Origin of the sequence: Fusicatenibacter faecihominis, assembly GCF_020686945.1 — a bacterium.
Lineage (GTDB): Bacteria > Bacillota > Clostridia > Lachnospirales > Lachnospiraceae > Limivivens > Limivivens faecihominis.
In genome coordinates, this window is the sequence record NZ_JAJEPR010000003.1 from 1 (window position 1) to 115343 (window position 115343).

A 115343-nucleotide genomic window follows, 5' to 3' on the forward strand; every position below is an offset into this window, starting at 1 on the left:
CCCACAGTTCTTTTTTCAGCTCCGGATGTACAAGGAACATCTGACGTGCAAGATTCCCTTTCATGATCTTGATCATATCTGAAATATAAAACTGCGGCCGGCAATCCACAAGCATATGGATATGATCCGGCATGACTTCCATTGCCAGGATCTGAAATTGATACTCCTCTGCCAGATCCTGCAGCATCTTTTTGCATTCCAGGTCAATCCCGTCTTTTAATACTTTCTTCCTGTATTTCGTACACCAGACCAGATGATACTGCAGAGAATATACATATCCTCTACCATATGAAAGTTGATTTTTATTTATATTAAATATCTCTTTTTCCATGTCTATATTATACCATATGTGCTTCTTTAAGTAAACATTTGTTCTGGATATTTTGTAACTATTCAGAGCCAGGCAGATTTTCAGCAAAAAGTGTGAGTCATGCTTGCATGAACGAACACTTTTGACTGGAAATCTATTTGACGAGAAGCCACAACGAGAGGAAGCACAGAGGAATCGAGGTGGCTCTGAATAGTTACGATATTTTTATAAAAAATTGCGCGTCTAACTCATCACTGAAGTAACGAGAATGCGACGCGCAGTTATTCAATAATGAAGAAAATTCTCTTCCGGTGCTTAAAATCATAACTTCTGATGATAATAAGGATTATAAAAATTCTGTAATTACCAGTTGGAAAATAACTGAAAAGAGGCTGAATAACTACTTGCATAATAAGGAGATTATTTACAAAAAAGCATAGTTGGGTTATACTATGTATAAGATAGTAAAGAGATTATTTGAGGTGGTAAATTTCGTTGCAACCACGCACCCTATGGGTTAAAAGAGATGCAGGAGCCGCGACGCCTGCCAAATAATCTCTTTCATCTATAAATCTTCTATTCCGAATGAATATCCAAATATTTGATTCAGAGTTCCTTTCCATTCAATCCTTTTCTATACCTACTCAAATTCTACCTGTATCCTCTACCTCACAGATCAAGAAAAACCGCAGATTTTTCCAGAGAACTGCCTTTTTGTGCAATAAGAAAAGAAAAAAGAGAATCAGTGCCAGATAAGCCAGATTGCTGATCAGGCTGCAGTCAAAACTATATTCTCCCCCGGTGAGTATGCGGTTTCTGCTGTCCAGCACAAAAATTACCGGCCAATCATTTGTAGCGCCGGTCTGAATCGGAATCAGACTTCCAAGTCCGTTGTAGAGAGCATGCTTGTCAAAGAGTTTTAACATTCTCTTTTTATCTCGCAGTAAACTATACTCTTTTCATTCATTACTTTCCGCATATCGTATTTCCCACGATGATAATCACCGCAACATCCGCCAAAATAATCCCCACCGCAATATAGACGAAAAATGCAGGCAGAACATCCTCAAACATCCCCATAACCAGTATGAGAACGGCAATAACCGCCATTCCGATCCCCATGGTTCTGCATAATTTCTTTTCATTATATTTTGCTTTTTCTTCTTTTGAGGCTGTATTATATCCGGAAATGAGCCAGCTTCCGTGGCCGGAAAGCAAAATGATGGAAAGTATGGTAAACAGGATAAAAACAATCCATATTACCCCGTCAGGTCCTGTTGATAAATCTGATAATTTCTTCATAGACACCTCCAAAATAATGATTCGGACAGGCACCAAAACCGCCTGTTTTTCATAGGATAGTTCCAGAAAACGTAACAGAAAAGATGTGTTGTTTTTGCGTAAGCAAACCCAATATCTCTGGCGCAATGATTTTTCTTCTGAGGATGAATTTGAAAAGGAACGCAAGAAATATGCGGATCAGGGCTTTCGGGTTGTCGCGTTTCTGGAAGGGGATTCAGGTGCTGATCTTTGCGACCGTATCCGGGCCCTGCTTGAAAAGCACCGGAATCCCAGCGCAGAATGCCCCTAAATGTCCATATCTTTTAAAATCATATCAAATTTCATACTTTTCCGCAATCAGGCGGAATGGCATCCGCATACAATTTAATAATTCCCTTCTGGAAAGGATTCTCCATGAATGCAGGCTATGTCCGTCTCTCCAGAGACGATGATAAGAGAAATTATGTTTCCATCGAAAATCAGAAGCTGATTATACGCCAGTACGCCGAGACACATGGCGCAGTCATCAACCGGTGGTATGAGGATGACGGCTTTTCCGGCTATATTTTTGACCGGCCGGGCTTTCAGCAGCTGATGACTGATCTCGACAACGGCATCGATACCGTGTATGTCAAAGATTTTTCGCGCCTTGGCCGGCATAACGCAAAGGTTCTTCTGCTGCTCGATGAATTTCAGGAGCGCGGCAAACACCTGATCGTCATCGATGACAATTACGATTCCATGGATTCCAGCGACGACATGATCGGGATCAAGACCTGGTTTAATGAACGATATGTAAAAGACACAAGCAAAAAGATCAAACGTGCCATCAACGCCCGTCAAAAAGAAGGAACGCTCCTCACGCGGCCTCCTTTCGGCTATCAGCGCAGTCCCGATGACAAAAAAATTCTGGAAATTATCCCCAAAGAGGCAGAAATCATCCGTGAAATCTACCGCCTTTACCTCTCCGGCCTAGGCTATCGGAGGATTGCCCTTTTTCTCACAGACCATAGCGTGCCCACGCCTTCCCAGGCGCTCCACGAACGGGAAATCAAGCTTGGAAAACTGTCCGGGCGCTCCGTTGCCTACCGCTGGTCCGATGGCATGGTAAAGGAAATCCTCGACAATGATTTTTACACGGGAGTTCTCCGCCTAAAAAAACGCTCCCGCTCCACGGTTCACGGAAAGGATAAGCGCGTGCCAAAAGACGAGCAGTATTTTTTCCCTGACCACCACCCGGCTATCATTGATCCCGCCAATTTTACCCGGGTCCAAAGAGAAAAAGCCAATCGCTCCAGAACCGCTTATCGCGGCGCTTCCCCCTCCCGCCCTTTCGTAAATCTCCTGTTCTGTCAGGACTGCGGCCATCGGCTCACGCCCATCCATCGAAAAACCTCCTCGGGAGAACGGAACTATTATATCTGCTCCACTTATAATTCCAAAGGAAAACGCTACTGCCCCAAAGCCCATCTCATCGAGGAAGAAGCTCTGATAACGGATGTTCTGACCTTCCTTCGCCACTACCGGGAAACTCTCACAAAAGATTCCATAAAACTTACCTCTTACGGAAATGGCGGTTCCCTTTCTATAGAAAAGGCCCGCCAGGCCCTCAACTACCAGAAAAAGCAATTACAGCTTCTTCTGAGTCAGAAAATAAGAGACCTTTCCCTCGCCCCCGAAAACGAAGTCCTGATTCAGGAAGCCTACGCTATTCTCCAAAAAGAACGCTCCGAAAAAATCCTGGCTCTGGAAAAGGAACTCCGGGAAACAGAAGCCTCCCTTTCCACGAAACCGCTTCCTTTCAAAGACCCGTTGACGCTTCTGGATCAGCTCATCGAAAACCGCTCTCTCACCCGGAAAGATCTGGCTCTTCTTATCGATCGCATCGAAGTGAGTGAAACCGGCGATGCCAATTTTCATTTACATGGAGCCCTGGCAGCCAGGCGGCATGCCGGAGATGGTGTTTGAGTATATCCTGAAGCAGAAAGGGCTCGACCCGGCCGCAGATCTTTCCATCGACCAGAGCATCGACTTTGGCTCCACGGCCGCTGCTTTTTCCGGCGGAACCGGAGATTTCACGGTGGAGTTTGAGCCTGGGGCCACCTCCCTGGAAAAAGAAGGAAAAGGCTATGTGGTGGACTCCCTCGGCGTGGAATCCGGCTATGTCCCCTACACCGCCTACTGTGCCCGCGGCAGTTATCTCAAAGAAAATGAAAAAACCGTTCAGAACTTCGTCAATGCCCTGAAAAAAGGCATGGAATATGTCAGCTCCCACACGCCGGAGGAGATCGCCAAAACCATCCAACCTCAGTTTAAGGAGACCGATCTTGATGTCATCACCCGCATTGTCCGCCGTTACGCCGAACAGGACACCTGGAAGACCGATCTGAATTTTGAAAAAGAAAGCTTCGAGCTTCTCCAGGATATCCTCACCGACGCCGGTGAACTGAAAGAGCGGGTCCCCTATGAAAAACTGGTAACGGTCAAATACACAGAAAACCGGAAATAGTCACAGAGGGAAGGCTTTACTTTTTCTCCCTTTTTGTCTATAATGACCTTAGAGAACAAAAAGAGAAGGTACAAAATATGAAAGACATTTTGGATTCACACACCCACACGATTGCCAGCGGCCACGCCTACAGCACACTTCATGAGATGGCCCGCGCCGCGGCGGACAAAGGGCTGGAGCTCCTAGGGATCACCGAGCATGCCATGGCCATGCCGGGAACCTGCCATGAATATTATTTCATGAACATGCGGATTCTTCCAAGGACCATGTATGGCATCGAGATCCGCCACGGAGCTGAAGTCAACATTATGGACACGGACGGCAGGATCGACATGGACGAATATCTGCTGCAGCAGATGGATGTGGTCATCGCCAGCATGCATACGCCCTGCATGCAGAAAAACGCCGGCAAGGACGGAAATACCCGGGCAGCCATCAAAGCGATGGAAAATCCCTATGTAAACATCCTGGGACACCCGGATGACAGCCGTTTTCCGCTGGATTACGAGGCCGTTGTGCGTTCCGCCAAGGAGCAGGGGGTACTCCTCGAGCTGAACAACAATTCCCTCCATCCGCTGGGAGCCCGCCAGAATCCGCTTCCCAATGATATTGAGATGCTGGAATACTGCATGAAATACGGCTCACCTATTATATTAGGAAGCGACGCCCACACCCAGGAAGATGTGGGCAATCATAAATTCGTCCAGATCCTTCTGGAAGAACTGGATTTTCCAGAGGAACTCATCGTCAACCGCTCCGTGAAGGAGTACCAGAAATACATTAACCGGAAGTAAGCTGGAAACCTCGACTTTACATTAGTCGTTTAATGTGTTAAAATGTGAAAATAGAAAGCGGTTTTGCCGTATTTCAACGGAAAACCGTGGCAAAGGAGATAAAAGGGGTAACATGAGCAAAAACGTAAGAACCAAGGAAGTAGACGCTTTATTTGATGCTGTGCTGAGTCTGAAGGACCGTGAAGAGTGCTATCTTTTTTTTGGAGATGTATGCACGATCAACGAGCTGCTCTCACTTTCACAGAGATTTGAGGTAGCAAAAATGCTCCAGGATGGAAAAACCTATCTGGAGATTGCCGAGAAAACCGGCGCATCCACCGCTACCATCAGCCGGGTAAACCGTTCTCTGAATTACGGAAACGATGGCTATGCAATGGTCTTTGACCGTCTCAAAGACAACGAATAAACGCTTTTCGAAGACTGCCGTATGGAGTAACCATGCGGCAGTTTTTTTGTGTTCTAAAAAATTTTCAGAAGTTTTTTCAAAAAGTTCCAACACTTTCCGTTTTCCATCCGTTATATAAGTGAAAACAGATGAAGAAACGGTACCTTTTCTCCAAAAACAATCCTGTAAAAGAACTTTTTGGAGGCTTATTATGAAAACAGATCTTAAATCAATTGCAACACAGCTCAGAACATTTTTCCGCACCTCTCGTTATGAAGTCTACTTCAAGAAATGTGAGGCCGACACGCTCTCTGCTTCCCGGAATCTATTCTACTCCGATCCGGTACAGAACAGCTCCGGAAATCAGTTCTATCTATAGAAAGGATATTTTGTCACATGCTTGAAGAGCTTTACCGGGATCTCCGGGACGAACTGATCCGCTGGTGTACCACCATGACTCAGGATCGATCCACCGCTGAGGATCTGGTGCAGGAGGCTTTCTGGAAAGCCATCAACAATGAAGCAATGCTTCAGACCATGACACCGCCCCAGCGCCGGGCCTGGCTTTATCAGGTCGTAAAAAATCTCTTTATCGACCGGACCCGGCATGCCGCCTATGAAGCAGTGATGGAAGAACTGCCGGAAACGGCCGGTGACGAGCTTCCTTCCGAGTATGATTCTCTCCTGAGCCAGGATCTGCTTCGCCGTCTGCCTGAGGACGAACGTGTCCTTTTTGTTCTGCGCTATATTGAGGGCTATAATTCCACAGAGCTTGGGAAGCTTTTTTCCCTCTCACCCGGGGCGGTCCGGGCCAAGCTCTTCTCTGCCCGCCAGCATTTAAAGAAAGAATTGGAGGATTAAACTATGGAAAAACAGGAACTCAGCGTCAACTGCGCCATCTGCGACGCCAGAAAAGTAACAGAAGAAACACTCTCATCCTATGCCTCTGTCTCCATCAATACCGGCGTCCTTCTGAGCAACGCCAGGAGTCGGCTGCTTCTCGGGCGCTATTCCGTCAACGTAAACTCTGCCACCGTCATTGACTGGGAGCAGGAGGAAGCGCCTGCCTTTTCCACTCATAACGGTTCCTATGAGATCAAAGCAGGTACTCTGCCCGCCAGACCCACGATCCTTATCGTGAACGGAAAGCTCTCCATCTCTCCTGATGCGGCCTCTTCCCTTTCCTCCTATCTGAAAATTGTGGTAAATGGCACGATCTACTGCCCGGAAAGTCTCTCTTCCTCCCTGGGAAATGTGGAGATCAACGGAAAACTCATTGCTTATCCGGATAAGGCCATCCTGACAAAATCGGTCTTTCTTCCCAACCGGTATTTCCATCGCACCGCAAAAGAAGGAAGTCTCTACTACACGCCGAAGCTTCTGGTTCTTCTGGATTCCCAGCTGGATCTTCCTGCCCTGGCCGAAAAGCAGGTTCGTTTTTCCGCTCAGAAAGTTGTGCTCCATGACAAGGATCTGGAGACTGTTCTGGAGCTTCTGGAAAACCCGGACACTGCCGATCTGGCAATTCTGCCGGACAATGGTACTTATATTATGGAGGACGATGCTGTGCTGAACGATGCCTTCCTTCAGAAATACGGCCCCAGCTTTTATATCAACGGAAACCTTTCGCTGAATCAGGCTTCCACACCGCTGATTTCCCGATTGAAAAATCCCCATATCGACGGCACTGTGCTGCTTTCCGCCGACCAGGAGGCTGCTTTTCTGGCCACTGATCCGGTCTACAAAGAGCTGAAAGTCCTACGGGGCCAGATCCTCACAAACCGCATCTCCGTCACCATTGACCGGAATCTTCTATCCCTCTCCCCGGATGGAATTTCCTGTACGGACTGCGTCAGTGTCAAACTGGATCCGTCGATCACTCCGGAGGAAATCCATTCTCTCCTGCACTTCTCCGACTGCGTCGACATCAGCTGTACCGAAGAGCAGAAAAGCGCTGTCATCTCCGTAGCCGAAGACTATGTCTCCATCGGACCTTCCCTAGCCTCCAAGGCAGAAAACCTGGCCGGTTCCATTTTTGGAAACATCTTCGGCAAAAATGACGAAATGCCCGAAATCAACGCCCCTGCCCCCTGTATCATCAACACCACGACCTATGTCCTCTGACTGTAAAAGTCGCGCTTTGCTGCCCCTCAGACGGATTCACCATGAATATTCCGGCAAAATGCAACTTTAACCCTCTTCTTTTCGAAAATTATTGTGCTGTATTTTCTGGACAAGATTATGAAATGTCAGTATACTGAAAGTAATGGGATTTTCTGTCGGAGTATGAAAGCTCCGGCAGACCACATTCATCTTAAAGGGGGATATAAATCATGAATGAATCCGATTACGAACGTATGGCTGAGCGCCGACGGGCGCGCCAGAAGAAAAGGCGGCATCAGGTACTGATGATGAAGGGCATCATCCTGGCAGTCCTGGTCGTAGTACTGGTTATCGCCAGTTCCGCAGCGTGGCATTTTCTGTCACCTTCCGGTGATGCCAAAAAGAATCCGAAAGACAACAACCTGACAGCCAGCTCCGACGCCAAAAACACAGAAAACACTTCTGCCGGCGAGACAGAAAGCGAAACCAGTTCTGAAACGGAGACGGAAGGTACTTCCGATCCGATTGCCGAAGCCCGGCTTCTGGCCGCCGGTTACGACTATGACGGAGCTATTGATCTTTTAAAGAGCGTGGATTCCTACGAATCAAACACCGAGATCATGGCAGCCATCCAGGAATTTGAGACGACAAAGGCTTCCTGCGTGGCAGTGGATGTCACCACAGTACCTCATATTTTTTACCATTCACTGATCAACGATACAACTCGGGCTTTCGATGTCTCAGTCCTCGGCCAGAGCCAGGTAGATGGCATGAACGCCTGGATGACCACTGTAGAAGAGTTTGACAAGATCACCCAGACCATGTACGATAACGGCTATGTTTTCGTACGGCTCCGGGATCTCGTGACAGAGACTACCGATGAAAACGGCAATGTCACCTTTGCACCGAACCAGAACCTCATGCTTCCTCCGGACAAAAAAGCGGTCGTTCTCTCCGTGGATGACTTAAGCTACTACCATTCCTACCAGAAAGCCGGTTATCCGGACAAGCTGATCCTCGATGAGAACGGCGATGTGAAATGCCATTATGTCACTGCAGACGGCACCGAGGAAGTCGGCGATTTCGACGTGGTTCCCCGGCTCAATACCTTCTTAAAGGAACATCCCGACGGCGCTTACAAAGGTGCCAGAGGTCTTATCGCTCTCACCGGTTACAACGGAGTCTTCGGTTATCGTACCGACTCCGATTATGAGACAAAAGAACATCTCCAGGAAGATCAGGCAAAATGGCTGGAAGAGCATCCGGATTTCAACCGTCAGACAGAGATCCAGGAAGCCACTGTCATTGCCAATGCCCTCAAAGAGGAAGGCTGGGAATTTGCAAGCCATACCTGGGGCCACTTAAGCGTGACTGATAAGACGGTTGACGAACTGAAAACCGACAATGAAAAATGGGTAGCCAATGTTCAGAACATCGTCGGCGCTGTGGATACTATCATTTTCGCCCACGGAAACGACATCGGTGACTGGCATGACTACAGTGACAGCAACGAAAAGTACCAGTATTTCAAGAGTGCCGGCTACAACTTCTTCTGCAATGTGGATGCCTCTCAGCCCTACTGGGTACAGATCCGCGATCACTACGTCCGCCAGGGCCGTATCGATCTGGATGGCTATCAGCTCTACAAATCCAGCCTTGGTCAGACCACGGTCCTCGACAACATGTTCAAGGCTTCCGAAGTCTTCGATCAGCGTCGTCCTACCCCGGTAGTTGCCCACGGCCAGTCCTAAAGCTTCATATCAAAATCTCAAACCCATCTAAGATTCAAGTCCCTGCCTTTTGTATTTTACTGGGCAGGGACTTTCGTTATTTATACTTGCAAAAGGAGAATCTTATTTTATGAAACAACCTCCAGAGACTCTGAAAGAACCACGAAAACACGGCAATATGGAATTTCCCTGTGCCTTTTATAATTCCATCCGCACCATTACCAGCGTCTCGCATCACTGGCATGAGGAGATGGAGATCCTCTACATTGAGGGCAGCGGTTATTCGGTTGAAGTAGATACTTATGATGTCACCACCGAAGAACCCTCCTTTTATTTTCTCAACCAGGAGCAGCTTCATTCCGTGGAGCTTTCCGCTGACTGCCTGGAATACGCTATGCTTTTCCGCCCGGATATGCTCTCTTTCTCCTCCTATGACCTGACCCAGCAGCAGCTGCTTCTCCCCCTTCTCGGTCAGAAGCTTCTCTTTCCCTCCAGAATTCCCCTGGCTTCCCCTGCTGGTCAGGAGTTGAAAACCTCTCTGCTGCTACTTTTAAAAAGTGCTCCTGCTCCCTCTGCAGTCTCCCTTCTGCATGCAAAGGCAGTTCTCCTGGAAACCATTGCCATTCTCAGCTCCCATGAGCTTTTCCTTTCTTCCGAATCAGGCAGTGGAAGAGATTCTCAGCGGATTCTCACAATCAAAAGGCTCTTAAGCTACATCCATGAAAATTACACGCACCGGATCTATCTTCATGAGCTTGCCGATCTGGCCGGTATGGATCCCCAGTATCTCTGTCGTTTTTTCAAAAGATCTCTGGGCAAAACCCTGACCGAATACATCAACTCCCTTCGTATCGAAAAGGCCTGTCAGTCTCTTCGTGACACGGATGATAAAATCCTGGATATCTGCTATGACTGCGGTTTTCAGAACATGGGCCACTTTATTTCCTGCTTTAAGCGCCTCACACGAAAGACTCCTTCCAGCTATCGGGAAAGTTTAAAATTTTAAGAGAAGTCAATATTCCGTAACTGACAGGAAAAATTATGGAAGAAAAATGAAGACAGGCGTGATAAGATAAGGATACTTTCATTCAGAAAAGGAACATTTTGACTATGAAAAAACAATGGTGGCACAATAATGTAGCTTATTAGATTTACCCCAAGAGCTTCTATGACAGCAATGGGGACGGTATCGGCGATATTCGCGGAATTATCGAAAAACTGGACTATTTAAAGGATCTGGGAATCGATATCATCTGGATTTCCCCGGTCTATCCTTCTCCCCTGAAGGATCAGGGCTACGACATCTCCGATTACTATGGCATCGATCCCCGGTTCGGCACTATGGAGGATATGGACGAACTCTTAGCTGAGACAAAAAAACGGAACATGTATATCCTCATGGACCTGGTTATCAACCACTGTTCCGACCAGCATGAGTGGTTCCAGAAAGCTCTCAGGGATCCCTACGGAAAATATGGAAAATACTTCTACTTCGAGAAAGGCCACGACGGAAAGCTTCCGACCAACTGGCGCTCCTATTTCGGCGGCCCCGTATGGGAACCGGTTCCTGGTTACGATGAGCTCTATTATCTCCATGTGTTCCACAAAGGTCAGCCGGATCTCAACTGGGAGAATCCGGAGCTTCGCCAGGAGCTCTATAAAATGATCAACTGGTGGCTGGAAAAGGGCATCGCCGGTTTCCAGATTGATGCCATCATCAACATCAAGAAAGCCCTTCCCTTCCGGGATTATCCGGTGGATCATCCCGACGGACTCTCTTCCATTGCTAACATGCTGAACGAAGCCAAAGGCATCGGCGTCTTCCTGGAAGAGATGAAAAACGCTGCCTTCAAGCCCCATGAAGCACTGACCATCGGAGAAGTCTTCAATATGAAGCCGGAAGAAACCGCCGATTTCATCGGTGATGACGGCCATTTCAGCAGCCAGTTTGAGTTCGACCATGTGACGGTAGAGAAAAAGCTCAGGAACGCTGAAAGCGTTCTCTGAGTTCCTCTTCTCCCTTTCTTAAGAAGTTATCCAGTTCTTCGGATGCCCCGAATATCTCTTGAAAGGTTCTGTATTCATCTTCAATTCCTTTTCCGTGGGGCACCAGATAGGCTCCCGCGTCACTTCCAAGACCTAAGATCGCACCTTTTTCTTTTCCCAACCGTAGATTCCGGCAGTCTTCCTCATAGAGACGTTTCACAATTTCATCCGGGAAACGGCCGCAGCCCAGGAGATTCCGCACCGTCACCACCGTGGGAACCCAGATCGTATGATATTCCGCCATGGCTTCTATGGCTTCCTCATCCACATATCTTCCGTGTTCGATGCTGTCCGCTCCACATTCCGCGGCGTTTCGCACAGTCTCTGCCCCGTTGGCATGAACCATAACAGCCATACCTTTCTCGTGGGCGATATGAAAGAACTCCCGCATCTCTTCCCGGGTAAGCGGCGTCGATGTGATGACTCCATATCTTGAAAAATCCACAATGCCGGAAACCATAAGCTTGATAAAATCGGCTCCCCGCTTTTTCGCTTCCAGCACCAGACTCTCGTACTCTTTCACCGTATCAAAGCCTTTTCCCACAATGGAGCCATAACAGCCATTCTTATGGATCGCAAAGGCCGGTGTCCGGTAATCGATCCCGTATTCCGGGGCGATGGTCTTCACAAAGGAAGAAACTCCCAGATCATCGCCGCCGTCCCGGATAAAGGTCACGCCCCGTTTCCGGTACTCCTCCAGGTAGCCCCGGAGGACTGTCTCCTCGATATGCCCTTTATGCGTCTCCACGGCCTTCCGGTAATCATAGCCGTTCATAAACAGGTGAGCATGCGCTTCTCCAAACATTGTTTTGCCTTCTTTACATAGATTTCCGCTCGGCGATCTCCGCCATCTTGGCTTCGTTCAGACGGGTGTCTCCATGGACACGGCTGTAGGATAGATAGCCGTTCATCCGGTCGATCTTGGTCAGGTTTCTGGAACCGCAGATCGGGCACACATCCATCTCCAGCTCCTGGTGACCGCAGTCGTCACAGTAGGCCAGAGACAGGTTCACACCCTCATAGTATCCCAGATCCATGGCTCTTCGGATCAGGCTCTTGATGGCCTCGATGTTGTAATCGATGGGATAACGGACATACTGAATCTTTCCGCCGTTGCAAAGCTCCCAGAAACGGCCTTCCAGGTCCTGTTTCTCGATGGGAGTCAGATCCTCGGTCACATGGCAGTGGAAGCTGTTGCTCACATAGGGACGGTCGGAAACATTCTCGACGATGCCGTACATTTTCCGGAACTGCTCCACCTGGAGACCGCAGAGACTCTCTGCCGGGGTTCCGTAGATGGCGTAAAGCCAGCCGTCTGCTTCCTTGAACTCATTGACCTTTTTGTTGATATATTCCAGAACTTCGAGGGCGAAAGCGCCGTCCTCGGCGATGGACTTGCCATTGTAAAGCTCCTGAAGCTCATTTAAAGCCGTGATACCGAAGGAAGCAGTCATAGGCTTCAGTAACGGTTTGATGCGCTCGGAGGGCTTCAGATGGCCGCCGTAGAAACCGCCCTCGCAGTAAGCCAGCGGATTGGTGGAGGCCTTCATATTGCCCAGATAATCGTAGGTCCGTTTGTGAAGATTCCGGATCATCTCCAGATAGTAGTCCAGCACCTCATAGAAATCTCTGCTCTCGGAACGGGATTTTGCCAGAATCATCGGAAGATGCAGGCTCACGGCGCCGATATTGAAGCGCCCCACAAATACGGGTTCATCCTTGTCGTCTGCCGGATGCATGCCGCCCCGCTTATACCAGGGGCTTAAGAAGGCCCGGCAGCCCATGGGACTGATGACTTTCTTGTATCTCTTGTACATGCTGGAAATATAGCCTTTTCCGCTCATGGAGAGCCAGTCAGGATACATGGTCTTGGAGGAACAGGCCACGCCCGCCTCGAAAACATCCTCACAGCATTTTCCCGGTCCGTGAATGTTCTCATCGTAGAGGAAGACGATCTTCGGGAAAAGCACGGGTTTTTTATTTCCCGGCTTGCCCTGACCGCCCATATGCACGTTCAGAAGAGTGACAGAAGCCATTTTTTCAAAGCGTTCCGTACCCAGGCCGATGGTCACGGTGACGAAGGGATAATCTCCTCTGGAGGAACCGACCGTGTTGAGTTTATACTCAATGCCCTGCCAGCCCTGGTCAAAGTCACGTTTTACCTTGTTCATGGCGTACTGCTCGGCTTTTTCCTCGGCTCCCTGCCAGGAGGGATCTGCATATTTCAAGAACTCTTCCTTATATTTCCGGTAGCTCTTCTCTGCGTAGGGCGCCAGAACCTTATCCGCCTCCGGTACGGTAAAACCGCCGTACTGCTGGGCCGCGGTGCTCAGAATGATATCACCCATGACGTCGAAAGCCGTATCCAGGGTTTTCGGCTCATTGTACCAGACATTTCCCATCTCGAAACCGCCGCTCAACACACTTCCGATATCAAAGAGACAGCAGTTCATCGTATCCAGGCGGGCGGACTGGTCGTGGATGTAGATGTAACCGTCCTTGCAGGCCTGAAGTTCGTCCCTGTTCATGAAGAATTTCCGGTAGAGCTCCTTGTTCAGCTCGTTGAAGATCAGGCTTCGCTTGGTGGCCACCAGAGCGCTGTCGGTATTGGCGTTGCTCTTATCGCCGATGTAACGGATGGACTGGCTCTTGGTGTAGACCTCATCCATCATGTGGATAAAGTCCTGCTTGTAGTTCCGGTAATCGCGGTAGCTCTTGGCCACAGCGGGATTGACCTTGTCCAGGGCTCCCTCCACAATGTTGTGCATCTCCGGAATCGTGATGCCGTCTTTGCTTCTCTCCTTCGCTTTCTCCTTGGCATATTCACAGATAAAGGCAATCTCATTTTCTGTAAAACGGTACATAATACGGCTCGCGGATTTATTGACTGCGGCAATGATCTTGTCCACATTAAATTCTTCCTTGGTGCCGTCCTTCTTGATAACGTACATATGCAATCTCCTTCAATTATACTATATGTTGTGTATTTCCAGTGCGTTTCACACTAATTCTTGAACAGTCTTCTATATCATATAACAAAAACCCTCTATCGTAAAGAGGGTTTTTATAAAAATACATTCGGTTTTTCTGTCGTTATAGATGGTTCCGGTACTCGCCGGCGGAGACTCCGGTGAGCTTCTTGAAAACTCTGGAAAAGTGGGCCACATCCAGAAAGCCCACCATCTCCGCGATGTCCGCCAGGCGAAGGGAAGGATCTTTCATGAGTTCCTTGGCTTTCTCAATGCGGATGCTGTTTAAAACTTCGGAAAAATTTTTCCCCATGTGGCGGTTTAAAAGCTTGCTTAAATGCCACTGGCTCACATAGATCTTCTCGGCCACCTCCGGAAGGGTGATCTTTTCCTGGAAATGCTCCTGCATGTACTGGACCGCATTGCTGACGATGAAGCTTCCGGCGGCGTTTTTCTGCTCTTCGCTCTCCTCTTTTCCGGAAGGTTCCTGCCGGTCCGGCTGGATCCCCTTCTTCTTCAGATTGTGTACCATGGTCTCCACGGCCTCGTTGAGTTCTCCCAGATTGGAAGGTTTTAAGAGAAAGCGGCTTACGCCCAGGCGGATAGCCCGCTGGGCGTAGTCAAAATCCCGATATCCGGTGAGAATCGTCACTTCCATATCCGGAAATTCCGATTTCAGAGCTGCGATCATGTTCAGGCCGTCCTGACCCGGCATACAGATATCACTGATAATCAGATCCGGCTTTTTCTCCCGTATGAGTGTCTGCCCGGTCAGACCGTCCGGCGCCACAGCCACAACCTCCGCATTCCACTGGCTCCATGGTATGATTTTTGAAAGTCCTTCGGCGATGATGGGTTCATCATCAATGATCATTACCTTATACATAAGTTCTCTTCCCCACACTGCTTTTTCTGCATCATACCATTTTACAGACTTTCTGTAAAGCCTTCTCAGCCTTTCAGTGCTCCGGCGGTCATTCCTTTGATGATGTATTTCTGGAGGCAGGCGTAAACGATCAGCATGGGCACCACGATAAGGGACACTACAGCTGCCATCAGGCCATAGTTCGTTCCTTCCCGGCTAGAAATCTCCAGCAAAAGACGGGTGATGGCGTACTGTTCCTTATTTCTCAGGAAAAACTGCTGGGTAAACAGATCGTTGTAACTCCAGATAAAACTGAAAATTCCAACGGTTGCGAAGGAGGGCTTGGTCAGCGGCATGATGACCTTGAAAAAGATCTTGATGGCCGTGCAGCCTTCCATATAGGCCGCCTCCTCCAGGTCAATGGGAAGTCCCTGAATATATCCTGTGAGGACCACAATCGCAAAAGCCATATTGCCCGCGATCTGCGGCAGGGCACAGGAAAGAAGGGAAAGCCAGAGATTCTGGGTATTGACGATCCCCCAGGAAAATTCCATCCGGTAGACCGGAATGATGGTGGCGAAAACCGGGAACATCATGGCCGCAATGACCAGGTTATTCAGAAGCTTTCTGCCCCGGAAGCTGTAACGCACCAGCGCGTAGGAAGCCATTCCCGCAAAAAGGATCACGAGAGCCGCCGCGCTGCAGGAGATGATCAGGCTGTTCCGGTAAGCGCCGAAAATGTTCAGCTTCTGAAACGCATTGCCGTAGTTATCCGTGGTAAAAAGGTCTCTCATAGGCAGGGCAAAGGAATTGCTCATGATCTGCTTTTTATCCTTGAAGGAATTTAAGAACACCCAGGCCAGAGGATAAATGGTAGTCAGCGCCCAGAAGATCAGGATGAGATAGACGATGAATTTTCCTGCTGAAAATCTTTTTTCCTTCATTTCCTGCGCCTCCTTTACATATTTTTTCCGGTAATCCGCACCTTTCCTGTGCCCTGCACTTGAACGCCGTGGGCGATGGCATTCTCGATGACGGGCTGAAGGATCAGCCGCGGAACCTTTTCCTGATAGAGCTCCTCCGGGATCTCCAGCGTGACTTCGAGGCGCTTGCCAAAGCGTTCCTTCATAATAAAAAGATAAGCCTTCACATAGGTAAGCTCCTCCTTAAGCGGCACCTCCGGCTGTTTTTTCCGGTCCAGCGCCGCATCCAGAAGGGTTCCTAAAGAACTGATCATCTCCGAAACCTTGTCGTTTTCTGCCAGACGGGCCTCCCAGTTGATGATCTCCAGCGTATTGTTCATGAAATGGGGATTGCTATGGGACTGCAGGGCCATGATTCTGGCGTCCTTCAGGGCCAGCTCTTCCTCATAAATATGGTCAAACTGGTATTTAAGGCGGCCCTGATTCTGAACGAAACCGATGGCCGTATCAAGTTTTGCCGCGCACTCCTTCACCAGCTCCGCGTCCTGCTCCCAGAACTCGAGAATCCCCTGATAGCTTCCGCCAGCACTGCTGTTTACCACGTTGAAGCTTTCGTCCTTTTCCTTTCCGTTCATCATGATGAGAGCAAAGGCCGCCTCTTTTTTCCGGCTGTACTCCACGGAAAGGTAGTACTGGACTTCCGAGTAGAGGGCCGCGTAGGACAGCTCTCCCCGCTGGTACTGCTCATATTTCTGCTGCACGGTCTTGTCATAGCTGATCCTTCTCGAATTGGCAATGGCCCCATCCAGCCGCTCCTGACAGATCCGGCTGCTGGCTGCCATCTGCTCCGCCAGCCGCTCCAGCTGCTCGTCATCCTGCTTACTCAGCACATAATAGCCCATCACCGCCACCATAAGAAGGATGGGAATCAGCCAGCAGAGAAAAGCCAGACTTACGATCACCAGTTTCAAAGAATGTTTCCTTTTCATTTTCTCATTCTCCCACGCAAAAGATAGTATCTTTATTATAGCAGATCCTTTTCCGAAAACAGCCCTAATTTTTTGAAATTTCCAGTTTACACCTTTTTCCTGGTATGCTAACATGTACTGTAGCGGTTCAAAGCGGCAGAGAATACTCATCTGCTGTCTTTTGGCCTTTGAAAAGAAAACAAAGGAGGGATTTTTATGAGCAAATCCATTTATCCTGAAAATTACCATTCCGATCTGAATCTTCACGATACCCAGGTTGCCATCAAGACCGTCAAAGATTTCTTCCAGCGCGCCCTCACCGAGCGGCTGAACCTTCTGCGTGTGACCGCTCCCCTTTTCGTTGAGCCTTCCTCTGGTCTGAACGATAACCTGAACGGCGTGGAGCGCCCGGTAAGCTTCGATATCCGCGGCATAAAGGGCGAAAATGCCGAGATCGTCCATTCTCTTGCAAAATGGAAACGGTACGCTCTGAAAAAATACGGTTTTTCCTACGGCGAGGGTCTTTATACCGATATGAACGCCATCCGCCGGGATGAGGAGACAGACAACATCCATTCCATCTATGTGGACCAGTGGGACTGGGAGAAAATCATCTCCAAAGAAGACCGCAACATGGACACTCTGAAACAGGTGGTTCAGGAAGTGTACCAGGCTCTGAAAAAAACAGAGAAATACATGGCCATCGAGTATGATTATATTGAGGAAATCCTTCCGAAAAATATCTTCTTCATCACCTCTCAGGAGCTCGAAGATATGTATCCGGACTGCCCCCCGAAGGAGCGGGAATACAAGATCACAAAGCTCAAGGGCGCTGTCTTTATCATGCAGATCGGCGACAAGCTGAAATCCGGCATTCCTCACGACGGCCGTGCTCCGGACTACGACGACTGGTCCTTAAACGGCGATATCATCGTCTACTATCCGGTGCTCGACATCGCTCTGGAGCTCTCTTCCATGGGTATCCGCGTGGATGAGAATTCCCTGAAAAAACAGTTGGAGCGGGCCGGCTGCCCGGAGCGGGCGGAGCTTCCCTTCCAAAAAGCCATCCTGAATAAAGAGCTTCCATACACGATCGGCGGCGGAATCGGCCAGTCCCGTATCTGTATGTTCTACCTGAGAAAAGCCCACATCGGCGAGGTACAGGCTTCTCTCTGGCCCGAGGAGGACGTCAAGGCTGCCGCAGAACACGGCATCGAACTTCTCTAACGCAGATCGAGATTCGCGTAGCGCATCTCGATCTGATTAGCGGTCGTCAAATGCACCTGCACAAGTGCGTGCATTTTCCTCGTCGCTATAAAAAATGCTGCGGTTCGTCATTTTCTGACGCCGCAGCATTTTTTTACAGTTCCACTTCTGTTTCCATCCAAACCTCATGGGAGGACCGGCAGACACTGATGATATAGGCGCCCTTTTCCACCCGAAATTCTTTTTCCTTTTCATCATAGTAAGAAAAAGCTTCCATATCCAGCATAAATTCCAGATTTTTGATCTCGCCCGGTTTCAGCGAAATCTTGTCGAAAGCCTTCAGCTCCCGTATGGGCCGGTCTTCTCCCGAATTCTTTCTTCCCACATAAAGCTGTACGACTTCTTTTCCCTTCATGGCTCCCGTATTGACCACGCCTAACGTCACCTGGACCTTCGCGCCATTTCCGTTTCCTTTTACCCGGGCTTTCAGCCGCTCATAGGTAAATTCCGTGTAGGAAAGACCATAGCCGAACGGAAAAGCCACCGGCACTTGCCGGGTCTCATAATAGCGGTAGCCCACGAAAATTCCTTCTCTGTAGGCCACGGTCTTTCCGCCGGGAAATTCTCCGATGCAGTGGGCCGGGCAGTCCATATGAGAAAAAGGAAAGCTCTCAGGAAGCCGTCCCGAGGGGTTGACTTTACCGAAAAGGACTTCTGCCAGGGCTTTGCCGCCCTCCATACCGGCGTACCAGTTCCAGACCAGGGCTTTGGCTCTTGAAAGCCACGCCCCCATCTCCACCGGAGAACCGGCTGCCATAACCACAACCGTATCCGGCTTTGCCTTTAAAAGCTCAAGAATCAGCTGATCCTGAGCATAAGGCAGCTTCATATCTGGCCGGTCCCGACCCTCCAGATCCTGCTGATGGTTGAGACCGCCCACAAAAATAACCTGATCGTAAAGAGCAGCTTTCCGCAGGGCTTCCTCCCGAAGTTCTTTCTGCTTTTGCAGCAGCGCCCCGTCCGTATCTTTTTCCCCGGCAGTCTTTCCGCCGCCGTCTTTCAGGCTCTCCTCCTGCCAGCCGGCCTCCTTCGTCAGGAAATCATCCGCCAGATAACCCTGACAGAAATCCACCCGGGTATTGCCACCCAGCAGCATCTTGATCCCCAGAAGGGGCGTGATCTCGTAAAAAGCCTTGATCTCCGCGCTGCCGCCTCCGCCGGAATGTGCCCGGTTGGCATTGTCGCCGACGACCAGAAGCTTTCTGATCCGCTCCGGCTTCAGGGGCAAGATGTGGTTCTCATTTTTCAGAAGAACGATGGACTCCTCCGCCGCTTTGAGAAGAGTCTTCTGGTGCTCCGGCGTATTGTAGGAGCCGCTCTGCCGGTGCTCTCCCGGAAGCATATGGAGCCGATCCATGAGCTGGAGGATATTTTTCACCTTCTCATCAATGAGCCCCTCGGAAATCTCGCCTTTTTCCACCGCTTCTTTGAGAGGCCGCGCCAGACAGTAATTGTCAAAATCATAGGTGACGGACATCTCCAGATCCAGCGCGCTCTCCGCCGCTTTCTTCGTGTCGTGGACGGCTCCCCAGTCGGAGACCACCATTCCGTCGTAGCCCCATTCTTTCCGCAGGATATCCGTTAAAAGTTCTTTGCTTTCGCAGCAGTGCTCTCCTTTGTAACGGTTATAGGCTCCCATCAGAGACAAAGCACCGGCTTTTTTCACCGCCTTTTTGAAAGCCGGAAGGTAAATTTCCCGGAGGGCCTGATCGCTGACCTCCACCTCCACCCAGAGGCGATCCGTTTCCTGATTATTCAGGGCAAAATGCTTCACGCAGGCCGCCACATCCGCTTTCTGGATGCCTTCAATGAGAGGAACTGCCATCTCCCCGGCAAGATACGGATCTTCGCTCATATACTCGAAATTCCTGCCGCATAAGGAACTTCTCTTGATGTTGATGCCCGGAGCTAGGATCACGTCTTTTCCCCTGCCTCTGGCCTCCTCTCCCAGGACCTGGCCGCATTTTCCGGCAAGCTTCCGGTTCCAGGTGGAAGCCAGGGCGCTGTTGGACGGGAGATAGGAGACATAATCATCGGAATTTCCCACCGGAACCCAGCTGTCCCCCGGGAATTCGTTCCGCACACCCATGGGGCCGTCGGAAAGTTTTAAAGGCGGAATCCCCAACCGCTCCACGCCCTTTGTCTCAAAAAGGCCTTTTCCATGAATCATGCCAATTTTTTCGTCCAGAGTCAGTTCTTTTAACAGTCGTTCGATCTTTGATTCCATATCCATTCCCCGTATCAGAGATTTTTCAGCCAGGTCCTTGCATGGTCGATCCAGGTGGCACACTCGGGCTGGATGCCGAAACCATCTTTGGTAGCCGTGAGCTCATTGGCCAGACCCAGACCGTGGGGGCCATGGGGATAAATATGCATCTCCACAGAGATTCCCTGGTTGTGGAGAGCCTGATAAAAGAGCAGGGAATTTTCCACAGGTACGCAGTCATCCTCCGTGGTATGCCACAGGAAAGCGGGCGGCGTGTCCGCATCTACCTGATTTTCCAGGGACATTTCGTCCACCAGCTCGTCATAGCGGTCGCCCAGGAGATTTTCAAAGGAGCCTCTGTGAGCCTTCGGTCCGGAGGTGATAACCGGATAGCTCAGGATCATGCCGTTGGGCTTCAGCATCTCCGGCGTCGTATGCAGCATTTCTGCCAGGAAGGTTTTTTTCTTCCAGAAAACACCGTAGGAGGCTGCCAGATGGCCGCCTGCAGATGCGCCCTGAACCACCATCCTGTCCGCATCAATGTGGAACTCCTCCGCATGCTCTCTTAAATATTTGAAGCCTGCTGCCACCTGAAGAAGGGCGGTCGGATAACGGGCCGGAGCCACACTGTAGCGGAGAACTGCCGCATGAAAACCGGCTGCCACAAACTGCAGAGCGATTGCCTCCGCCTCACGGTCAGAAGTCATGCCGTAGCCGCCGCCCGGGCAGATAAAGATCAGCGGCCGTTTGTCGATGCCGATCTCCAGAGATTTCTCCAGAAGATAGAGATACAGCTTCGCAGGCTCTTCATAGGTTTCTGCTTTAATATTCATTACCTGATAGATCATAGTTTTCCTCTCCTTTTCTTATGCGATTGCCTCCGGCAGCTCGATCTCTCCGTCAAAAACGGTGGTCGCCGGTCCGGTCATATAGACCAGGTTCTCTTTTCTGTCCCAGAAGATCTTCAGATCTCCCCCCAGAAGTTTCACAGTCACTTCCTCCTCCGTAAAGCCATTTAAAATAGAAGCAACTGCCACAGCGCAGGCTCCTGTTCCGCAGGCCATGGTCTCCCCGGAGCCTCTCTCCCAGACGCGCATTTCCACGGTGTTCCGGTTCAGCACATGGACAAATTCTGTATTAATCCGGTCCGGGAAGCGTTTGTGATTTTCAAAGGAGGGGCCGATTTTCTCAAGCTCCAGCTCCTCCGGGGAATAATCGAGAAAAATCACCGCATGGGGATTTCCCATGGAAACGCCGGTGATATAGTACTCTTTTCCCTCAACCTCAAGGGATTCATCGATGACCTGTTCCTTCTCGGAAACAATGGGGATCTTCACCGCCTCAAGAATGGGCGCTCCCATGTTTACCCGAACTTCAGAAACCTTTCCGTCTTTCAGAGTCAGATGAAGATACTTGATACCTGCCTTCGTCTCCACTGCGATATCCGTCTTGTCCACAATGCCGTAATCATAGGCGTATTTTGCCACACAACGGATGCCATTTCCGCACATAGCTCCCTGAGAACCGTCCAGGTTATACATATCCATCGTGCAGTCTGCCTTCTCTGAGGGACGGATCAGGATCAGGCCGTCCGAACCGATCCCAAAATGCCGGTCGCTGACGAAACGGGCCACAGCCGCCGGATCCTTTACCTCTTCTTTAAAACAGTTGACATACACATAATCGTTGCCGATTCCCTGCATTTTTGTAAATTTCATCTTCTGCCTCCTATATCAGCCGTCCCTCCGGCTATTCTTACGCTTTTTCATTTTATCACGACTGTTTTTATTTGGGAATCCCGATTTGACATTTATCTGTTCTCTGCTATACTGAGGGGGACTCTTACGAAATGAGGATTCTTATGGAAAATAAAACGAAAACAAAGCGACCGCCCCGAAAAAGGCGCTCTTTAAGCGTAGCGGAGCGAAAAAAACAGCTCCATCTTCGCATTGGTCTTTCCCTGGCGGGAATTTTTCTTGTATTCTTCCTCTTTCTGGCGCCTTTCGGGCCCCATCTACTCTTCGGAAAAGGACGGGCGGTAAATCTCTCCGACTCGGTCCTTCAATATCAGGCCCTGGTGGATCAGTACTGTGAGGAATACTCCATCCCGGCTTTCTCCCAGGTCGTGCTGGCCATCATGCAGCAGGAAAGCGCCGGTTCTGTGGCCGACGTCATGCAGGCCTCAGAAAGCCCTTTCAACACCTGGTATGCCAACACACCGAACAGCATCCTGGATCCAGATTATTCCATCCGGGTGGGCGTGGAGACCTTCGCCTACTGCCTGAACGAGGCCGGCTGCACTTCCCCCAGGCAAAAGTCCAGGCTAAAACTCGCCTTACAAACCTACAATTATGGAAATTCCTACGCTTCCTGGGCTCTCACCAATTACGGCGGTTATTCCCAGGACAATGCGCTGGAATTTGCCGAAAATATGAAGGGAAAGCTTGGCTGGAGCCAGTACGGCGACCCGGAATATGTCTCCCATGTGCTCCGATATTACCGCTCGTAACTGTTCAGTATCTTCACAGTTACTATCGCCCTTAATATAAAAAAGAAGTGGAATTTTTCTCATTTATCCACTACAATAGGAATTAACTTCAACCTGCAAATTTTTTAAAAAAGGAGTAAGTCTATGAGCTATGAAACCTATACCACCGTGGACTGGCTGATGTTCTTCTACATCTACTGCTTCCTCGGCTGGTGCTTTGAATCCACCTATGTTTCCATTCAGCACAAGAAATGGATCAACCGTGGCTTTATGCGCGGACCGTTTCTTCCCCTCTACGGTTCCGGAGCCGTCATTATGCTGTTTGTGACCATTCCGGTCCGGGACAATGTTTTCCTTACCTTCCTCTTCGGCGCAGTAGGAGCTACGATCCTCGAATACTTCACCGGAGCCGCGATGGAGGCCCTCTTCAAGGTCCGTTACTGGGATTACAGCAACAATCGCTTCAACCTGAACGGCCACATCTGTCTGGGCACCACCATCGCCTGGGGCTTTCTGACTCTCGCCATGGTTCATATTCTGCAGACGCCTGTGGAGGCCGTAGTAAATGCCATTCCGCCCAGGCCCGAAGGAATCATCGCCCTGGTGGTGACGATCTATATCGCCGCTGATTTCTCCCTTTCCTTCAAGGCAGCCCTCGATATCAAGGATCTCCTTGCAAAGATGACCGCCGCCAAGGAAGAAATGGATAAAGTCCAGACCCGTCTGGATGCCATTATCGCCTTCACCGGCCAGACCGCTGCTTTCAAAACCCTTTCCAATTCCAAGGACCGTCTCTCCGGCACCCTCCAGTCTGTCAAAGCCAAACTGGATTTCCTGCAGAAGCATGAGCACAGCGAGGAGCGCCGTTCCGGCAAACAGCTGACTGCCTTCCGTGAGGAACTGGAGCAGTTGAAAACCAAGTACATTGTGGACAACGAGTACCGCAAGGCTCTGTCCAATCGTCTCGGTTTCTTCCGCAAGGAGCTCTTAAAAGCGCATCCGACCATCGCTTCTCCGAAGTTCGAGTCCGCTCTTGCAGAGTTAAAAGAGATCGTTTCCGAGAAATCTCACAAAGAAGATTAAAAAAGATGCCCGACAGGCACCGCTTCATATCCCATGGCTCCAAGCTCCGGAAGCAGTTTTTCCAGGGTGGGAGCCATATTTTTTGCCCCGGTGTGGAAAAGAAGCAGGGCTCCCGGACGAAGTCTCTCGCTCTCTGTCACGGTCTTAAAAATGGCGTCGCTCCCGTAATCCTTCCAGTCTTCTGAGTCCACAGACCAGCCCACCGGCTGGAGACCTGCCCCCTGAACCGCCTGCAAAAGTCCTGTCCCATAGCGTTTTTCCCGCTCCTGAAAGAGCGTAAGTTCTCTCCCTGTGATATTCCGAAGCCGTTCTCCCGCCTGTTCCAGAAGAGAGCGCACTTCTCTCACACTCAGGCGATCCCATCGTTTGCCCTCCTGGCTTAAAAGTCCCAGCTCATGCCCTTCCTGTATGATTTTCGTCACCAGTTCCGGCCAGGATTCTCCCCAGCTTTCCGTCACAAAAAAGGTAGCTTTTTTTCCATTTTCCCGGAGGATTTTTAAAACGTTTTCCGTCTCCTCCCCATTTCCTGTCACCTGAAAAATAAGGCCCACTTTTGCCTCCGCCGTATCCACCTCATTCACCGGCCTGGCGCTGATTCCTCCTGCCACTTCCAGACTGCCTTGACGGAAATTCCAGATTCCCGCCGCTGTCAGAAGCAGGCAGAGCATCAATACACCCGCTCCCCGGAACTTTCTCACATCCATCCTGATACGCTCCCCCACTGATTCTTCTGTTTCTATCTTATGAAAAAGGACGCCAGATATGCGTTCCTGTACAAGAAAGGAGCCGGACACCCTTTTTCAAGATGTCCGGCTCCTGCCGTTTCATTTCTTATTACTTTTTACTTTTCTTGCGGACAACACCCAGAATCACGAGCAGAGCTGCTGCAATCACCAGAACTACAACCAGTGCTACAATCGGAGTGTTATCTCCGGTCTTTACACCGCCGCCGATGACTTCATCCGGATTCTTGGTATTTCCTGTACCGTTTCCGTTCTCATCAGTAAACTGGCCTTTACCTGCGATGGTGAAATCCTGTGTGCTGACGGAGGTTTCTCCGGTATCTACCCACTGGCTGCCATCATACATCTGTTTCATGAATGTAACTTTCAGAGTGTAGTTTCCGGCTTTCGTGATACGGAAGCTTGCGGTATAACCGTTGCTGCCCCACTTATAATCGTTGACCAGATTCCAGGTGGAAGTCGGTACATAGCGAACGTCTCCGCTGATCGGATCTTCATTGTCCGTTCCATCTCCGATTGCCTCAAAGGTGATGACGGAATTTACCGGGTATTTCGCCGGATTAGTGAAGCCCCAGATATAGTTGTTGGAAGCGTTGCCGATGATGTTCAGACGCTGGATCTCTCTGCTCTCTGTCGTTCCGCAGCGCTTGCAGGTACGCTCCTGTTTGCCTTTGCTGGTAGTCGTAGGCTTAACCGTGGTCTTCCATCCATCTGCATCGGTATTCTCATCTTTGATCCAGTCATGGCCAAGAGCTTCAAGGGTCTTTTTATCTTTGATCTCGCCGCATCTCGTACACTTCTTGTATTCCTCTCCTGCCTCGGTGCAGGTCGGCTCTTTGGTGATGGTCTCCCAGTTATGGCCAAGAGCCTTCGTCTCTCTGGTATTTACTACCACACCGCAAACGGTACATTTCTGAACCTGAGTACCTTTCTCGGTACAGGTTGCTTTCTTTGTCGTTACCCATTTCTCGCTGGCTGTATGCCCTTTTGCAGAAATGGCCTGCGTCTCGGTAGCTCCGCAGACGCTGCAGGTACGGGTTTCCTCGCCTGCCTCGGTGCAGGTTGCCTCTTTGGAAACAGTCCACTCACCAAAGCTGTGAGCTGCTTTTGTGACTGTCACCTGATAGGTTTTCACGGTAACGCCGTCCTCTGCGGTAACAGTGAGAGTCTTCGCTGCTCCGTCGGAGAAATCAAGGACAGTTTCAGAAGCGGGGCTTACCGTTGCTTTGTCACTGACGGTAATCACCGGCGTGATTCCTGCCGGATCAAGAGCGGAATTACACGGCAGAGTAATATGAATCTCGCCGTTTTCCGGTGCTGCAGTGATATCGCCTACGGTGAAACTTACAAGCTCTGCGGCACTGCTTCTTGCGGAAGTATAGGTAACTGCTGCAGAGGTCAGTCCGTCAAGGCTTACCTGAAGACTAAAGCTTCCTGCCTCTTTCACTCGCAGGAACTGGCTTCCGTCCTCTGCAGTAACAATCTCTGCAAGGTTTGTATCAGATACGGTATAAATTGCTTTCACACCCTGAGGAATCTGCTCTGCGGAGACAAGAGAGCCGTCTGCTGCAGTCAGAGTATAACCCAGCGGGTAATCGCTTCCCACTGCCAGGCTTCCTTCACCGGAACCCGGAGTGTTGATGGCAAGGTTCATTCCGTCATACCAGTGTGTTTCCGGATTCTCCGGCTCGGGCTGCGAAACGATGGGCTGCTGATTATTCTCATCTGCAGGCTGAATGGACGGAGCGTCAGTCTCGGTATCTGTCGGGTCTGCCGGAACGGTCTCACCCTGTTCATAAGCCTGGAGCTCAGTTCCGTTGGCAAGCATAACATTTACCTGGAAAGCTACGGTTCCTTCTGCTTCTACAGTGAAGTTTCCGCTCTTATCCGGCATATCTACCAGATCGCTGCCCTCCTCTACACTGTAGCTGACGCTGGCCTCTCCGGCTGCTGCCAGCTCCTCATTGGAGATCTCATACTGAAGCTGATAAGCTTTGCCGACTTCCATTTTTTCCGGAAGTAGCAGCCGGATCACCGGTGCATCAATCAGAGAGTTCTGATCGTCGGTTTCGCTGACCGGCTCATCCTCAGCCGGAGCTTCTGCGGAGCTTTCGCTCTCAGTGGGAGCTTCTGTCCAGGCTTCCGTCTCGACAGGAGCTTCCGTCCAGGTCTCGGTCTGTGCTTCCGTCTGAGATTCTGTCTCAGTCGGTGCCTCGGTCCAGGCTTCGGTCTCTGCCGGAGCTTCGGTTACGGACTCGGTCGGAGCCTCAGTTTGTGCTTCGGTATAGGCTTCTGTTTCCGCCGGAGCTTCCGTCTGGGTCTCAGTTATCGATTCGGTGACTGCTTCGGTCGGAGCCTCAGTCTGCATTTCCGTCTCTGTCTCGTCTTCCTTCGGTTCAATCGTCAGATCCACTTTCGGAAGTCCGTTCTCCGAATCCGTTTCCGGAGCGACATATTCATAAGCATCAGAAAGCTTTAAGGTGAAGATGTATTCACCTGCTGCGGTAAATTCCGGATCATATTTCACCGGTTCCACATTGGTATCTTCTTTGCCATCCTCGGCTTTCACCGGACGGATGGTCCATTCGAGATCTGTCAGCTCATATTCGGTGCCTTCTGCATCGTAAGCTTTGATCTTCTCCGGAAGACCCAGGTCCTTCAACTCGGTACCCTGTTCAAAATGGTCTTTCTCCGGTTTTTCCAGTTTTTCAAAAGATGTAAGAACGATCTTACCTGCGCCGTCCTCTGCCGCAAAAGCTGTGGCTGACGGAGCCATGGTCATAAGAAGTACCAATGACATCAGCATGGAGAGATACTTCATCCAGTTCTTCATTCTCATAAAAATCCTCCTCCCATAGGTTCTGTTGAAACTTAACGGCCGCGCGGGATGTACGACCTTTTTCTGACAACATTATACCATGGAGAATTGCAGGTTACCACTTAATTTTTTCTTATGAAAAACTGCTGCTGATGCATGTATTTTCTTCAAAATTTTAGAGAATATATGAAGATTCCCAGAAGAATGACGGCAATTCCGGCTGCCTTTTTGCGGGTAAACCGTTCCTTTAACAGAAAATATCCCATCAAAGAAACATAGATATAGCTGGTAGACTCCAGAATCGGCTGCATGGAAAGTGGCACGGTACGCAGGGCCAGCATAGTCAGCACTGTGGATAATAAAAAAATGCTGTATGCCGTAATCACCCATGGATTCAAATATTCTTTCAGTCTGTTGGGGTAATGTTTCTGAGCTGCTTTTTTCAGAAGAATCTGGGACACGGCGGAAATAAATACCGAAAAAAGCAGGAGCAGAACGGAAAAAGTCATGGAATCATTCATCGCTGGTCACCACCAGATAAATACCGAAGAATATGACCACCGCCCCAAGAATCATATTCCAGGTGATTTTTTCCTGAAAAAAGAGTGCTCCCCAGATCATGCCCCAGACCAGGGAGACTCCTTTATTTGCGTAAGCAAAGGTAAGTGGCAGATAATGCAGAATCTGCTGCCAGACAAAGGCATAGCCCACCATAATCAGAAGAACCAACCCATAATAAAAGCAAAATGGCAGAGAAAGAGATGGCTGTTTTGCAGCCATTTTGGAAGCCACGCCACTTAAAGAGGAAAAAAGCAGAGAAAGCTGCAGTGCCAGAAAAACTTTTCCCTTTACAGCAGGTCGTTTCATTTAAAAAGATCACCTCCGGGATGAATAGAATCCGGGAAGCTCTTCATATAGCGGTGAGCATCTGGTCCTGTGTGGAAGATCAGGTCCAGCACAGAAACTCCGTGTTCAAAAGCACCGAAAGACTGCGGATATTCCGGATAACCGCTGTAATCCATATAAGCCAGTTTTACATTGGCATCGATAAAACACTGATCCACAATATAATCTTTCGCTGCCGGACCGGAAAGATAAGCATCTCCACCGGCGGAAAGACACAGGTTCACCAGGCGTTCTGTTTTTCCTTCACTTAAGGTATAATCGGAAGACCAGGTGATTTTTGTATGAATGCCAAGGATATCGCACAGTTCCGTGAGAAAACGGTAATTGATCCGGCTTAAATAAGTTTCTTTTTCACAAGCTTCATAGACACTGCGAATACGGTCTTCATATTCCTTAAAAAACGGAGCTTTGCAGTAATTCAAAGAAATGGCTCTCCAATGATCATGACACCAGTCATGATCCAGGACCTCCGTCTCGTTGATTTTCTGATAAAACTTACCTTTGTTAATCACCGGAATAGAAAGCCACTGGAGACCTGATGGAGTTTTGATTTTGTTGCGGTTACGCCAGTCACGGCGGGTGTACTGCATGTCGTCATATAAAATAAATTCATCCACCAGATTGATCAGGTCAAAATATCCTTTCCAGGGAATGTAATTGGACTGCAGAATTGCAATTTTTTTCATAAGTAATTCCTTTCTTATCATAAATCAATGATTTTCTTTTGCTATCATATCACAGACGATGCAAAAAGAAAACATTGAGATTTTAATTTGAGGATGCTATAATGGGCATGTAATAATGGCAGGTAATTTTTCCTGCTTTGCATGGAGTGTGTATAATGAAAAAATTAATGATTTTAGGGGCAGCAGCGTCTCAGGTGCCGCTGATTTCAGCAGCAAAGCGCCTGGGATATGAGACCATCGTGACCAGCATTCCCGGAGATTATCCGGGATTTACTTATGCAGATGTATGCTGTTACGCGGATATTTCCAAGCCGGAAGAGGTCCTTGCAAAGGCAAAAGAGCTGAACATCGATGGAATTACCACCTGCGGAATGGATACCGGCATCCGTGCCATTGGCAGAGTCTGCGATGAACTGGGCCTGTGGGGCATTTCCTATAAAACAGCCTGTACTCTGTCCGATAAATATTTAAGCAAACTCGCTTTTGAAAAAGCAGGAGTCCCCTGTGCAAAAGCATTTCAGATACGGACCGAAGAAGAACTGTCAGAGGCACTTGAGAAACTTCCATTACCGGTAGTAGTCAAAGCAGTGGATCTTATGGGAAGCAGAGGGATTTACCAGTGCAATACCAGAGAAGAATCCTTTGCTGCGTTTTCAAACGCTATGAAAAGTACCTCCAGGGATTACTGCCTGGTGGAGGAATTTTTAGAGGGAGTAATCTTTGGTGCAGAAGGACTTTTTGCAGATGGTAAGCTGGTGTTCTGTTTTCCTGTCGGAACAGATTTGTACTATCAGAGCACAATTCCAACTTGCATTGGACATTTTGCGCCATTTACAATAGACATACAAAAAGAAGCAGAACAGATAATAACCGCTGCGCTGACCGAAGCTGGTGCCAGAAATACTCCTTTTAACTGCGATCTGATCTTAAAAGACGGGAAAGTCTATTTAATTGAGATCAACGGTCGTGCAGGCGCCACCGGACTTTCCGACATGGTCGGTATCTATTATGACCTGAATTATTATGAGATTTTATGCCGTCAGGCAATGGGTGAAACGACGGCCAGTGCTTTTCAGCTGAAAAACAGTAAAGGCCAGCCCAGTGTTTCCAGAATGCTTACAGCCCCCAAAACCGGGATTCTGGAAAAAATTGAACTGCCAGAAGAAGCGGAGGATCCGGATATTTCCATAACTTTAAACGTCCAGCCTTCTGATCCTGTGCGGACTTACCAGAATGGCCGGGACCTGTTGGGGCTGGTGATTGTAAAAGGCGATTCTGTAGAGGTTTGCAAGGAAAAAACGAATCGGATTCTCTCAGGAATCCAGTATGAGATCCGATGATTTGTACAAAAGGAAAAGGGATAGAAACGAGGAAACAACATGTTGGTATCAATCGTAATACCGTGTTACAACAGTGAACACAGCATAAAAAAAACTATAGAACTTACGGCAGAAGAATTTAAAAAACTTCCAGGATATGACTGCGAATTTGTGCTGGTCAATGATTACTCCAAAGACGGCACCTTTGCATCCATCAAAGAACTCTGCGACAAATATTCTTTTGTGAAGGGAATCAATTTAAGCCGGAATTTCGGGCAGCATAATGCCATCATGGCAGGCCTGAATTACGCAGAGGGCGACTATATTATTGGAATGGATGACGATTTGCAGACACATCCGTCACAGATTCCAAAACTGATCGGAAAGATTGAAGAAGGCTATGATGTGGTATTTGGCCATTTCACGAAAACAAAATTCGGTTTTTTCAAAAAACTGACCAGCAAGATAGCAAGTTTTCTGACCTGGCACATGATCAAACGCCCCAAAGGCATCCAGGCCAGCAATTTCTGGATCTGCCGGAAATTTGTGCGAGATGAGATTGTCCAGTATAAAAATTACAATTTGTATTTACAGGTATTGTTTTACCGGACCACCAGCAATATCGCCAATGTAGAAATCGAGCATTTCGCCAGAGAAGAGGGAAAATCCAACTATACCTTCAAAAAGCTTTTAACACTGTGGCTCGCCTGTTTGAACTACACTGTAGTGCCGTTAAGACTTTCCACTTTCCTTGGAGGCATCTGTGCGGCAGGCGGAGTAATCGGAGCAGTGATCGTCTTTATACGGAAACTGCTGAGTCCGGGTATTCCTGTTGGCTGGGCTTCTCTGATGTGTGTACTGTTTCTGTTTTTCGGCGTCACCTTCCTGATGCTGGGAATTATGGGCGAATACATTGGAAAAGCCATTTTGAACCTGAACAGCACACCTCAGTTTATTATCCGTGAAAAAGTCAACATTCCGGAAAAAACAGAAAAAGAATAACCCTTAAAAACTGAAAGACCGCAGCGCCTGCATTTTTTCTGCAGACCTGCGGTCTTCTTATTTTTTAAATCAGAAAGTCTTTCAGTCTCTTGCTTCTGGAGGGATGTCTCAGTTTCCGGAGGGCCTTCGCCTCAATCTGACGGATACGCTCACGGGTAACATTGAACTCCCGTCCAACCTCTTCCAGGGTGCGTGCTCTGCCGTCTCTTAAACCGAAACGCAGCTCCACCACCTGACGCTCTCTGTCAGTCAGGGACTCAAGAGCGGTATTGAGTTCCTCTCTCAGCATGGAGAAAGCGGCGGAATCGGCCGGAGACAGGGCGGAATCATCTTCGATGAAATCGCCTAAGTGGCTGTCGTCCTCCTCACCGATGGGGGTATCCAGAGATACCGGATCGCGGGAGATCTTCAGCACTTCTCTTACGCGGCTCACAGGAACATTCAGACGGTCTGCTACCTCTTCCGGGGTAGGTTCGCGTCCCAGCTCCTGCAGAAGGGTTCTGGTCATACGAAGGGTCTTGTTGATGGTCTCCACCATATGTACCGGTACACGGATAGTTCTTCCGGTATCTGCGATTCCTCTGGTGATGGCCTGACGAATCCACCAGGTCGCATAGGTACTGAATTTATAACCCTTAGAGTAGTCGAACTTGTCCACAGCCTTCATAAGGCCCATGTTTCCCTCCTGAATCAGATCCAGGAAAGGCATACCGCGGCCCACATATTTCTTTGCAATGCTGACTACCAGTCGAAGGTTTGCCTCGGTCAGCTTTTTCTTCGCTGCCTCGTCTCCCTCTTCCACTCTTTTTGCCAGCTCGATCTCCTCCTCGGTACTCAGAAGCGGTACGTTACCGATCTCCTTTAAGTACATGCGGACGGGATCCTCGGTGCTGACACCTTCCAGCACATCCACATCGTCGATGATCTCCACCTCATCCTCTTCACTGAGAATGATATCGTCGTCATCGCCCAGGAGCAGATCATCTTCCTTTCCGCTGTCCTCGATGCCGGAATTTACCACATCAATGTTGGACTTCTCCAGGTATTCCAGGATCTGGTCCATTTTATCTTCAGTCAGTTCAAAGCCCCGGAACGCATCGTTGATCTCGTTGTACTCCAGGACATTTTTCTTGGTCTTCGCCAGTTCTACCAGTCCGTTCAGGGCCTTGATAAACTGTTCGTGCTGCATTCCATCCATAATTATTCTCCTCACCATAATCTCGTTGATAACATACCATCTTCGGCGTTTTCTGTCAACTTTCGCGCATAGTTCCGGAAGAAGTCCGGCTTTTCTGCTCTTTTGTATTTGGCAGCTTTTTTCCGCGCGGTCTTAAGTCGTCAGAACTGGCTCTCCAGAGCCGGAACGCCCCGCATGGTAATCACCGGGCCGCCTTTGTGCTCGATGTAATCGCTGGTAATGGTTACTTTGCCGATATTGTCATCCTTCGGTATCTCATACATGATATCCAGCATGAAATCCTCGATGATAGCACGCAGTGCCCGGGCTCCCGTCTTTTTCTCCATCGCCTTCCTTGCGATCGTATGGAGCGCCTCCTCATCGAAATCAAGCTGTACCTCATCCAGAGCCAGAAGCTTCTGATACTGCTTCAGGATGGCATTTTTCGGCTCCCTCAGGATCTTGACCAGCATTTCCTCGTCAAGTCCCCGGAGGGTAAATATGATCGGAAGTCGTCCGATAAATTCCGGGATCATACCGAAATTCCGGATATCGTCCAGAGTCACCTTCTCCAGAAGATTGGGATCCGCATCATATTTGTCCTTCAGATCTGCCTGGAAACCGATGGAAGCCTGCTTGTTCAGCCGCTCCTTGATGATATCCTCGAGGCCAGGGAAAGCACCTCCGCAGATGAAAAGGATGTTCTTTGTATTCATAGTCGTCAGAGGTACCATGGCGTTTTTACTGTTTGCTCCCACGGGGACTTCTACTTCGCTGCCCTCGAGAAGCTTCAGCAGGCCCTGCTGTACGGATTCGCCGCTGACATCTCTCTGACTGGTGTTTTTCTTCTTCGCGATCTTGTCGATCTCGTCAATAAATACGATGCCCTTCTCTGCTTTCTCCACATCGTTGTCCGCTGCGGCGAGAAGCTTGGAGAGCACGCTCTCAATATCATCGCCGATATAGCCCGCCTCGGTAAGGGAGGTGGCGTCGGCGATGGCCAGGGGCACATCGAGAAGCCGGGCAAGGGTCTTTACCAGATAAGTCTTGCCGGAACCGGTGGGCCCGATCATGAGCATGTTGGATTTTTCAATCTCGATATCATCCATCGTGTTGGTCTCCACCCGTTTGTAGTGGTTGTAGACCGCCACGGAAATGACCTTCTTGGCATATTCCTGGCCGATCACATAATCGTCCAGCTGTGCCTTGATCTTATGGGGTGCCGGAATGGACTTCACATCGAAGGCCTTCTTCGGTCCCTCCTCTTTCTTTTTCTTCTTGATCTTCTGCCGCTCGGGAATCTGCTGATTCATCAGATCAGACAGATTAATCATGCTGATATTCGGCATATTGGAGGTCATATTCTTGAGATCCTCCGGCCGGATATTCATCATCATATCACCGTAGGGGAAGGCACCGTTGTTCATGGTGTCAAAGGCTTTCTGCATGCAGTCGGAGCAGACACAGATATTCTGCGGAAGATGAACCATCTTTCCCGCCTTGCTCTCCGGCCGGTGACAGATAAAGCACACATCCTCATGAGTATCCTGATTCTCTGTGCTTTCGGTCTTTTCTCTATCGTCAACAATGATTTCTTTATCGTCTGACATTCAATTCTCCTTTTTTGTGACAGCCGTCCTAGCACAGACGACTGCAAAAATCTGCATATGTTCTAATTATATCCCAGAATCCGTCAACACACAAGTGAAGATTTTGTAAACATGCAAAAAAGAGGCAGGAGCCTTTTTTGCCCCCGTCTCTTTCTTGTCGCATTAATCCTCAGCCCCGTGCATTACATGCACTCTCGCTGCTTACGCAGCTTCTGTCTGAGGCTTATGGATCTACATTCCATTTCGATCCGCGCCAAACGAGTCCCACTGGGACTCAGCGCCGTTCCGCCCATACCAGAAGGAAAATTCAGCCTATTGCAAATAAATTTGCACAGTCTTCATTTTCCTTCTGTTAATGCTCTAAACTATTTTCTAAAATACTCCGGGAAAATCTGGCTGAAGGGATCCTGCTCGGTGTCGCTGCCGTTATCGCTGCCGCCGTTCTGATCATTTCCGCCCTGGTCGTTCTGACCGTTTCCGTTCTGGCCATTGCTTCCCTGTGTGCTCTGACTGCTGGAAGAAGTCTTCGCAGATTCCGGTTTCTCATCAAGGGTCAGGGTAATCTCCTGCTCTTTGTACTCGCCGCCCTCTGCTCTCTCGATGGTGACTGTCATCTCATCGCCTGCTGCATAATACTGCATCCGGTCGTAAAGATCCTCTGCGGAGGAGATAATCACGCCGTCCATCTTTGTGATGATATCGCCTCTCTTTAAACCTGCCTTCTCAGCTGCGGAATCATTGGTTACTTCATATACAAAAGCACCTGACGGCATGTTGTAGATCTGTTTTGCTTCGCTGGTGATATCTACCGGTTTGATGCCCATGAAACCACGTTTGTCTTCGTCAACGATGTCACGGCTCTGGATAGCTTCCAGTTCACTGAAGATCGGCATTGCGGTATCGATCGGGATTGCATAGCCCATACCCTCAACGCCTGTAGCGGATGCTTTTACGGAGTTGATACCGACCAGCTGGCCTTTCATATTCAAAAGAGCGCCGCCGCTGTTGCCCGGGTTGATGGAGGCATCTGTCTGAATCATATTGTTAGTAACGGTATTTCCGTCGTCGGTCTCTACTGTAACCTCACGGTCCAGAGCGCTGACGATACCGGAAGTAACGGACTGGCCATAACCAAGGGCGTTACCGATGGCAACTACCTGCTCGCCGAGAGCCAGGTTATCGGAACTGCCGACCTCCATGACTTTGATCTTGCTCTTCACATCATCGGAAATATCGGAAAGTTTCACGGTAACGATGGCCAGATCATGGTTCGGATCGGTACCTTTTACATCGGCAGATACAACCAGGTCGTCGCTGTCCTCTGCGTCAACGGAGAAGCATACGGACAGGGTCTGTGCTCCGGAAACTACATGGTTATTCGTAGCAATGAGAAGCTCATCATCGTTCTTACCGATGATCACACCGGAACCGGTACTCTCTGTCTCCTGCTGGTAAGTCTGTCCGTAGAAGTAACTCTGTACCTCCTGAACTCCTTTGTTGGTGATGGCTACCATGGACGGCATGGCATTTGCTACAATCTCCTTTACACTGTAGGTGCTGCCATCATCCGTACTGGTGCTGGCTGCCTCTGTGGAAGTCTCCGTCTCGCTCTCGGTCTCAGAAGCCTGGGCTACGGTACCGGACTGGCTGCTCATGTATCTGCCGGCTCCAAAAGAACCGCCTACCATTACAACTGCAAGTGCAATGGCTGCTGCACGTTTCATCATTTTTCTGAGATCCTTGTCATGTTTCGGGCTGTTGCCAGAAGCATTGCTCTCGCTGTTAATATAATCGTAATGGTATACGGAATCATTCTCCTCAAAGTTCTCATTCTGGTTATTTCTGAATTCTAACATCATCAATTCCTCCTCTGTTTTCATTTATCTGAATTTTTGTTATTGTTTAAATCTTTTATAGCTCTTTCTCATTTGCTATGACTAGAGTGTACCAAGGAATTGTGTTCATTCTGTGATGAGTGTTTTAACAAACTTTGAAAAACCCTTGTCTCTTTTGTGTTCATTTTTCCCAGTAGCTTTTATTCATGGAAAGCCGTTTTACCAGTCCCCTGGGAAGCTTCTGATAAGCCTTTCCCAGGCGGTAACCGATGAACTTAAAACCGCTCTTGATGACAAGTTCCGGAATCAGCCAGGGATGTCCGCTTTTTATCAGATAGCGGGCCGTCTGTTTCACCAGTTTCATGCCCTCGCTTTCGGAGCTGGCCAGAGCAAAAATCTCCGGATGCTCCGCCTGGGAAACAGCCAGGTCGAAGTTCCGGCGAAGCTGCTCTATATTTCCGTAGTTGTGGGAATGGATCACCCGGGCCTCCGGCACATAGGCGATGCCGCCGCCGTTTAAGATGATTTTTCCCGCGAAAATCATATCCTCATTAAAAATCGTCTTTTTCTCAAAGCCGCCCAGGCGCCAGTAGGTTTCCGCCCGGTACATGGCGCAGACGTTGGAGCAGAAAAAGGTTTTGATCCCGTATTTCGGAAGGTCTTTTTTCGTCTTCACAGACGGCGCGTCCGGATAGTTAAAGCTTCTCGTATAACGCTCGATAACCGAACAGTTCGGATTGGGAAGCTGGCGGGCATAGGCCGCATCCACTTTTTCATCATCAAAGGCCCCGGCAAGCTTTTCCACCAGGTAAGTATCTGCCGGCACCGCGTCCTGGGTCATAAAAAGAAAAAAATCCCCGGAAAGAAGTCCTGCGGCCTTATCTCTGGTTCCGCCGTGGTCGAACTCCGCCCGGGTCAGATGCTCCACCCGCACATTCGGAAGCCCCGCAACGGAGGCCTCCGGAAAATATGCTTTCTCCGTATTCATGATCAAAATTTCATGAATCGGATAGGTCTGTTTCTGAAGCATTTTTATGAGTTTCTGAAATTTCTCTCCTGGCTTGTAGGCCGGGATCACAACATCAATTTTCTTCTGTTCTGCCATTATTGTGCCCCTGTCTCGTTGATGATATGGTCGCTGATCTCCTGCACGGTACTGGAAACAGCATCATAACTGTCGCTTCCATACATCCACTGATGAAGCTGGAGAACGTTGTTTGCCAGATTTACCGGAACCACACAGTCGCCTCCAGTCGGCAGTGTCATCGGTGTGCTGTTGAAGGGGAAGCCTGTGGTGTCAACCAGGTTATAGGCTGCCACGTCTTTCGCGAGATCGATGATCTCTGGCAGAGTCAGGGAAGTGCTGATATGATCAAACATATCGTTGACGATGCCCACGAGAGTGGTCACAGGCATGGTCTTTACCTTCTCCAGAATCTTGTTGAGAACGGTTCTCTGACGCTCGGTTCTCTTATAATCGTCTCCTGTCGTGTAACGGATACGGCAGTAGGAAAGGGTCTGCAGGCCGTTCAGGGTCTGAGGACCGGCCTGAGTCACTTCCACAATCTCTTTTCCCGTTACCTGGGAACCCTCGGTCTGATAACCATTAAGCCACTTGATTTCGTCCTGCTGCACGTCGATTTCCACACCGCCGATCGCATCTACCACATCGGCTACCACGTTAAAATCTACGGTCACATAGTCCTGAATATCGAGGTCCAGATTCTTGTTCAACATGCTGATGGAACGGGTGGGGCCGCCATAGAAATAACACTCGGTGGCTTTCCGGTACTCGCCGTTTGTATTATCCAGGTAGGTATCGCGGTAAACGGATACAAGCTTCACATCTTTGGTCTTGTCATTGATGCTGGCCACCATGAGGGCATCGCTGTGGGCGTCGATGGTGAGCTGGCCTTCACGGGAGTCCACGCCGTAAAGAGCGATGTTCGTATAGCTGTTGGCTACCTCCGGCTCCTTCTCCTGAACTTCCTTGTTTACGATAACGTCGCCGGGTTTGATGTTCACCTGCTGCATCTTATTCAGTCTGGAGAACACATAGAGGCCGCCTGCCAGGATCATCAGCACCAGCACCTCCAGCACAAAAAACAGTTTTCTGTGGCCTTTTTTCTTTTTCTTAGGAGGACGCTGCCCCGGATAAGGAGCTCCCTGGCGATTCTGATAATAAGGACTAGGGCCGCCCTGACCACGGTAAGCGCCCTGCTGACGCTGCTGGCCATAACCCGGACCAGCCTGACCCCGGTTCTGATTGTAACCCGGACCGCCCTGGGGTCTGCCCTGACGGTTCTGATTCGGACCATAGTTCTGCCGGTTCTGGCTGTAGGGTCCCTGCTGATAACCATTCTGGCCGCCGTAGGGATTTCCCTGGTTCGGCTGACCGTAAGGGCCGTAATTCTGGCCATTCGGCGCGCCCTGCTGATTTTCAGGCGTATAATTCTGTCCGTTTTCTGTAGTTTCTCTTTGATTTCTTCTCTCTGACATAATATCCCCTTTTTCGGTTCTCAGTACGCGTTTTTATTGATAAAGCCTTTAAAACAGGTCAGAAACAGGATCTTGAAATCCAGTCCAACTGTCCAGTTTTCAATATAATAAAGATCGTACTCGATCCTCTTCCGGATCGAAGTATCCCCCCTGTAGCCGTTGATCTGTGCCCAGCCGGTCATGCCCGGACGAACCTGGTGTTTCACCATGTAGCGCGGGATCTCTTCCCGGAATTTCTCCACAAACTGCGGCCGTTCCGGTCTTGGGCCGACGAGACTCATATCCCCTTTCAGCACATTGAAAAGCTGCGGAAGCTCGTCTATGCTGGTCTTTCGCATAAATCTTCCGATTCCTGTCACCCGTGGGTCATTTTTTACGGTCCAGCCCTTCTGCTCCTCCCGCTCCGTCTGCACTTCCATGGAACGGAACTTGTACATCTTAAAAGGACGGTTATGAAGGCCGACTCGCTCCTGCTTGAAAATCAGCGGTCCCGGTGAGGTCAGCTTGATGAGCGCTGCCATCAGAAGCATCACCGGTGAAAAAAGCACAATACACAGCAGAGAGCCGCAGACATCCATGGTCCGCTTCACCATCATATTGAAGGTGTTGCTCAAAGGCACATGGCGGATGTTGATCACCGGAAGTCCTAAGAGGTCCTCTGTATAAGGTTTGGTCGGAATGATGTTGTTATAATCCGGGATAAATTTCGTGTGGACTCCTGATTTTTCACAGAGACCTACGATTCGTTCCAGCTTATAATACTCATTCAGTCCCAGGGTGATTGCAATCTCATCCAGATGGTTCTGGGGCAGGATCACCAGCAAATTGTCGATCCGGCCAATAACCTTCACACCCTTATACATGGTACCGCGCTCGATGTTGTCATCCAGAATGCCACGGACCACATAGCCCCACTGAGGATTGGCATTAATCCGGTCGATGTACTCCTCCGCTGCCCGGCTGTAGCCCACCAGCAGAATCCGTTTGAGGTTCATGCCCTTTTTCCGGATATTCACCAGAGCCCGGCGGATCAGGAAGCGGACCACCACCTCCAGCACCGTGTCGATCCCGTAAAACAGAAAAACCAGCTGACGGGAGAAGTCGTCCATATGGCGCAGCATCAGGACAGACAGGAAAATCAAAAGCATCAGCGAATTGGCTTTTACGATATTTCCGATCTCCAGACGACGGCCCTGGACCCGTTTCGACGTATACAGATTGAACGCATAATAAAGCAGAAGAAGCCCCGGTACCACGAAAAACAGCGGCAGAAGGTATTCTTCTGTAGTCAGACGTCCGATGTCCTTTTCAATAAAAAAACCCAGCTGCAGGAAACACGCGAACAGATAAGAAAATGCAATGACAAACGCATCAATGACAACGTGAAGCCGGTAGAAAAACCGCTCGTTATCTTTTATCATTCCCGTTCCTCCTGTATAACTTTTATAATTTTACATTTTTATCTGTTATGATACACTAAAATACCCCAAAGAGCAACAAAAAGTTATCTAAACTCTTTCACTCTTCTTATAATATTCCCCCAGAGTTCCAACTGAATCCGCAGATAATGAGAAAAATTTTCGGGTCGGAAACCTGCTTTTTTCTCTTTTTTCATCAGAGGAAAGGCCTCTTTTAAGCCCCGAAGGTACTCTCCGCCCATATCCCTTTTCCGAAAAAAGAAATATTTCACGATGCAGCCCGCGAGAAGAAACGGCAGGTTCAGGATAAGCTGGAGGGCCGGCATATTCTTGTAGACCACATAGAGATTGTTCCGGGCGGAATAGCGGACCTTAAATTCATTGTAACGGGAACCGGTGGTGCCGCTTCCCATATGATAAACGATAGCCTTCGGCTCATAACGGTTCTCATAGCCAAAGATCCGTGCCCGGTAGCCTACGTCCAGATCCTCCAGATAGGCAAAGTGCACCTCGTCAAAATAGCCGATCTTCTCGAAGACTTCTCTCCGGTAGATGGCCGCTCCGGCGCAGGAGAAAAAGATCCGCCCCGCTTTTTCATAGTTTTCATAGGGCTTGTCTTTTCCTCTTGCGAAGGCCCAGCCCAGAGCGCAGTAGAAATCGCCGCCGTCGTCCATCTTTGAGGGATCCGTAAGCTTCCTCATCTGAGAGGCGCAGGAAAAAACCTTTTCTTTTCCCCGGATGGCCTCGTAGAGGGCACCCACAAAATCCGGATCTACCACCGTATCATTGTTGAGAAGAAGCACGAAAGGAGCTTTCGATGCCCGTATTCCCTCATTCACCGCCCGGCAGAAACCGAAATTCTCCGAAAGAACGATCGTTTTGATCTCCGGGCAGAACTCCCGGGCTAGGGAAAGGCTGTCATCCGTGGAGGCGTTATCCACCAGAATTATCTCAAAATCCTGAAAATGCTGCTGATTCAGGGAGTTTAAGCAGTCCTTCAGATAATTTCTCCCGTTGAAGTTTGGAATAATGACAGATACTTGTTTCTTCATGCTTCTCTCCATTCTGCTGTCAGCTCCGAAGGGAATAGTCGCTGGCCTTCAGAGACAAATTTTCATTATAGTAGGGATCTCTTAAAATATCCGGCATCCAGTGGCAGCGCATATACTCGATTTCCTCCTGGAAACGGCGCTTCTTGGCTTCCGTATTCTCATAGCCTCTGGTCTTGGACTCGTGGTGGTAAAGCTCCGCATAAGGATCATAGACCACAAGATAACCGGCATGGCGAACCTTCAGGCAGAAATCCACATCATTGAAGGCCACCGCCAGTTTTTCCTCAAAGCCTCCCACTTTCTCGAAGGCTTCCTTTTTTACCATAAAGCAGGCTGCCGTCACGGCGCTTAAATCCTGCTGGAGAGCCGCCTTATGAAGGTAGCCGCCCCGGCTTCTCGCCAGGCCGACGAAAAGACTGCCCGCACAGCCGCCCATGCCAAGGACGATGCCCGCGTGCTGGATCGTGTTGTCCGGATAGTACAGCCTTGCGCCCACGATGCCCACCTCTGGCCGTTGGCAATTGGCCAGAAGCTCCTCCATCCATTCCGGCGAGATCACGGTGATATCGTTGTTGAGGCAGAGGATATACTCCCCTTTGGCGTAGGAAATGCCGAAATTGTTGATGGCGGAATAGTTAAACTCTTTATCCCAGTAGACCACCCGCACACCGTTTTTGCCGTCCAGTTCCTGATAATAGTCCCGGATCTCCCGGGTGGTACTGTTGTTCTCCACCAGAATGATCTCGTAATTGGAATAGGTCGTCTTCTGCCAGATGGACTCCAGGCATTTTTTCAGCGTCTCCTTCTCATCCTTATTGGGGATCACGATGGATACCTTCGGATTTCCCTGCACCTGATATTTCACACGGTAAAAGCCGAGATCCTTGGTGTGACTCACCTCAGCCTTCGCCCCGATCCGCTGTAAGTGCGCCTCAATAGCCCGTTTTCCCGCATCAAAGGCGTACATCTTGCTGGTGGGGTTGTCCGCCGTGGAGGCCTGATGGACCCGCCAGTGATAGAGGATCTTCGCAATATGGACGATCTTTTCCGCCTCTTCCGTACAGCGGAAGATAAAATCGTAATCCTGAGCCCCGTCGTAGGCGGGATCCTGACCGCCAAGCTTCAGAGCGAGGCTTCTTTTTACCACGAAAAGATGGCAAATGTAGTTGTTGGAACAGAGAAGGTCCGGGTTGAAGTCCGGCTTGAAATGGGGCTGAAAATGCTCCTTCAAATCAGACGTCACCTTGTCCTCATCGGTGTAGACCACATCGGCCTTGTCCTTTTCAATCGTGGAAGCCACCTCAAAAAGGGCGTTGGGAGACAGCAGATCGTCGTGGTCGAAAAGGGCCAGATAATCGCCTGTGGCCATCCGGATCGCCGCGTTGGTGTTGCCTGCAATGCCCTCGTTTTTCTCAAGACGCTGGTAACGGACTCTCTGATCATTCGCCTGGTACTCCTTCACCACCTTTTCCACGGAAATATTCTTCCCGCTTCCGTCGGCGATACAGAGCTCCAAATATGGGTAAGTCTGATTCAGCACTGACTCGATCATCTGTCTTAAAAAAGCCTCCGGTGTCCGGTAGGCCGGCACCAGCACGCTGATCGTCACCGGCTCTTTCCATTTTTTCTTTCTCTGGCGAGCCAGCTCCTCCTCGGAAGGCTTGTTTTTCTCATACCATTCCTGATACTCGACCTCCCGCTCCTCGAAGCGCTCCAGAAGCCGGGCATAGAAGCCCCTGACTCCGTAATGCTTCAGGTAACGGATGCCTTTTTTGATGTTATAGGGCGTGAGCCGCTTAAAAATCTGTCCTGCTTTACTCATAAAATTCCTTAATGGCCTTTACAACCTGCTCCCGATCTTCTTCCTTCAGATGATAATACATCGGGAGACGGACGAGGCGCTCGCTCTCCTTCGTCGTGTACTTATCCTCCCCGTGGAAACGGCCGAATTTCTTTCCGGCAGGCGCCGAGTGGAGAGGCACATAATGAAAGACAGTAAGAATATCATGTTTTCTCATGAAATCAATCAGTCTTCCGCGGGTCTCCAGATCCTTCGTCTTGATATAATACATGTGAGCGTTGTGATCTGCATAGTCGGGGATGAAGGGCTGCTCGATGTAACCGGCCTCGGCCAGCGGACGAAGCTCCTCATTATAATAGTTCCAGCTGTCCAGGCGGTCTTTCCGGATCGTGTCCGCCATCTCCAGCTGAGCCCAGAGATAAGCTGCGTTCAGATCGCTGGGCAGATAGGAAGAACCATAATCCATCCAGCGGTATTTGTCCACCTGTCCCCGGAAAAATTTACTCCGATCCGTTCCTTTTTCCCGGATGATCTCCGCTCTCTCCAGAAAATCGTTGTTCTGGAAGACCAGAGCGCCGCCTTCTCCCATAGAGTAATTTTTCGTCTCATGGAAGCTGTAGCAGCCGAAATCACCGATGGTGCCGAGGGCTCTTCCCTTATAGTATGCGTAAACTCCCTGAGCCGCATCCTCTACTACCATGAGATGATGGCGGGCTGCAATCTCCATGATCTCATCCATGGCACAACCCACACCGGCATAGTGGACGGGAACGATGACCTTCGTTTTGTCTGTGATGGCATCCTCAATGAGACGCTCATCCAGGTTCATCGTGTCAGGACGGATATCCACAAAAACCAGGGTTGCTCCGCGCTGGACGAAGGCATCCGCTGTGGAGACAAAGGTGTAGGAGGGAAGAATGACCTCATCCCCCGGTTTCACCTGGGTTAAAACCGCCGCCATCTCCAGGGCGTGGGTACAGGAAGTCGTCAGAAGCACATGATTTGCCTGAAATTTTTCTTCCATCCAATGACTGCATTTTTTGGTAAACTCGCCGTCGCCGCAGATCTTTTTGTTTTTTATTGCCTGCTGCATATACTCCAGTTCTTTCCCGGTAAACGGCGGAACATTAAAGTCGATCATGATTTTTCACTCCTCTTTTGTCTTTCTTGTTTCGGATCATAACTGCCAGATAGATGAGATAGAACAGCCATCCGATGATGCTTAAGATACAGCCCGCTTTGAAAAGGGGCGGATGATAATCTAAGGAAAAAGTATGGCTTCCGGCGCTGACACGAACACCCATAAAGCCTAGGTCCGCTTTGAGGATCTCCTGCTTTTCTCCGTCCAGGGTCAGCTCCCAGCCTCCTTCATAGGGAACGGTGATGAGAAGATAGCCATCGGAAGGCACCTCGGCGGTTCCTGTCAGGTGAGAATCGTTCCCTGCTTTTTCCAGGGTGAAAGTTCCCCTGTCGCCCGCATAACTGTCTTCCGCGGTCTTTTTCACCGGATCGGTGGAACCTTTCGTCTTTGCCTCTGCCTGATAACTCTCGAGCTCCTCCTGGCTCTCCTCAATACCAAGCCTTGCAAGAAGCACCTTATCCAGGCTCTGCTGGTTTCCGCGGCTGTTGCACTTGGCCTTGAAATCTTCGTTTGTCATGGCACGGCTGGCATTGTAAAAGCTTACGATACCGGCGTATTCCTTCGCCTGATAAACGGAAATCGTACCGAAGGAGCGGACAAACTCGTAAGTATCCGGCACCTGGTCATCCTTCGCCAGAAGATATCGGACTCCGAGGAAGACAGGAAGTTCTCCGTCCTCCGGATGTTCGCTGTAGCAATAATAATTCAGGCCGTCAAAGAGAAGGTCCGGAGCGCTGTTGAAAACAAATTCCTTCACATTTCCATTCTGTATGGAATTATAAGCGCTGATGCTGCTGTAATCCTGGGCAAGTGAAGTCATGGAGGCGATACCCTCCCGGTAGGTCTTTTCAATCCGGTAAAAGCCCGTATCCGTCTCCTTAAGCCAGGCGATGGCTTCCTTTACATCCTCATTGTAAAGGTCGGAGAGGCAGGTGGTATCGTTTTTTTCCACCGCTCCCCGGTCCGTAACCGTACCTTTTCCCTCCAGACACATATCAGACACAGCGAGAAGAAGAAGGATCGTATAAAAAGCTCTGCGGTACTTCGTCTTTTTCAGGAACTGTCCCGCCAGAAGAAGGAGCATGGACAGAAGGCTCACTGCCAGCATCCCAAGGATCAGATTTTTCTGTGGAGGCTGCGTCGTAAACGCATAACCGCTTATGTAAATGCAGATGCTCAAAGCTCCCGTAGCGATAAGAGCCGGGATGCAAAGCCTCTCTCCCTCCAGAAAGCGGTCCGCCATCCAGGCGATGACCAGAGCAAAAAACGGCATGAGCACAAAGGAAAAACGGCTGATATAACCGCTACAGCCATTGAACACGATGCCAGCCAGCGGGAAAATGAGGCAGAAACCGATGAGCGCCGCTGCCCCGTAAAGAACACCTTTTTTGTACCGGCTCAGACGGCTTCGCCATAGCACACAGAGATACTGCACGCCGAAGATCACCAAAAAAATCGAGGCAAAGAGCGATGGATCTTCATAATAATTGCTGTTTCCCGCATAGTCTCCGTTCTTATTTAAAAGGTTGGCAGAAAAAAAGCGGTAAAGCATCGTGAGGTAAGTCTCCCCATCCATGGGAACAAAGCCCTGTAACAGGCGCTGTCCCAGAGATAATTCGCTCTCCAGCCGTGAGCTGACACGGAAGATCACATAAGCTGTCGGAAGAAGCACGCAAAGTCCCATGAGCACTCCGAGCAGCATCCCGAGACAGGTTTTCAGGAAACGGATCAGTCGTTCCTTCACCGGAAGCTCCGTCGCCAGCAGCACCCGGAAAATCAGGTAAACGCCCGTTGTCAGGCAGCTCATATAGGCGAGATAAGTGCTGTCGATAACCGTCAGAAAGACGATGAGCGGCAGGCAGACCCGAAAACGTTTTCTCCTAAAAGTCCTCTCGGCAAACAAAAGCAGCAACGGCAGATACACCGTAATGATACCGAACTGGTAATGCTGTCCCCAGACCATGAGAAAGCCGTTGAGGCCGTAGATATAGGCCGCAAAGAGCTTGCTCCTCTCGGAGAGTTTAAACTCGGAAAGAAAGAGATAACTGGCCAGCCCCGCCATCAGAATCCTCAAAATCTGCACATAGACCAGAGCTCCCCAGATATGGTTGCTCCCCCGGATCAGGCCAATCAGGTAAAGTAGGATCAGCGTCGGATCAAAGAGGTTCATCTGGAACATGTTGACGCCGAAGCCGTTATTGAAATCCCAGAAGCTGACGTTTCCATCCCGTATGTGGTTGACCACAGAATGATAGTGCATAAGATACTGCTGTACCGTATCGCTGCCCACATCCGCAAAGGTTCCGAAGGCCAGAAAGCGATCCCCGAAGACAAACTGGCTGTAAATCAGAAGGCCGCTGAAAAACAGCAACACTTCCAGAATCAGCACGGTTCTTATTTTCTGCCTCTTGTCTCTCTTTTCCATAAAATAAAATCACCTTTCGATACTAGTTCCGTTTTAAAGAAAAATCTTCTTTTTCCAGGGTGAGGTTGGGATTGTAGAAGGGATCTCCCGTTCGGATCAGCTCCGACCAGCGCTCCTCAAAAAGAGCAATGGCCTGATGAAATTCCTCCAGTCTTTCCTTTGCCTCCTTCTGAAGCTTCTCCCTGTCCTCATAATGATAAAATTCCGCGTAGGGTTCATAAATCACCCGTTTTCCCAAAGCACCAACCCTGAGGCAGAAATCCAGATCCCAAAAAGCCAGGCCAAAGTCTTCCGAGAAACCGCCCGCCGCCTCAAAGACACTCCGTTTCACCAGCATACAGGCTCCAGTCACTGCGCTGTAACACTGACGGCTTAAGATCCGGCTGTAGACATCTTCCTCCGTCTTTGGAAAGCCGGCAAAGGCAGCTCCGGCCAGGCCGTGAAGGCCGATGATCACGCCTGCATGGGCGATTCGGTTCTCCCCGTCGTAGAGTCTCGCTCCCACGATGCCGCTCGCTTTTCGCATACAGGAGCCGAGCATCTCCTCCAGGCTGTCCGCCCCGATGAGCTCCGTATCCGGAGCCAGGAAGAAGAGATAGTTTCCCTTCGCCTGCTTCACGCCCTCATTGAAAAGAACTGCTTTCGTCGCCTGCTGCCCAAAATGAACCAGCCGAAGTGGCTTTTCCGTCAGCCCCTCTTCTACATTTTCTTCCGCTGTCAGGATCAGATACTCATAATTCTGATAGGAAGATTTCCGGTCCAAGGAGGCGATGCAGCGCCGCAGCGCTTCTTTCTCCCCGCGGTACGGAATGAGAATCGATACCAGCGGGCTCTCCTCCCGGACAAAGCGTGTCCGGAAAAGCCCGGTCTTCTCGCCCTTTCGGACCATGGCCTTTTCGCCGAGACGCTCATAGTGGGCCGTCAAAGCAAGTCTTGCCTTCTCCCACTCTTCCTCCCCCGCAGAAACCCCTTCCTCCATCCGGATATGGCAGAGAATCCGCGGAATGTGGATGAGTTGCTCTTTCGTTGCCGCCTCCGTCAATCGAAGCAGCAGGTCATAATCGCAGGCTCCGGAAAAGTCTGCATCCACGCTTCCATATTTTTCAAAAAAGTCCCTCTTTACCAGAAAGAAGCGGCCGATATAGTTCGTGGTTTCCAGAAGCTCGGGATCGAAATCCGGCTTGAACTCCGGCTCAAAGAACCGGTTGCCATCGAGCGTCATCCGGTCATTGTCCGGATAAAACAACACGCCCTCCGGATGCTCATTGATAACTCTCGCAAAGGCAAAGAGCGCATCCGGTGTCGGAAGATCCTCCTGCCGACAAAAGAGCAGATACTCACCCTTCGCCTCTTTAAGCTCAGAGAGAACGCCCTCAGCGATTCCCGTATGCTCAGGCTGCTCCGTCACATGGAGTCTGGTTTCCTCCTTTTCAAAGGTATGGAGCACCTCATGAAGGTGAACATCCTCTGTCTCATCTGCCAGACAAACCTCGAAATTCCGGTAAGTCTGGTTCTCCAGATTCCGGAGAAGCTGCTTTAACTGCCGCTCCTCCATGCTTTTCACCGGAAGGATCAGGCTGAATTTCGGCATATAAGGAAACGCTGTGTTCCGCTGACGCTCCAGCTCTCCCGGCCCTGGGATGTGACGCTGAATCCAGACCTGATAATCCACGTTCTCTTCTTCAGAAGCTGGAAAGAGCTCCCTTGCCACCCGGGCCGTCAGGGCCTGCATGCCATGGATTCTCCAGTAATCCATGCCCCGCTTCATATATTTTTCCATTTTATGCTTCAGAATCCGGGCAGGATTCAGGTTGACCGGATAAATCTGTTTTCCTCCGGAACCGGAGAGCACCAGATAAGCCAGCCTTCCGGAAACGCCCTCCGCCTCGATGGTAAAACCGCAGTTTTTCCCGATCTCCGTCTCAAAATAGAGCATCTGAACATCCAGCCGGTCGCTCCGTCTGATTTTATAGGGAAGTTTCTTTTTCTCCTGATCAAAAAGGCCAATCTTTACCTGCTCCCGGTCTGCAGCCCAGCCCCGGAGATAGAGATTTCCGTTTTTACCGTCCACCAGTTCCTCCTCGAGGTAAAACTGCGGTGTCCGTCTGGCCTCTTTTAACCGCTTCACAGAAGCTTCATACCAGAGAAGCTTTTCCTCGCCGTTAAGGGCAAAGACACCAAGATGCCGACAGTTTTCCCAGTTTTCCGGAAGAGTGAGAAAGACCGTGATCTTCTCTCCTTTTAAAGTTTCCGGCTTTCCAAAGACCTCCAGGGCGCTTTCGTACTCCCAGGCTTCCCTCCGGGCAGGGATCTTTTCCTTATCGAGAAAAACCACCATCTCATAGCCGGAAGGCCAGTCTCCCTGAAGAATATAGACATTTTCCTCTTTCAGGCTGAACCGGGCCCGCCTGACTTCCCATTCCAGTACTTTCATTTCTCTGCTTCCTCTCCGTGTGAGAACAGCTTCTTCCATTCCACCGGGACTTCCTTCTCCCTGCGAAGCTCGCACTCGCCATTCATCAGGGAGAGATTTGGACTATAGTAGGGATCACCCTGATCCAGAAAAGTCTTCCATCGCCGCCGGAACCGGAGAATCTCCTCTTTGAAGCGCTCCTTTTTCTCCGGGGTGTTCTCATAGCCTCTGGACTTGGACTCATAGTGATAGAGCTCCACGTTCGGGTCCTGGACGATAAGCTTTCCGGCCTCGCGAATCCGAAGGCAGAGATCCACATCGTTTAAGGAAACCACGAAGGACTCGTCAAAACCGCCGATCGCATCAAAGACAGACTTCTTCACCAGCATGCAGGCCGCCGTCACGGCGCTGATATCCTGCACGGCCTTAAGGCGTCCAAAATAGCCTGCATCCTGACTTGTGTGGAAGTTCTGCACATGACCTGCAAAGTTGGCAATGCCCACCACCACACCGCAGTGCTGGACCAGACCGTCGGGATAATAGAGTTTCGCTCCCACGGCTCCCGTATCCCCCCGCTGGCAGAAGCCCACCATCTCACGGATCCAGAAGGGACTGATAACCTCTGTATCGTTGTTAAGAAGCAGGAGATACTCGCCCTTCGCGTGACGCGCGCCGAAATTGTTGATGGCCGAATAGTTAAAGCCGCCCTGATAATAGACCACATGGAGATTTTCATGCTCCATTTTCATTTTTTCATAGTAGGCGAAGGTCTCGGCCTTTTCACTGTTGTTTTCCACAATCACGATCTCAAAATTCAGATAATCCGTCTTTTCATAGATGGATTTAAGGCAGGTATCGAGGGTCTCCACCTGATCCTTGTTCGGAATCAGAATCGTCACCAGAGGCTCACCTTTGACTTTCAGGCGCATTTTATAGAGGATGAAAATGCCTGTGTACTCCACTTCCGCCTCATACCCCAGACGGGCGTAATGCTCAGTGAGGGCCTTTTTGCCGGCCTCGATGGCATAGTTCTTGCTGTCCTGATTGCCCGCTGTGGAGGTCTCGGAAGCCCTCCAGTGATAGAGAACCTTCGGGATATGGTGAATCCGGTCGGTCTTCTCGATGCAGCGAAGCAGGAAATCGTAATCCTGGGCTCCGTCACATTCCTTCCGAAGAAGGCCGGCTTCCTCAGCCAGACTTCTCCTCACCATAACCAGATGACAGATATAGTTGATAGACCGGAGAAAATCCGGGTTGAAGTCAGGTTTCATCCTGGGTGAGAAATAATGCTCTCCCTTTTCGTCACAGAGATCCTCATCCGTATAGATCAGATCCAGGCTCCGGTCTTCGTTCAGTGCCTTTACCATCTCATAGAGGGCATTGGGCTCCAGGAAATCATCATGGTCAGAGAACATCAGAAACTCGCCGGTGGCCATACGGATGGCAGCATTGGTATTCTCGGAAATACCCCCATTCACCTCCAGGCGTTTCAGGCGAATGCGTGGATCAGAACCGTATCTTCTCTCTACGAAAGCCGCGGTCTTTCCGTCGGTGCTTCCGTCCGCCAGACAAAGCTCAAAGTTTCCGTAGGTCTGGGCCGTGATCGAATCGATGAGTGCCTGCAAAAAGGGCTCCGGCGTATTATAGAGCGGCACCACAATACTGATGAGCGGCTGATAAACAAAAACTTCTTTTCTCTCCCGCTCCAGTTCTTTTTTGTCCGCCGCATGGAGACGGAACCATTTCTCGTATTCCATCGGGCGATCCTTCAGGGAACGAAGTTTCCCGGCAGTCTTGGAGACGAAGGCCTCCGTGCCGTGGGTTCTCCAGTAGCTTAAGCCTTTTCTCGCGTACTTTTCCACCTTATTTTTCAGGATCACCGGAGTCTTGAGGCTGATGGGATAGACGTTTTTCCCGTCTTTTCCGGCAAAGACCAGATAGACGGCATCCCCGGAAAGATCCGAAGCGTCCAGCGTAAAGCCGCAGTCTGCCGCCACCTCGCACTCTTCGTACATGCCAGCCACATCGGGTCTTGCGCTCCGGCTGATCCGACAGGGAATTTTCTTTTTCTCACGGTCAAAAAGTGCGATTTTCACCGGCCCTCTGGATACGGTCCAGCCGCTCAGATGGATTCTTCCGGTCTTCGCGTCGATGACCTCCTGATCGAGATAAAACTGCGGCGTCTTCTGCTTTCTCTTAAGCTCCCGCACCGGAATCCGGAACCAGACATTTTTCTGCCCGTTTTCCATGGCATAGACAGCGAGTTTATGGGCCTTCTCCCAGCCTTCCGGAAGCTCCATGGTGATCTTCTTTTTCTCACCCAGAAGACGGACGGCCTCCTCAGAGCGGCTCAGTTCCTCTTCCTTTTCCCCGCTCACAAGCTTCGCCGAAATCTGATGGCCGTCCAGACGGACCTCCATTTTTGCCCCGGCGGGCCAGTTTCCTTCTATAATATAGGTATTTTTTTCTCCGAGCAGGAACCGTTCCCGTTCCGCTCCCAGCACCTGTGCCAGCATCTTAAACCTCCTCCCCATTGGGGAACAGTTTTTCCCATTCCTCCGGGACCTCGTGTTCCTTTCTCAGGGTACATTCCCCGTTCAAAAGTGTCAGATTCGGGCTGTAGTAAGGGTCGCCCTGTTCGAGGAAAGCCTTCCAGCGTTTCCGGAAACGGATCACCTCGCCTTTAAAGCGTGCAAGCTTCTCCGGCGTGTTCTCGTAGCCTCTGGATTTGGACTCATAGTGGTAGAGCTCCACATTCGGATCCTGGACGATAAGTTTTCCGGTCTCCCGGATTCGAAGACAGAGATCCACATCGTTGAAGGCCACCTCGAAGCTCTCGTCAAAGCCGCCGATCTCCTCAAAAACCGATCGCTTCACCAGCATGCAGGCCGCCGTTACGGCGCTGATATCCTGCACGGCCCGAAGCCGTCCAAAGTAACCGTTGTCCCGTCTGGTCTTGAAGTTCTGCACATGGGCCGCATAATTCGCGATGCCAACCACAACGCCGCAGTGCTGTACCAATTCATCGGGATAGAAAAGCTTCGCTCCCACGGCTGCCGTGTCCTCCCGCTGACAGAAACCCAGCATCTCGCGGATCCAGAAGGGACTGATGACCTCCGTGTCATTGTTCAGGAAGAGAATGTACTCGCCCTTCGCACGGCGGACACCGAAATTGTTGATGGCCGAATAATTGAAGCCGCCATGATATGTCACCACCTGGAAGTTCTCATGCTCCCGCTTCATCTTCTCATAGAAGGCAAAGGTTTCCTCTTTCTCGCTGTTGTTCTCCACTACAACGATCTCATAGTTGGGATAGTCGGTCTTCTCATAGATGGAGTCCAGACAAGTAGCCAGAGTCTCGGCCTGATCCTTGTTGGGAATCAGAATCGTCACCAGCGGCTCACTCTTAAGCTTCAGGCGCATCTTATACATAATGAAGATTCCGGTATAGTCCACCTCCGCCTCATAGCCGAGTCTTGCATAGTGCTCGGTGAGGGCCAGCTTGCCTGCGTCGATCGCATAGGTCTTACTGTCCTGGTTGCCAGCGGTGGAAGTATCGGAGACTCTCCAGTGATAGAGCACCTTCGGGATATGGTGAACCCGGTCGGTTTTCTCGATGCAGCGAAGCAGGAAATCATAGTCCTGAGCCCCGTCACACTGCTTCCGAAGAAGGCCGACTTCTTCTGCGAGACTTTTTCTCACCATGACCAGATGGCAGATATAGTTGATGCTCCGGAGGAAATCCGGGTTGAAATCCGGCTTCATCCGGGGAGCAAAGAACCGCTCTCCCTTCTCATCGCAGAGATCCTCGTCGGTGTAAATGAGATCCAGATTCCGGTCTTCGTTCAGTGCCTTTACCATCTCATAGAGGGCATCGGGTTCCAAGAAATCGTCGTGGTCGGAGAACATCAGAAACTCACCGGTGGCCATCCGGATCGCTTCGTTGGTATTCTCGGAAATTCCGGCATTGACCTTAAGATGCTTCAGCTTAATCCTCGGATCATTGCCATAAAACTTCTTCACAAAGGCAGAGGGGCCTTTTTTCGTGCTGCCATCCGCCAGACAGAGTTCGAAATTCCGGTAGCTCTGCGACGTGATCGACTGGAGAAGCTTCCTTAAGAACTCCTGCGGCGTATTGTAGAGAGGAATCACGATGCTGATGAGGGGTTCATAATCAAAGTGCGTGTGTTTCTGCCGGTGAAGCTCCAGAGCAGAAGGCCGCTTCTTTTTGAGCCACATCATATACTGCTCTTCGTCGGTGAAAACACTGTCCTTCACCTGCTCCACGAGCCCGGTAATGCCTCTTTTCTTCAGGATTGCCCTGTTCTCAGCCAGCTTTCCGCGACCGATGGCCTTTTTAAGCCTTCCGACCTTTGATACGGAAAAATCAAATTTTTTCATCGAGATCTCGTAAGTTTTCTCAACGAGAGCATTTTTCATATGGAAGACCAGCTTTTTCCCCTCAAACTCCGATCTCGGATAGGAAAAGGCAAAACCGGCCTCGGTATTTTCCGGCACCACGCTCTCCAGTCCCGTATTTTCCGCCACATCAGGCCGAAAGGAACGCTTCAGGGCACCGGGCACCTCATTTCCGTTCTCGTCGGTGATCGAAAGGTTATTTTCCCCGGTGAGATCAAGAATCCAGCCCCGGATTGTGATCTTCCGGTCTTCCAGGCCGCAGAAGTCCACATAGTACTGGATGGAAGCGGCTTTCCAGCCCTCTTCCAGCTCCGAAGCATTCTTTTCCAGCAGGACTTTTTCCTCGGCTCCGGCTTTCAGAAGGATCTTTAAACCTTTTCCGACCTTTATGAAATTCTTCTCAAAATCGCCCAGCTTCACACGAAAGCCCAGTTCATCCGCCTGGGCCGCATAAGACGGATAGCGTTTTACCACATCCGGTCGCGGATAAAATTTCACCTCAGCCTTCACCGGCTCTCCCTTTTCATCCAGAACCAGGATCGCTGCGCTCTCTCCCTCCACAGCCTTCCAGCCCTGTACCGTCAGACTCCCTCCCGGAACCCACTGGTAACTTTCTGTGTCAACTACTACTTTCTGAATGCTCATCGATACTCCTTTAGCCCTTCTTATTTCTGATGCTGTTCTCTGTAGCCTCTGTATTTCTCATATGCTTTCCATACCTTCGTATGTTTCATCTCACTGATGGTATTCTCTGCCTGGCGAAGCTGCTCCCGAAGCTTCCTGATCTCTTCTCCCCGGGATGCGGAAAGCTCCGCCAGCTGACCAAGCTCTTTCTTCGCTCCTGTCTCCAGCGGATAAACCGCCAGCTCCACCCGAAGATTTTTCGCTCCTTCAGGAATCTCCGTCAGATAAAAGTTCGGATCATCCTCCCCGAAAAAGAGCCAGTTTCCCATCGAACTTCCCTTCGCCAGCGTCACAGGCGCCTGACCGGTCTGTCCGTCAAAAGCAAGCCACCGGAGCTCCGTCATGCAGGCACGGTAGCCCGGATCCAGCCGAAGACTCTTCACGCCCTCTGGCAGAAGAATCTCTTTTTCAATCTCCCAGCCCTCTCTGTGACTCATCTGAAAAAGTCTTGAATTCCCCTCGGAAAAACCATCTCCGCAGTCAAAATAAACCTGCAGCATCTCCTGTGGAAAGTAGTCCGTCACCCGAAGAGAACCGGCGCTGATATCCTGATAGAGATCCCGGATGGGCGTATGCCGACGGCAGACATATTTCTGGAAGGAGGTCTCCATGGCCTCGTAAGCCTTGCGCTCCTCACTGGTGATTCCCATTTTTTCATAGAGATCAAAGGATTTGAACTCTTCGCCCCGGTCTGCATGGTCCGTAAAGTAAAAAATGATCCGGTAGAGAATAAAATTCACCGGAATCGGAAAATCAAAGCTCCATTCATAGTCGATGGCGGTCCATTTTTCTCCGGTGAGAACGATATTTCCGCAGACCAGATCAATATTGGAAAACGGCGCGCAGACCGTCTCTTTCGGAAGCTCGTGTTCCCCGAACACCTCCCGGAAACCCTCTGTGATCTCAAAGCTCGCTCCTTTGTGCAGGGACTTTACAAATTCGAGATAGTCCAGAAGCTCCTCCGCGCAAGGCTCGATGCCCTGCTTCTTTTCCACAGATAAGAGATGTTCCTCCAGCGTCTCCCCCGTGAGATACTCCAGCTCCACGCCGCCGGGAATCAGGCTGCACACGTTATATGAGAGTTTCGTTCCCTCCAAAACTCTGGAAAACGCCTCGTACCAGTGGTAGATGGCCTCCACATGAAGTTTCCCTTCTGGGAATTCCGGAAGTTTCCGCACATAGCGGACGCCCTCCTCATCCTCCAGAATGTCCGTGCGGATGGCAAGACAGTGATTTCTCTCATTGGAATATTTGGAATAAATAATCTTCTTCATGACTCCTCCTTTCCCAGCAGCACCAGAAAGGAATTGGAAAACTCCGGAAACAGCCCGTTGTCGATGAGGGTATCGAAGACCTTTGACTCATCGAAAAGCAGAAGCCGTCTCTGGTCGTAGTTGCAGATATTTTCTTTGAGGTCCCCTTTTCTCGGAAGGTAAGCGTCCGAGTAGATGGAGAAGGGGAATTTGTAATCCGGGTAGGGATAGTAGAACTCCGGCCGGAAATTTCCTGCTTCATGGAAGAGCCGGATCAGCTCCGTTTTCGAAAAGGTGTGGACATCCTTCGTGTTGGGATAGCCTTCGAGTCCCTCGAAGAAACGGCCCACATGGTCCTCGGCACAGCCCGCCCAGTATTTTAAGCCCAGACGGTTCTCGATGGCAATGACGATCTTTCCGCCCGGAGCCAGATGGCGCTCCACCAGCTGAAGCATATAACTAAAGGGATTCTCGTTGTCCGTATAGCAGGCCGCATACTCGAAGACGCCGATGAAGGTGATGTAATCGTACTTCTCCGCCAGCGTCTTTTCCACCTCCTCAAAGGCTCCCAGAAGGATCGTCACATTATCGCAATCCTCATTCCGGTAAGCATTGACGAGGCTTCTCTGTCTGGAAAGCTCCACACAGGTTACGCTTCCGGCTTTCTTTGCCAACGCTCCGGTGATGGCTCCGCAGCCGGCTCCGATCTCCAGAACTTTATCCTCTTTCGTGATGGGCAGCCAGCTCACTATATTCCCACGGATATGGGAAAAATGGTACATCACCGGCCAGCTTTTTCTCTCAGCGATGACCTGATTGTACTCTTCAGGCGTATGACAGCTTTTCGCAATCTCCAGAAGTTCTTCTTCCACAGGACCATCACTGTACAGGTCGCTGCCTGAATAACAGGTGTCATCCAGAGTGATTTTTCCAATTTTCTCCCTCATAAAATTTCCCTTTCTTATTTTGTTACCTGCACCTCAATCCTGGAGTTCATATCGTAGAAGCCCACGGTGTCCTTCATGGATACCACGTTGACGCTGCAGGCGTCATAGAGACGGTGGAACACATGGAAATCTCCCTCCATATATCCGGTACAGCCAAAGGAAATGAGATAGCTTCCGCCCTGAAGATCCATCTTCTGGGTGAAAGAAACCTCCACCACCGTATCTTTTTTTGCCGGAACCTCGATCTTCTCGTACATCGTGTTGGTGCCTGTGATCTCCGTTCCTTTCATATCCTTGATCGTGAAAGCCACAATGGGCTCCTGAAGGTCTTTATGGAACTCAATCTTCATCTTGAAGGTACAGGTGGTTCCCTTCTCGATCGTGTTGGTCAGTTTTCCATCCTTATCCACGACGGCAAAATCGACAATCTCCGCCAGTTTTTCTCCGTACTCCAGGAGGTTGGGGTTCACCTGGATCTTGCTTCTCCACTCGCCTTCTCTGGCGATGTGTTTCTCCGGCTCCCCTTCCTGATGGACCAGGAAACGTTTGTAGAGGTCAACCATGGCTTTGGGGCTCCCCTCGTCCACCTTGACGCCTTGATTCAGGAGCACGACGCGGTCGCAGTATTTGCTGATGCTGCTGAGGTCATGGCTCACAAAGAGGATCGTCTTGCCCTGTTTTTTGAACTCCTCGAACTTATGATAGCATTTTGCCTGGAAAAAGACGTCTCCCACGGAAAGTGCCTCGTCTACAATCAGGATCTCCGGGTCGATATTGATCGCCACAGCGAAGGCCAGGCGGACAAACATACCGCTGGAGTAGGTTTTCACGGGCTGGTTGACGAAATCGCCGATATCTGCGAATCGCAAAATTTCCGGAAGACGCTTGTTAATTTCCTCCTCCGTGAAGCCCAGCATCGTACCGTTGAGGTAGACGTTTTCCACGCCAGTATACTCCATGTTGAAACCGGCTCCCAGCTCCAGAAGAGCGGAGATTCTGCCGTTCACCGTCACATTTCCCATCGTAGGCTGCAGCACGCCGGTGATGATCTTCAGCACCGTAGATTTTCCGGAACCGTTGGTTCCGATGATGCCCACGGTCTCTCCTCGGTGTACATCAAAGCTCACCTGATCCAGGGCTTTGTGTTCCCGGTATTTCTTTTCCTTTGTAAACCCAAGGGCCTCTTTTAAGCGGTCTGAGGGTTTGTTGTATAACCGGTAGATCTTACTCACATTATCTACGCGGATCGCAATGTTCTTATCCTTATCCAAAAATCCATCCTCCTGCTCTTCTTACAGTACATAACTGTTCAGTACCTTCTCAGTTATGTGCAAAAATCCAATGAAAATCGCCTTCGGCGATGGGATTTTTGCATGCTACCCTCGGGATTTTGGCATATTCATGCCAAAACACCTCGCGGGACAGTGACTGCTGAATAGATACTACAATACATCTGCAAAGTGGCCCTTCAGCCGGTTGAATACCCAGGTGCTGAAGACATAGCACACAATCAGAAACGCCCAGAAATACACGGTCAGAAGCTTATCCTCCCAGAACCAGCGCTGCTCGATAAAGGCATTCCGGTAGCCGTGAACGATGTAGTAGAACGGGTTCAGCTTCAGAATCCGCATGACCGTGCTTCCCCAGGAATAACCGTTCAGGAAGGAAAGGTCCCACATAACCGGAGTCATCCAGACGCCGATCTGCAGAAGAATGGAGACGATCTGTCCCATATCCCGGAAAAAGACGATGACAGAGCTCGTCGTATAGACGATGGCCAGGATCAGCAGGAAGAGGCAGATCATGTAGTAAAGGATCTCCAGATAATAAATATTCGGATAGTAGCCGTAGCAGGCAAACAGGATCATGGCGAAAGCCACGAAAAACAGATGGATAACCAGAGCTGAAAGAAGCTTTACCACCGGCAGGACACTGATGTCAAAGACCACTTTTTTTACCAGATAACTGTATTCCAGAAATGAGTTGGTTCCCGTGATCAGTCCCTCCTGGAAATACATCCATGGAACAATACCGGACACCAGGTAAAGGACGAAAGGCGTCCCGTCTCCCGAGGCAGCCCCTCCCCGCATGGCGATGCCAAACACGAAATAATAGACCAGAATCGTCACGATGGGCTGGATGAAGGCCCAGATCGTTCCAAAATAGGAGCCGGCAAAACGGCTCTTCAGGTCATTCTTTGCCATTTTTTTTACAAGCCGCCGGTTTCGATACAGGTCAGACGGCAAAGTACACAGATCTTTCAGCATATGATTCTCCTACTTATTTTTCTCCTGATATTCCTTGAAAGAACCCCAGTGCTGGTCTTTCTCGGAAATGGTCAGCTCCATGCCTTCCGGAATAGGCCACTGTACGTTGATGTCCGGATCTCTCCAGGAAAGTCCGCCCTCATCGTTGGGATGATAGAAATCGGTACATTTGTAAGCAAACTCCGCATGGTCGGAAAGCACCAGGAAACCATGGGCGAAATTCTTCGGGATGAAGAACTGCTTCTTGTTCTCAGCAGAAAGCAGCACACCAAACCATTTTCCATAGGTCTTGGAGCCTTTTCTCAAATCGACTGCCACATCATAAACCTCACCGGCCACCACGCGCACCAGCTTGTCCTGGGGATAGTTGATCTGGAAATGCAGGCCGCGGAGCACGCCTTTTTTGGATGCAGACTGGTTGTCCTGCACGAACTCCATGTCGATGCCTGCCTCCTTGTAATCGTTATAATTGTAGGTTTCCATAAAATAGCCTCTCTCATCCCCGAAAACGGTGGGGGTAATGACCTTCAGGCCCTCGATTTCACAAGTTTCCACTGTAATTTTTCCCATTTTTTTGTCCTCCTGACATTTTTACTTTTTATCCTTTAAACAATGAAAACCAGAAGGCCCCAGTCTCCTGGTTCCTTCTGGTCACTGAAGGCTTAAAGTCCCTCTGCTATCTCTACCAGATACTGGCCGTAAGCGGTCTTCATCAGCGGTTTTGCAAGCTCAAGAAGCTGTTCCTTATTGATAAAGCCTCTGCGATAGGCAATTTCCTCGATACAGGAGATGTAAAGGCCCTGCCGCTTCTGGAAGGCTGCCACAAAATCAGCCGCGTCCAGAAGAGAGTCATGATTTCCCGTATCCAGCCATGCAAGGCCTCTTCCCAGAGTCTCTACATGAAGTTTGCCCCTTCTGAGATATTCATTATTCACGCTGGTGATCTCGATCTCGCCTCTTGCGGAGGGTTTTACATTTTTCGCAATCTCTACCACATCATTGTCATAGAAATAAAGGCCCGGCACCGCATAGTTGGACTTCGGATGCTCCGGTTTCTCCTCGATGGAAAGGGCCTTGCCGTTCTCGTCAAATTCTACCACGCCGTACTCTCTCGGGTCTCTCACATAGTAGCCGAAGATGGTCGCGCCGTCTTCTCTGGCTGCCACTCTCTGAAGCACCTTGGAAAAGCTCTGTCCGTAGAAAATGTTGTCACCCAGGATCAGCGCCACGTTATCGTCTCCGATGAATTTCTCACCGATGATGAAAGCGTCTGCCAGTCCTCTGGGACTCTCCTGAACTGCATAGGAAATATCAATTCCCAGCTGTTTTCCGTCGCCTAAGAGTTCCTCGAATACCGGAAGGTCTCTCGGGGTGGAAATAATCAGGATTTCTCTGATGCCGGAAAGCATCAGAATGGAAAGCGGATAGTAGATCATTGGTTTGTCATAAACCGGCATGATCTGTTTGGAAATGGCCTTGGTCAGCGGATACAGACGGGTTCCGGAGCCTCCGGCTAAGATAATACCTTTCATAAGTAATTACTCCTTTTATCTATGGCTGTACATGTCCTCATAGTATTTCTGATAATCGCCGCTGGTGATGCGATCCATCCAGTCCTCATGCTCGAAATACCATTTGATCGTCTTCCTGATGCCTTCTGCGAAGCAGGTCTCGGGATACCAGCCCACCTCAGCCTTGATCTTGTCCGGTGCGATGGCATAACGGCGGTCATGGCCCTTACGGTCCTCCACATAGGTGATGAGGTCCTCGCTCACAAGCGCTTTTCTCGGATCTCCCTCCGGAAGCATCTCCTGCAGAGTATCCAGAATGATGTGAATGATCTCGATGTTCTGTTTCTCATTGTGTCCGCCGATGTTGTAGGTCTCGAAGAGACGGCCTTTCTCCTGTACCATATCGATTCCCTTGGCGTGATCCTCTACATAAAGCCAGTCGCGGACGTTCTTGCCATCGCCGTATACCGGCAGTTTCTTGCCGTGCAGGGCATTGTTGATGATAAGCGGGATCAGCTTCTCCGGAAACTGATAGGGGCCGTAGTTGTTGCTGCAGTTGGTGATATTGGCCGGGAAATGGTAGGTATCCATATAAGCCTTCACCAGCATGTCAGAAGAAGCCTTACTTGCGGAGTAGGGGCTGTGGGGCGCATAGGGAGTGGTCTCGTAGAAATAGCCGCCGTCCTCGGTGAGGGAACCGTACACCTCATCGGTGGAAACGTGAAGGAATTTCTTACCCTCCTTGAAGGTGCCATCCGGCAGCTCCCAGGCGTTTTTTGCAGCGTTCAGCATATTCAGTGTTCCCAGAACGTTTGTCTTAACAAAAACATCCGGATTCTTGATGCTGCGGTCCACATGGCTCTCAGCAGCGAAATGAACCACACGGTCGATGTCATTCTCCTCAAAGATCTGGATCATCCTCTCTCCGTCGCAGATATCGGCTTTGATAAAGGTGTAATTCTCTTTATCCTCGATATCTTTCAGATTCTCCAGATTGCCCGCGTAGGTCAGGCAGTCCACGTTGATGATGTGAATAGTGTCGCCGTATTTCTTGAACATATAATGGATATAGTTAGACCCGATAAAGCCGGCGCCACCGGTAACCAGATAAGTTTTCATTTTTTTCCTCCTGTTTTTTCTGCATTTGTGCAGACTTTTGGATTATTATATCAAATTTCTGTCCGTACAGCAAGCCCCCATGGAGCTGTTTTTCCGATTTTATTCATTTTTTCATCTTTGGTTTACAGTTTTCAGCAAATATGGTAAACTAAATATATCTATGTCAAGGAGGAAGAGAAAATGAAGAAAGGCAGAAAGTTTTATGCTTCCCTGCTTCTTTTTACCGCTGCCCTCTGCCCCTTATCCGGCAATCCGGATTTCGGCACGGGCCCGGCAAAAGCAGCAGAAGCCACAGTTTCCGTTCCCCGAAAACTCCTGGCCACGGTAAAATCAGGCTATGTCAAGCTTAACTGGACGAAAACAGCCGGGGCAGACCACTATTTTATCTACCGGAAAGCCGGCTCCTACAAAAAGCTCGCCACCGTCAAAGGGACTGTGACTTCCTGGATCGACCGTACGGCTCCCGGCGGAGGGAAATTCACCTATGCCGTTTCCGCTGTAAAAAACGGAAAAGTAAGCAAACGTAAGACCGTAACCAAAACCCTCGCCTCCCGGCCCGCTCAGCCGAAGCTCAGTGCCCTTACCTATTCTAATAATGCACTGAAGCTCACCTGGCAGAAGTCGGCCAATGCCACCGGCTATCTCATTTACCGGAAAGTCAGCGGAGGCAAGTTCGTACAGGTGACAAAGACACCTCTGGATGCCTCTGTCCTTTCCTATACGGATTACACCGTCCAGAAAAATAAAACCTACAGCTACACAGTTCAGGCTGTGGCCGCCGGTGTCCGCAGCACCTACAGCAAGACCGGCCTTACCCGGACCTGTTCGGAGTACCGTTCCATCGAAAATACCGCTTCCTCTTATTCCATCGAGGCAGATGTAAAGCTTGCCGGAACCGGCAGCGGCTATCATGCCAAACTCGTGGCCTGCACAGCGACCTCTGCCATCAGCTTCGGCATCCAGTACGATAAGTACGGCATCCCTCCCTATACGGACAAGACGGCTTTCATCGTAGAAAATGTCAAATCCAACAATCCTGGCGATCAGGACTATTCCCGTACCCGCTTTGCAGCCCGCAACAAGACCTATCATCTGATGCTCACCATCCGTAAAAATGGCCGGTGCGAATTCTATGTGGATGGTGTCCGTGTTGGCTATGCCATAAACAAAAACCTGGCCAACCAGAACGACATTGCTCTTCGCATCGAAGGCTCTGCCCGTTTAAACGGAGACAGTGTCAACGCCTCATTCAGCAACATCCGGATCAAAAAGAACGGAGAATATGACGCGGAACGGAGCTGGAACACCTATGATTTCACTACAAATACGGGAATCAAGGCAAATACCAGCCGTTTTGAAACCGCCCGCGCCGTCACCATCAAAGGAAAGGTCAATGGACTGACCAAAGATCAGGATTGGGACAGCGCCTATGACAAAGTTTCCGGCATCATTCAGTTCTGGTAAAAAGTTCCGTATTTCACGGCTTTTTTATACACAGCGGAAAGCATTTTCTGCCAAACTATTCACCAAAGGAGATTTATTTTATGAAAGATACTGCATTAGTCGTCATGGCAGCCGGTATCGGCAGCCGTTTCGGAGGAGGCATCAAACAGCTGGCCCCAGTGGGTCCCAATGGGGAAATCATTATGGATTACTCGATCCATGATGCGCTGAAAGCCGGTTTTAACAAGATCGTCTTCATCATCCGCAAGGATATCGAGGAAGAGTTCCGCACCGTCATCGGAAACCGCATGGAGAAGATGGCTGACGTTTCCTATGTATTCCAGGATATGTACGATCTGCCGGAAGGCTTCACCTGCCCGGAAGACCGCAAGAAACCCTGGGGAACCGGTCAGGCCGTTCTCGCCTGCCGCAAGACCTTAAATATTCCCTTTGCCGTCATCAATGCCGATGACTACTATGGAAAAGAAGGCCTGAAAAAAATCCACGAGTTCCTCGTTTCCGAACAGCCGAAAGACGGCAAAGCTCACTACTGCATGGCGGGCTTCATCCTTGGAAATACCTTAAGTGAAAACGGTTCCGTCACCCGCGGCATCTGCAAGGCCAACGAAAACGGCCATCTGACCCACGTCGTTGAGACCCACGATATCTGCAAGACCGCAGAGGGCGCAGGCGTTCCCGACGGAAAAGGCGGCCTTACCCCGGTAGATGTGCATAGCCTCGTTTCCATGAATATGTGGGGATTCACACCGGATATTCTGGACATTCTGGCCAAAGGCTTCCCGGAATTTTTAAGCCAGATCAAGCCCGGCGATATCAAAGCCGAGTATCTTCTGCCCACGATCGTCGATCAGCTGATCCAGAGCGGCCAGGCCGATGTGACCGTCCTGCCCACCCACGACAAATGGTTTGGCGTGACCTACAAAGAAGACAAAGACTTCGTGATCCAGTCTTTCAAGGAACTCATCGAAGCCGGCGTTTACCCCGAAAATCTTTATAACTGACAGAAAAGAGCTGACAGACCCATGAGAAAACCATCTCTCTATTTACGAAATGTTGTCAGCGCGCTGATTCTGGCCGGTGCCTGCCTTATGGCAGGCACTTCCGTTTCTGCCGCTGATATTCCTTCCGCTCTGCCATCGGCGGGGCTTCCCTCTCTTCCGGACTACGGATCGACTGACACCTACTCCCGTTCCTACGGGACGCTTCCGGAAAGCTATGATTCCCGAAAACTCGGACTGATCACTCCCGTCCGCAACCAGAATCCCTGGGGAACCTGCTGGGCCTTCGGCGCTCTCAGTGCCGGAGAAGCCAGCCTCATCAAAAAAGGACTGGCAGACACCTCTGTGGACCTCTCCGAGCTTCACCTGTCTTACTTTTTCTTCAATTCCCCCACAGATCCTCTGGGAAATACAGCAAAAGACACGGTAAGTCTCCCCACCACCGCTTCCAACTACCTGGAATCCGGTGGAAACAACCTCTTCACGATGTTTGAGCTGGCCAGCTGGACCGGAGCCGCCCCAGAAGCTCTGGCTCCCTACGAAAATTCTTCCAGCATTCCCTCCTTAAACAGCGCCCTGGCCTATGAAGACACCGCTCATCTTCAGAATGCCCGCTTTGTGAGCACAGCGGATCTTGACAATGTGAAAAAGCTCATCATGGAATACGGCGCTGTCTCCTCCGCTTTTTACTACGACAGCCGTTATCTCTCTGACAGCAGCGGTTATTATTACCCCAGAGTTGCCTCCTACAACAACCACATCGTCACTCTAGTGGGCTGGGATGACAACTATGCCGCCTACCACTTCAAAGAGGGCAGCCGTCCTTCCTCTCCCGGGGCCTGGATTGCAAAAAACAGCCACGGTATCAGCTTCGGCGACGGCGGATATTTCTATATCTCCTACGAGGACAAGACGCTGAATAACCGGAAAGACGCCCTCTCCTATGCCTTTGATCTGGAGAAAGCCGACAACTATGACCACAACTATCAGTACGATGGTTCCTTCGGCGCTTCCACCCTGGATCTGGACAATGGAGAATGTCTCGCCAACATTTTCACCGTCAGCGGAAATCCCGGCGGCAGAGAACAGCTCAAGGCCGTCTCTTTCGCTCTTTATACTCCGGACGTCTACTACAGCATCCAGGTGTACAAAAATCCGGACCCAGGCGAACCGGAAAGCGGAACCGCCATGTTTTCTTCCAAGCAATATGGCCGCACCACCTACAGCGGCTATTACACGATTCCACTGAAAACCCAGCCTGTCTTCAAGGAAGGAGATACTTTCTCCGTAGTCCTCACCTTCCGTGGAAAAAATCAGACCAGCGTGGACACCTTTGTGGACTATACCTCCAACACAGCCGGCATCCAGTTCCATTCCTCCGCCACCGCAGGGCAGAGCTTTTATAAAAGCAGCGGAACCTGGAAAGATATGACCAGCATCGGCAATAAGAGCGCTGTGGCCCGTATCAAGGCCTTTACTAAAAACACAGCCGCTGCCGTCACTCCCGGAACTGGTTCTGCTTCCAGCTCAACGGTCAGCCTTTCCACACCAAGAATCAAAAGTTACCTCTGCCATGGTTATAACAGCGTTTCTCTTTCCTGGACAGCAGTCAGCGGAGCCACCGGCTATAAGGTCTACCGGAGCACCTCCCTCAATGGCACTTATACACGGATTCTCACCACGAAACGCACCAGTTTTACCGATACCAAGAGAATAACCGGCGTCAACTATTACTACCGGATCCGGGCCTATAAGACCTCTGGAAGTACCACCCTCCACAGCGGCTACTCCAGCACCGTCCGCGTCCGTGTGATCCCGGCAACACCTTCCATTCAGAATGTGCGCCTGGCAAACGGCAACCGAAATCTCCTACTGACCTGGAATGCCGTCAGCGGAGCTACCGGCTACTCCATTTACCGCAGCACCAGCAAAAACGGTACTTACCAGAGAATCAAAATTATCACCTCCGGCCGTACCCTTTCCTATCTCACCAACCTTCCCAAAGAGGGAACCTCATACTACTATAAAGTACAGGCTTACCGCCTCGTCAACAGCAAATACGTCTGCGGTTATTCCTCTTCCCCGAAAGGCTATTACCGGAAGAAAAACTAATTTCATAAAAAAAGACGTCTCACCCTCATCCGAATGATGAAAGTGAGACGTCTTTTTTAATTGTCTTTTTTCCTGCCGCTGATCTTTCTCGCGATAAAATACCGCGGTCTTCCCTTGACTTCCTCGTAAATCTTCGCAATATAAATTCCGATGACGCCAAGGCTCAGCATGATGAGGCTGCCTATAATCAGAAGAAGCAGAATCACCGTCGTGAAGCCCTCCAGCGCATGGCCGCAGAAATATTTTACCAGGGACTGGATTCCCAGCACCACCGCCAGCAAAAGGGTCAGCACACCGGCCACCGTGATCATCTGCAGCGGCGCGGAGGAAAAGCCTACGATATTCCGCACGGCATATTTGATCAGAGACCAGGTGGACCACTTGGATTCTCCCTCAGTTCTCTCCTGAACGTCAAATTCCACACTGGTTGTCCGATACCCAACCCAGGAAGAAAGTGCCCGGAAAAAGGCATTTCTCTCCGGCATGGAAAGCAAAGCCTCCACGGCCTTCCGGTCCATCAGCTTGAAATCCGAAGCCCGGGACATATCGATCTGAACCGCCTTGCTCATAATTTTATAGAACATTCCGGCACTGGCCCTGTGAAGAATGCTTTCCTTTCCACGGCTTCTCTTCACGCCCTCTATCACTTCATAACCCTGTTCCCAGAGACGGTACATCTCCACCAGAGTCTCTGGCGGATGCTGCAGGTCACAGTCCATAACGGCGATACAGTCGCCCTCCGCATTGGCAAGGCCCGCAAAAATCGCTGATTCCTTGCCAAAATTTCTTGAAAAACGAATGCCCGTCACATGGCTGTTTTTCTCCGCCGCTTTCTCGATCATTTCCCAGGTCTGATCCTTGGAGCCGTCATTTACGAAGACCAGCTCAAAAGGAATTTTTTCTCTTTCCATAATCCCGCTCACAACTTCCGTTGTCTTTAAAATCATTTTCTCTTCATTATAAGCGGGGATTACAATTGATAACATCTCTGTCGTCCTCTCTAAAACTCAATCTCTTTCAGATAACGGCCCAGCGCATCCTGCCAGGTCGGGAGGGGTGTAAAGCCGTTCTCCACCAGTTTGCTCTTGTCCAGTCTGGAGTTAAACGGGCGTTTTGCCTTGGAAGCTCCGTACTCCGCTGTTGTCACCGGCTTTACCTCTACCTTTGCATACTCCGTATGCCCCTGCTCGATGGCCTGACGGAAGATTTCCTTCGTGAAATCATACCAGCTGATGTAGCCGCCCTCGTTGGTCGCATGATAATAACCATATTTCTCGGTCTCGATCATATCCACCAGCAGTCTTGCCAGATCGTAGGTATAAGTCGGAGTTCCGATCTGGTCGCAGACAACGGTCAGCTTATCATGAGTCTTGCCCAGATTCAGCATCGTCTTGATGAAGTTCTTTCCATTCACGCCAAATACCCAGGCGATCCGGACAATGAAATATTTCTCCAGATTCTCAGAGACAGCCAGTTCTCCGCCAAGCTTCGTCTCGCCATAGACATTCAGCGGCTTGTAGGTCTTGCAGTCCGGCTGCCAGGGCTCCGTTCCCATTCCGTCAAAGACGTAATCGGTGGAAAGATAGACCATCTTGCAGTCCAGCTTCTTACATGCAAGGGCGATGTTCTCGGTTCCGGTCACATTGACCTTGCGGACCTTCTCCACCTTGTCGTCATCCTCCGCCAGATCCACAGCCGTCCAGGCTGCACAGTGTACCACCACGTCCGGCTTAATCTCCGTCAGCACCTTCTCCACAGCCTCTTTGTCTGTGATATCCAGCTGCACATACGGCATCTTCGTCACAGCGCTGCCGTCTGCAGCTCCGCTGTACTCCGGAGCGATATCGGAACCAACACCCTCGTACCCTCTCTTTGCCAGTTCATTCATCACATCATGGCCCAGCTGTCCGCCGACGCCTGTCACAAAAATCTTCATAAAATCTATTCTCCTTTGTTATATTTTCTAATTTTCAGCAAGATCCACATCTTTCTCTGTTAATTGCTTTTCTGCAATCTTCAAATTACCCTGAAATTCTTTTTCTAACTTTTTTCTTAAGTTTACATACGAAGGGCTGGCTTTTAAATTAGGAGTTGACGATGTAACTACAACTCTCCCATAAACATGCGCTGTTGTTTTAAAAAAATCTTTAAACTGTTCCAAAGTTCCATTTATCTGTTTTAAAGAATGTGCAACATCTACCCCTTTTAGTTCCACCAATACTGCATCTCTTGCTGCAGCATTTAAAACAAACAGATAATCACACTTACAAAGGCCTGCATCGACTGATTTATCCAAAGAAATAATTCCGCCATCCATTTTATACAAAATCACATGATTTTTGTTTGTATTTTCAAGAATGTACTTCTTTTTTCTCTCCTCACATTTCACATTTGACCTTTTATCAGAAGATGCTATACAGTTTTTGATGTTATTGACACAAGTTTTTACTTTTTCTCCATTTATCTGGCTCTCAACACATTCTGTTAAATGTCCACATTTCATCCTTCCATCTCCATAAGCTCTTCTAATTCTTGATTTGTAAGCGAAGAAACTTCATCAATATAATCTGTATCTATCATGTGACTTTCCGCATCCATCAAACTTATCGGAGAATCCGACTCACCGGTGAGTTTAAAAGCTGCAAATTTTTCAAAAGAGAGTCTTAAGCTTTTGGGAATAACCGTTCCGTTTTTTCCTTTAAAACGAGTCTCTATCTTATCCGAATACAGTAAAATATTTAATGAAGTCAAAATATATGGGCTATGGGTTGTAATAATTACGCTGCTTCCAGTCGAATTTGACATCAGTGCCAATAAATCAACGACTTTTTTCTGTGCCAGTGGAAACAAGTGTGCTTCTGGTTCCTCTACTATAAAAAAGCATTTTCTCTTTTCTAATATAAAGATAAATGAAAGCATTAAAATCCATAATACTTCCTGCTGTCCAGAAGAACTATACATAAGTTTTACCCAATGATGCTCATCAAAGTAAACTTTTTCGCCATCTGTCTCACTGGTATAATCCGCTTTAAAAATTTCATGAATCAACTCATATGCCATATCCAGAGAGCTGTTATTGATCTGCCCGCTGACTGTTTTTGTATATTCTTTCACAATATCAGGAATTTTACTGCCAAACCGACTTTTTGTATTTCTGATCAAAGTTATAAATTCCTGCATAGTCAGATCCATATCTGCAATAGAAAAGTCATGCAGCTGCTCTGACATCATCGCTAAAAGGCTCCTGCCTGCCGGAACATAAACAATATCCCGATCATTCTCAAACAATTTTTCAAGCCTTGCGTTTATCTGTTTCTTTAACATAGCCAGTGCCGTCATACTGTCTAAAACAGAACTTATTTCCTTGCTTTTCAAATCAACCAGATACATTTTCGCTGATTCGTCAATAAGACCCTGTATACTTTTTTTCAGGAAATCATCAAACAGGAAACGAACATAGCCGTCCCTATTTAATTGTATCACTACTTTTTTATCATTAAATACATATGTGATTTTAAATCGCGGCATATGAGTTGTTTTTCCAAAGCATCCCATAAACTGCCTGGTCAAATATTTTAAATAAATACTATAATATTCATTTTCGTGATTATAAGTAAACTGATTTGCATCCATCAAAAAATCCAGGGTGTAATCTCTGATTTTCTGACAAAAATAGACCACTTTACATATGGTACTTTTTCCTGATGCCTGCGCTCCTATAAAAAGCTGCATCTGCTTTTCCAAAGAAACCTTTGCTTCCTTTACAGGCCCAAAATTTTCTATATGGATTTCATTCATGACATATCACCATCTTTCTAAATCTAAGAAATGCCTAGAATCTTTTCTATTTTACTATACATGCAATCTTTACGCAAGCACAAGCCTCTTCTCCGCCTCAAACCTTCTACTCTATATCTGACACCAGGTTTGTCTTATCAAAAATATTATTGTACTGAAGAATCTCATACTCATTCAATGCTTCCGAACACTCAGTTGGCAAGTCTCCATCCAATGAATACCAATTTCCGTTCGAATCACAAATAGCACCCTGGCCAATAATCGGAACTGTTCCTTTTAATGCTAGCAGGCTTTCCTGATAGGCTGACATTTTCAAACCAGCCTGTTCTAAGATATAGCTTCCAAGATAATTGGAACTCATATCCTCCACTTTTCGCTCAGTTGCATAGTTTGTCCAGATAATATACGGTGTCATATACCTTTTCTGCAATTCCTGCATATCCAGATCTGATAACTCTTTCCCGAAAAGGTCTTCATAAAATTCAGTCTCGATTGCTGGTAAGTGATCGCCAAACATCACAATCATCGTTTTTTCATCATGGTCTTTAAAATAATCCACAAGTTTTTCAAAAGCCTGATCCGTTACATTGACTTCTGACAAATAGGTTTCTGCCAATGGATAACTCTTCTGATAATTGAGTTTTACTGTGCTGACAAAATCACCAGGGGTAGACTCATCATAACCTCCATGATTCCGCATGGTCACACAGAACGTAAATAATTTTCCCTCCCTTCTCTTTGTCCGCATATATCTCGACAAGCATGTTTCAGAAACTAAGTTGTTAATGTCAGACAACTGTCAGTCTATTTTTCGACTATTATTATCTAATATCAAATAAGGAAAAACCAAACAAACTGGAAGTAAACATATAAATGATAATCCATATCTAGGCCAATAAGTAATTGGAGTTGCAATAAGCAACGTTAAAATATTACCTATACACGGTACAAAAATTAGCACATACTTCATTTTTCCCTTTACTGCTGCTAAAAGAATCATAAAAAGAGCAATCCATAAGCACAACGCCACTGCTGGCATTGGCGTATATATTGAAAAATATTTTTTTAGTAGCATGTCCACTGCATTGTTTTTTCCAAGTAAACTCCCTATTTTAATATTGTATGGTTCTTCTAATGATCCTTCTTTCGGCATTCCCATTGCAATATTATTAGGATCATTATTTAATTCCCAAAAACTTAGTCCCCAAAAACCACAAGTATTTAATTCCCAAGCCTCTAAATATAATTTAGGATTTTTCACAAGTAACGACAACCATACTTTTATAAATTCACTTTGATGTGTATTAAAAAACTCTGTATTAAAATCACTGCTCCATTTAAAATGATCTACAAGTCCTGGGCTATAATTATCTTTATATTTCTCTAATGGCATAAGCTGATTCAAAAATTCTTTTTCATCCTCTGTCATGCTACCATTATAAACAACTGTTCTTGCCACCTGTTGAACAGGTATTCCATAAGATTCAATCGGATCTCCGGTAATTCCTAATATTTTATAACCAGGTCCCTGTACCAACCAAGTAAATAAAATACAAATAACGCTGCTAATTAAGACTTTTTTACATTTCCCCCACTCTAAGTACTTAACAAGAATCCAGAAAGCAATTATTGACACTGAAAATATCATGATATAAATTCCATTATTTCTTGAAAAGCCAATTCCTAACACACAGAAAATACATTGTAAAATATAATTTTTCTCTGTTGCAACTTCCCCCTTTGACCATATCAAATCGAATAATTTTAAGCTATAAAAATAAATTAGCACAGAAAAAACAGGATCTTTCCACATACTAATTGCGTGCTGTGCCCAAAAACGCGGAAACGCAAAAAACATTAATACAATTCCACAAATTACTTTAGATATATTTTTATTTCTTAACCAGCAGATACTATATGAAAAAATCCATGACATTAACAACATCTGAACAAGTGAATACAAGACACACGCAAAGGTATTGTTTCCAGTAAAAGAACTTAAAAGCAAACACCCTTTTATAAAAAGTTTTAATTATCACACCTTTTCCTTCCTTTATTATTATTGGTATTTGTCAAATTTTCCTCTGTTTTTTTCAATCGTTCCAAAGCAATTTCTTGTGTTAACTCTTTTACTCTCGTCTCTAAACTTGATAATTCCACTGTCATTAAAAAAACCTTTACCAGCAGAATAAATATTATAAATGCAAATACTAAATTTGCCGGAGAATATACTCCTAAAATTTTTGAGGCGATATCAAATATCTTAGGATATATTGCCATAATAATAAGAGCAACAGAAAAGATAACCCAAAAAATTGCGTATTCGATCTGCATTTTAAATTTCTTTATTTTTTTCAGCATAGAATATGTACTGACTAACGCCATAAAAATAAGCAACACTCTTAATGCTAATGACATTTCTTTTCCTCCTTACCTTTTGGGTCGCTCTCTGAAATTTTGCATAATTAATATTGATATCATCATTCGGAGCATATATATGATCGACTTTGTTACATTTAAATAACTTTCTCCCGTTTCTCTTTCATTCATGCTAACCTGAACTTCGGATACTTTGCAACCTTTTTTAATAAGAAAAGAAATCGTATCCGGTTCCGGTCCATAGTTTATATTATTGGCAAACTCTTTTAAAACGCTTCTGCCAAACAAACGCATTCCTGAGGTTGGATCCGTTATTCTTTTACCTGTCGTAACTTTTATTCCCCAACTGATTAAACGATTTCCAATCATGCGTGCCGTAAAAGGCTTTTTTTCGGTAACGAATCTTGAACCTATTACAATGTCATAGCCCTTTAAAATTTCTTTGTACATTTTTTCGATGTATTCGGGTCTATGCTGTCCGTCTGCATCAAATTGAATTGCATAATCATAGTTGTTGTAATAAGCATATTTCATTCCCGTTTGAAAAGCTCCTGCCAGCCCCAAGTTAACCGGTAAATCAATAATATTATATCCGTTTTCATGACAAATTTCAGAGGTTCGATCTTTTGACCCATCGTTAACCACTACATAATCAAACTGAGAATAATTTTTTGTAATGTTATTTATAACATTTTCTATACATTCTTCCTCATTATACGCAGGGATAATCAATAACAACTTCATTTTTCTTCCTCCTTTTGTCCATTATCCATTTGACTTTTCTGCGTTTTTATAAACCTTGTTGATAATCTTAGCAATTTTTTCCGGCCAAAACTTCTTTAACATTTCTAAATCTTCAATCGTTCTCAAATTCATCCCTATGATTTCAGTCGTAGTAGATCCTTCATGAACTCTATGTCCCATAAGTTTTTTCCCTGTATAAACAAACTCACCACTCATTCGTGATAATCTTTCCCACGCTTCCCAATCAATATTACTTTTATATCCTACTCTAAAAACTTTTTCAGGTAAATTATCTTTCACATAGGTAACAGCAGGACAGCAGATCGGATTTCCCATTGACAAAATTAATCTTTTAATCAAAACAGTCTTCCTGAGAAATTTTATTTTCAACGGTAAAAGCATAATTTTTTTGATCATTAAATTCTTAGTACGACTTATTTTTTTACCATTTTTTATTTCATAATAGTCGCAAAAAAAGATTAGTGGATTATCAGCCCGTTCCAACAGTTCAACTGCCTTTTCTGCATATTCTCTATCATATATATCATCTTGATGCGCAATCGTCACATAAGGCGTATTAACTTTACTATAAGCATAGTTCCAGTCACTTGCTATATTAGATTTATGATCCGCTATATATAATTTGATAGCATATTTCTCAGCCAATTCTCTGATAAACAAATTATCTGTCGAAGTAGTTATTATCACCTTACTTTTTATCGATTGGTTTTTTATGGATTTAATACACTCTTCCAGATATTCACTTTCCTTATATGCGCATATTACAAATGTATGTTTTATCATAATCTTACCTTTTACTTAATCTTTAAATTTTACCAATCAGCATCAAAAACCTTATAACTAACTCAGAGCTTATATTTGGTCTCCATCTTTTGGGATAAAAAGCTTTTTTTATTGATTTTAACAATGAATATTTTTCTCCACAGAACCACGATGCAATCTCAATATCATGATCATTACATACCGGTGAATATATTCTGACAAATTCCTGTGCACACGACCGTATATCTGAATTTCCCGTAGATAAAGTTTTCCACAGCCACTTAAATTTACTTGAAAGTTTACTCGATGACATACTTATGTCTAATCGCCTGTGCAATGAAGCAATCCTTTTATCGTAATATGATTCCCCAAATTTTGTTATTAAAAGACATGCCCACCAATCATGTGAAGTCAAATTATTAATTTCACAATCCAACATAAGCCTCCGACATTCTCCATTTATAACAATTGAAAAACCCTGATATAAACAATCTGTCAAAGAACGCCGGAAATCAAATTTATACTTTGGAGCCGTGCAAATTCCTAACTCATTTTCCATATCAGCTGACATCAATTTATACGAGCTATGAAACAATAATGGCTTTGTTTGATCCTGTTTTTTCATCCATTCTACAGCCCATTTTATTTTATCTGGAAGCCAAACGTCATCTTGGTCAGAAAAAGCCCAATAAGAACCTGTTTCTGCCTTTTTTAAGAGGGTCAAAAAGCTTTTACCCCACTTTACATTATCACCTCGAAAAAGCACAATTTTTCCTGCCTTCTCATATTCCTTTAAAATATTACAAGTATTATCCGACGAGCCATCATCTCTAACATAGATTCTTATATTTGGATATGTTTGTCCTAAAATACTATCGATTTGATCTTTTATATATTTTTCTCCATTGTAGGTAGAAATCAAGACATTTACAAGTTCTTCCATAACTCAATTTTCCTCTGGCCATTCATTATTTTCTATTAACGCCTGTTTAACTGCTTCTAAATAGCCATATCCATTAATTTTATCTGGTTCAAGCATAGAACCTTCTGCCCATTCATTCCAAGCTGCCACAAAAATCATATCTTTATGGTAAACCTCTTTAGCCCGCCTGATTTGTTTTGAAAAATATTGATGAAATAATTCCGGACTTGCATTGTTTACCACCAGACCATGTTTTCCTTTTCGTGGTGTATTATCCCATCCAGTAAAGGCTCCCGGTATTCTCTTTTCATCCGTTGGCTTTCTATTGATAACACACTCCCACAATTTTCCATAATCCATTAGTTCCAGCTTCGTCACATCCATATTTATTTTCACTTTGAATGTTCTTTGCAGAAAAGATAAAAATTTGTAGCCATTTTTGCGGATGAACATCATCCATTTACTTCTATAATCATAAAAAGCATATGCAGGCTGATGTTCAACGCCAAAGTCAAAACGTGAATCATCTTTATGCTTCTTCATTCCAAAATAGTAATTTTGATATGCAAAGCTAATACCTTTCAAACCTTTCTCTACCGCTTTTTTTTGCCAATAATCAAGCATCTCATTTAAGTTTGAGACATCTTCCGGGTTAAAAATCAATAATAACGGCTTTCCTTCTACACAAATATACCTTTTATCTGAAAAAAAGGTATATAAATAGTCAAAATGTGCATCCCAGTCTTCTTTTCCACCATATGTCTGTGCTATCAGCATCGTGTTATTTCCACTCCAGGAATCAGTCCACGAATGGTTTGCCCAGGAGATACAATATCGAACATTTATATCTTTATTATCACGCAACAGTTCTAATGGTTTTTCCAGAAGTTTACGGCCCTGAATCCAATAGTGATAAATGCAAAAGCCATATATACCATACTTTTCAGCTAAATCAGCCTGCCACTTCAAGGTTTCTACATCTGTCAAGTCATAATAATTATCATTTAAAGGTTCCATTGGCTGCATATGTCCTTCATATAAAGGTTTTGCATTTTTTACATTTGTCCATTCTGTAAAGCCTTCTCCCCAGAATGCATTATTTTCAGGAATCTCGTGAAACTGTGGCAAATAAAACGGAATAACTTTCATTTATTGTTCCTCTCTCTCGTTATAATTTTTTAATTTTATTTCCTATAAATCCCGCACATAACAATATTTGTAATGCTAACGTCAAAATCAATACAATATTAACACCATCCATGCTATATTTTTTTATATAATATATTGATAATACAATACATCCGATAAGACTACAAGCATTAGATATAAGTAAACCTTTAAAATCTCTCAGTACTGTTAAGATAGAACAGGAAAACCAGACTAATGCTGTTAATATCGAACATATAATAACTGGAATTAACATATATGCATATGGTTCTATTTCTTTGCCAAAAATCAAGCACAATGCCCATTTTCCTAATACCTTAGCACCTCCCAAACTAAGTAGTGCAATAATTGTTATTGCTCCCAGACATTTAAATAATAATTTTGAAAATCTGTTTTTGCTTCTATTAGACAACTCCAGAGCAAACAATGACATAATTGGGCTAAATACATATGTAGCCATTACCTGTACTACTGTTGCCGGCATTGAAACTGAAGAATATATTCCCAAGATACTGCTTCCATAATATAATTCCAGGATATATCTGGGAATAGAAGTTATTGCTGTTGACATAAAAACGTACACAACAAGGGGGAAACATTCTTTTAATAGTTCTTCAACTTTCTTTTTATTTCTACCTGTCCAAATTTCATCTATTTTTCCGGCTTTTGGAACATCATATAACCCAATCACCAGATAAGATATTACTACCATAAGAAGAATACTTACTTCGAGTTTTTTCCAAATATATAGCGACACTACAAATGCAGTACAATTAAGTAACCCGCGTATAATAAATGATTTTCCAATAATATCCATACTCCATTTTTTCTGGTCTATTCCATGAAAAACATCTACCAGCGCTTCGTGAGCCTTAAAAATCATATATAAACAAATGACTATGATTGTTTTTAAATCATACCTGTTTATTACTGTAAAAATCAGACATCCTATTATTGCAACCAAACAGGTAACAAATCTTGAATCTATATATTGCCTATTTTCATATTTACCTGAAATATCTGAAACCTGATAATTTCTCATTCCATAAATTGCAATTCCGTAAAAGACATTTGCTATTGACATTGCCAAAGAATAAGTTCCAGCATCATCAAAACCAGATATTCTTACTATGAAAACACTTAACAACCACTGAGTAAGCATATAAATAAAACTGCCTGCCGAACTCCATAAGATATTATTTTTTACATTTATTTTTGTATCCATATAATCACCTACATATCCTTATCTGGTCAGTGTATTTTGAGTTATATCAATTATGACCAAACACTGAAGTACAACATTTAGGTACATTAAATTCAAATGCAAACGAATCTTTTTTTTCAAAAACAGTCTACTCAAAAGAACCATGATAAGCGGAATTAAAGGTAAAAAATACCTTCCTTGTATACCAGCAATCACTACATAATTTTCTGGTGTAAAAGATAACATCATGCTCAATGCAACCAATCCATATATTCCTGCACATACACCCAGCAGCAAAAAGATATGCCAACAAGACACTTTCTTAATTCCACAGCTTTCCTCAAAATCCGTCACACAACTCAATAAGAAAACAAGCAAGATACAAATAATAAGCATCTCATTCACATTAAAATCCCACCATCCTAATGTATATCCAAACATATCTTTTATATATTTAAAAGCATTCAACATAGTTGTATTGAAAAAAATCAGCAAAATTTTTATAGGATTTTTAAGTATCCCATTAACAGAATACGTTATTATTTGTTCAGAACTATATTCCACTGAATCTCCACTTATAGCAACGACAGTGGCTAAATTATACAATAAGCAAACCACGGCAGCACAAATAAGCATTCCGATACATAAAACACACCACTTTCTAGGTTCTTTTATTGTTTTATTAACACTTATTAATAACGGCAACAATGCAAACAAGCAATATACTGCTTTTTGTGGAATCAAAAATAACATTACAATAAACAATAGTATTATATTTCTTTTGGTTAATTTTCTTTTTTCCGTATATGCATACTCTAATACCATTGATAAAAAAAGCCAAGATAAGCCAATCAATACTGCATCATAAGAAAACGAAGCCCCTAAGCTTAAAGCCATCGGACTTAAACCAGCCACAAAAAGAGCTCCCCTCCCCCATGGAATAATTTTTATCGATAAATAAACTAATATTATGTACGCAAGCAAATTACAAAATTCACCAAATAAAATCAAATATATTGTTTTTAAATTTGCTAAGCGTGCAATTGTTATTCCTACTATTCCGGGTAAATATAATAAAGGAAACTTTGCCACTCCATCTGTTTCTACTTCTGTTAATTCTGTATTTCTTTCCTGCCTTTGTGCAAAATATATAAGTTTCTGATAATCAGCCACATCCGGCTGTTTATCGTATAAATTCTGCATAGATACATCTTCTGTTCTCATAAATATTTTATTTGCTTTTGTATCATCCTTAATTCCCAGCAGAACGTTGGAATAGTGATATGTGGAAACGCTGTGCACAATTGAATCTGGCGCACTATTAACTGGCATAATAATCATATATATAACACCAAAAAGTAGCGCAAATATTAGAAAAATATTTTCAGTTTTCCAATTAGCTTTTTGTAAAAAAACAATTGCCGCTATTATTAAAATAACTATTACAAAACATCCTAATGCAAAATACCATTTCAAAATTTCCTGATTATTATTTTTTGTAATAAGTTTAAAACTTAAGTCCCCTTCTTGCACTTCCCCATTAACGTCTAAGCCACCATTAGGATATTGATTATATTTAGATCCCAAAAAACAAGCTATATTATTTCGAGAATTTATGTAATCTATAATTATGCTATAATGATAATTTTTTCCTTCCATGTTATAGTTCGAAAAATCAATTCCTAATTCATTACCTGTTATAGTTGCCGTATTTACTTTTCCCTCATATACTACGTCGCTATTATCTTTATTTAAAATTGTAATTTTAACATTCTTATGCTGATTGCTACTAATAGACAACCTTACACCACTAAGCGGTTTATTACTGGTGAAGTCCTGAACGATACTTATCTCACAGCCTTTGTTATTTCCATATTCTTCACTTGTGTCTATATTAAAATCAAGTATTCTTTCTTTTTCTTCAACTTGTTTTTGTATATACAAAACATACGTTCCCACGAAAAACAAAAACACTAACACAAAACTTATTATTACTTTTATAAAGTTAGAACTTATCTTTCTCTTATGCATTGTGCTTATCCTTTTTACCACTGCCATAATTTCATATTTACTTTTCATTTTCTAATATTTTACTTATATACATTCTTGGATAAATAACATATTCATACGTTTCCTTATCCTGGTCAAAGACTGCAATTTTTTGGTTTCCTTTTATGATTCCTTTTATTTTTATTTTGTCTCCCACTTTGAATAATATTTCATTTTCTTTCTTATCATAGCTGCAATAATATAATTGATTTGTATTTTCTTTTCTGAGCATCATATTAACCTTATTATTATCATAATCAATATGCATGCGTACAATATCCGCCGATATTTCCTGGGTTTCTCCCAAATATTCATAAGGATAAGTACAAATTTCTTCATAATCAAAAGTCAATTGCTTATTATTCAATTTAGTATTTTTAAAATCCCCAGCGAACAACGTAATAATAGGCAAAGTATTTTCTAGTTCATAATCAATAATTTGATTTCCTTTTGCACCTGGCAAAAATGATTCATTAGATGCCAACAAAGATATATTGCTTATAGATTTTAAGTTAGTTTCCTTATATAATGATGATCTATATAAGCTTGAACATTCAAATATACTACACTCTTCTAAAAAGCCATAAAGCACTACTTCATCACCAACTCGAAAATTTGCAACCTGAGCCTGTATATTCATTGCTCCCACAGTATTTCCGTATTGGCAAATATAAATATTATTTTCTTCATCTCTAATTTTAATGTATTGTGTATTCCAATCTTCAAAAATATCCATGACTTTTCCTTCTATTTTTAAAGGTTCATCAACATATTTTTGCGGTCTTGATAAAATCAAATTGTACTTTTCTTTTGCATCTGCGGCCTTTAACTTCAACTCTTCTATAGGTTCGCTATCATAAAACCAGTCAATACCTTGAATTTTTCCTGCTGAATTATATTTTGAAATTTTACTTGCCGGCACACCTTTCTTACACCGAAAGGTTTCATATTCTCCATTTTTCTTTCTGCAAATTACCTTCCCTTCTGCCAGACCGTTTTTAAAATCAGCCTCCACAACTACCCCTGTTTCCAAATACTCAATTGTTCCTTTTCCTGATAATTTTCCTTTTTCCCAATTACCCGATACTTTTATTTTATTTTCATCAGTAGACGCAAAGCTCCCCTCACCATCTGCTAATGAATCATTCAACTCGCCCTCATATACTCCTACAGCAGAAATATTTAAAAAAGAAAACTCTGTTTTGATTTCTGTTTTCTCTTCAACTTTTTTATGACATCCTGCCAAAACAAATACCATACAAATTAAAGTAAACAGCAAACTTAACCTCTTTTTATTTTTTCGATTCATCTATAGCCTCCTGATTCATTTTTTACTTATGACAACTTAATTCCTTTACAATTGTGAGTCAAAATTCAATAGCACTATTGAATTTAATAATTCTAATCTATTTTTCTCAGTGTATCATAATTTACACTTTTCTACAATATAATCGGTTTTTAAATTACAATCATTTTAAGAAATATTCCCGCCATCATAAGCAGCGCCGGTATTCCCACCGCAAGTCTTCCGTACACATCCTGCCGGATATCGATGATACATCTTTTATTTCCCAGAATCAGCATCAGCGGAAGCAGAAGCGGATAATAGTATCTCGCCTGGACTCCGCTGATATGAGTAGCGCCTACCGGTGTATAGGAAAGATACAGCGCGCTCCAGATCAGCCCCAGGACCACAAAGAGGATGACTCCCAGAGAAAGCTTATATTTCTTTTCCATTACCAGGCAGTCTTCCTTTCTGGAAAGGAAGGTCATACCAAAGATCCAGGGAATCAGAATATAGCTCCACCTGGATGAGAGCTCCCTCATCCGTCCAAAGCAAGCCAGGCCGGCTGTGCCGGCAAAGTAGCTGCCAAACTCGCTGATGACTTCTTTACAAAACAGCTTGATATACTGCAAAGGATAAGCAAGAATGCTTCGAAGCTGCAGAACCACATCGGTATCTCCGCCTCTGGGATCTCCTGTCGTTCCGATCTCATTATTTGCATTCCAGATCAGTGTCGGAAGGACAAAGGTCATAAGAACCGCTATCAGCACTGCACTGACAAGCCCGAAGAACAGTCTTTTCTGTTTTTTATCCTTGAAGATTTCTCCCGGAACAAAATAGCACACTGCGATCATTGGAATATACACGGCTTTTGCCAAAGAACCAAAGCCAAAGATCAGAACACTTCCCAGAAGATAGCGGAAAGCCTTTTCGCTTTTTCCTTCCAGAATCACCTTCAGCCACAGAACCATTCCCAGCATCATGAACACATTCAGGGGCACATCATAGGTATAGGTCGTGGCAATATAAACCTGCGTCGGCACCATGGCCAACGCCGCAATCAGCTCTTTTTTCTTTGGCATCAGCCGGATTGCAAAAAACATTCCAACCACATACAAAAGAAGATTCATCAGTTTACCGAGCATAAACAGCCGGTTGAAAGAGAGATGAAACAGCCGCCCTACCCATATGCCGAAGGCCTGGAGAAGATAACCTGTATAAGCGCAGTTGACGCCAAGATTATACTCTGCCGTTCCCTCGTTGGAATGATATTTGTCGTTCAGATACTGGGTTAGCAGTTCTTTTTCTTCCGCTGTATTGTAGCAGTCCTTTGCCAGGCGCTCACACAGCAGCTCATAGGTATCGTTGGTTTTTACAGCCCCTCCGCCAAAGGAGAGCTGATAGGCCCTGTCAAAATGAATCTGCTCATCCCAGCCGTTCTCGATAACTCCCTGAGAAAAAATCGTAAAGCAGCCCAGAATCAGGATGGCTCCTGCCGTTGTCCAGTCCAAATGCTCCACAAACCACTGTTTCTTTGTAAAAATCACATAAAGGAAAAAAAGAACCATCATCAGAAACAGCAGCCGATATTTATTCAGCGCTGTGCTGCTGTAGAGACGAACGCTTACCAGCTCCGCTCCTTTTGGAATGGACAGGGTCAGAACCTTCACGTCTTTATCCAGATTTGTAAAACCGCTTCCCAGTTCCGGCCAGTAGGCATCCGTTATTTTTTCCAGTTTTTCTGCTTTAAACGCATTGTCATACCTGACATAAAAGGAATAATCTGTTTTTTCCGGGGTGTTTAAAATCACCTGCATTTTCTTTATGTAAGTTGGCTCTTTCAAAAGCAGACGAACCCTATAATACTTTTTTTCCACAGCTTCCAGTTCTTCCGGCACTTCGCCGCCCGGTTGATAAAGGATATCTGCTGTTTCCCCTTTTACAAACGTACGGTAATTAAATCCGATCAATTCGATTCCAAAAGCCAGCGCGATAATCAGAACAGCAGCCACTACTTCTTTCAGAATTTTTTTCAGAACATTCATATCCATTTACTTTCCCCCAAAAACCTTCCTGATCTTCCCCGGCAGCCACAACAGCGCATGCCCCAGGCGATAGGAATGGGAATTTCGGACTTCTTCCAGGCGTTTTTCCTGCTCTGCTTCCAGTTTTGCCGTTCTTTGGGCTTCTGCTTTTCTGCACTGTGATACAATGACTTCCCGGTGCGGAGAGAGCCCGGTTTTGTAATGGCGAAGCAGGGTCTCCATCATGACCTGACAGTCTTCGGAAGCTTCCATAAAGGTCAGGGTGCCTTCAAAAACCTGTTTCCAGGCAGCTGCATAATCAAAAGATGCAAACTGTTCCACCAGTTTTCTTGCGTCCTGGCCCATCTTTTTCCTGTATTCGTCATCTTTTAATAAAGAAATCACAGCCTTTGCTGCCCCTTCCACATCTCCCTCCGGCACTGTGATCAGCCCCTGATCGGTCTTATAGAGTTCCACATAGGGAAGGGCAAAGCAGACTGAGGGCAATCCGTACAGCCTGCTTTCAATATTCGTACAGGGGAAGCCTTCCACCCGGGAGGTACTGATGCAGACAGCAGCGCTCTGATAAAAGCGTTCCACATCTTTCTGAAAACCGCACAGCAGAATTTTTTCCTCCATATGAAGCTCTGCGATCCGATTTTTCAGCTGCCCGGTCAGGGCTTCGTCCCCTTTTCCGACAATCAGAAGCTCGGCCTTCGGAACTTCCTTTATGACTCTTGCCGCAATTTCCACGGCTGCGGCGGGATTCTTTTCTTCGGAAATTCTTCCCATCCAGAGCATGGAGAAACTGTCCAGGGAAGCCATCTTTTCCCGACCCACCGAAAGATCGACCGGGTTCGGCATATAGGTGACACGGATTCCCAGCCCCCGGTAAAACTCCACATCGGTTCTCGAGAGTGTCAGCAGGCAGTCGCAGAAGCGATACAGGAAGGGCATTTTTACAAAGGTCCTGTAGTAGCCTTCCATGGCAAATCGTGAAAAAACGCTGTGCGTACAGACAACAAAAGGAATCCTATGGCCTTTCAGCATCATAAGATCCCAGAATAACATATTTCCAAGATAAGCATGATAAACCATGAGGTCTATCTGCTCCTCCTCTATTATTTTCTCCAGCATTTCTGCTCTGGCCTCATAGTTTCCGCTTCTGATTCCTGCACAGTTCGGAAGCACCAGCCGCTTTACTCCTGCCGGAAGCTCATAATCCTCTTCACTGGGTTCTTCGTCTGTCAGAAGAACCACTTCATAACCCATAGAACACCAGAGCGGAATCAGCTGTGAGACCACTCGCTGTACCCCGCCATTGGAAAGCCGGTGATAATAGGTTGCAATTTTTTTCACCTGGCGGGCGTGAGCCTCTTTCAGCCCGGAATGTTCCAGCTGCTCCGCCAGTTCGTCTTCTTTTCCGTAATATTTCTTTTCAAGGAAGCAGACCACTTCCTTTAATCCATAAATCTGCGTTAAAAGATCATAGCCTGATCCTTTTTCTTTCTGATTCAGCTCTTTTTCCCAGGTATTTACAGCCGTCTCAAGCGTTTCGTTTTCCATATCGTTTTGAAATTTCAGCAGATCCATAAACTGTTCCTTTCAGGTACTTACCGTCTCAAAATCTTCTTTGCCACCCGTTTCAGGAAATACTTCCCGCTGGATATCTTTCGTCCCAGCCAGCTCCTAGCACGGTAGCTGAAGGGAAGGAGGACGCTGCCGCCTTTCTGCTCCAAGGCGTTTTTCAGCCAGGCAAGGGAAGTCTTTCTCTGGGCCTCGATGGCCGCATTCACCGGCGCGTAATCAACAGGCTTTAAGAACTCGTCATTCTTCAGGATATCTTCGGGGCGCTCCGCATAGCGGTTCCAGAGGTTGAAAGCGCCCAAAAGGGATTCAAAGCGAGAGCTGCCTCTCGCCGGATTTCCGATGGCGATGAAAGGCTTGTTGAAAAGGATCGCCATACAGGTTCCGTGGAAGGAATCGGTGATGACAAAATCGCTGTTCTTGAAATAGTAAAGCCACTGTTCCACCTGAAGATTCTCGATGGTATTAGGCAGGTTCAGCTTCTTTTTGTTGGCCGGGAATTTATTGTACCAGCCATCCAGCATGTTGATAAGCTTCCGGTCCAGTTTTTTGGAAACATGAAGGAGGGCCTCCCGTTTTTCCTGGGTCGGATCCAGGATGTAGGTGGCGATGTAGGGTTCCTTCTCATCCAGACCGCAGTTGTCAGCCAGATCGCCCAGCACATGAGGATCGGCCATGAGCACCGGGTCCAGCACATGGTCTGCCTTCACGCCGAAGACCCGGCGGCAGATATCCACGCCTTCTTTTTCCCGGACAGAAATGGCGTTCATGCGGCGCATACACTTGACCGCTTTCTCTGTGAAATCCTTCGGCGCCTGAAAATCGCCGCTTCCAAAGGAGGTGGCGTAGGCGATCTTTTTCTTGTCGTCCCCGGCGAAATCGAGGAAATAGCTGTGGCCGAAGATCTTGGTGACACCGTAGTTCCAGAGCTGGTCAGAGCCGAGAACAAAGGCATCGCAGTATTTGTTCAGCTCGCCGATCTCAGACACATGGTAGGACGGGCTGATATCGTAATGCTCCTCCGCAAAACGGATCGAATGGCGGCCTTTCATACGGCCGTCGTCCGGTTTCAGGCGGGGATAATGTACCATCAGGGTGCTGTAGCCCAATTTCTCAATGGTCTGCTGCAGCGCGTAATAAGTGGCGATGCTGCCGTAGTTGCAGCCATACCAGACGCCTAAGATTCCCACATCGTAATGATCTTTCATACCTCTAACCTGCACTTTCCTGTTTATCGAATTTTCCTCAGAACTTTCTTTGCCAGCTCTTTTACCGGAGCCGGTGTCAGCTTCTTGATTGTTCCCTTAAGCTTTGCCTTTTTTCGGGCTTTCTGTACCTCTTCCAGGGAGCAGTTTTCAAGGACTGCGTCCACCACCACGGAGAGAGGCGCCTGGCCCCGGAGCTCAAAGAATCTGGCCCGGTCCGGATGGATTCTGGTCTTTGCCCGGTAGCGGTTGTGCTTCACGGCAAAATCCACGGGCACCGGTTCGTCGAATTTGAGCTTCGGCTTGATTTCCATCCAGATCCGGTCGGCTTTTTCATTGTTTAAGAGCACCTCTGAAACGCCTAAAGGGTCTTTGTAATCCGGATTATATTTTTCCAGTCCCCAGAAATCGCCGATCGTGAAATCGCCCTGGCGGGGCGGAGCCGCGAAATGGCACTGGGCGCAGGATTCCCGGAGAAACAGAGATTTGTGGAAGCCTTTTTCAAAGGCATCCTCGTTGATATCGCTGATCTCCCGGCTTCCGTCTTTCCGGGTAGCCAGACAGACCATGCAGTTCTGGCCCGCATCCTTGGTACGGAAGAGAAACTCCTTCAGATCGTCCTTCGGGAAGCGTTCCTTCAAATACTCATTGAACACGCTCTGAGAGGGAACGCCGTGACAGACGATATCGGCAAGAATCAGCTTCTCCGTATCTGTTCTTCCAAGATATTTTCTCAGGCCCGCATTCTGGCAGGGGGTTCCCGAGAAAAGCACAGTTTTTCCATTTTTGAGGTCCTGTTTTACCTGGCGGTAGGAGAGGCCTACCCGGCTCTGCACATATTTGGATCGGCGGAGGGCCGAGAGCTCCTCCATCGAAGTGATCCGCCGGTGCTCGATCTCAAACTCATCGTTGAGGGCCACACCGTAGACCACGCCGCCCCGCTGAAATACATAATCAGCCAGCAGGGTAAAGATTGCACCGGAGGAGCTGACTTTTCGGATCTCGTCGGCTCCATAGGCGGCCCGGCAGTCCGGTTCTTTCCGGTTCGGCCGGTCGATCTCCAGCACCGGGCAGGTCTTTACACACTTTCCGCACTGGATACAGGTGTTTAAGTCCACCTTCGGAAAAACGAAGCCTTCCTTTCCCTCCTCCATGCGGATGGCATCCACCGGGCAGGCATTGGCGCAGGCGGCACAGCCGCAGCATTCGGACTCCGGCACGACGCGGATATCTTTGATTTCTTCTGACATTTGATCTACCTCCCGGTTTCTATTTCTCAATCTAACTCTTCTTTTACCGTCTCAAGGGCTGCTGCGATTACCTTATCCATATCGTAATATTTATAGTTGCCCAGACGGCCGCCGAAGATCACATTCTTCTCCTGGTCAGCCAGTTCACGGTACTTCGCGAAGAGCTCATTATTCTTCTCGTCGTTGATCGGATAATAGGGCTCGATGCCCGGCTTCCACTCGGAGGAATACTCTCTGGAAATGATCGTGGTGGGCTGCTTGCCGAACTCAAAGTGCTTGTGCTCGATGATTCTGGTGTAGGGCACCTCGCGGTCCGTGTAGTTTACTACCGCATTTCCCTGGTAGTTCTCCACATCGAGTTCTTCTGTCTCAAAGCGCACGGTACGGTACTGAAGGGTTCCGAGTTTGTACTGATAGAACTCGTCGATCATACCGGTGAACAGGGTCTTCCCGGCAATATCCGGATTCTCTTTGATGAAGTCAAAGTAGTCGGTGTTCAGCTTCACATCAGCGCCGTCCAGCATTTTCTCAACGATCTTCGTGTAACCGCCCATGGCGATTCCCTGATAACGATCGTTGAAATAGTTGTTGTCGTAGATGAAACGGAAGGGAAGACGTTTGATGATGAAAGCCGGAAGCTCGGTGCAGGGGCGGCCCCACTGTTTCTCGGTGTAGCCCTTGATCAGCTTCTCGTAAACGTCGCGGCCTGCCAGGGAGATAGCCTGCTCCTCCAGGTTTTTCGGCTCGGTGATATGAAGCTCTTTTCTCTGCTCCTCGATCTTGGCCTGGGCCTCGGCGGGTGTGCGGATGCCCCAGAGCTTGCTGAAGGTGTTCATATTGAAAGGCAGGTTGTAGAGCTCGTCTTTATAGATAGCAATCGGAGAGTTGATATAGTTGTTGAACTCGGCGAACTGGTTCACATAGTCCCAGACTTCTTTATTGCTCGTGTGGAAAATATGGGCGCCGTAGCGGTGTACGTTGATGCCGTGTACATTCTCAGTGTAAACATTTCCCGCGATATGGTCTCTCCGGTCGATCACCAGCACGCTTTTTCCTCTTTTTTTCGCTTCATATGTGAAAACCGCGCCAAAAAGACCGGCTCCTACTACAAGATAATCGTATTTCATTCCTATTCTCCTCTTATTTTCTTCTCGCCAAAGCCTTCAGTTTTGCTTTGGTGTTGTCGCTGATCAGCGGACGCAGCACTTTATAGAGCTTTAGAAGCGCCTTCATGCCCGGCGATTTCTCGGGCTCCTGGTAGGCCTCGTTCCGTACCGGGGCTTCCAGCTTGTCTTTCAGCCATTTTCTGGAAGCTTTCCGCTCTTTTTTCAGGATCTCATGGATTTCTCTGTAATCAATGGGTTCCAGAAGATCCGGCCGCTTCTCAATCTCCTCCGCATCGTAGATAAAGCGTTTTTCCAGATGAAAAAGACCGGCCAGGGATTCAAACCGCGGCAGCCCTCTGCTGGCGTTTCCGATGCAGATAAAGGGCTTGCCGAACAGAATCGCGAAGCTCGCTCCGTGGCAAGAATCCGTGATGAGGAAATCGCAGTGGGAAATGTAATAGAGCCAGTCCTCCACCTTAAGATCCTCCACGATGCCGTCGAGATCCAGGGCTTTTTTGTTTACCTCAAAGTTCTCCGTGTAGCCGTCCAGCATATGGACCATCGGAAGATTTTTCTCCCCGGCCACATAGAGAAGGGCCTCTCTTTTCGCCTCCGTCGGGTCCAGAATATAGGTGCAGAGGAAAGGTTCCTTCTTGCCCTCCCGCTCTTTCGCTGCCCGGGAAGTTTTCATCAAATCGTCAAAAATCTTCGGATCTACGGCAAAAACCGGATCCAGCACCCGCTCCGGCACGATGCCGAAGGTATCCCGCATCAGATCCACTGCGCTGCTCTCGCGGACGGAAATCCCGTCAAAGCGCTCCAACAGGTGTTTCGTCTCCTCGATCGCCTGGGGCGGTGCAAAGAAGCCCGGATGGCCGAAGGAAGCCGCATAGGAAAGCTTCTTCTTATTGTCCGCCGCAAAATTCAGGAAGAAGGCTCCCTGATATTTTTCACAGATGCCGAAATTCCAGACCTGGTCGGAGCCCATGACAAAGCAGTCCGCGTAGTCGTTGAGTTTGCCCAGCTCATGGAACCGAAAAACCGGCGTTACCGGGAAATGTTCCCGCTGAAACCGTCTTCCGTCCGTCGTGAACAGGAAATCATCCGGTCCGATTCCCGGGCGGTCAATAATCACGGTCCGGTAGCCGTAGGATTCTATCAGGCGGTAAAGGGAATAGTAGGTCATGATACTGCCATAATTGCTGCTCCACCAGAGCCCAAGGACCGCCACATCGTATTTTGTCGTCTCTCCCATTTATCTCCCCCGTTTTTTTAAGCTTACAGCTCCAGATATTTTCTCCAGAAATTCATGCTCGTAAGCTCGGTATACCGTTTCGCATAGGTTTCTTTTGCTGCGTCATAATTCTTATCGATAAACCGCCACATCTTGAACAGGCCGATGAAGCAGGAAATCATCTTTTTGGCACTCCGCTTCGTCAGGATGCAGTTTCCGTTGGCATCGGTGTAGATCACCTCGGGAACCCGGTACATCTTGTACATGTTGTTGTAGGGCGGCATCACCAGAACCTTGTCTTTTTTCGCCGGCAGGAAATAGCCGTTCAACGTCAGGATCTGGAAATATTTTTTCACTTTTTTCACAGCGGCCAGCTGCTCCGGATCGGAAAGGACTTTCCAGTCAAAATCGGACTCCTTCACGCCCTTGTAGCCATAGAACTCCTCTTTCTTCTGTCCCTTGTAATTCATAGCCGCAATCTCTTTGTGCAGAGGCTCTGCTTCCTGCTGGATGAACCAGTCCATACCCCTGCAGAAATCCTCCACCGCACGGAAGTTCATATCCACATAATTATAACGGTAGCGGACGATATTGTTGATGACCCAGCGGGTGAAGATTTTCTTGAACTCCCTGGGGCCGTAGTCCGGATGATGAATTGCGTTTACGATGGCCAGATTCCGGATATCGTAATATTCCAGCGGACCCTGCATCTTGTTCTCGAAAGCCTCATGCCAGACGCAGAGACCGTTCATAAAAATGAACTTGCCATTTCCGATACGCATACCGTACTCCACGTCGTCTCTGTGGATAAAAAGCGGCAGAGGCAGATTATTTTTATCCAGTGTGCTTAAGGGATAGCAGGTGTACCACCAGCCGGTGTACTCTGCCGGTTCCTCTTCTTCCTCGTTCAAAAGCAGATTTTTAAGCTTTCTCATATCCAGATAATGGCGCTGGGCCACGATATTTCCGCGGTTCCAGCGGGCGCCCAGCTCGTACTGAACGTTGGGCTCGTCGATTCGCATGATGGAGCCGGCCATGACATAGTCCTTGTACTCTTCTTTCAGAAGGGAGAGGAATACATAGTTCACTTCCAGGCTGTGGGGCTGGATCACCGCATCGTCGTCCATCAGGAGCACATGGCTGATATCCTTTGAACTCTGCATCTTCATGGCCTCAATGATGCCTCTCGTAAAACCGCCCACGCCGCCGACGTTCCGGTTCGGATTGATCTGGATATAGGGGCTGTCGCCAATGATTTTCTCCGGATCCAGGGTCTTGGCGTTGTCGGAGATCAGCACATAGAGGTGACGGTACAGCGGAGAATCGGGATTTTCAAGAATCGTCTTTTTCAGCACGTTCATGTTCCGCTCCACATACTCTTCTCTCTTGAAGGTGCAGATATCCACGGCGATATTGACATTCATATTCACCGGCATCCGCACTTCCTCAAAATACTTTCCCTCCCAGAGGATGGAACCATGGGCATTGGATTTGACGCTGAAAGAATAGATGCCATTATCCTGTCCCTCACCAAAATCGAAAGTAAATACCTTCGGCTCCGCACTGAGAATGGTCTGCTCTTCCAGAATCTTGGTTTTCACCTGACCCTTGCTCAGCACATGATGCTTCAGAGAAACCGTAAAACTTCCCTGCAGCTTCAGACTCAGGGAAACGGTCTCAAGGACTGTATATTTTCTCCATTTTCCAATGGAAAAACTGTTAAAGAACGTATTGAAGTCAGCCGCCCCTCCCTTGTGGAAGACCAGACTGCCATCCTTCCCTGTCTCTACCAGTTCCTCATCCTTCCGGTAATACAGGAGTTCATCAGTATCAATTGCCTCCGGCAACAACACCTGCTTGATATCCATACGCTGTTTTTCTCCATTTCTATTTATCAATTCATTCTGTTTTTTTCTTATCCTTCGATTCTTTGACGTCTGCCGCCTCCATGGCCTCGATATATTTCGCGCAGACCTCTTTTGCCGGACCTGACATGACCGTATCGCCGTGATCCAGCCAGAGGGCATGGGTGCAGAGACTTCTCACCTGCTCGATATTATGGGAAACGAAAAGCAGGGTGGTGCCGCCATCCAGAAGCTCTTCCATTCGTTTCATGCATTTCTTACGGAAACGCACGTCTCCCACAGCCAGAACCTCGTCCACGATCAGGACGTCCGGTTTTACCACCGTTGCCACGGCGAAACCCAAGCGCGCTTTCATACCTGAAGAAAAGTTCTTGATCGGGGAATCCAGGAATTTCTCAATTCCTGCAAACTCCACGATTTCATCGAAATGCTCCGCCATAAATTTCTTGGAATGGCCCAGCACCGCGCCATTCAGATAAATATTTTCCCGGGCTGTCATATTCGGGTCAAAACCCGCGCCAAGCTCGATCAGAGGGGAAATGCTTCCTCTCACGGTTATGGTTCCCTTATACGGCTTCATGATACCGCTGATTGCCTTTAAAAGTGTGGATTTTCCTGAACCGTTGATGCCGATCAGCCCCCAGGCCTCTCCCGGACGGATCTTTAAGGAAACGTCCTTTACCGCAAGAAATTCCTGGAACATCAGCTGATGCTTCAGAAGACGGATCACATACTCCTTGAGATTGTCCACCTTTTCACTGGCCAGATTGAAGCGGATCGTCACATGGTCCACATCTACAATATATTCTTCACTCATGCTGTTCCTCCGTCAGATATAAAGGATAAACTTATCCTGTACTTTCTTGAAATAAAAGAGTCCGATGCCAAGAGCCAGAAAAGCGATGATCCAGCCGCCCCAGAAAATCCTGGGTCCCGGAAATCTTCCGTAATAAACCAAGTCACGAAAACCTGCCACATAGTAATACAGCGGGTTGAAGGCTTTGATGATAAAGACAACCGTCGTATTTTTGATGCTGTCAAGATCATAGAACAGCGGGGTTGCGTACATCCAGGCGGTGATCACAGCCTGATAGATGTGCTGCATATCCCGGAAGAACACGTTGATCGCTGACAGGAAAAAGCCGGCTCCCAGGCTGAAAATATAAATCTGCACCAGAATAATGGGAGAAAGCAGCAGGTACCAGCTGACCTTGGCGTGGGTGAACGCGATAACAATGAGCATGGCCCCCAGGGAGAAGAAGCAGTCCACCAGAGAACTCGTCACCTTGGCCAGCGGGAAAATGTATTTCGGCACATAGGTTTTCTTAAGCAGCGTTCCGTTGCCCAGGATCGACCGCATGGCCGCCTTTGTCGAGGTACTGTAAAATTCAAAAAGAGTACGGCCGGTGATGAGGTATACCGGGTAGTTTGTGATCTTTCTCTGGAACATCGTGGAGAACACCACCGTCATGACCAGCATGATCAGCAGCGGATTCAAGACGCTCCATACATAGCCGAGAAAGCTTCTCCGGTATTTCAGTTTCACATCCCTTTGTACCAGCTGAAACAAAAGATCTTTGTATTGAAAAAAGACCTGCAGCCGTTCTTTCCAGATACTCATATTTATTTTTTTATCCTTTCTTTCCAGTAAAATGCCAGATGCGCCGCCGGATAAAGAAGATAGCCGCTCTTTCTTAAGAGAAGAACCGGTTTATTTATCACAGCCGCATAGATTCTGGGATAACGTTCCTTCAGGTTTCTATCGAAAGCTTTCATCTTCCCGGGAATACTCCTGTCATAGGGAAAGCTTAAAAAGATTTTGAAACGGGTAGCCGCCATCCGTCCCAGACTGTTTTCCAGATACGTCAGGCAGTAAACGGGAATCTTTCTCCGCTGTTGTTCTTCGTAGTAGGCCAGCAGCCGGTCCAGAACCCGGGTATAATTGACCTCATTTTTCTGCATGCTCTTCATATCCATACTCTGCCCGGCAAGGCCGATCCGGTACTGATAGATGACCTCCTCCAGAAACGTCACGGTCCGCACATAGGGAATCGGAAACAGGACGTATTCCATATCCACATAAAAGCAGTGTTCGTCGATCTTGGGAATCTTTCTCAATAATTCCGTTTTTATCGTCAGCGCGTGCATTTTCAGGAAGGTCTTTCCGCTGACCTCCGAAAAAGCATACTCTCTTCCATAGCTGACTCCCGGGAAGGGCGATTCAAATTCCAGCTTTTTTTCTCCGGTCTGATTGTGAACCCAGCAGTAACGGTTCACGATAAAATCCGATTTAGCCGTGTGAAGAAAACGCACGAGCTTCCCAAAGGCGGCTCCGTCCACCCAGTCGTCCCCATCCACAACCTTGAAATAGGTTCCCCGGGCTTCCTCTATGCCGCGGTTGATCGTCGAACCATGGCCGCCGTTCTCTTTATTGATGACCCGGAAAATATCCGGGTATTTTTGTACATATTTCTCCGCAATCTCCACCGTCCGGTCGGAGGAACCGTCGTTGACGACCAGCACCTCGATCTCCGGCAGAGCTTTTGGCTTTACAAAGGAACTTAAGCACTGTTCCTCATATTTTTCGATATTATACGCAGGAATGACCACTGTCAGAAGTTTATCCATTGGTACTCCCTTTCATTTTTTATACTCTGATTCACTGTCCAGTTTAACATATCTGTAAATATACTGTCAAGGAAGCGCAACATTCCTTCCTATTCCAGCAAAACAGACCGGGCACAACAAACGCTCCCGGTCTGATCTTTTATTTTCGTTTCGTGTGTTTCTGCTCTGCTCCCACCGCTTTTCTAGCAGCCCGGGCACAGGCCCGAAGAGGGGAAGTCACCACATGGCCGGCCTTGTAAGAGAAGGAACCATAAATATTGTCCACCTCAGCCTGAAGTTCTTCCAGCTGCCGTCTCAGCTCTTCGTTTTCCCGTTCCAGCTGATGAATCCGGTCCTCATCCCTGTGAATAATGCCCATTTTCTCGATATGGTTCAGGTGCAGGCAGTTGTCCCGCTCATCCTTGAGATCCTGAATCCGAAGCCTTAAGAGACTGTCGTAATCCTCATCCATGATGGTCCGGTAAAAATGATACATCCGCTGATTGTAGTCATAGTAATACTCCGCCGGCTGATCCTCGATATCCAGCGCCTTGAAAAGGCCGCCTTTCAGCTGATGGTAAAGGGTCTCCTGCTGCTCGCTCTTTTCCTGGGAAAGCAGGTTGGCCACGCAGCCGTCGATGGCGTGATTGATAAAACTTCTCTTTACCTCCTCATAGCAGCCCTTCTCCTGCAGATACTCCCGGAGTCTTGAGAAGGCCTTATGGAAATCCAGCGGAGTCGCCGTATTGGTGCTCTGGCAGTTTCCTGTGATGCCTACCCGGTAATTGACCAGAAACTCCTTCACAGTCGTGATTTTCTCCGCATTTACCAGGGCAGAGCAGGTGAAGAAAAGGTCATTCGTCCGGCGGATTTCCTGAAATTTCAGTTTCTTCTCCTCCACAAAGGAGCGGCGGAACATCTTGTTCCAGGGCCAGTTGTGGAAGGTGTTGAAAATGTAATCCGGGAAGTCATGATAGTTGAAGATCTCTTTTTTCGGAAGGTACTCTTCCCGCATGGCCGCGTATTCATCGGTAAAAAACTGAAGATCTTCGTGCCAGCAGCGCACCTTGCAGACAGAGAGATCTGCCTTTGTCTCATCCAGTCGTTTCGCCTGCTTTTCGAGAAGGCCCGGCTCAAAAAAATCGTCGGAATCGAGGAAGGCGAGATACTCTCCCTTCGCCGCCTCCATGCCATGGTTTCTGGCCGCTCCGCCGCCGGCATTTTTCTGCTCCAGCAGGTGAAAACGGCTGTCCTTTTTCACATATTCGCTGATGATTTCCACAGAATCGTCTGTGGAACCGTCATCCACGCAAAGCACCTCAAAATTCTTTAAGGTCTGATTTTCAATGCTTTCCAGGCACTGACGAAGATATTTTCCCGTATTATAGACCGGAAGAATCAGTGATACCTTTATCATAAAGAAGCCTCCCTTTCCTCATCTGTATTTCCAGATCCCGTTCAGGGCATAGCTGATGAAGCAGAGAATTGATTTTCCCAGTCCAAAGCCCATGTAACGGTAGACCTTAAAGGTCATTCCGGCGGATTTCAATTTATTTCCTGATTTTCCTTTTGTCGTCAGGCGATAGTTCAGAAGCGGCTCATCCACTCCCGATGCCATCCCGTACTCCTGCAAAATTTTCAGCCAGGTGATGTAATCCTCATGGCTGTCCTCATGCTCCATGGGATAACGGAGCGCCGCATCCCGGCGAAGCAGCACCGAGGAACAGTTGATGCTGTTGTGATGGAGAAGGTCTTTGTAGGTGATCCGGCTTTTCACCGGAATACATTTTCCGAGATCCTCTCCTTCCGGCGAGCAGAGCCTTCTGCCGGTGCAGGCCAGCACATCCCCCGTCTGTTCCAGAAGCGCCAGCTGTTTTTTCAGTTTTTCCGGCTCCCACCAGTCATCTGCATCCAGAAACGCCACATAATCCCCTGTGGCCAGCTTCACGCCCCGGTTTCTCGTGGCCGCAGCCCCGAGATTTTTTTCATTTTTCAGATAGCGAAGTCTCGGCTCGTCCCCGTAGGAACGCACGATCCCTTCGATATCCTCCCCGGAACAGTCGTCCAGCACCAGAATCTCCAGCGGTACCTCCTGAAACAGGGCCGAATCGATGGCCTGGCGCAGGGTAGCGGCACAGCGGTAGGCCGGAATGATCACCGATACTTTTTTCATTCCTGATCTTCCTTTCCGCCCTTTTCCTTTGTAGCCGCAGTCACCTGCCACTGCTCCACGCCCTCCGTATTCTCTTTCTGGAAAAGAATCTTAAAGGTCAGGAAAAGCAGCTTGAAATCCAGCAGAATCGAATAGTTTTCGATATATGTCAGATCCAGCTTCAGTTTGTCATAAGGCGTCGTGTTGTACTTGCCGTACACCTGGGCGAAGCCGGTCAGGCCTGCCTTTACTTTCAAACGGTAGTCGAACTCCGGAATCTCCCGCTTATACTGGGCGGCGATCTCCGGCCGTTCGGGGCGCGGCCCCACGAGGGACATATCCCCCTTCAGGATGTTAAAGATCTGAGGCAGCTCGTCAAAATGGATATTCCGGATCACTCTTCCGACCGGAGTCACCCGGTCATCGTTTTTCATCGCAAGACGGGCGCCTTTTTTCTCGGAATCCACCCGCATGCTCCGGAATTTCAGTACATCAAAAACCTTTCCGTCCTTAGTAAGTCTGGGCTGGCGGTAAAAAACCGGGCCCCCGTCATAGGCTTTCACGAGAATGGCGATCACCAGCATAAAGGGTGAGGCCACAATCAGGCCCAGAAGGGAAAATACGATATCCACGAGGCGTTTCACGAACTGCTGCTCCGCAGTCAGTCCCCGGTTCCGAAAGAGAAGCAGGCTTGTGTCAAAAAGATGGATATGATCTGCATTCATAAGCATAATATCGGAAATTTTCGGCACACTGTAACAGCGGATATTATTTTCAAAGCAGAATTTCAAAAAGAGATTTCTCTCATGAGAGGGAATATCTCCCAGAAGCACCGCATGGTACTGAAGGATTTTTGCCTTGATGGCCTCCTCCCCGACGCTCAGATGAATCTCCTCACAGATATTGTATTTGTCGTCCCGGGTGCCGATTTTCTTTTCCAGGTCCCTGGGACTGTATTTTCCGTAAATCATCAGCATCTGTCTGGGCGGATAGAGTCTTGCATAGACCCAGCGCATGAAAAATACCCAGATCACCACGACCACCATATTGATTCCTGTCATCTCAAGCAGATATTTGATATTATGGCCAAATTTCCAGTGGCCGATCAGCGCCAGCTGCAGGTAAGTGATGAAATTCACGCAGAGTACGGACAAAATCTGCGAATACAGCACCTCAAATACCCGAAGGTAGCCCACTTTAAAACCGCCGTAAAGCTTATAGAAAAGAAACAGAAGCAGAGCATACTGACCAATGATTACATAGTTTCCCCTGTGCCAGTACCGCCTCAGCATATTTTTTTCAAAATGATGGTACCACATATATGCAAAGACGCCGATCTGAATCGCCATGATCAGAACCGAAGCCAGAAACATGAGCAAATGTTTGTATTTTTCTCTTTTCTCCAAGGTCTTCCCCCCTAAATGATTTAAGTTTCGGTGCCCGGAACGTGCTGCGTATATCTTACACTAGAATAGCTCAAAAAACAACCTTTAAGCAGTTGGAAGTTTATTCTTTATGGTTCTTTCCAAATAAGGTAAGATATACCACCGCGTCAGAGGTTTCCCCTATGGCCTCGCAGCCGGCAGCCAGAATCGTCTCATGAATGTCATTCTTTTTGTAGGCGACAAGGTAGTCCGTCCTTGTTCTGTTGAGGGCGATTCTTAAAGTCACCGGATCTGTATTCTGCCCTCCGTAAATCACATCCATAATATCGGACTGATAACGGTAGCTCACATTTTCATCCGTATAGGAGCCGGCCGTATTGATGCCCAGCCAGAAGAGCATCTTATTTCGCTCAATCGTAAGGTGAAGGCTCGGATCATACTGTCTCGCCTGCAGGTTGTATTCCAGTGGGAAAGCCACCTTCGGCTCTTCCTCCGTGCTATCCCGGTGGATCAGCTCGCTGACCGCCAGAAGATCATCTTCCACCTTATAAACATTCTTCGGAATGGAAACGGTGGCAAGCTGCCTGAGCGAAGCCCGGTTCCAGAAAAGGACCAGACCGCCCACCGCCAGAAGAAGCACAGCCCGCTTCCAGCCTTTTTTCAGCCGCACTCCTGATTCCACCAGTATATAAGCCAGTAGAAACGGCAGGGGAACCAGCCAGAAAAAGCGGTAGAACTCGGATTCAAAATCCATTTTTACGATAATCCGGTTCATCAGAAACGGATTGAATACCGTAAGAAGAAGCACCAGCGGATACCATAGAAAAAGGAAAGCGGCTTCTTTTTTCCTGTACAGCAGAACCAGAACCACCGCCAGAGCGCCCAACAGCAGATACGCCCAGGTTCCCTGGTATTTCACAAAACAGTCCCAGATAAAACGAAGCCCCTGTTCTGCCACAGATAAACCTCTCATAAACGTCTGTCTCCTTTCCTATTTCGCCGCCAGGATTACGATTCTCAGCTTGACGGCCAGATAAAGCGCCAGCACTGCCATATCCGGCAAAATCGCGAGAACCCCCCGGAACAGCGGCCGGATTTTCTTCTGTTTCAGCGCTGTGGGCAAAATCCCCGCAAACACAGCGGCTGGCACCACAGTCATGGAAGAAGTGGTAAGACATACTGCTCCCAGGGCGGTGAAGAAAAGTCCCCACCAGGCCATTTTATCCTCCGGATCCCGGTAAAGCCGCACAAAGAGCAGAAACAGAAACGGAATCACCAGGCCTTCCAGCATGGCTTTTCCCTCGTAGGCCCGGTAAAAAATGAAACCGGAAAATTCCTGATTTCCAGCAAGAAGCAGGAAAAATACAGCCGCTATAAGGAAGGCCACCGCTTTTTTCCGCACAGAGAAAAAGCCGGTTCCCCGCTCTCTTCCGCTGTCTGACAGGAGTTTTTCTGCCGTTTCTTCCATCTTTCCACGGAAAAGCGCATAGCCCAGCTGGTAATACACCAGATCTGCCAGAAAGGTCCACATGACAGGATTGATCGTCTTGGCCAGAACCATCGGATGCACATGGAAAACCTTGGCAAAAGCCGCCGTATCGAGATACCAGGCTGCCGTCACATAACGGATATTAAAGACGGAGCTCAAAAAACCGGTATAGGGATTGTATCTCCCCAGCGTATCCGTATAAAGGGACGTACTGATATTTGCCACATAGTATGCCGCATCCGCCGAGTTGAGATCGTAAGCCGCCACATAGATCATCTGACCCAGCACGAGGACTCCGGCCAAAAGATAGATTCCCGGCTGTTTCTTAAAGATTTCCGCCAACGTTTTTCCGGATTTCACCCAGTCTCTGCCGCATAAAAAAGCCGCTGCAAGTCCGACAGCTTCCAGGGCTGCGCCCCAGACAACCGTCAAAACGTGCAGCGGTACCAGCAGCAACGTCATGGGCAAAGCCAGAAGTTCAAACAGGCCATAATAAAGGAACAGTCCAAGTACTGGTGTAAACAGCGGTGAATACCGGTTTAATCCTTCTTTTCTCCCCAGAATTTTCCGGAAAAGGCTTCCGAAAGCCAGAAAGAAATAGAAGTGGAAGCCCAGACTGATCCCTCCCAGGAACAATTGCTTCATTCTTATCTCCTTTTCGTCACAATTTTTCGATAGTTGATAAGATCATACCATTTTTTTGTCTTTTCGGCAAGTACTGCTTATCTCTCTACTACAGTTGTTTTTGTGTAGATTCCGGACGGAATGTCGCTCCGCCCTTTCGTAATGCCTCTGTTATTGAAATAATAGCGCTTTTTATCGATGTAGTGCCAGGTATTCCGGTAGAGATTTCCTTTGCAGGAAGCAAAATACCAGCTGTTCCAGTAATAAACCCACTTGCTGCGGATCATGGAGCCATCGGTCCGGAAGAAATAACGCTCTCCGCCAATGACAGCCAGTCCGGTCTGGGCATGGCCGTCGTCATGGAAATAATAGCGGTTTCCATTGATATTTACCCAGCCAAAATGAATCATGGAGCCAGTGCTCGGACGGAAATAGTAGACCTTTTTGTTGATGGTCTGGAAGCCGGTCAGCCGTTTGCCATTCTCCGGATCCAGATAATAGGTCTTCTCTCCAATATTGATCAGGCCCTCCATGCGATAACCGTTCTCGTCCAGATAATAGGTTCCGTCCTTCAGCTTCAGCCAGCCGGCGCCTGCTCTGGAACCATCGCTGTTGACATAATAATAATGACCGTTCTCCTCCTGCCAGCTTCCGGTATCACTGTCCGGTTCTGTGGTCGGCTCTGTCGTGGGCTCCGTATCCGGCGTTTCGGATTTCAGCTTCAGACCGTAATATTTGGCGATGGCCGTCGCATCTGCCACACCCAGCTTCTGGATGGCTGCATCGCTGCCGAAATACTTCTTGCAGTCAGAAGGGTTGTTCACAAAGGCATGCTCCACGATGATTCCCGGGAAGCCGGCCAGAACGCTCCGGCGGATAATTCCGTAATAATCTGCCAGACTCTTGTCCGGATAGAGAGTATTGTTCTCGCTGGTCCGGATCTGGAGGCCCAGATTCTTAAGGCCCAGCTTGGAAAGCTCGTTCAAAATCGTATTGGAAAGCGCCCAGCTCTTGGTTTTCAGATCCGGCCGGTAATTACCCGTAGCCACAAAGACCAGAGAACCGCTGACGGAATCCTGGTTGTTATTCGTGGAATTGATATGCTGGCTCACAAGAACCGTCGCATTTTTCTTGGCCGCATAGTCCACACGGTCTTCGAGGGAAAGAGTGGTATCGCCGGTTCTCGTCAGATAAACCGTCACACCTGCATATTTTTCCAGTTCCTGTGCGGTATATTTTGAAATTTTCAGATTGATGACCTTCTCTTCATAGAGGACGCCGTTCCAAGTACGGTTTGCCCCGGCCTCGTTTCCGCCGTGGCCCGGGTCCAGCACCACTACAATGTTGCTGTTCGTGCCGGAGCGGGAAAGAGAAGTTCCTGCCTGAGCAGAGGCTGCTGCCAGTGTGGAAATGATCTCACTGCTGCTCTCTGCGGTATAGGCTTCCGCCGTTGCTTCCTGAGCTTCCGTGATGCCGCCTGCCGCCCTGCTTCTTCCGGAAGCAATGCCGCTGTCAGAGATTTCCTCTGCTGGATTCAGTTTCTCTGTTCCGGCAGCCTGGAAAAAGGAAGTCAGCCGGATCGTCTCTTTCTCAGAGTTCTTTTCGATGGTCAGGCTTTTCAGATTTTTCTCCGTAACGCCGCTTCCGGGAACCAGAAATACCAGATGATTACCGGAAATCTCAGAAGCTTTTACCGTTCCTGTTCCATAATCCAGAGAAGCGTTCTCCGGTTCCGTTCCGTTCAGGGCAACGATCACACCGGTCTGGCTTCCATTCTCGCTGGGTGTCAGATATACATACTGCAGTTCCGTGGCTGCGGAGGCGCCGACTGCCGGTATCAGAAGCAGCAGAAAGGCCCAGATCAGACACAGCAGTGTTTTTTTTCTGCTCATTTTTCACAATCTCCTTTGTAATGATTCATTCATAATTCAGTAACAAATCTATTATAAATATCCACCTTCTCTCTGTCAACTGTAGATTTTCTTCCTATAAAACCTGTAATTATTTCTTACATTTTTCTTAAGGGTTGCAGAAAACGATTGCATCCCTTTCCCTTTTATAGTAAATTATGGATGAACAGATATTACACTTATAATAACCGGCATCTGCCGGAACCGGGTTTTTCACGATCCGGAAAGAGAGGGGTATGATATGAGAATCAGAAAATTGCTGCCTGTTCTCTGCATGGCTCTGGGACTGACCATGGCTGCGCCTTTAGCGGCCGGGGCCACGGGTAACACCGATGCAGGAACCGTATCAGGCACCACACAGGACACACAGACAACCAACGCCACCGGCTGGCACAAAAATGATGAGGATGGTTCCCGCTACTACACTATTAACGGTAAAATCGTCACCGGTTTCCAGTGGATTGCAAACAGTACGGGACAAAAAAATCTTTATTACTTCAACCCGGACACTGGTCTATTGCTTCAGTCAAAAGCCGCCGGCCGCATTAAAATCGGAAACGATTATTACTACACGTTCGGTCCAACAGGCAACTGTGCCATTGCTACCACTCAGGGCTGGATTCGCACAGAGGGCAATTCCAAAGCCTATTATGTTTCTGGTCCGTCCAACAACGGTAAGCTGCTTGCCAACCAGGTTGCAAAAATCGGAAAGCTCTACTACGGTTTCAACAAATACGGCCAGCGCTGGGCTGCTGAAGGACGCCGCCGTCTTGGAACCAAGGTTTACTATGTAACCTCCGGCGGTTTCTTACGCGCCAACAAATGGCAGAAGATCAAAATCGGCGGCGTGACCCGTTCCTACTACTTCAACAGTCAGGGCGAAATGACCGGCCTCTGCAAACGAGTGGTCAACAACAAGACGCTCTACTATCAGGTAGACGCCACCAAGAGCAATTATCCTCTGCAGAGCGTAGGCTGGCACAAGGATTACCTGAACCGGCAGTATTATGTCACCAGTATTTACCGCCTTGCCATCGGCTTTAAAAAGATCGACGGAAACATCTATTACTTCAACACAAACAATGGTATGCTGGTAACAAAGCGCTGGATCATTTCCAATAGGAAAGCTTATTACGCAACCAAAACCGGTGCGATTCAGACCGGCTGGTACCGCTTAAATTCCAAGCAGTATTACGCAGATTCCACCGGTGCCCGCGTCACCGGTCTTCAGACCATCAACAGCAAAACCTACTACTTCAATGCAGCAGGTGTGGTACAGACCGGCTGGAAGACACTGAACGGCAAACGTTATTACTTCGCTCCGAACTTCAGCGGCACTTCCTACGGAATGGCAAGAACAGGCTGGTTCAACCTGAATAACAACATTTACTACGCTAACGCAGACGGAAGCCTCGTCACCGGCTGGGTTCTCTACAACAACAACCGTTACTACCTGGATCCGAACAACGGCGGCGCAGCGATCCGCGGCAAGACCGTATCCATCGGAGGTGTGACCTATACCTTTGATTCTGAGGGCCGTCAGACCAACTGGGTACCCGATGGCGCCTACAGCATCAAGGTTGACCGTCAGAGAAATATGGTAGCCATCTACAAAGGAAGCTATCTGGTAAAAGTATTCCTCTGCTCCACCGGTCTGAACAATGCAACACCGACCGGTACCTTCCGGCTTCTTGATAAACTGAGCATTCATGAGCTGAACGGACCGACCTGGGGTTACTATTGTTCCCACATCACTTCCGACATCCTGTTCCATTCTCTCCCGGGCAATGCTCCTAGCCATTACGCATTCCCGGCTCACAAATACAACCTTCTGGGCCAGCAGGCTTCTCAGGGCTGTATCCGTCTGAGAATGGGCGACGCCTACTGGCTGTATAAGAATGTTCCCACCGGAACCACTGTTACCGTCGGCGACTACATCATTCCTAGCTCCGTCACGAAGCCGACCTACCAGACCATTCCGGAAAATCTGACCGTGGATCCTACCGATCCGACTGATGCAACCAACAGAAGATACGCTCCGGATTATACGGGCTGATAAAAAAAGTTCTCCTGCTTTTCCACAAAAAAGCAGGAGATTTTTTATGCATAAAAACAACCGGCTGAAAGAAAGCATCTCTGCCTTTTTCAGCCGGTTTGTTATTTCATTTCATTTCATTTCCTTTATTACTCGCCTAGGCCGGATTCCACCGCTTCCACAATGGCCTTGAGCGCCTCATTTTCGTCTTCTCCGTCACAGGTGAACTCAATCACATCCCCGCACTGGGCGCAAGCGCTGAGCACGCTCAAAACGCTCTTGGCGTTGGCTGTGAGCTCCCGAAAGGAGAAGGTGATCGTACATTTAAAACGCATGGCCTCTTTACAGAGGTTCCCGGCGGGTCTTAAATGCAGGCCCGTAGGATTCTTTATGGTTACTTTCTGACTTACCATCTGTCATTCCTCCGTTGTTTCTGTCTCCGTCTCTGTCACAGGCTGGATCTTCTCCAGATTTACCTTGATACTCGGCACGGATTCCAGTGCATACCCATCGGGCAGCTCCACCTGAAGCTCCACGGTATAGTTTCCTTCGTTCTGATAATTACTGAGATCCATCGTCACGGAAATATCCTTGGCTGTGATAGCTGCAGCGTTGTCATCCTCCTTGCGGACCTCCACCGGTACCTTGTCTGCCGGTGTCAGCACGATCTTCATATCCTCCGCCTGGCCGATGATTGTAAAATCGGATACCGGGACGCTGACGGTCGTGGTTCCCACTTTTTCAATCTGGATTCTTACCGATACCGCCGTCGCGGAACCGCTCTCCAGCTTCAGTGCTTTCTTGTAGTGATCCTGCAAATAATCGGAAAGATCGATATTCTGCTCGATCGTGGAGGTAGCCCCTGTGGAATTGATGATTCCCTCGATGACCAGTTCTCCGTTCAGCGCTTCCAGAGTGGCCTCTGAACCCGCCAGGTTAATCGTGGACGGTGTGAGATCCACAGAAGTAAGAATATAGCCGTCAGCCACCTGAATCTGGCTTGTATCCACCTTCAGGCGAATATTCTGCTGCACTTTCCACAAAGTCACCACTGCATTGACCTCATTGTCCTTAATCAGAGCTCCGCTGGAAGTCTTGATCTCCAGGCTGTCCATCTGGGTCTTGGAAAGATTGTTGCCGTTCCGGTCTGTGATGACCACGCTTCCGGTGACAGTCTTATTTTCGCTCATATTGCTCACATCCACCTGAACTTCGACTTTATCGATGGTCTTGGTGATGGAGGTCGGCCCGGCGATAATGATATTTTCGCCCTCCCGGATCTTCACGTCCCCCAGCTCATAACCGCTGGCAGGCTGACCGCTGGTGCTCAAGGAGATCGCATAAGTCTTTTCGCTCTTGTCCTCCAGCACGAAACGCATGGCCACGGGAAAACACTGGACATTTTCTCTCTTTACCCCGGGAACCGTCACCTCATAGGGCACCGTATCCTGAAGCGTCATATTCTGCATATTGGCGCTCACCGTGATATCCGCGGAGGTCAGTTTATCCAGCACAGATCTCCTGGCCGTCACATAGACAGTGACATTTCCGCTCTCGTCGTCATCACGGACCACGCTGTAGACTTTTTTCCCGTCCTGATCCTGCTCGGCCTTGGCCTGCGCCTCTTCCACATTGGTCATCTGAATCCTCTGCTCCGGAATCACAAAGGCTTTCGTCTTCTCCGGATCATCCACATTGACCACCATCAGCCAGATCAGAATCGCCACAAACACGGAAAGGAGTTTCAGGCCAAAATTGTTTCCCAAACATTTTTTCATCCTTTTCCCTTCCCTTTCCATAATTTGAATTTCTGGGACTCCACGGATTTATCCTGAGTCACCGTCAGATGCTGCCAAAGCTCCTCCTCCGTGACGGCTCTCAACAGCCGGCCGTTTTCCGCGATGGATACCTTTCCGGTCTCCTCGGAAACGATGATCGTCATGGAATCGGTAACTTCGCTGATGCCCACGCCGGCCCGGTGTCTGGTTCCCAGCTCCTTGCTCAGCTCCATATTGTCGGAAAGGGGCAGGTAGCAGGTGGCGGAAGTCACCCTGTTTCCCCGGACGATGACAGCTCCGTCATGAAGAGGGGTGTTGTGTTCAAAAATATTAATCAGCAGCTGACTGCTCACAATCGCATCCACCTGAATACCGGTGCGCTCATACTCCGTCAGCGGCGTATTTTTCTCGATTACAATGAGAGCTCCCGTCTTTACCCGGGCCATGGCCATAGTTCCCTTGACCAGCTCATCCACTGTCTTGTCACTGAAACGCTCCTGGATATCCTTAAGACCGTCAAACGACATGAGATTCGACAACAGCTTCTGTTCTCCCAGCTGCTCCAGCGCCCGCCGAAGCTCCGGCTGAAAAACAATAACCGCTGCCACCATCGCCACATCCATTCCTCTGGTGATCAGAAATTTGATGGTGTCCATCTCAAAAATATACGCCAGAGAAACGAAAAACACCAGCACCAGAAGGCCTTTCAACAGAACCCAGGTCCGGGTCCGGCGAACCCAGATCAGAAAATGGTAAATAAAAAATGACAGTATGATGATCTCCAGGATATCGGTCCAGCGGATGCTTAAGGTCGGAAGCTGAAGCCAGGAAAAATGCATTGTCCAGAAATTTCTTATTGCGTCCATTCATCCACGCTCCTTTCCTGTTTTCGTTTCGGTACTGCCGTCACATAGTAATAATATTCGTCATCCTCAAACCGGAGTTTCTCCGTGCTCCGGTAATCCAGATCAAAAAAGAAAAGCTGCAAAACGCTTCCCACCAGAGCCGCCGCGATGACACCGATGACCAGATCCGGTATGGAAACCGGGATATCGAGAGTGAAGACTCCGAAAATCTCCAGAACCAGATAGATGAAAATACCGGTTCCGATTGCCACCTGCCAGGCATAACGCATCTCCGTACTCCGAACGGCAAAGGCCGCAATCAGTACAGCCGTCAGGGCAATCAGTGTCAGGATCATCTCTCCGTTTCCAAGAAAATTGGAGAGCATCGCCTGCATTTCTTCGATAAAGGCTTCCTGCATGCTTAAAGATGGATCAGAGAGGACAAACTCCGTACCGATCACGCTCTTAAGCCCGTAATAGCTCACGGTTCCGGCAGCGATACCGATGGCAGAAAGCGGCGTTCCCAGAAGACCGAAGGCCACCGGAACTGCCAGCGGAACATGAAGAACCAGGGCCAATGGTGTCAGTAAAAAAGCCAGGGCTCCCTGCGGGGCCAGCCCGAAATAGAGAAGGGCCACCAGAAGAAGAAGGCCGCCTCCCACCGCCAGGGACGGGAGTGACAGACCATATAGCTCGCCTAAAATCACCACGAAACAGATCAGCACCATGCCGTTCAGCGGAAGAAAAGATGCCACAAGCGCCAGAATCAGCAAAATTAAAATGTTGTCCAGAAGCGGCAGATAACCCATAAAATTCCGAATGACAAGAAGGCTGCCAAAAGCCAGGGAAAATTTCCCCAGCGCCCGCAGCCATACATCATATTTTCCATAAACGGTTCGGATCATTTCACGGATTTCCTGCACCATGTCCTCGGCTCCTGTTCTGTCCTTCTCTCCGTCTTCCCGTGGAAGGAACTTCTTTTTCTTCTCTCTGATATTCTGCTTCCAGCCGGTCGATCAGCCTCCCATAAGTCCGTCTCCTTTTCTCCGCCTGATAATAGCGGATGCTCCAGACCACATAGGTGAGGATCAGATAGACTCCAAGGCTGATTCCGTAAAAAATCAGCGCATTCTCAGCCAGATCCAGAACATTCATGGAATTGAGCCGGTCCAGCATCTCCTCAAAATGAAGCACAATATAAAAAGCAAAGCCAATCAGGTAGCCACAAGTCAGCCTGCAGCCGTTTTTCAGCATCCTGACGCCGATATAATCGCTCCGAAACCACTGATCCGTGCCGGAAAGTTCTTCTCTATGACGTTTTTCATATGCCGCTATGGCGGTCATAATCCGGATCCGGTTTTCTCTTACCATGCCTTTCTCCTGTAACCAATTCTGTCCTGTCTTCTCTCTCCGTGCCGATGCAGGCCGTCAGAAAAAATACAGCCTCTGCTCCGGCTTCCTTCAAAACAGCTGCTGCCGCATCCACGGTGCTCCCTGTCGTAAAGATATCGTCTACCAGCAGAACTCTACTTAATTTTACATCATATGGGCCGATTTTAAAAGCTTTTTTTAAATTCTTTTGGCGGCTTTTCCGGTCCAGTTCCTTCTGCTCCGAGGTCTCTTCCTTCTTCTTCAGAAGATCCGGAATGACCGGGATTTTTAAGGCTTCTCCCAGTGGAACAGCGAGGAGTTCCGCCTGGTTAAAGCCCCGGCAACGCCTCTTTTTCGGGTGCAGCGGAATCGGCGCAATGACATCGATCTCCCAGTGCTCCAGTTCTTCTTTCAGAACCGCTGTCATGGCTGCCGAGAAAAAGTCAGCGTTTCTTCTTTTGTTGCGAAGCTTCATATTTAAAATGCTTTTCTTGATCTTTCCCGTATAGGGAAAAGCTGCCCTTCCCCGGTCAAAATACCGCCCGTTTTTCCCGCAGTCCCGGCAGTATTCCTGCCGCGGATTTGCGAGAGGCTTGCCGCATTTCATGCAGAAGGGCTCGTCGATGAGACGCACCAGAGGGGCGCAAGGCTCACAGACCAGCTTTTCTTTTCGCGAAAGGATCTCTCCGCACAGAGGACAGCGCCGTGGATAGAGAACCCCGGTCAGTCCACGGAGGATCCGTTTTCTTTTTTTCATGAATCAACAGAAAGGCTCTCCCCTGTAAGCACAGTGAAAATTAAGTCTCTGATACATTGACGCCGGATGAGTTCTTCATATGCAAGGCAGAGGAATGAGGCGTAGCGGTGGCTACGTCGATTGACGACAACGCAGCAGATGAAAAATCAGACAAGTCAAGGTGCCAGTTACTTAATATTCACTGTACCAGCTCACGGATTCTCTCCTTCAGCGTCGTATAACGCTTCTGTTCAAAGGTGTTGTCAATCATCTGATTGAAGACGGCCTCGCTTCCCACCACGGTCACACAGGATTTTGCCCTGGTGACTGCCGTGTAGAGGAGGTTCCGGTTCATCAGCATCTGCGGTCCGGAAAGCAGCGGAATAATCACCGCCGGATACTCGCTTCCCTGAGACTTATGTACGGTAACGGCATAGGCCAACTCCAGCTCTTCCAGCTGGGCGAAGGGGTACTCCACAAATTTTCCGTCGTCAAACTCGATCGTCATCTGTTCTGCAAAGGTATTGATCTCGCGGATAATCCCCATATCCCCGTTAAAAATACCCTGACCTCTGTCGATGGGGATTCCGTAGGCTCCCCTGGTCTCCCAGTCGATCTGATAATTGTTTTTCACCTGCATGACCTTGTCGCCCTCCCGGAATCTGGAAGAGCCGTACTCCCGCTCCCGCTTTTTCGGGTCCGGCGGATTCAGGTAATGTTGCAAGATCTCATTTAAGCGCTCCACTCCCAGAAGACCTTTTCGCATGGGTGTGAGCACCTGGATATCTGTCTGTGTTGCGTGTACATACTTCGGCAGCTTCTTTTGGATCAGAGTCAGCACCACGCTGATGATCACGTTGGCATCGTCCCTTTTGAGAAAAAAGAAATCCCGGCTCTTATTGTCCAGAGTCACATGCTCGCCCCGGTTGATCTTGTGGGCATTCATGACGATATCACTCTCCGTGGCCTGACGAAAAATCCGGCTTAAGCGCACCACAGGGAAGCATTTGGACTCGATGATATCTTTCAGAACGCTGCCCGGTCCCACCGAAGGCAGCTGATTCCGGTCACCCACCATGATGAGTCTCGTTCCCGGCACGATGGCCAGAAGAAGGGAATGCATGAGGTAAATATCCACCATCGACATCTCATCGATGATGACCACGTCCGCCTCCAGCGGATTTTCCTGATTTCTTGCAAAGCTTCCGCGGTCCGCGCCATTCTCCGGGACTGCGGAGATCTCCAGCAGCCGGTGAAGAGTCTTCGCCTCACAGCCCGTGGCCTCCGTCATCCGTTTGGCCGCCCGGCCCGTGGGCGCGCCTAACATGACGGACAGACCCTCGGACTCGAAATAAGAAATCAACGTGTTGATGGTCGTCGTTTTTCCGGTACCCGGTCCTCCGGTAAGGACCATAAGGCCGTGGCCGGCGGCCTGAACCACGGCTTCCTTCTGCATCTCATCCAGAATCGTTCCCGTCCGTTTCTCAATAGCCGCCACCTTGGTGAGTACGGCGCTCTCGGAGATCTCGCAGGAAATATTCAGATCATGAAGCATTTTCGCCGTATTCAGCTCCACATAATAGGCCTGGGCCCCGTAAACACAGACTCTGCCCCCCGTCTCCTTGGCCACCAGCTTCCGGTCCACGGCCAAGTCCATAATGTGTTTTTCCACAGCCTCCTGGCTGACTCCCAGAAGGTCCACGGTTCTTTTTTCCAGAATCTCCTTCGGCAGAAAAACGTGGCCCTCGCTCATGGCCTGCTGCAAAACATAGAGCAGACCGCAGCGGATCCGATAATCGGAATCCGTATGAATCCCCACCTTCGAGGCGATCTCATCGGCGATCCGGAAGCCCACGCCGTTGATATCGTCCGCCATCTGGTAGGGATTTTCTTTGATGACCTGATAAATGTTGTTTCCATACTGATTGTAAATCTTCACACCCAGAGTTGTGGAGATGCCGTACTGCTGGAGAAAGATCATGGCTTTTCGCATATCCTTCTTCTCTTCCATCTGAGCCGCAATCTCCCGGGCCTTTTTCTCACTGATGCCCTTGACCTCGGCCAGCCGCTCCGGCTCCTCCTCCATAATCCGGAAGGTGTCCTCATGGAACTTCCGCACGATCCGGGCTGCCAGGGAGACGCCGATGCCTTTCACCGCCCCGGAACCCAGGTACCGCTCGATGGAGAGCTCGTCCTCGGGGGCCTTGATTTCCAAAGTCTCGATCTGAAGCTGGCGGCCGTAGGTGGCATGATCCTTGTAATGGCCGGTGATCTCCACCAGCTCGCCGTCTCCAATATAATGAAGCAGGCCAACGCAGGTGATCTCCTCCCCGTCCGCGATCACGTTCATCACAGTGTAGCCGTTATCCTGATTCCGGTAAATGATATGATCCACATATCCTTCGATCCGCTCCATCAGGCATCCAGCTTTCTGCCGCCGGATACCAGCTCCACATAACGGCCCGTGCCGATGGCCACCGCCGTCATGGGCTCCTCGGCTGTCATCGTGTTGATGCCGGTCTTGGACTCAATGAGTTCCTCCAGGCCGTTTAAGAGCGCTCCGCCTCCGGTGAGGACGATTCCTCTGTCCACCACGTCGGAAGCCAGCTCCGGCGGTGTCCGCTCCAGCACGCTCTGTACAGCCTCCACGATCTGGGAGAGCGCGTCTTTCAGGGCATCGCGCACCTCCTCGGAGTTGACCCGAATGACCTTCGGAAGACCGCTGATGAGATCCCGGCCCCGGACTTCCATGCTCTGGGGTTCCGGACGCTCCACCGCGGTTCCGATACGGATTTTGATATCCTCCGCGGTCTGTTCTCCGATGAGAAGGTTATATTTTCTTCTCACATATTTGACAATGGCCTCGTCGAAATCATCCCCGGCCACTTTAATGGAAGAGCTCACCACAATGCCGTTTAAGGAGATCACAGCCACATCGCAGGTTCCGCCTCCGATGTCCACGATCATATTTCCGCAGGGACGGGAAATATCCACGCCGGCTCCGATGGCTGCCGCGATGGGTTCCTCGATGATCGTCACCTCTCTGGCTCCCGCCAGGTAGGCCGCATCCTCCACCGCTTTTTTCTCCACCTCTGTGATGCCGCTGGGGACACAGATGCTGATCCTGGGCTTGCGGAACGACATCCTTCCCAAAGATTTCTGGATAAAATATTTCAGCATGTGCTCCGTGATCGTGTAGTCGGAAATTACACCTTTTCTCAAGGGGCGGATGGCCACAATATTTCCCGGCGTCCTTCCCAGCATCATCCTAGCTTCTTCCCCGATGGCTTTGATCCTGTTTGTGTCTTTATCGAAGGCCACCACAGAAGGCTCCTTCAAAACAACACCCTTGCCTCTTACATAGACAAGGATGCTGGATGTTCCCAAATCAATTCCGAGATCTGCTGCATTCATCTATCTATATACTCTCCTTCCTGTCTCTGTAACTGTTCAGTGCCTTCGCGGAACAGTGGCCCTGAACAGTTACCTTTTCTTCTCTTTCTGGCGGAAGCAAAGACTTTCCACCATACGTTTTACTGTCATTATACCCAACTTCTTTTTAATTGAAAAGGGCTTTTATAGATTCTTTATCGGATGAACATATTTTGGACACATTTCTGCGCTATAGTGTAAATGTATCAACGAAGAGCTGATACATTTCATAACTCACACATCGCAGTGTCCACACGCTGCGGTGTACTCCCTCAAAATATTTTAATTTTTTCTCTTTCCTTTTAAGCAGAACGCTCCGGTAATCCCCCGGAGCGTTTCTGTTTGCGAAAGTTTTTCTGTCAGTTATAAACTATTTTCGCGGAATCCTATTGTTTCTCAACACTGTTATCAGAAAATTTTATACTTTTCTGCGACTTATTATACTCTTTATGTTTTTTATACTTTTTTTAGTTTTCATCCATATTTTCAACACATCTATAGGATATAGTATAGATGTATCAGCGAGGAGCTGATATATTTCATAACTCACACATCGCAGTGCCCACACGCTGCGGTGTACTCCCTCAAAATATTTTAATTTTTTCTCTTTCCTTTTAAACAAGGAGCCCCGGTACCCCCCGGGGCTTTCTTGTTGTAGTGCTTCAAAAGATCTTTCCTTTCTCTTCAGAAAGTTCATATTTTCTTTTGTTGCTGAACACATTTTATACACAAATATCGGTTATAGTATAAGTGTATCAGCGAGGAGCTGATATATTTCATAACTCACACATCACAGTGTCCACACACTGTGATGTACTCCCTCAAAATATTTTAATTTTTTCTCTTTCCTTTTAAAGCAGAAAACGCTCCGGCAATCCCCCGGAGCGTTTTCGTTTTTATTATCATTTTAGGTATTTCTTTATATAATGCCCAGTGTAAGACTGCGGGCATTTCGCCACCTCTTCCGGTGTGCCTGTCGCGATGACGGTGCCGCCCCGGTCACCGCCTTCCGGTCCCATGTCGATGATGTAATCCGCCGTCTTGATCACATCCAGGTTGTGCTCGATGACCACGACGGTATTGCCGCCCTCTGCCAGTCTTCTCAAAATCTCAATCAGCTTATCCACATCTGCAAAATGAAGTCCCGTCGTGGGCTCATCCAGGATATAGATCGTCTTGCCGGTGCTTCTTCTCGACAGCTCCGTGGCAAGCTTGATTCTCTGGGCCTCGCCGCCGGAAAGCTCCGTGGAAGGCTGTCCCAGACGGATATAGGAGAGACCCACATCGTAGAGCGTCTGAATCTTTCTCCTGATGCTGGGCACATGTTCAAAGAAGGGCAAGGCCTCTTCCACCGTCATATTCAGCACATCATAGATACTTTTTCCCTTATATTTGACTTCCAGGGTCTCCCGGTTATAGCGCTTGCCGCCGCAGACTTCGCAGGGCACATAGACATCCGGCAGGAAATGCATCTCGATCTTCAAAATACCGTCTCCGCCGCAGGCCTCACAGCGGCCGCCCTTCACGTTGAAGCTGAAACGGCCTTTCTTGTAGCCTCTCGCTTTGGCATCCGCCGTGGAGGCAAAGAGATCTCGGATCAGATCAAAGACTCCCGTATAGGTCGCCGGGTTGGAGCGGGGTGTCCTTCCGATCGGGGACTGGTCGATATCGATGACCTTGTCGAGCTGCTCCAGACCCAAAATATCTTTATGCTTTCCGGGAATGATCCGGGCACGGTTCAGGTCTCTCGCCAGCCGTTTGTACAGAATCTCGTTGGTCAGAGAGCTCTTTCCGGAACCGGAAACGCCGGTGATGCAGGTAAAGACACCCAGCGGAATATCCACATTGATGTTTTTCAGGTTATTCTGGGAGGCTCCCAGGATTTTCAGCCAGCCGGTGGGCTTTTTCCGTTCCTTCGGAACCGGAATCTTCCGTTTGCCGGACAGATACTGGCCGGTGATGGAGGCCGGATTCTGCATGATCTCTTGAGCATTTCCCACAGCCACCACTTCTCCGCCGTGCTCTCCGGCTCCCGGGCCGATATCCACGATATAGTCCGCCGCCAGCATGGTATCCTCGTCATGCTCCACGACAATCAGGGAGTTTCCGAGATCCCGCAGATTTTTGAGTGTAGCCAGAAGCTTGTCATTGTCCCGCTGGTGAAGGCCGATGCTGGGTTCATCCAGAATATAGGCCACGCCCACCAGGCCGGAACCGATCTGGGTTGCCAGGCGGATACGCTGTGCCTCGCCGCCGGACAGGGTCCCCGTTGCCCGGGCCAGGGTCAGATAATCCAGTCCCACATCGATAAGGAAACCGATTCGGGCTTTGATCTCCTTTAAAATCTGTCTTCCGATCATAAACTGATGCGGCGTCAGTTCCAGTTCATCCAGGAAAACTTTCAGCTTCTCAATGGAAAGCTCTGTCACTTCCGCAATGTTTTTCCCACCGACGGTAACTGCCAGAGCTTCTTTTTTCAGACGCTGGCCGCCGCAGGTCTTACAGGGCGTGATCCGCATAAACTGCTCATATTCCTGCTTCATGGCCTCGGAAGCCGTCTCCCGGTAGCGTTTCTCCATGCTCCGGATCAGCCCCTCGAAAGCCACATCGTAGACGCCCACACCCCTCTGGCCTTTGTAGTGAACCTTCACCACGCGGCCGTCGGCGCCATGGATCAGCATATGGCGGATTTCCGCCGGAAGATCCTGATAGGGCGTTTTCAGATCAAAGCCGTATTCTTTGGCCAGGGCGTCCAGAATTGCACCGGAAAAGCTGTGCTTGTCCGTGCAGGACTGCCAGCCCATGGCCGTGATGGCTCCTTCTGCGATACTCAGGCTTTTATCCGGGATCATCAGATCCTCGTCAAACTCCATCTTGTAACCCAATCCATAGCAGTCCGGGCAGGCGCCGAAGGGGTTATTGAAGGAAAAGCTCCTCGGCTCGATCTCATCGATGCTGATGCCGCAGTCCGGGCAGGAAAAGCTCTGGCTGAACTGCAGCATTTCTCCGTCCTGCACGTCAACCATGGCCAGGCCGTCTCCCAGCCTCAGAACATTTTCCAGGGAATCGGTCAGTCGTTTTTCGATGCCCGGCTTCACGACAAGGCGGTCCACCAGGATCTCGATGTTGTGCTTTTTATTTTTCTCCAGCTTGATCTCCTCGGAAAGTTCATAGAGATTTCCGTCCACACGGACACGCACATAACCGCTCTTTCTGGCCTGCTCGAAAATCTTGACATGCTCACCCTTCCGTCCGCGGACCACAGGAGCCAGAAGCTGGATCTTTGTCCGCTCCGGCAGAGCCATGATCTGGTCCACCATCTGGTCCACATCCTGCTTTTTGATCTCTTTTCCGCATTTCGGGCAGTGGGGAATGCCGACCCTCGCGTAGAGCAGACGAAAATAATCATAAATCTCCGTGACGGTTCCCACGGTGGAACGCGGGTTGCGGTTTGTGGATTTCTGGTCGATGGAAATCGCAGGCGGGAGGCCTTCGATGCTCTCCACATCCGGCTTTTCCATCTGTCCCAGAAACTGACGGGCATAGGAAGAGAGGGATTCCATATACCGGCGCTGGCCCTCCGCATAGATCGTATCAAAGGCCAGGGAAGATTTTCCTGAACCGCTTAAGCCCGTCAGAACTACAAACTCATTTCTCGGGATATCCACGCTGATCTTTTTCAGGTTGTTGACGTTTGCTCCCCTGATCCGGATCATCGGTTTCTTATCTTTTTCTGCACTCATTCCTCTATCTCCTGTAAATGCTTTTTCAAAACAATCATCTGGTCACGCAGCAGGGCGGCTTCCTCGAAGTTCAGCTCGGCAGCTGCCTGCTTCATCCGCTTCTGCACGTCTTTTACTGCTGCTTCCAGCTCTTTTCTGCTCATGGATTCCGGATCTTTCTCCGGTTTCTTCGGTGCTTCCTCGGTCTCTTTGTAGATGCTGATGGCGTCCCGCACCGCTTTCTTGATGGTTTTCGGAGTGATGCCGTGTTCCTTATTATATGCCTCCTGAATCGCGCGGCGGCGCTTCGTCTCATCGATGGCGAGGCGCATGGAATCCGTCATATTGTCGGCGTACATGATAACATGGCCTTCGGCATTTCGGGCCGCACGGCCAATAGTCTGCACGAGGGAGGTCTCCGAACGGAGGAAGCCTTCTTTATCCGCATCCAGAATCGCCACTAGGGAAATCTCCGGAATGTCCAGGCCTTCTCTCAGAAGGTTGATTCCCACGAGCACATCGAAGACGTTCAGACGCATATCCCGGATGATCTCCGTACGCTCCAGCGTGTCGATATCGGAATGGAGGTATTTCACCCGGATGCCGATCTCCCGCATGTAATCTGTCAGGTCTTCGGCCATGCGCTTGGTCAGCGTCGTGATCAGCACCTTGTTTCCCTTGGCCGTCTCCTTGTTGACCTCACCCACCAGGTCATCGATCTGGCCTTCCACAGGACGGACCTCCACTTCCGGATCAAGAAGTCCTGTCGGACGGATAATCTGCTCCGCCCGGAGAAGCTCATGCTCCGCCTCATACTCTCCCGGTGTCGCAGAGACAAAGAGGATCTGGTCGATTTTGCTCTCAAATTCTTCAAAATTCAGAGGACGGTTGTCCTTGGCTGAGGGCAGGCGGAAGCCGTAATCTACCAGTGTTGATTTTCTGGACTGGTCCCCGGCGTACATGCCGCGGATCTGAGGGATGGTCTTGTGGGACTCATCAATGATAATGAGAAAATCATCCGGAAAGAAATCCATCAGCGTGTTGGGCGGCGTTCCCGGCGCGAGGCCGGTCAGATGCCTGGAGTAGTTCTCAATGCCGGAACAGAAGCCC

93 protein-coding genes and 2 pseudogenes (1 of these 95 running past the window's edge) are annotated in these 115343 nt (G+C 48.3%); 19 read left to right on the forward strand and 76 right to left on the reverse strand.

Going from position 1 to position 115343, the window contains the following annotated elements; genetic code table 11:
- The 3 genes from tnpA to LKD71_RS02205 all read right to left on the reverse strand — a co-directional run.
- Positions 1-331: IS200/IS605 family transposase (gene tnpA, locus LKD71_RS02195; RefSeq protein WP_227614171.1), on the reverse strand; the 331-nt coding region annotated here is incomplete at its 3' end.
- Positions 332-954: 623 nt separating this feature from the next.
- A complete protein-coding gene (locus LKD71_RS02200) occupies positions 955-1236 on the reverse strand; it encodes a hypothetical protein (protein WP_227614172.1) in 282 nt (93 codons plus the stop codon).
- Positions 1237-1276: 40 nt separating this feature from the next.
- Positions 1277-1738, reverse strand: coding sequence for a DUF3784 domain-containing protein (locus tag LKD71_RS02205; protein WP_227614173.1), 462 nt, complete (start codon positions 1736-1738; stop codon positions 1277-1279).
- 267 nt (positions 1739-2005) lie between these two features.
- On the opposite strand from LKD71_RS02205, the gene LKD71_RS02210 reads away from it, so the two are divergent.
- From LKD71_RS02210 to LKD71_RS02255, 10 genes and pseudogenes are all read left to right on the forward strand, one after another.
- A complete protein-coding gene (locus tag LKD71_RS02210) occupies positions 2006-3559 on the forward strand; it encodes a recombinase family protein (RefSeq protein WP_227614174.1) in 1554 nt (517 codons plus the stop codon).
- Positions 3534-4100, forward strand: a pseudogene (locus tag LKD71_RS02215) (ABC transporter substrate-binding protein); the annotation flags it as partial. The gene LKD71_RS02210 and the pseudogene LKD71_RS02215, both read left to right, overlap by 26 nt.
- Before the next feature lie 77 nt (positions 4101-4177).
- Positions 4178-4894, forward strand: coding sequence for a phosphatase (locus LKD71_RS02220; RefSeq protein ID WP_227614175.1), 717 nt, complete (start codon positions 4178-4180; stop codon positions 4892-4894).
- 112 nt (positions 4895-5006) lie between these two features.
- On the forward strand, positions 5007-5300 hold the full coding sequence (locus tag LKD71_RS02225; RefSeq protein ID WP_178046099.1) for a YerC/YecD family TrpR-related protein: 294 nt from the start codon (positions 5007-5009) through the stop codon (positions 5298-5300).
- A 190-nt stretch (positions 5301-5490) separates the two neighbouring features.
- Positions 5491-5658 carry a hypothetical protein gene (locus LKD71_RS02230; RefSeq protein ID WP_227614176.1) on the forward strand — a complete coding sequence of 56 codons (168 nt, stop codon included), beginning with the start codon at positions 5491-5493 and terminating at the stop codon, positions 5656-5658.
- Positions 5659-5675: 17 nt separating this feature from the next.
- Complete coding sequence (locus LKD71_RS02235; protein WP_227614177.1) at positions 5676-6140, forward strand: RNA polymerase sigma factor; 465 nt, start codon at positions 5676-5678, stop codon at positions 6138-6140.
- A 3-nt stretch (positions 6141-6143) separates the two neighbouring features.
- Positions 6144-7403, forward strand: coding sequence for a hypothetical protein (locus LKD71_RS02240; RefSeq protein WP_227614178.1), 1260 nt, complete (start codon positions 6144-6146; stop codon positions 7401-7403).
- Positions 7404-7612: 209 nt separating this feature from the next.
- Positions 7613-9133 carry a polysaccharide deacetylase family protein gene (locus LKD71_RS02245; protein ID WP_227614179.1) on the forward strand — a complete coding sequence of 507 codons (1521 nt, stop codon included), beginning with the start codon at positions 7613-7615 and terminating at the stop codon, positions 9131-9133.
- A gap of 109 nt (positions 9134-9242) precedes the next feature.
- Complete coding sequence (locus LKD71_RS02250; RefSeq protein ID WP_227614180.1) at positions 9243-10118, forward strand: helix-turn-helix transcriptional regulator; 876 nt, start codon at positions 9243-9245, stop codon at positions 10116-10118.
- A 143-nt stretch (positions 10119-10261) separates the two neighbouring features.
- Positions 10262-11089, forward strand: a pseudogene (locus tag LKD71_RS02255) (alpha-amylase family glycosyl hydrolase); the annotation flags it as partial.
- Positions 11090-11093: 4 nt separating this feature from the next.
- On the opposite strand, the gene LKD71_RS02260 reads toward LKD71_RS02255, so the two are convergent.
- The 5 genes from LKD71_RS02260 to LKD71_RS02280 all read right to left on the reverse strand — a co-directional run bounded on the left by LKD71_RS02260 (position 11094) and on the right by LKD71_RS02280 (position 16904).
- Positions 11094-11963 (reverse strand): amidohydrolase family protein, encoded by an 870-nt coding sequence (locus LKD71_RS02260; protein WP_227614181.1) that lies wholly within the window; start codon positions 11961-11963, stop codon positions 11094-11096.
- A gap of 13 nt (positions 11964-11976) precedes the next feature.
- A complete protein-coding gene (gene nrdD / locus LKD71_RS02265; protein ID WP_178045688.1) occupies positions 11977-14109 on the reverse strand; it encodes an anaerobic ribonucleoside-triphosphate reductase in 2133 nt (710 codons plus the stop codon).
- A 142-nt stretch (positions 14110-14251) separates the two neighbouring features.
- On the reverse strand, positions 14252-15013 hold the full coding sequence (locus LKD71_RS02270; protein WP_227614182.1) for a response regulator transcription factor: 762 nt from the start codon (positions 15011-15013) through the stop codon (positions 14252-14254).
- A 65-nt stretch (positions 15014-15078) separates the two neighbouring features.
- Positions 15079-15936 (reverse strand): carbohydrate ABC transporter permease, encoded by an 858-nt coding sequence (locus LKD71_RS02275; protein ID WP_227614183.1) that lies wholly within the window; start codon positions 15934-15936, stop codon positions 15079-15081.
- 14 nt (positions 15937-15950) lie between these two features.
- Positions 15951-16904, reverse strand: a complete 954-nt coding sequence (locus LKD71_RS02280; protein ID WP_227614184.1) for a sensor histidine kinase — start codon at positions 16902-16904, stop codon at positions 15951-15953.
- A gap of 195 nt (positions 16905-17099) precedes the next feature.
- On the opposite strand from LKD71_RS02280, the gene asnA reads away from it, so the two are divergent.
- Positions 17100-18110, forward strand: coding sequence for an aspartate--ammonia ligase (gene asnA / locus LKD71_RS02285; protein ID WP_227614185.1), 1011 nt, complete (start codon positions 17100-17102; stop codon positions 18108-18110).
- 133 nt (positions 18111-18243) lie between these two features.
- Here the strand turns inward: asnA and LKD71_RS02290 are convergent, their stop codons facing one another.
- The 3 genes from LKD71_RS02290 to dapF are packed head-to-tail and all read right to left on the reverse strand — an operon-like array spanning position 18244 to position 22073.
- Positions 18244-20376, reverse strand: coding sequence for a beta-glucosidase family protein (locus LKD71_RS02290; RefSeq protein WP_331466359.1), 2133 nt, complete (start codon positions 20374-20376; stop codon positions 18244-18246).
- A gap of 14 nt (positions 20377-20390) precedes the next feature.
- Positions 20391-21203: an alpha/beta hydrolase gene (locus LKD71_RS02295; RefSeq protein WP_178046301.1), complete on the reverse strand. Its 813-nt coding sequence runs from the start codon at positions 21201-21203 to the stop codon at positions 20391-20393.
- A gap of 18 nt (positions 21204-21221) precedes the next feature.
- Entirely contained in the window at positions 21222-22073 is an 852-nt protein-coding gene (gene dapF, locus LKD71_RS02300) for a diaminopimelate epimerase (protein ID WP_178046300.1), read from the reverse strand.
- A gap of 143 nt (positions 22074-22216) precedes the next feature.
- Here dapF and LKD71_RS02305 point away from each other — a divergent pair, with 143 nt between their 5' ends.
- A complete protein-coding gene (locus tag LKD71_RS02305; RefSeq protein ID WP_227614186.1) occupies positions 22217-22864 on the forward strand; it encodes a lysozyme family protein in 648 nt (215 codons plus the stop codon).
- Between the two features lie 123 nt (positions 22865-22987).
- Positions 22988-23926: a putative ABC transporter permease gene (locus LKD71_RS02310; RefSeq protein ID WP_178046298.1), complete on the forward strand. Its 939-nt coding sequence runs from the start codon at positions 22988-22990 to the stop codon at positions 23924-23926.
- On the opposite strand, the gene LKD71_RS02315 is transcribed toward LKD71_RS02310, so the two are convergent.
- From LKD71_RS02315 to LKD71_RS02335, 5 genes are all read right to left on the reverse strand, one after another.
- On the reverse strand, positions 23923-24630 hold the full coding sequence (locus LKD71_RS02315; RefSeq protein WP_178046297.1) for a polysaccharide deacetylase family protein: 708 nt from the start codon (positions 24628-24630) through the stop codon (positions 23923-23925). The two genes, LKD71_RS02310 and LKD71_RS02315, sit on opposite strands and share 4 nt — an antisense overlap.
- Positions 24631-24760: 130 nt before the next feature.
- Positions 24761-27508 carry a DUF5018 domain-containing protein gene (locus LKD71_RS02320; protein ID WP_227614187.1) on the reverse strand — a complete coding sequence of 916 codons (2748 nt, stop codon included), beginning with the start codon at positions 27506-27508 and terminating at the stop codon, positions 24761-24763.
- A gap of 146 nt (positions 27509-27654) precedes the next feature.
- Positions 27655-28008 carry an EamA family transporter gene (locus tag LKD71_RS02325; RefSeq protein WP_178046932.1) on the reverse strand — a complete coding sequence of 118 codons (354 nt, stop codon included), beginning with the start codon at positions 28006-28008 and terminating at the stop codon, positions 27655-27657.
- Positions 28001-28354 carry an EamA family transporter gene (locus tag LKD71_RS02330; protein ID WP_227614188.1) on the reverse strand — a complete coding sequence of 118 codons (354 nt, stop codon included), beginning with the start codon at positions 28352-28354 and terminating at the stop codon, positions 28001-28003. The genes LKD71_RS02325 and LKD71_RS02330 overlap by 8 nt, the downstream gene beginning before the upstream one ends.
- Positions 28351-29079 (reverse strand): WbqC family protein, encoded by a 729-nt coding sequence (locus LKD71_RS02335; RefSeq protein WP_178046930.1) that lies wholly within the window; start codon positions 29077-29079, stop codon positions 28351-28353. The genes LKD71_RS02330 and LKD71_RS02335 overlap by 4 nt, the downstream gene beginning before the upstream one ends.
- Before the next feature lie 155 nt (positions 29080-29234).
- On the opposite strand from LKD71_RS02335, the gene LKD71_RS02340 reads away from it, so the two are divergent.
- Positions 29235-30419 (forward strand): ATP-grasp domain-containing protein, encoded by a 1185-nt coding sequence (locus LKD71_RS02340; protein WP_178046929.1) that lies wholly within the window; start codon positions 29235-29237, stop codon positions 30417-30419.
- A gap of 39 nt (positions 30420-30458) precedes the next feature.
- Positions 30459-31400 carry a glycosyltransferase family 2 protein gene (locus LKD71_RS02345; protein ID WP_227614189.1) on the forward strand — a complete coding sequence of 314 codons (942 nt, stop codon included), beginning with the start codon at positions 30459-30461 and terminating at the stop codon, positions 31398-31400.
- Between the two features lie 64 nt (positions 31401-31464).
- Here LKD71_RS02345 and rpoD read toward each other — a convergent pair whose 3' ends face one another.
- The 20 genes from rpoD to rfbB form a co-directional block, all read right to left on the reverse strand.
- Positions 31465-32598, reverse strand: coding sequence for an RNA polymerase sigma factor RpoD (gene rpoD, locus LKD71_RS02350; protein WP_178047072.1), 1134 nt, complete (start codon positions 32596-32598; stop codon positions 31465-31467).
- 140 nt (positions 32599-32738) lie between these two features.
- Entirely contained in the window at positions 32739-34187 is a 1449-nt protein-coding gene (gene clpX, locus LKD71_RS02355) for an ATP-dependent Clp protease ATP-binding subunit ClpX (RefSeq protein ID WP_227614190.1), read from the reverse strand.
- A 365-nt stretch (positions 34188-34552) separates the two neighbouring features.
- The gene (locus LKD71_RS02360) at positions 34553-36046 is read right to left on the reverse strand and encodes a S1C family serine protease (protein WP_178047070.1); all 1494 of its coding nucleotides are present in this window, start codon (positions 36044-36046) and stop codon (positions 34553-34555) included.
- A 157-nt stretch (positions 36047-36203) separates the two neighbouring features.
- Complete coding sequence (locus LKD71_RS02365) at positions 36204-37127, reverse strand: glycosyltransferase family 2 protein (protein ID WP_178047069.1); 924 nt, start codon at positions 37125-37127, stop codon at positions 36204-36206.
- A complete protein-coding gene (locus tag LKD71_RS02370) occupies positions 37127-38521 on the reverse strand; it encodes an LCP family glycopolymer transferase (RefSeq protein WP_227614191.1) in 1395 nt (464 codons plus the stop codon). The genes LKD71_RS02365 and LKD71_RS02370 overlap by 1 nt, the downstream gene beginning before the upstream one ends.
- Before the next feature lie 20 nt (positions 38522-38541).
- The gene (locus tag LKD71_RS02375) at positions 38542-39942 is read right to left on the reverse strand and encodes an undecaprenyl-phosphate glucose phosphotransferase (RefSeq protein ID WP_178047067.1); all 1401 of its coding nucleotides are present in this window, start codon (positions 39940-39942) and stop codon (positions 38542-38544) included.
- Positions 39943-40025: 83 nt separating this feature from the next.
- Complete coding sequence (locus tag LKD71_RS02380) at positions 40026-40991, reverse strand: glycosyltransferase family 2 protein (protein WP_227614192.1); 966 nt, start codon at positions 40989-40991, stop codon at positions 40026-40028.
- A gap of 19 nt (positions 40992-41010) precedes the next feature.
- Positions 41011-42813 carry a glycosyltransferase family 2 protein gene (locus LKD71_RS02385; protein WP_227614193.1) on the reverse strand — a complete coding sequence of 601 codons (1803 nt, stop codon included), beginning with the start codon at positions 42811-42813 and terminating at the stop codon, positions 41011-41013.
- A complete protein-coding gene (gene rffA, locus LKD71_RS02390; RefSeq protein WP_227614194.1) occupies positions 42806-43933 on the reverse strand; it encodes a dTDP-4-amino-4,6-dideoxygalactose transaminase in 1128 nt (375 codons plus the stop codon). The genes LKD71_RS02385 and rffA overlap by 8 nt, the downstream gene beginning before the upstream one ends.
- On the reverse strand, positions 43920-46358 hold the full coding sequence (locus LKD71_RS02395; RefSeq protein ID WP_227614195.1) for a YfhO family protein: 2439 nt from the start codon (positions 46356-46358) through the stop codon (positions 43920-43922). The genes rffA and LKD71_RS02395 overlap by 14 nt, the downstream gene beginning before the upstream one ends.
- 22 nt (positions 46359-46380) lie before the next feature.
- Positions 46381-48792, reverse strand: a complete 2412-nt coding sequence (locus tag LKD71_RS02400; RefSeq protein WP_227614196.1) for a glycosyltransferase family 2 protein — start codon at positions 48790-48792, stop codon at positions 46381-46383.
- Positions 48789-51287, reverse strand: a complete 2499-nt coding sequence (locus LKD71_RS02405) for a glycosyltransferase family 2 protein (RefSeq protein ID WP_227614197.1) — start codon at positions 51285-51287, stop codon at positions 48789-48791. Before LKD71_RS02405 ends, LKD71_RS02400 begins: the two co-directional genes overlap by 4 nt.
- A gap of 1 nt (position 51288) precedes the next feature.
- Complete coding sequence (locus LKD71_RS02410; protein ID WP_227614198.1) at positions 51289-53835, reverse strand: glycosyltransferase family 2 protein; 2547 nt, start codon at positions 53833-53835, stop codon at positions 51289-51291.
- Positions 53836-53855: 20 nt separating this feature from the next.
- Positions 53856-55148 (reverse strand): protein kinase family protein, encoded by a 1293-nt coding sequence (locus LKD71_RS02415; protein WP_227614199.1) that lies wholly within the window; start codon positions 55146-55148, stop codon positions 53856-53858.
- Positions 55145-56074 carry an SAM-dependent methyltransferase gene (locus LKD71_RS02420; RefSeq protein ID WP_227614200.1) on the reverse strand — a complete coding sequence of 310 codons (930 nt, stop codon included), beginning with the start codon at positions 56072-56074 and terminating at the stop codon, positions 55145-55147. Before LKD71_RS02420 ends, LKD71_RS02415 begins: the two co-directional genes overlap by 4 nt.
- 14 nt (positions 56075-56088) lie before the next feature.
- Positions 56089-57345, reverse strand: coding sequence for an ABC transporter ATP-binding protein (locus LKD71_RS02425; RefSeq protein WP_178047057.1), 1257 nt, complete (start codon positions 57343-57345; stop codon positions 56089-56091).
- 171 nt (positions 57346-57516) lie between these two features.
- A complete protein-coding gene (locus LKD71_RS02430; RefSeq protein ID WP_178047056.1) occupies positions 57517-58341 on the reverse strand; it encodes an ABC transporter permease in 825 nt (274 codons plus the stop codon).
- A gap of 9 nt (positions 58342-58350) precedes the next feature.
- On the reverse strand, positions 58351-58911 hold the full coding sequence (rfbC, locus tag LKD71_RS02435; RefSeq protein WP_178047055.1) for a dTDP-4-dehydrorhamnose 3,5-epimerase: 561 nt from the start codon (positions 58909-58911) through the stop codon (positions 58351-58353).
- A 92-nt stretch (positions 58912-59003) separates the two neighbouring features.
- Positions 59004-59873, reverse strand: coding sequence for a glucose-1-phosphate thymidylyltransferase RfbA (rfbA, locus tag LKD71_RS02440; protein WP_227614201.1), 870 nt, complete (start codon positions 59871-59873; stop codon positions 59004-59006).
- Between the two features lie 15 nt (positions 59874-59888).
- Complete coding sequence (gene rfbB / locus LKD71_RS02445) at positions 59889-60971, reverse strand: dTDP-glucose 4,6-dehydratase (RefSeq protein WP_227614202.1); 1083 nt, start codon at positions 60969-60971, stop codon at positions 59889-59891.
- 180 nt (positions 60972-61151) lie between these two features.
- Between rfbB and LKD71_RS02450 the strand changes: the two genes are divergently transcribed.
- From LKD71_RS02450 to LKD71_RS02460, 3 genes are all read left to right on the forward strand, one after another.
- On the forward strand, positions 61152-62435 hold the full coding sequence (locus tag LKD71_RS02450; protein WP_227614203.1) for a fibronectin type III domain-containing protein: 1284 nt from the start codon (positions 61152-61154) through the stop codon (positions 62433-62435).
- A gap of 80 nt (positions 62436-62515) precedes the next feature.
- Entirely contained in the window at positions 62516-63436 is a 921-nt protein-coding gene (locus LKD71_RS02455; protein WP_227614204.1) for a nucleotidyltransferase family protein, read from the forward strand.
- A gap of 21 nt (positions 63437-63457) precedes the next feature.
- Positions 63458-65545, forward strand: a complete 2088-nt coding sequence (locus LKD71_RS02460) for a lectin like domain-containing protein (protein WP_227614205.1) — start codon at positions 63458-63460, stop codon at positions 65543-65545.
- A 56-nt stretch (positions 65546-65601) separates the two neighbouring features.
- Here the strand turns inward: LKD71_RS02460 and LKD71_RS02465 are convergent, their stop codons facing one another.
- The 30 genes from LKD71_RS02465 to LKD71_RS02610 form a co-directional block, all read right to left on the reverse strand.
- Positions 65602-66531 (reverse strand): glycosyltransferase family 2 protein, encoded by a 930-nt coding sequence (locus tag LKD71_RS02465; RefSeq protein ID WP_227614206.1) that lies wholly within the window; start codon positions 66529-66531, stop codon positions 65602-65604.
- 14 nt (positions 66532-66545) lie between these two features.
- Entirely contained in the window at positions 66546-67481 is a 936-nt protein-coding gene (rfbD, locus tag LKD71_RS02470) for a dTDP-4-dehydrorhamnose reductase (protein ID WP_227614207.1), read from the reverse strand.
- A 27-nt stretch (positions 67482-67508) separates the two neighbouring features.
- Positions 67509-68048: a hypothetical protein gene (locus tag LKD71_RS02475; RefSeq protein WP_227614208.1), complete on the reverse strand. Its 540-nt coding sequence runs from the start codon at positions 68046-68048 to the stop codon at positions 67509-67511.
- Entirely contained in the window at positions 68045-69343 is a 1299-nt protein-coding gene (locus LKD71_RS02480) for an AAA family ATPase (RefSeq protein WP_227614209.1), read from the reverse strand. The genes LKD71_RS02475 and LKD71_RS02480 overlap by 4 nt, the downstream gene beginning before the upstream one ends.
- Positions 69344-69449: 106 nt before the next feature.
- Positions 69450-70091, reverse strand: a complete 642-nt coding sequence (locus tag LKD71_RS02485; protein WP_227614210.1) for a sulfatase-like hydrolase/transferase — start codon at positions 70089-70091, stop codon at positions 69450-69452.
- Positions 70092-70142: 51 nt separating this feature from the next.
- Positions 70143-71363 (reverse strand): DUF6020 family protein, encoded by a 1221-nt coding sequence (locus tag LKD71_RS02490; RefSeq protein ID WP_331466367.1) that lies wholly within the window; start codon positions 71361-71363, stop codon positions 70143-70145.
- An 8-nt stretch (positions 71364-71371) separates the two neighbouring features.
- The gene (locus tag LKD71_RS02495) at positions 71372-71761 is read right to left on the reverse strand and encodes a DUF2304 domain-containing protein (RefSeq protein WP_227614212.1); all 390 of its coding nucleotides are present in this window, start codon (positions 71759-71761) and stop codon (positions 71372-71374) included.
- A gap of 12 nt (positions 71762-71773) precedes the next feature.
- Entirely contained in the window at positions 71774-72466 is a 693-nt protein-coding gene (locus LKD71_RS02500; RefSeq protein WP_227614213.1) for a glycosyltransferase family 2 protein, read from the reverse strand.
- 21 nt (positions 72467-72487) lie between these two features.
- Positions 72488-73270, reverse strand: a complete 783-nt coding sequence (locus LKD71_RS02505; RefSeq protein ID WP_227614214.1) for a glycosyltransferase family 2 protein — start codon at positions 73268-73270, stop codon at positions 72488-72490.
- Positions 73271-73292: 22 nt separating this feature from the next.
- Positions 73293-74192, reverse strand: a complete 900-nt coding sequence (locus LKD71_RS02510) for a glycosyltransferase (RefSeq protein ID WP_227614215.1) — start codon at positions 74190-74192, stop codon at positions 73293-73295.
- A gap of 3 nt (positions 74193-74195) precedes the next feature.
- Positions 74196-75320, reverse strand: coding sequence for a glycosyltransferase WbsX family protein (locus LKD71_RS02515; RefSeq protein ID WP_227614216.1), 1125 nt, complete (start codon positions 75318-75320; stop codon positions 74196-74198).
- Between the two features lie 19 nt (positions 75321-75339).
- Positions 75340-76563 (reverse strand): lipopolysaccharide biosynthesis protein, encoded by a 1224-nt coding sequence (locus tag LKD71_RS02520; protein ID WP_227614217.1) that lies wholly within the window; start codon positions 76561-76563, stop codon positions 75340-75342.
- A gap of 18 nt (positions 76564-76581) precedes the next feature.
- Complete coding sequence (locus LKD71_RS02525) at positions 76582-78573, reverse strand: DUF2142 domain-containing protein (RefSeq protein ID WP_227614218.1); 1992 nt, start codon at positions 78571-78573, stop codon at positions 76582-76584.
- Positions 78574-78610: 37 nt separating this feature from the next.
- Positions 78611-79900: an MORN repeat-containing protein gene (locus LKD71_RS02530; protein ID WP_227614219.1), complete on the reverse strand. Its 1290-nt coding sequence runs from the start codon at positions 79898-79900 to the stop codon at positions 78611-78613.
- 149 nt (positions 79901-80049) lie between these two features.
- Complete coding sequence (locus LKD71_RS02535; protein WP_227614220.1) at positions 80050-81927, reverse strand: DUF2142 domain-containing protein; 1878 nt, start codon at positions 81925-81927, stop codon at positions 80050-80052.
- On the reverse strand, positions 81928-83493 hold the full coding sequence (locus tag LKD71_RS02540) for a glycosyltransferase (RefSeq protein ID WP_227614221.1): 1566 nt from the start codon (positions 83491-83493) through the stop codon (positions 81928-81930). It abuts the gene before it with no gap.
- A gap of 20 nt (positions 83494-83513) precedes the next feature.
- Positions 83514-84695, reverse strand: a complete 1182-nt coding sequence (locus LKD71_RS02545; RefSeq protein WP_178047034.1) for a polysaccharide pyruvyl transferase family protein — start codon at positions 84693-84695, stop codon at positions 83514-83516.
- Between the two features lie 23 nt (positions 84696-84718).
- Positions 84719-85942: a Coenzyme F420 hydrogenase/dehydrogenase, beta subunit C-terminal domain gene (locus LKD71_RS02550; RefSeq protein WP_227614222.1), complete on the reverse strand. Its 1224-nt coding sequence runs from the start codon at positions 85940-85942 to the stop codon at positions 84719-84721.
- A 26-nt stretch (positions 85943-85968) separates the two neighbouring features.
- A complete protein-coding gene (glf, locus tag LKD71_RS02555) occupies positions 85969-87069 on the reverse strand; it encodes a UDP-galactopyranose mutase (protein WP_227614223.1) in 1101 nt (366 codons plus the stop codon).
- A 13-nt stretch (positions 87070-87082) separates the two neighbouring features.
- Positions 87083-88303 (reverse strand): polysaccharide pyruvyl transferase family protein, encoded by a 1221-nt coding sequence (locus tag LKD71_RS02560; RefSeq protein WP_178047031.1) that lies wholly within the window; start codon positions 88301-88303, stop codon positions 87083-87085.
- Between the two features lie 23 nt (positions 88304-88326).
- A complete protein-coding gene (locus tag LKD71_RS02565) occupies positions 88327-90150 on the reverse strand; it encodes a glycosyltransferase (protein WP_227614224.1) in 1824 nt (607 codons plus the stop codon).
- A gap of 31 nt (positions 90151-90181) precedes the next feature.
- Positions 90182-90964 (reverse strand): ABC transporter ATP-binding protein, encoded by a 783-nt coding sequence (locus tag LKD71_RS02570; RefSeq protein WP_178047029.1) that lies wholly within the window; start codon positions 90962-90964, stop codon positions 90182-90184.
- Positions 90965-90976: 12 nt separating this feature from the next.
- Positions 90977-91768 carry an ABC transporter permease gene (locus LKD71_RS02575; RefSeq protein WP_227614225.1) on the reverse strand — a complete coding sequence of 264 codons (792 nt, stop codon included), beginning with the start codon at positions 91766-91768 and terminating at the stop codon, positions 90977-90979.
- A gap of 2 nt (positions 91769-91770) precedes the next feature.
- Positions 91771-92775 (reverse strand): glycosyltransferase family 2 protein, encoded by a 1005-nt coding sequence (locus tag LKD71_RS02580; protein WP_227614226.1) that lies wholly within the window; start codon positions 92773-92775, stop codon positions 91771-91773.
- A gap of 139 nt (positions 92776-92914) precedes the next feature.
- Positions 92915-94171: a glycosyltransferase gene (locus LKD71_RS02585; protein ID WP_227614227.1), complete on the reverse strand. Its 1257-nt coding sequence runs from the start codon at positions 94169-94171 to the stop codon at positions 92915-92917.
- Between the two features lie 18 nt (positions 94172-94189).
- Positions 94190-94927 carry a glycosyltransferase family 2 protein gene (locus tag LKD71_RS02590; RefSeq protein ID WP_227614228.1) on the reverse strand — a complete coding sequence of 246 codons (738 nt, stop codon included), beginning with the start codon at positions 94925-94927 and terminating at the stop codon, positions 94190-94192.
- The gene (locus LKD71_RS02595; RefSeq protein WP_178047024.1) at positions 94924-96312 is read right to left on the reverse strand and encodes a sugar transferase; all 1389 of its coding nucleotides are present in this window, start codon (positions 96310-96312) and stop codon (positions 94924-94926) included. The genes LKD71_RS02590 and LKD71_RS02595 overlap by 4 nt, the downstream gene beginning before the upstream one ends.
- Positions 96313-96412: 100 nt before the next feature.
- Positions 96413-97264, reverse strand: coding sequence for a hypothetical protein (locus LKD71_RS02600; RefSeq protein WP_178047023.1), 852 nt, complete (start codon positions 97262-97264; stop codon positions 96413-96415).
- An 18-nt stretch (positions 97265-97282) separates the two neighbouring features.
- Entirely contained in the window at positions 97283-98425 is a 1143-nt protein-coding gene (locus LKD71_RS02605; RefSeq protein ID WP_227614229.1) for a DUF6077 domain-containing protein, read from the reverse strand.
- Positions 98426-98502: 77 nt separating this feature from the next.
- The gene (locus tag LKD71_RS02610) at positions 98503-100296 is read right to left on the reverse strand and encodes an N-acetylmuramoyl-L-alanine amidase (RefSeq protein WP_227614230.1); all 1794 of its coding nucleotides are present in this window, start codon (positions 100294-100296) and stop codon (positions 98503-98505) included.
- Positions 100297-100555: 259 nt separating this feature from the next.
- Here LKD71_RS02610 and LKD71_RS02615 point away from each other — a divergent pair, with 259 nt between their 5' ends.
- Positions 100556-102370, forward strand: a complete 1815-nt coding sequence (locus LKD71_RS02615) for a L,D-transpeptidase family protein (RefSeq protein WP_227614231.1) — start codon at positions 100556-100558, stop codon at positions 102368-102370.
- A gap of 128 nt (positions 102371-102498) precedes the next feature.
- Here the strand turns inward: LKD71_RS02615 and LKD71_RS02620 are convergent, their stop codons facing one another.
- The 10 genes from LKD71_RS02620 to uvrB form a co-directional block, all read right to left on the reverse strand.
- The gene (locus tag LKD71_RS02620) at positions 102499-102762 is read right to left on the reverse strand and encodes an HPr family phosphocarrier protein (RefSeq protein ID WP_178047019.1); all 264 of its coding nucleotides are present in this window, start codon (positions 102760-102762) and stop codon (positions 102499-102501) included.
- Between the two features lie 3 nt (positions 102763-102765).
- On the reverse strand, positions 102766-104127 hold the full coding sequence (locus LKD71_RS02625; RefSeq protein ID WP_227614232.1) for a CdaR family protein: 1362 nt from the start codon (positions 104125-104127) through the stop codon (positions 102766-102768).
- Positions 104124-104993, reverse strand: a complete 870-nt coding sequence (gene cdaA / locus LKD71_RS02630) for a diadenylate cyclase CdaA (protein ID WP_227614233.1) — start codon at positions 104991-104993, stop codon at positions 104124-104126. Before cdaA ends, LKD71_RS02625 begins: the two co-directional genes overlap by 4 nt.
- Positions 104981-105898 (reverse strand): hypothetical protein, encoded by a 918-nt coding sequence (locus LKD71_RS02635; protein WP_227614234.1) that lies wholly within the window; start codon positions 105896-105898, stop codon positions 104981-104983. Before LKD71_RS02635 ends, cdaA begins: the two co-directional genes overlap by 13 nt.
- Positions 105879-106343: a hypothetical protein gene (locus tag LKD71_RS02640; RefSeq protein WP_227614235.1), complete on the reverse strand. Its 465-nt coding sequence runs from the start codon at positions 106341-106343 to the stop codon at positions 105879-105881. The genes LKD71_RS02635 and LKD71_RS02640 overlap by 20 nt, the downstream gene beginning before the upstream one ends.
- The gene (locus LKD71_RS02645) at positions 106294-107100 is read right to left on the reverse strand and encodes a ComF family protein (RefSeq protein ID WP_227614236.1); all 807 of its coding nucleotides are present in this window, start codon (positions 107098-107100) and stop codon (positions 106294-106296) included. Before LKD71_RS02645 ends, LKD71_RS02640 begins: the two co-directional genes overlap by 50 nt.
- A gap of 178 nt (positions 107101-107278) precedes the next feature.
- A complete protein-coding gene (gene recD2 / locus LKD71_RS02650; RefSeq protein ID WP_227614237.1) occupies positions 107279-109495 on the reverse strand; it encodes an SF1B family DNA helicase RecD2 in 2217 nt (738 codons plus the stop codon).
- Positions 109495-110493 carry a rod shape-determining protein gene (gene mreB, locus LKD71_RS02655; RefSeq protein ID WP_227614238.1) on the reverse strand — a complete coding sequence of 333 codons (999 nt, stop codon included), beginning with the start codon at positions 110491-110493 and terminating at the stop codon, positions 109495-109497. The genes recD2 and mreB overlap by 1 nt, the downstream gene beginning before the upstream one ends.
- A gap of 920 nt (positions 110494-111413) precedes the next feature.
- Complete coding sequence (gene uvrA, locus LKD71_RS02660) at positions 111414-114254, reverse strand: excinuclease ABC subunit UvrA (protein ID WP_227614239.1); 2841 nt, start codon at positions 114252-114254, stop codon at positions 111414-111416.
- A protein-coding gene (uvrB, locus tag LKD71_RS02665; RefSeq protein WP_178045127.1) for an excinuclease ABC subunit UvrB crosses the window boundary here: on the reverse strand, positions 114251-115343 show its 3' portion. 896 nt of this gene lie beyond the right edge of the window; 1093 of the gene's 1989 nt are visible here — the last part of the coding sequence; the start codon falls outside the window, past its right edge; it ends in the stop codon at positions 114251-114253. Before uvrB ends, uvrA begins: the two co-directional genes overlap by 4 nt.

Excerpts from the sequence above, each read along its gene's own strand:
- LKD71_RS02200 (WP_227614172.1), bottom strand. The coding sequence starts at position 1,236 with ATGTTAAAACTCTTTGACAAGCATGCTCTCTACAACGGACTTGGAAGT.
- LKD71_RS02210 (WP_227614174.1), top strand. The coding sequence starts at position 2,006 with ATGAATGCAGGCTATGTCCGTCTCTCCAGAGACGATGATAAGAGAAAT.
- LKD71_RS02220 (WP_227614175.1), top strand. The coding sequence starts at position 4,178 with ATGAAAGACATTTTGGATTCACACACCCACACGATTGCCAGCGGCCAC.
- LKD71_RS02225 (WP_178046099.1), top strand. The coding sequence starts at position 5,007 with ATGAGCAAAAACGTAAGAACCAAGGAAGTAGACGCTTTATTTGATGCT.
- LKD71_RS02230 (WP_227614176.1), top strand. The coding sequence starts at position 5,491 with ATGAAAACAGATCTTAAATCAATTGCAACACAGCTCAGAACATTTTTC.
- LKD71_RS02235 (WP_227614177.1), top strand. The coding sequence starts at position 5,676 with ATGCTTGAAGAGCTTTACCGGGATCTCCGGGACGAACTGATCCGCTGG.
- LKD71_RS02240 (WP_227614178.1), top strand. The coding sequence starts at position 6,144 with ATGGAAAAACAGGAACTCAGCGTCAACTGCGCCATCTGCGACGCCAGA.
- LKD71_RS02245 (WP_227614179.1), top strand. The coding sequence starts at position 7,613 with ATGAATGAATCCGATTACGAACGTATGGCTGAGCGCCGACGGGCGCGC.
- LKD71_RS02250 (WP_227614180.1), top strand. The coding sequence starts at position 9,243 with ATGAAACAACCTCCAGAGACTCTGAAAGAACCACGAAAACACGGCAAT.
- LKD71_RS02260 (WP_227614181.1), bottom strand. The coding sequence starts at position 11,963 with ATGTTTGGAGAAGCGCATGCTCACCTGTTTATGAACGGCTATGATTAC.
- nrdD (WP_178045688.1), bottom strand. The coding sequence starts at position 14,109 with ATGTACGTTATCAAGAAGGACGGCACCAAGGAAGAATTTAATGTGGAC.
- LKD71_RS02270 (WP_227614182.1), bottom strand. The coding sequence starts at position 15,013 with ATGTATAAGGTAATGATCATTGATGATGAACCCATCATCGCCGAAGGA.
- LKD71_RS02275 (WP_227614183.1), bottom strand. The coding sequence starts at position 15,936 with ATGAAGGAAAAAAGATTTTCAGCAGGAAAATTCATCGTCTATCTCATC.
- LKD71_RS02280 (WP_227614184.1), bottom strand. The coding sequence starts at position 16,904 with ATGAAAAGGAAACATTCTTTGAAACTGGTGATCGTAAGTCTGGCTTTT.
- asnA (WP_227614185.1), top strand. The coding sequence starts at position 17,100 with ATGAGCAAATCCATTTATCCTGAAAATTACCATTCCGATCTGAATCTT.
- LKD71_RS02290 (WP_331466359.1), bottom strand. The coding sequence starts at position 20,376 with ATGGAATCAAAGATCGAACGACTGTTAAAAGAACTGACTCTGGACGAA.
- LKD71_RS02295 (WP_178046301.1), bottom strand. The coding sequence starts at position 21,203 with ATGATCTATCAGGTAATGAATATTAAAGCAGAAACCTATGAAGAGCCT.
- dapF (WP_178046300.1), bottom strand. The coding sequence starts at position 22,073 with ATGAAATTTACAAAAATGCAGGGAATCGGCAACGATTATGTGTATGTC.
- LKD71_RS02305 (WP_227614186.1), top strand. The coding sequence starts at position 22,217 with ATGGAAAATAAAACGAAAACAAAGCGACCGCCCCGAAAAAGGCGCTCT.
- LKD71_RS02310 (WP_178046298.1), top strand. The coding sequence starts at position 22,988 with ATGAGCTATGAAACCTATACCACCGTGGACTGGCTGATGTTCTTCTAC.
- LKD71_RS02315 (WP_178046297.1), bottom strand. The coding sequence starts at position 24,630 with ATGGATGTGAGAAAGTTCCGGGGAGCGGGTGTATTGATGCTCTGCCTG.
- LKD71_RS02320 (WP_227614187.1), bottom strand. The coding sequence starts at position 27,508 with ATGAGAATGAAGAACTGGATGAAGTATCTCTCCATGCTGATGTCATTG.
- LKD71_RS02325 (WP_178046932.1), bottom strand. The coding sequence starts at position 28,008 with ATGAATGATTCCATGACTTTTTCCGTTCTGCTCCTGCTTTTTTCGGTA.
- LKD71_RS02330 (WP_227614188.1), bottom strand. The coding sequence starts at position 28,354 with ATGAAACGACCTGCTGTAAAGGGAAAAGTTTTTCTGGCACTGCAGCTT.
- LKD71_RS02335 (WP_178046930.1), bottom strand. The coding sequence starts at position 29,079 with ATGAAAAAAATTGCAATTCTGCAGTCCAATTACATTCCCTGGAAAGGA.
- LKD71_RS02340 (WP_178046929.1), top strand. The coding sequence starts at position 29,235 with ATGAAAAAATTAATGATTTTAGGGGCAGCAGCGTCTCAGGTGCCGCTG.
- LKD71_RS02345 (WP_227614189.1), top strand. The coding sequence starts at position 30,459 with ATGTTGGTATCAATCGTAATACCGTGTTACAACAGTGAACACAGCATA.
- rpoD (WP_178047072.1), bottom strand. The coding sequence starts at position 32,598 with ATGGATGGAATGCAGCACGAACAGTTTATCAAGGCCCTGAACGGACTG.
- clpX (WP_227614190.1), bottom strand. The coding sequence starts at position 34,187 with ATGTCAGACGATAAAGAAATCATTGTTGACGATAGAGAAAAGACCGAA.
- LKD71_RS02360 (WP_178047070.1), bottom strand. The coding sequence starts at position 36,046 with ATGATGTTAGAATTCAGAAATAACCAGAATGAGAACTTTGAGGAGAAT.
- LKD71_RS02365 (WP_178047069.1), bottom strand. The coding sequence starts at position 37,127 with ATGGCAGAACAGAAGAAAATTGATGTTGTGATCCCGGCCTACAAGCCA.
- LKD71_RS02370 (WP_227614191.1), bottom strand. The coding sequence starts at position 38,521 with ATGTCAGAGAGAAGAAATCAAAGAGAAACTACAGAAAACGGACAGAAT.
- LKD71_RS02375 (WP_178047067.1), bottom strand. The coding sequence starts at position 39,942 with ATGATAAAAGATAACGAGCGGTTTTTCTACCGGCTTCACGTTGTCATT.
- LKD71_RS02380 (WP_227614192.1), bottom strand. The coding sequence starts at position 40,991 with ATGAAGAAACAAGTATCTGTCATTATTCCAAACTTCAACGGGAGAAAT.
- LKD71_RS02385 (WP_227614193.1), bottom strand. The coding sequence starts at position 42,813 with ATGAGTAAAGCAGGACAGATTTTTAAGCGGCTCACGCCCTATAACATC.
- rffA (WP_227614194.1), bottom strand. The coding sequence starts at position 43,933 with ATGATCGACTTTAATGTTCCGCCGTTTACCGGGAAAGAACTGGAGTAT.
- LKD71_RS02395 (WP_227614195.1), bottom strand. The coding sequence starts at position 46,358 with ATGGAAAAGAGAGACAAGAGGCAGAAAATAAGAACCGTGCTGATTCTG.
- LKD71_RS02400 (WP_227614196.1), bottom strand. The coding sequence starts at position 48,792 with ATGAAAGTACTGGAATGGGAAGTCAGGCGGGCCCGGTTCAGCCTGAAA.
- LKD71_RS02405 (WP_227614197.1), bottom strand. The coding sequence starts at position 51,287 with ATGCTGGCACAGGTGCTGGGAGCGGAACGGGAACGGTTCCTGCTCGGA.
- LKD71_RS02410 (WP_227614198.1), bottom strand. The coding sequence starts at position 53,835 with ATGAGCATTCAGAAAGTAGTAGTTGACACAGAAAGTTACCAGTGGGTT.
- LKD71_RS02415 (WP_227614199.1), bottom strand. The coding sequence starts at position 55,148 with ATGAAGAAGATTATTTATTCCAAATATTCCAATGAGAGAAATCACTGT.
- LKD71_RS02420 (WP_227614200.1), bottom strand. The coding sequence starts at position 56,074 with ATGAGGGAGAAAATTGGAAAAATCACTCTGGATGACACCTGTTATTCA.
- LKD71_RS02430 (WP_178047056.1), bottom strand. The coding sequence starts at position 58,341 with ATGCTGAAAGATCTGTGTACTTTGCCGTCTGACCTGTATCGAAACCGG.
- rfbC (WP_178047055.1), bottom strand. The coding sequence starts at position 58,911 with ATGGGAAAAATTACAGTGGAAACTTGTGAAATCGAGGGCCTGAAGGTC.
- rfbA (WP_227614201.1), bottom strand. The coding sequence starts at position 59,873 with ATGAAAGGTATTATCTTAGCCGGAGGCTCCGGAACCCGTCTGTATCCG.
- rfbB (WP_227614202.1), bottom strand. The coding sequence starts at position 60,971 with ATGAAAACTTATCTGGTTACCGGTGGCGCCGGCTTTATCGGGTCTAAC.
- LKD71_RS02450 (WP_227614203.1), top strand. The coding sequence starts at position 61,152 with ATGAAGAAAGGCAGAAAGTTTTATGCTTCCCTGCTTCTTTTTACCGCT.
- LKD71_RS02455 (WP_227614204.1), top strand. The coding sequence starts at position 62,516 with ATGAAAGATACTGCATTAGTCGTCATGGCAGCCGGTATCGGCAGCCGT.
- LKD71_RS02460 (WP_227614205.1), top strand. The coding sequence starts at position 63,458 with ATGAGAAAACCATCTCTCTATTTACGAAATGTTGTCAGCGCGCTGATT.
- LKD71_RS02465 (WP_227614206.1), bottom strand. The coding sequence starts at position 66,531 with ATGTTATCAATTGTAATCCCCGCTTATAATGAAGAGAAAATGATTTTA.
- rfbD (WP_227614207.1), bottom strand. The coding sequence starts at position 67,481 with ATGAAGATTTTTGTGACAGGCGTCGGCGGACAGCTGGGCCATGATGTG.
- LKD71_RS02475 (WP_227614208.1), bottom strand. The coding sequence starts at position 68,048 with ATGAAATGTGGACATTTAACAGAATGTGTTGAGAGCCAGATAAATGGA.
- LKD71_RS02480 (WP_227614209.1), bottom strand. The coding sequence starts at position 69,343 with ATGAATGAAATCCATATAGAAAATTTTGGGCCTGTAAAGGAAGCAAAG.
- LKD71_RS02485 (WP_227614210.1), bottom strand. The coding sequence starts at position 70,091 with ATGCGGACAAAGAGAAGGGAGGGAAAATTATTTACGTTCTGTGTGACC.
- LKD71_RS02495 (WP_227614212.1), bottom strand. The coding sequence starts at position 71,761 with ATGTCATTAGCATTAAGAGTGTTGCTTATTTTTATGGCGTTAGTCAGT.
- LKD71_RS02500 (WP_227614213.1), bottom strand. The coding sequence starts at position 72,466 with ATGAAGTTGTTATTGATTATCCCTGCGTATAATGAGGAAGAATGTATA.
- LKD71_RS02505 (WP_227614214.1), bottom strand. The coding sequence starts at position 73,270 with ATGATAAAACATACATTTGTAATATGCGCATATAAGGAAAGTGAATAT.
- LKD71_RS02510 (WP_227614215.1), bottom strand. The coding sequence starts at position 74,192 with ATGGAAGAACTTGTAAATGTCTTGATTTCTACCTACAATGGAGAAAAA.
- LKD71_RS02515 (WP_227614216.1), bottom strand. The coding sequence starts at position 75,320 with ATGAAAGTTATTCCGTTTTATTTGCCACAGTTTCACGAGATTCCTGAA.
- LKD71_RS02520 (WP_227614217.1), bottom strand. The coding sequence starts at position 76,563 with ATGGATACAAAAATAAATGTAAAAAATAATATCTTATGGAGTTCGGCA.
- LKD71_RS02525 (WP_227614218.1), bottom strand. The coding sequence starts at position 78,573 with ATGCATAAGAGAAAGATAAGTTCTAACTTTATAAAAGTAATAATAAGT.
- LKD71_RS02530 (WP_227614219.1), bottom strand. The coding sequence starts at position 79,900 with ATGAATCGAAAAAATAAAAAGAGGTTAAGTTTGCTGTTTACTTTAATT.
- LKD71_RS02535 (WP_227614220.1), bottom strand. The coding sequence starts at position 81,927 with ATGGATATGAATGTTCTGAAAAAAATTCTGAAAGAAGTAGTGGCTGCT.
- LKD71_RS02540 (WP_227614221.1), bottom strand. The coding sequence starts at position 83,493 with ATGGATCTGCTGAAATTTCAAAACGATATGGAAAACGAAACGCTTGAG.
- LKD71_RS02545 (WP_178047034.1), bottom strand. The coding sequence starts at position 84,695 with ATGAAAGATCATTACGATGTGGGAATCTTAGGCGTCTGGTATGGCTGC.
- LKD71_RS02550 (WP_227614222.1), bottom strand. The coding sequence starts at position 85,942 with ATGTCAGAAGAAATCAAAGATATCCGCGTCGTGCCGGAGTCCGAATGC.
- glf (WP_227614223.1), bottom strand. The coding sequence starts at position 87,069 with ATGAAATACGATTATCTTGTAGTAGGAGCCGGTCTTTTTGGCGCGGTT.
- LKD71_RS02560 (WP_178047031.1), bottom strand. The coding sequence starts at position 88,303 with ATGGGAGAGACGACAAAATACGATGTGGCGGTCCTTGGGCTCTGGTGG.
- LKD71_RS02565 (WP_227614224.1), bottom strand. The coding sequence starts at position 90,150 with ATGGATATCAAGCAGGTGTTGTTGCCGGAGGCAATTGATACTGATGAA.
- LKD71_RS02570 (WP_178047029.1), bottom strand. The coding sequence starts at position 90,964 with ATGAGTGAAGAATATATTGTAGATGTGGACCATGTGACGATCCGCTTC.
- LKD71_RS02575 (WP_227614225.1), bottom strand. The coding sequence starts at position 91,768 with ATGAGTATCTGGAAAGAACGGCTGCAGGTCTTTTTTCAATACAAAGAT.
- LKD71_RS02580 (WP_227614226.1), bottom strand. The coding sequence starts at position 92,775 with ATGGATAAACTTCTGACAGTGGTCATTCCTGCGTATAATATCGAAAAA.
- LKD71_RS02585 (WP_227614227.1), bottom strand. The coding sequence starts at position 94,171 with ATGATAAAGGTATCACTGATTCTTCCGGTCTATAATACGGGAAAATAT.
- LKD71_RS02590 (WP_227614228.1), bottom strand. The coding sequence starts at position 94,927 with ATGAAAAAAGTATCGGTGATCATTCCGGCCTACCGCTGTGCCGCTACC.
- LKD71_RS02600 (WP_178047023.1), bottom strand. The coding sequence starts at position 97,264 with ATGAGAGGTTTATCTGTGGCAGAACAGGGGCTTCGTTTTATCTGGGAC.
- LKD71_RS02605 (WP_227614229.1), bottom strand. The coding sequence starts at position 98,425 with ATGAAGCAATTGTTCCTGGGAGGGATCAGTCTGGGCTTCCACTTCTAT.
- LKD71_RS02610 (WP_227614230.1), bottom strand. The coding sequence starts at position 100,296 with ATGAGCAGAAAAAAAACACTGCTGTGTCTGATCTGGGCCTTTCTGCTG.
- LKD71_RS02615 (WP_227614231.1), top strand. The coding sequence starts at position 100,556 with ATGAGAATCAGAAAATTGCTGCCTGTTCTCTGCATGGCTCTGGGACTG.
- LKD71_RS02620 (WP_178047019.1), bottom strand. The coding sequence starts at position 102,762 with ATGGTAAGTCAGAAAGTAACCATAAAGAATCCTACGGGCCTGCATTTA.
- LKD71_RS02625 (WP_227614232.1), bottom strand. The coding sequence starts at position 104,127 with ATGAAAAAATGTTTGGGAAACAATTTTGGCCTGAAACTCCTTTCCGTG.
- cdaA (WP_227614233.1), bottom strand. The coding sequence starts at position 104,993 with ATGGACGCAATAAGAAATTTCTGGACAATGCATTTTTCCTGGCTTCAG.
- LKD71_RS02635 (WP_227614234.1), bottom strand. The coding sequence starts at position 105,898 with ATGGTGCAGGAAATCCGTGAAATGATCCGAACCGTTTATGGAAAATAT.
- LKD71_RS02640 (WP_227614235.1), bottom strand. The coding sequence starts at position 106,343 with ATGGTAAGAGAAAACCGGATCCGGATTATGACCGCCATAGCGGCATAT.
- LKD71_RS02645 (WP_227614236.1), bottom strand. The coding sequence starts at position 107,100 with ATGAAAAAAAGAAAACGGATCCTCCGTGGACTGACCGGGGTTCTCTAT.
- recD2 (WP_227614237.1), bottom strand. The coding sequence starts at position 109,495 with ATGGAGCGGATCGAAGGATATGTGGATCATATCATTTACCGGAATCAG.
- mreB (WP_227614238.1), bottom strand. The coding sequence starts at position 110,493 with ATGAATGCAGCAGATCTCGGAATTGATTTGGGAACATCCAGCATCCTT.
- uvrA (WP_227614239.1), bottom strand. The coding sequence starts at position 114,254 with ATGAGTGCAGAAAAAGATAAGAAACCGATGATCCGGATCAGGGGAGCA.